This is a genomic window from Mesorhizobium sp. M5C.F.Ca.ET.164.01.1.1 (genome assembly GCF_004792125.1).
Taxonomy (GTDB): domain Bacteria; phylum Pseudomonadota; class Alphaproteobacteria; order Rhizobiales; family Rhizobiaceae; genus Mesorhizobium; species Mesorhizobium wenxiniae.
The window spans coordinates 12,012-124,640 of sequence record NZ_SRTG01000003.1; the positions used below are offsets into that span (position 1 = coordinate 12,012).

The 112,629-nt window shown below is 61.9% G+C and carries 117 protein-coding genes, 1 tRNA gene and 2 pseudogenes (1 of these 120 cut by a window edge); 95 read left to right on the forward strand and 25 right to left on the reverse strand.

The features are described from left to right. The 12 genes from tuf (EN807_RS20920) to rpoC form a co-directional block, all read left to right on the forward strand. Positions 1-1,176, forward strand: a 1,176-nt coding sequence (gene tuf / locus EN807_RS20920) for an elongation factor Tu (RefSeq protein WP_029352152.1), incomplete at its 5' end; no start/stop codon positions are given. A 265-nt stretch (positions 1,177-1,441) separates the two neighbouring features. Continuing rightward, entirely contained in the window at positions 1,442-3,109 is a 1,668-nt protein-coding gene (locus EN807_RS20925) for a hypothetical protein (protein WP_135936513.1), read from the forward strand. Positions 3,110-3,218: 109 nt separating this feature from the next. Then, positions 3,219-3,701, forward strand: a complete 483-nt coding sequence (locus tag EN807_RS20930) for a group II truncated hemoglobin (protein ID WP_127315887.1) — start codon at positions 3,219-3,221, stop codon at positions 3,699-3,701. Positions 3,702-3,832: 131 nt separating this feature from the next. Beyond that, a tRNA-Trp gene (locus tag EN807_RS20935) sits at positions 3,833-3,908 on the forward strand. Positions 3,909-4,278: 370 nt separating this feature from the next. After that, complete coding sequence (gene secE, locus EN807_RS20940; RefSeq protein WP_013531408.1) at positions 4,279-4,482, forward strand: preprotein translocase subunit SecE; 204 nt, start codon at positions 4,279-4,281, stop codon at positions 4,480-4,482. A 27-nt stretch (positions 4,483-4,509) separates the two neighbouring features. Further along, positions 4,510-5,037 (forward strand): transcription termination/antitermination protein NusG, encoded by a 528-nt coding sequence (gene nusG / locus EN807_RS20945; RefSeq protein WP_006333333.1) that lies wholly within the window; start codon positions 4,510-4,512, stop codon positions 5,035-5,037. Positions 5,038-5,208: 171 nt separating this feature from the next. Beyond that, positions 5,209-5,637, forward strand: a complete 429-nt coding sequence (gene rplK / locus EN807_RS20950; RefSeq protein WP_029352163.1) for a 50S ribosomal protein L11 — start codon at positions 5,209-5,211, stop codon at positions 5,635-5,637. A 4-nt stretch (positions 5,638-5,641) separates the two neighbouring features. Then, complete coding sequence (gene rplA / locus EN807_RS20955; protein ID WP_127315886.1) at positions 5,642-6,340, forward strand: 50S ribosomal protein L1; 699 nt, start codon at positions 5,642-5,644, stop codon at positions 6,338-6,340. A gap of 413 nt (positions 6,341-6,753) precedes the next feature. Continuing rightward, on the forward strand, positions 6,754-7,272 hold the full coding sequence (rplJ, locus tag EN807_RS20960) for a 50S ribosomal protein L10 (protein WP_065011395.1): 519 nt from the start codon (positions 6,754-6,756) through the stop codon (positions 7,270-7,272). Between the two features lie 54 nt (positions 7,273-7,326). After that, entirely contained in the window at positions 7,327-7,704 is a 378-nt protein-coding gene (gene rplL / locus EN807_RS20965; protein WP_023680442.1) for a 50S ribosomal protein L7/L12, read from the forward strand. Positions 7,705-7,958: 254 nt separating this feature from the next. Beyond that, positions 7,959-12,095 carry a DNA-directed RNA polymerase subunit beta gene (gene rpoB, locus EN807_RS20970; RefSeq protein ID WP_029352168.1) on the forward strand — a complete coding sequence of 1,379 codons (4,137 nt, stop codon included), beginning with the start codon at positions 7,959-7,961 and terminating at the stop codon, positions 12,093-12,095. 131 nt (positions 12,096-12,226) lie between these two features. Beyond that, on the forward strand, positions 12,227-16,423 hold the full coding sequence (rpoC, locus tag EN807_RS20975; protein WP_135936514.1) for a DNA-directed RNA polymerase subunit beta': 4,197 nt from the start codon (positions 12,227-12,229) through the stop codon (positions 16,421-16,423). A 378-nt stretch (positions 16,424-16,801) separates the two neighbouring features. Here the strand turns inward: rpoC and EN807_RS20985 are convergent, their stop codons facing one another. Continuing rightward, positions 16,802-17,737, reverse strand: coding sequence for a Gfo/Idh/MocA family oxidoreductase (locus tag EN807_RS20985; protein ID WP_135936515.1), 936 nt, complete (start codon positions 17,735-17,737; stop codon positions 16,802-16,804). Between the two features lie 177 nt (positions 17,738-17,914). Beyond that, positions 17,915-18,196, reverse strand: a complete 282-nt coding sequence (locus EN807_RS20990; RefSeq protein ID WP_127315883.1) for a transcriptional regulator — start codon at positions 18,194-18,196, stop codon at positions 17,915-17,917. Between the two features lie 463 nt (positions 18,197-18,659). Between EN807_RS20990 and rpsL the strand changes: the two genes are divergently transcribed. From rpsL to EN807_RS21195, 40 genes and pseudogenes are all read left to right on the forward strand, one after another. Further along, a complete protein-coding gene (rpsL, locus tag EN807_RS20995) occupies positions 18,660-19,031 on the forward strand; it encodes a 30S ribosomal protein S12 (protein WP_006333356.1) in 372 nt (123 codons plus the stop codon). A gap of 85 nt (positions 19,032-19,116) precedes the next feature. Continuing rightward, positions 19,117-19,587, forward strand: coding sequence for a 30S ribosomal protein S7 (gene rpsG, locus EN807_RS21000; RefSeq protein WP_008875664.1), 471 nt, complete (start codon positions 19,117-19,119; stop codon positions 19,585-19,587). A 30-nt stretch (positions 19,588-19,617) separates the two neighbouring features. Further along, complete coding sequence (gene fusA, locus EN807_RS21005; RefSeq protein WP_135936516.1) at positions 19,618-21,708, forward strand: elongation factor G; 2,091 nt, start codon at positions 19,618-19,620, stop codon at positions 21,706-21,708. A 66-nt stretch (positions 21,709-21,774) separates the two neighbouring features. Then, positions 21,775-22,950: an elongation factor Tu gene (tuf, locus tag EN807_RS21010; protein WP_135936517.1), complete on the forward strand. Its 1,176-nt coding sequence runs from the start codon at positions 21,775-21,777 to the stop codon at positions 22,948-22,950. A gap of 63 nt (positions 22,951-23,013) precedes the next feature. Then, complete coding sequence (gene rpsJ, locus EN807_RS21015) at positions 23,014-23,322, forward strand: 30S ribosomal protein S10 (protein WP_006205468.1); 309 nt, start codon at positions 23,014-23,016, stop codon at positions 23,320-23,322. A gap of 94 nt (positions 23,323-23,416) precedes the next feature. Then, positions 23,417-24,163 (forward strand): 50S ribosomal protein L3, encoded by a 747-nt coding sequence (gene rplC / locus EN807_RS21020; RefSeq protein ID WP_127315881.1) that lies wholly within the window; start codon positions 23,417-23,419, stop codon positions 24,161-24,163. Further along, on the forward strand, positions 24,163-24,783 hold the full coding sequence (gene rplD, locus EN807_RS21025; RefSeq protein ID WP_135936518.1) for a 50S ribosomal protein L4: 621 nt from the start codon (positions 24,163-24,165) through the stop codon (positions 24,781-24,783). Before rplC ends, rplD begins: the two co-directional genes overlap by 1 nt. Beyond that, complete coding sequence (locus EN807_RS21030; RefSeq protein WP_010909275.1) at positions 24,780-25,073, forward strand: 50S ribosomal protein L23; 294 nt, start codon at positions 24,780-24,782, stop codon at positions 25,071-25,073. Before rplD ends, EN807_RS21030 begins: the two co-directional genes overlap by 4 nt. Positions 25,074-25,096: 23 nt before the next feature. Next, a complete protein-coding gene (rplB, locus tag EN807_RS21035; RefSeq protein WP_135936519.1) occupies positions 25,097-25,930 on the forward strand; it encodes a 50S ribosomal protein L2 in 834 nt (277 codons plus the stop codon). Positions 25,931-25,946: 16 nt separating this feature from the next. Then, the gene (rpsS, locus tag EN807_RS21040) at positions 25,947-26,225 is read left to right on the forward strand and encodes a 30S ribosomal protein S19 (RefSeq protein WP_006205463.1); all 279 of its coding nucleotides are present in this window, start codon (positions 25,947-25,949) and stop codon (positions 26,223-26,225) included. Between the two features lie 2 nt (positions 26,226-26,227). Then, positions 26,228-26,617, forward strand: coding sequence for a 50S ribosomal protein L22 (gene rplV / locus EN807_RS21045; protein WP_006205462.1), 390 nt, complete (start codon positions 26,228-26,230; stop codon positions 26,615-26,617). Beyond that, on the forward strand, positions 26,617-27,342 hold the full coding sequence (gene rpsC, locus EN807_RS21050) for a 30S ribosomal protein S3 (RefSeq protein ID WP_029352216.1): 726 nt from the start codon (positions 26,617-26,619) through the stop codon (positions 27,340-27,342). Before rplV ends, rpsC begins: the two co-directional genes overlap by 1 nt. Before the next feature lie 27 nt (positions 27,343-27,369). Then, complete coding sequence (gene rplP / locus EN807_RS21055) at positions 27,370-27,783, forward strand: 50S ribosomal protein L16 (RefSeq protein ID WP_127315880.1); 414 nt, start codon at positions 27,370-27,372, stop codon at positions 27,781-27,783. Between the two features lie 13 nt (positions 27,784-27,796). Further along, a complete protein-coding gene (gene rpmC, locus EN807_RS21060; RefSeq protein ID WP_023799289.1) occupies positions 27,797-27,997 on the forward strand; it encodes a 50S ribosomal protein L29 in 201 nt (66 codons plus the stop codon). 11 nt (positions 27,998-28,008) lie between these two features. Continuing rightward, on the forward strand, positions 28,009-28,248 hold the full coding sequence (gene rpsQ, locus EN807_RS21065; protein WP_023799288.1) for a 30S ribosomal protein S17: 240 nt from the start codon (positions 28,009-28,011) through the stop codon (positions 28,246-28,248). Positions 28,249-28,330: 82 nt separating this feature from the next. Further along, positions 28,331-28,699, forward strand: coding sequence for a 50S ribosomal protein L14 (rplN, locus tag EN807_RS21070; protein ID WP_006205457.1), 369 nt, complete (start codon positions 28,331-28,333; stop codon positions 28,697-28,699). A gap of 12 nt (positions 28,700-28,711) precedes the next feature. Continuing rightward, positions 28,712-29,026, forward strand: coding sequence for a 50S ribosomal protein L24 (rplX, locus tag EN807_RS21075; RefSeq protein ID WP_013531428.1), 315 nt, complete (start codon positions 28,712-28,714; stop codon positions 29,024-29,026). After that, positions 29,019-29,597 (forward strand): 50S ribosomal protein L5, encoded by a 579-nt coding sequence (gene rplE / locus EN807_RS21080; protein ID WP_023799287.1) that lies wholly within the window; start codon positions 29,019-29,021, stop codon positions 29,595-29,597. Before rplX ends, rplE begins: the two co-directional genes overlap by 8 nt. Positions 29,598-29,624: 27 nt before the next feature. Further along, a complete protein-coding gene (rpsN, locus tag EN807_RS21085; RefSeq protein WP_029352223.1) occupies positions 29,625-29,930 on the forward strand; it encodes a 30S ribosomal protein S14 in 306 nt (101 codons plus the stop codon). Positions 29,931-29,942: 12 nt separating this feature from the next. Next, positions 29,943-30,341, forward strand: a complete 399-nt coding sequence (rpsH, locus tag EN807_RS21090) for a 30S ribosomal protein S8 (protein ID WP_006205453.1) — start codon at positions 29,943-29,945, stop codon at positions 30,339-30,341. 92 nt (positions 30,342-30,433) lie between these two features. After that, positions 30,434-30,967 (forward strand): 50S ribosomal protein L6, encoded by a 534-nt coding sequence (gene rplF / locus EN807_RS21095; protein ID WP_023799285.1) that lies wholly within the window; start codon positions 30,434-30,436, stop codon positions 30,965-30,967. An 85-nt stretch (positions 30,968-31,052) separates the two neighbouring features. Next, a complete protein-coding gene (rplR, locus tag EN807_RS21100; protein ID WP_135936520.1) occupies positions 31,053-31,412 on the forward strand; it encodes a 50S ribosomal protein L18 in 360 nt (119 codons plus the stop codon). Positions 31,413-31,567: 155 nt separating this feature from the next. Then, positions 31,568-32,131: a 30S ribosomal protein S5 gene (rpsE, locus tag EN807_RS21105; protein WP_006333394.1), complete on the forward strand. Its 564-nt coding sequence runs from the start codon at positions 31,568-31,570 to the stop codon at positions 32,129-32,131. A gap of 25 nt (positions 32,132-32,156) precedes the next feature. Continuing rightward, positions 32,157-32,354: a 50S ribosomal protein L30 gene (gene rpmD / locus EN807_RS21110; protein WP_006205449.1), complete on the forward strand. Its 198-nt coding sequence runs from the start codon at positions 32,157-32,159 to the stop codon at positions 32,352-32,354. A 22-nt stretch (positions 32,355-32,376) separates the two neighbouring features. Next, positions 32,377-32,850, forward strand: a complete 474-nt coding sequence (rplO, locus tag EN807_RS21115; protein WP_029352230.1) for a 50S ribosomal protein L15 — start codon at positions 32,377-32,379, stop codon at positions 32,848-32,850. Positions 32,851-33,041: 191 nt separating this feature from the next. Beyond that, the gene (secY, locus tag EN807_RS21120) at positions 33,042-34,382 is read left to right on the forward strand and encodes a preprotein translocase subunit SecY (protein ID WP_127315876.1); all 1,341 of its coding nucleotides are present in this window, start codon (positions 33,042-33,044) and stop codon (positions 34,380-34,382) included. Next, on the forward strand, positions 34,379-34,975 hold the full coding sequence (locus EN807_RS21125) for an adenylate kinase (RefSeq protein WP_135936521.1): 597 nt from the start codon (positions 34,379-34,381) through the stop codon (positions 34,973-34,975). The genes secY and EN807_RS21125 overlap by 4 nt, the downstream gene beginning before the upstream one ends. 191 nt (positions 34,976-35,166) lie before the next feature. Continuing rightward, positions 35,167-35,535, forward strand: coding sequence for a 30S ribosomal protein S13 (rpsM, locus tag EN807_RS21130; RefSeq protein WP_029352234.1), 369 nt, complete (start codon positions 35,167-35,169; stop codon positions 35,533-35,535). A 146-nt stretch (positions 35,536-35,681) separates the two neighbouring features. Continuing rightward, positions 35,682-36,071 carry a 30S ribosomal protein S11 gene (gene rpsK, locus EN807_RS21135; RefSeq protein WP_023799279.1) on the forward strand — a complete coding sequence of 130 codons (390 nt, stop codon included), beginning with the start codon at positions 35,682-35,684 and terminating at the stop codon, positions 36,069-36,071. A 101-nt stretch (positions 36,072-36,172) separates the two neighbouring features. Continuing rightward, positions 36,173-37,183 carry a DNA-directed RNA polymerase subunit alpha gene (locus EN807_RS21140; RefSeq protein ID WP_023799278.1) on the forward strand — a complete coding sequence of 337 codons (1,011 nt, stop codon included), beginning with the start codon at positions 36,173-36,175 and terminating at the stop codon, positions 37,181-37,183. 96 nt (positions 37,184-37,279) lie between these two features. Continuing rightward, the gene (rplQ, locus tag EN807_RS21145) at positions 37,280-37,711 is read left to right on the forward strand and encodes a 50S ribosomal protein L17 (RefSeq protein ID WP_023799277.1); all 432 of its coding nucleotides are present in this window, start codon (positions 37,280-37,282) and stop codon (positions 37,709-37,711) included. 192 nt (positions 37,712-37,903) lie between these two features. Further along, the gene (locus tag EN807_RS21150) at positions 37,904-39,391 is read left to right on the forward strand and encodes a DegQ family serine endoprotease (RefSeq protein WP_135936522.1); all 1,488 of its coding nucleotides are present in this window, start codon (positions 37,904-37,906) and stop codon (positions 39,389-39,391) included. Positions 39,392-39,442: 51 nt separating this feature from the next. Then, entirely contained in the window at positions 39,443-40,753 is a 1,311-nt protein-coding gene (locus EN807_RS21155) for a replication-associated recombination protein A (RefSeq protein ID WP_135936523.1), read from the forward strand. A gap of 79 nt (positions 40,754-40,832) precedes the next feature. Continuing rightward, complete coding sequence (gene crcB, locus EN807_RS21160; protein ID WP_135936524.1) at positions 40,833-41,222, forward strand: fluoride efflux transporter CrcB; 390 nt, start codon at positions 40,833-40,835, stop codon at positions 41,220-41,222. 125 nt (positions 41,223-41,347) lie between these two features. Continuing rightward, on the forward strand, positions 41,348-41,719 hold the full coding sequence (gene crcB / locus EN807_RS21165; protein ID WP_246684255.1) for a fluoride efflux transporter CrcB: 372 nt from the start codon (positions 41,348-41,350) through the stop codon (positions 41,717-41,719). Then, positions 41,716-42,054, forward strand: coding sequence for a DUF190 domain-containing protein (locus tag EN807_RS21170; protein WP_135936526.1), 339 nt, complete (start codon positions 41,716-41,718; stop codon positions 42,052-42,054). Before crcB (EN807_RS21165) ends, EN807_RS21170 begins: the two co-directional genes overlap by 4 nt. A gap of 62 nt (positions 42,055-42,116) precedes the next feature. Beyond that, positions 42,117-43,097 (forward strand): RluA family pseudouridine synthase, encoded by a 981-nt coding sequence (locus EN807_RS21175; RefSeq protein WP_135936527.1) that lies wholly within the window; start codon positions 42,117-42,119, stop codon positions 43,095-43,097. A 131-nt stretch (positions 43,098-43,228) separates the two neighbouring features. Then, positions 43,229-43,432, forward strand: a pseudogene (locus tag EN807_RS21180) (EamA family transporter); the annotation flags it as partial. Positions 43,433-43,443: 11 nt separating this feature from the next. Beyond that, positions 43,444-44,235 carry an ATP12 family chaperone protein gene (locus EN807_RS21185; protein WP_135936528.1) on the forward strand — a complete coding sequence of 264 codons (792 nt, stop codon included), beginning with the start codon at positions 43,444-43,446 and terminating at the stop codon, positions 44,233-44,235. Between the two features lie 285 nt (positions 44,236-44,520). Next, positions 44,521-46,410 carry an MFS transporter gene (locus tag EN807_RS21195; protein ID WP_135936530.1) on the forward strand — a complete coding sequence of 630 codons (1,890 nt, stop codon included), beginning with the start codon at positions 44,521-44,523 and terminating at the stop codon, positions 46,408-46,410. Positions 46,411-46,494: 84 nt separating this feature from the next. On the opposite strand, the gene EN807_RS21200 is transcribed toward EN807_RS21195, so the two are convergent. After that, positions 46,495-46,689 (reverse strand): DUF2735 domain-containing protein, encoded by a 195-nt coding sequence (locus EN807_RS21200; RefSeq protein ID WP_135936531.1) that lies wholly within the window; start codon positions 46,687-46,689, stop codon positions 46,495-46,497. 317 nt (positions 46,690-47,006) lie between these two features. Here EN807_RS21200 and EN807_RS21205 point away from each other — a divergent pair, with 317 nt between their 5' ends. After that, a complete protein-coding gene (locus tag EN807_RS21205; protein WP_135936532.1) occupies positions 47,007-48,047 on the forward strand; it encodes a glutamine synthetase beta-grasp domain-containing protein in 1,041 nt (346 codons plus the stop codon). Positions 48,048-48,215: 168 nt separating this feature from the next. Here the strand turns inward: EN807_RS21205 and glnA are convergent, their stop codons facing one another. Next, the gene (gene glnA, locus EN807_RS21210) at positions 48,216-49,625 is read right to left on the reverse strand and encodes a type I glutamate--ammonia ligase (protein WP_095494898.1); all 1,410 of its coding nucleotides are present in this window, start codon (positions 49,623-49,625) and stop codon (positions 48,216-48,218) included. Between the two features lie 54 nt (positions 49,626-49,679). After that, positions 49,680-50,018, reverse strand: coding sequence for a P-II family nitrogen regulator (locus tag EN807_RS21215; RefSeq protein WP_006205430.1), 339 nt, complete (start codon positions 50,016-50,018; stop codon positions 49,680-49,682). A 400-nt stretch (positions 50,019-50,418) separates the two neighbouring features. On the opposite strand from EN807_RS21215, the gene EN807_RS21220 reads away from it, so the two are divergent. Both EN807_RS21220 and EN807_RS21225 read left to right on the forward strand, forming a co-directional pair. Beyond that, complete coding sequence (locus EN807_RS21220) at positions 50,419-51,951, forward strand: NAD(P)H-hydrate dehydratase (RefSeq protein ID WP_135936533.1); 1,533 nt, start codon at positions 50,419-50,421, stop codon at positions 51,949-51,951. After that, positions 51,948-53,951: a hypothetical protein gene (locus EN807_RS21225; protein ID WP_135936534.1), complete on the forward strand. Its 2,004-nt coding sequence runs from the start codon at positions 51,948-51,950 to the stop codon at positions 53,949-53,951. The genes EN807_RS21220 and EN807_RS21225 overlap by 4 nt, the downstream gene beginning before the upstream one ends. On the opposite strand, the pseudogene EN807_RS21230 reads toward EN807_RS21225, so the two are convergent. Together EN807_RS21230 and EN807_RS21235 are read right to left on the reverse strand one after the other, a co-directional pair. Next, positions 53,854-54,624: pseudogene (locus EN807_RS21230) on the reverse strand (M48 family metalloprotease); the annotation flags it as partial. The gene EN807_RS21225 and the pseudogene EN807_RS21230 sit on opposite strands and share 98 nt — an antisense overlap. A 441-nt stretch (positions 54,625-55,065) precedes the next feature. Then, entirely contained in the window at positions 55,066-56,598 is a 1,533-nt protein-coding gene (locus EN807_RS21235; protein WP_135936536.1) for an acyl-CoA carboxylase subunit beta, read from the reverse strand. 391 nt (positions 56,599-56,989) lie between these two features. Here EN807_RS21235 and EN807_RS21240 point away from each other — a divergent pair, with 391 nt between their 5' ends. After that, the gene (locus EN807_RS21240; protein WP_135936537.1) at positions 56,990-58,402 is read left to right on the forward strand and encodes a DEAD/DEAH box helicase; all 1,413 of its coding nucleotides are present in this window, start codon (positions 56,990-56,992) and stop codon (positions 58,400-58,402) included. 100 nt (positions 58,403-58,502) lie between these two features. Here the strand turns inward: EN807_RS21240 and EN807_RS21245 are convergent, their stop codons facing one another. Continuing rightward, positions 58,503-59,477 (reverse strand): alpha/beta fold hydrolase, encoded by a 975-nt coding sequence (locus EN807_RS21245; RefSeq protein ID WP_135936538.1) that lies wholly within the window; start codon positions 59,475-59,477, stop codon positions 58,503-58,505. Between the two features lie 92 nt (positions 59,478-59,569). Continuing rightward, a complete protein-coding gene (locus tag EN807_RS21250) occupies positions 59,570-60,391 on the reverse strand; it encodes an SDR family oxidoreductase (RefSeq protein ID WP_135936539.1) in 822 nt (273 codons plus the stop codon). 225 nt (positions 60,392-60,616) lie between these two features. Between EN807_RS21250 and EN807_RS21255 the strand changes: the two genes are divergently transcribed. The 7 genes from EN807_RS21255 to EN807_RS21285 all read left to right on the forward strand — a co-directional run bounded on the left by EN807_RS21255 (position 60,617) and on the right by EN807_RS21285 (position 66,207). After that, positions 60,617-61,651 carry a cysteine synthase A gene (locus EN807_RS21255; RefSeq protein WP_135936540.1) on the forward strand — a complete coding sequence of 345 codons (1,035 nt, stop codon included), beginning with the start codon at positions 60,617-60,619 and terminating at the stop codon, positions 61,649-61,651. Beyond that, complete coding sequence (locus tag EN807_RS21260) at positions 61,651-62,394, forward strand: alanyl-tRNA editing protein (RefSeq protein ID WP_135936541.1); 744 nt, start codon at positions 61,651-61,653, stop codon at positions 62,392-62,394. Before EN807_RS21255 ends, EN807_RS21260 begins: the two co-directional genes overlap by 1 nt. Positions 62,395-62,429: 35 nt before the next feature. Continuing rightward, the gene (gene sseA / locus EN807_RS21265; RefSeq protein WP_135936542.1) at positions 62,430-63,287 is read left to right on the forward strand and encodes a 3-mercaptopyruvate sulfurtransferase; all 858 of its coding nucleotides are present in this window, start codon (positions 62,430-62,432) and stop codon (positions 63,285-63,287) included. Continuing rightward, the gene (locus EN807_RS21270; RefSeq protein WP_135936543.1) at positions 63,287-63,850 is read left to right on the forward strand and encodes a GNAT family N-acetyltransferase; all 564 of its coding nucleotides are present in this window, start codon (positions 63,287-63,289) and stop codon (positions 63,848-63,850) included. The genes sseA and EN807_RS21270 overlap by 1 nt, the downstream gene beginning before the upstream one ends. A 98-nt stretch (positions 63,851-63,948) precedes the next feature. Further along, the gene (locus EN807_RS21275) at positions 63,949-64,506 is read left to right on the forward strand and encodes an OmpA family protein (RefSeq protein WP_135936544.1); all 558 of its coding nucleotides are present in this window, start codon (positions 63,949-63,951) and stop codon (positions 64,504-64,506) included. 349 nt (positions 64,507-64,855) lie between these two features. After that, a complete protein-coding gene (gene dapB, locus EN807_RS21280) occupies positions 64,856-65,662 on the forward strand; it encodes a 4-hydroxy-tetrahydrodipicolinate reductase (RefSeq protein WP_135936545.1) in 807 nt (268 codons plus the stop codon). Between the two features lie 122 nt (positions 65,663-65,784). After that, entirely contained in the window at positions 65,785-66,207 is a 423-nt protein-coding gene (locus EN807_RS21285; protein ID WP_246684256.1) for a DUF1203 domain-containing protein, read from the forward strand. Between the two features lie 238 nt (positions 66,208-66,445). Here the strand turns inward: EN807_RS21285 and EN807_RS21290 are convergent, their stop codons facing one another. Further along, positions 66,446-67,744, reverse strand: a complete 1,299-nt coding sequence (locus tag EN807_RS21290; RefSeq protein ID WP_135936547.1) for an outer membrane beta-barrel protein — start codon at positions 67,742-67,744, stop codon at positions 66,446-66,448. 202 nt (positions 67,745-67,946) lie between these two features. Further along, complete coding sequence (gene ald, locus EN807_RS21295) at positions 67,947-69,062, reverse strand: alanine dehydrogenase (RefSeq protein WP_135936548.1); 1,116 nt, start codon at positions 69,060-69,062, stop codon at positions 67,947-67,949. 161 nt (positions 69,063-69,223) lie between these two features. Between ald and EN807_RS21300 the strand changes: the two genes are divergently transcribed. Continuing rightward, positions 69,224-69,697, forward strand: a complete 474-nt coding sequence (locus EN807_RS21300; RefSeq protein WP_135936549.1) for an Lrp/AsnC family transcriptional regulator — start codon at positions 69,224-69,226, stop codon at positions 69,695-69,697. Here the strand turns inward: EN807_RS21300 and EN807_RS21305 are convergent. Then, the gene (locus EN807_RS21305; protein ID WP_135936732.1) at positions 69,694-70,296 is read right to left on the reverse strand and encodes a 5-formyltetrahydrofolate cyclo-ligase; all 603 of its coding nucleotides are present in this window, start codon (positions 70,294-70,296) and stop codon (positions 69,694-69,696) included. The genes EN807_RS21300 and EN807_RS21305 overlap by 4 nt on opposite strands. A 246-nt stretch (positions 70,297-70,542) precedes the next feature. On the opposite strand from EN807_RS21305, the gene EN807_RS21310 reads away from it, so the two are divergent. The 3 genes from EN807_RS21310 to EN807_RS21315 all read left to right on the forward strand — a co-directional run bounded on the left by EN807_RS21310 (position 70,543) and on the right by EN807_RS21315 (position 72,649). Next, the gene (locus EN807_RS21310; protein ID WP_135936550.1) at positions 70,543-71,808 is read left to right on the forward strand and encodes an NAD(P)/FAD-dependent oxidoreductase; all 1,266 of its coding nucleotides are present in this window, start codon (positions 70,543-70,545) and stop codon (positions 71,806-71,808) included. A 309-nt stretch (positions 71,809-72,117) separates the two neighbouring features. Then, positions 72,118-72,252: a hypothetical protein gene (locus tag EN807_RS37460; RefSeq protein WP_277569091.1), complete on the forward strand. Its 135-nt coding sequence runs from the start codon at positions 72,118-72,120 to the stop codon at positions 72,250-72,252. 106 nt (positions 72,253-72,358) lie between these two features. Beyond that, a complete protein-coding gene (locus tag EN807_RS21315) occupies positions 72,359-72,649 on the forward strand; it encodes a Dabb family protein (RefSeq protein WP_135936551.1) in 291 nt (96 codons plus the stop codon). A gap of 28 nt (positions 72,650-72,677) precedes the next feature. Here EN807_RS21315 and EN807_RS37465 read toward each other — a convergent pair whose 3' ends face one another. Then, on the reverse strand, positions 72,678-72,803 hold the full coding sequence (locus tag EN807_RS37465; protein ID WP_281034054.1) for a hypothetical protein: 126 nt from the start codon (positions 72,801-72,803) through the stop codon (positions 72,678-72,680). Between the two features lie 200 nt (positions 72,804-73,003). Between EN807_RS37465 and EN807_RS21320 the strand changes: the two genes are divergently transcribed. The 15 genes from EN807_RS21320 (at position 73,004) to EN807_RS21390 (ending at position 86,117) form a co-directional block, all read left to right on the forward strand. Next, on the forward strand, positions 73,004-73,849 hold the full coding sequence (locus tag EN807_RS21320; RefSeq protein ID WP_246684258.1) for a VOC family protein: 846 nt from the start codon (positions 73,004-73,006) through the stop codon (positions 73,847-73,849). After that, entirely contained in the window at positions 73,846-74,676 is an 831-nt protein-coding gene (gene kdsA / locus EN807_RS21325) for a 3-deoxy-8-phosphooctulonate synthase (RefSeq protein ID WP_135936553.1), read from the forward strand. The genes EN807_RS21320 and kdsA overlap by 4 nt, the downstream gene beginning before the upstream one ends. 102 nt (positions 74,677-74,778) lie before the next feature. Next, positions 74,779-74,982: a dodecin family protein gene (locus EN807_RS21330; protein WP_029352316.1), complete on the forward strand. Its 204-nt coding sequence runs from the start codon at positions 74,779-74,781 to the stop codon at positions 74,980-74,982. Between the two features lie 86 nt (positions 74,983-75,068). Then, positions 75,069-75,434 carry a PRC-barrel domain-containing protein gene (locus tag EN807_RS21335; RefSeq protein ID WP_135936554.1) on the forward strand — a complete coding sequence of 122 codons (366 nt, stop codon included), beginning with the start codon at positions 75,069-75,071 and terminating at the stop codon, positions 75,432-75,434. Positions 75,435-75,838: 404 nt separating this feature from the next. Continuing rightward, entirely contained in the window at positions 75,839-77,113 is a 1,275-nt protein-coding gene (eno, locus tag EN807_RS21340; protein ID WP_135936555.1) for a phosphopyruvate hydratase, read from the forward strand. Positions 77,114-77,301: 188 nt separating this feature from the next. Further along, the gene (locus EN807_RS21345; protein ID WP_135936556.1) at positions 77,302-77,625 is read left to right on the forward strand and encodes a septum formation initiator family protein; all 324 of its coding nucleotides are present in this window, start codon (positions 77,302-77,304) and stop codon (positions 77,623-77,625) included. 171 nt (positions 77,626-77,796) lie between these two features. Further along, positions 77,797-78,837: a pyruvate dehydrogenase (acetyl-transferring) E1 component subunit alpha gene (gene pdhA, locus EN807_RS21350; RefSeq protein ID WP_135936557.1), complete on the forward strand. Its 1,041-nt coding sequence runs from the start codon at positions 77,797-77,799 to the stop codon at positions 78,835-78,837. A gap of 15 nt (positions 78,838-78,852) precedes the next feature. Next, a complete protein-coding gene (locus tag EN807_RS21355) occupies positions 78,853-80,241 on the forward strand; it encodes a pyruvate dehydrogenase complex E1 component subunit beta (protein WP_135936558.1) in 1,389 nt (462 codons plus the stop codon). Positions 80,242-80,245: 4 nt separating this feature from the next. Next, entirely contained in the window at positions 80,246-80,539 is a 294-nt protein-coding gene (locus EN807_RS21360) for a DUF5076 domain-containing protein (RefSeq protein ID WP_036262673.1), read from the forward strand. A 9-nt stretch (positions 80,540-80,548) separates the two neighbouring features. Continuing rightward, a complete protein-coding gene (locus EN807_RS21365; RefSeq protein WP_135936559.1) occupies positions 80,549-81,931 on the forward strand; it encodes a pyruvate dehydrogenase complex dihydrolipoamide acetyltransferase in 1,383 nt (460 codons plus the stop codon). A gap of 144 nt (positions 81,932-82,075) precedes the next feature. Further along, positions 82,076-82,714, forward strand: coding sequence for an SGNH/GDSL hydrolase family protein (locus EN807_RS21370; RefSeq protein ID WP_135936560.1), 639 nt, complete (start codon positions 82,076-82,078; stop codon positions 82,712-82,714). Positions 82,715-82,729: 15 nt separating this feature from the next. Further along, positions 82,730-84,193, forward strand: coding sequence for a dihydrolipoyl dehydrogenase (gene lpdA, locus EN807_RS21375; protein ID WP_135936561.1), 1,464 nt, complete (start codon positions 82,730-82,732; stop codon positions 84,191-84,193). A 96-nt stretch (positions 84,194-84,289) separates the two neighbouring features. After that, the gene (locus EN807_RS21380; protein ID WP_127316497.1) at positions 84,290-84,547 is read left to right on the forward strand and encodes a GlsB/YeaQ/YmgE family stress response membrane protein; all 258 of its coding nucleotides are present in this window, start codon (positions 84,290-84,292) and stop codon (positions 84,545-84,547) included. A 133-nt stretch (positions 84,548-84,680) separates the two neighbouring features. Next, positions 84,681-85,646: a lipoyl synthase gene (gene lipA / locus EN807_RS21385; protein ID WP_127316496.1), complete on the forward strand. Its 966-nt coding sequence runs from the start codon at positions 84,681-84,683 to the stop codon at positions 85,644-85,646. 12 nt (positions 85,647-85,658) lie between these two features. Next, complete coding sequence (locus EN807_RS21390) at positions 85,659-86,117, forward strand: type II toxin-antitoxin system RatA family toxin (protein ID WP_135936562.1); 459 nt, start codon at positions 85,659-85,661, stop codon at positions 86,115-86,117. On the opposite strand, the gene EN807_RS21395 is transcribed toward EN807_RS21390, so the two are convergent. Both EN807_RS21395 and EN807_RS21400 read right to left on the reverse strand, forming a co-directional pair. Continuing rightward, positions 86,093-86,602, reverse strand: a complete 510-nt coding sequence (locus EN807_RS21395) for a CinA family protein (protein WP_135936563.1) — start codon at positions 86,600-86,602, stop codon at positions 86,093-86,095. The genes EN807_RS21390 and EN807_RS21395 overlap by 25 nt on opposite strands. Then, positions 86,599-87,828, reverse strand: a complete 1,230-nt coding sequence (locus EN807_RS21400) for a bifunctional 2-C-methyl-D-erythritol 4-phosphate cytidylyltransferase/2-C-methyl-D-erythritol 2,4-cyclodiphosphate synthase (protein WP_135936564.1) — start codon at positions 87,826-87,828, stop codon at positions 86,599-86,601. The genes EN807_RS21395 and EN807_RS21400 overlap by 4 nt, the downstream gene beginning before the upstream one ends. Positions 87,829-88,065: 237 nt before the next feature. Here EN807_RS21400 and dusB point away from each other — a divergent pair, with 237 nt between their 5' ends. From dusB to hflX, 8 genes are all read left to right on the forward strand, one after another. Next, entirely contained in the window at positions 88,066-89,094 is a 1,029-nt protein-coding gene (gene dusB / locus EN807_RS21405; RefSeq protein WP_135936565.1) for a tRNA dihydrouridine synthase DusB, read from the forward strand. Further along, the gene (locus EN807_RS21410) at positions 89,091-90,233 is read left to right on the forward strand and encodes a nitrogen regulation protein NR(II) (RefSeq protein WP_127316491.1); all 1,143 of its coding nucleotides are present in this window, start codon (positions 89,091-89,093) and stop codon (positions 90,231-90,233) included. Before dusB ends, EN807_RS21410 begins: the two co-directional genes overlap by 4 nt. Continuing rightward, the gene (gene ntrC, locus EN807_RS21415; protein ID WP_135936566.1) at positions 90,230-91,690 is read left to right on the forward strand and encodes a nitrogen regulation protein NR(I); all 1,461 of its coding nucleotides are present in this window, start codon (positions 90,230-90,232) and stop codon (positions 91,688-91,690) included. The genes EN807_RS21410 and ntrC overlap by 4 nt, the downstream gene beginning before the upstream one ends. Before the next feature lie 115 nt (positions 91,691-91,805). After that, complete coding sequence (locus tag EN807_RS21420) at positions 91,806-94,091, forward strand: PAS domain-containing sensor histidine kinase (protein ID WP_189522529.1); 2,286 nt, start codon at positions 91,806-91,808, stop codon at positions 94,089-94,091. Beyond that, positions 94,081-95,442 carry a sigma-54 dependent transcriptional regulator gene (locus EN807_RS21425; protein WP_065008746.1) on the forward strand — a complete coding sequence of 454 codons (1,362 nt, stop codon included), beginning with the start codon at positions 94,081-94,083 and terminating at the stop codon, positions 95,440-95,442. The genes EN807_RS21420 and EN807_RS21425 overlap by 11 nt, the downstream gene beginning before the upstream one ends. 188 nt (positions 95,443-95,630) lie before the next feature. After that, positions 95,631-96,494 carry a D-amino-acid transaminase gene (locus tag EN807_RS21430; protein WP_065008747.1) on the forward strand — a complete coding sequence of 288 codons (864 nt, stop codon included), beginning with the start codon at positions 95,631-95,633 and terminating at the stop codon, positions 96,492-96,494. A 145-nt stretch (positions 96,495-96,639) separates the two neighbouring features. Further along, positions 96,640-96,885, forward strand: coding sequence for an RNA chaperone Hfq (gene hfq / locus EN807_RS21435; protein ID WP_006202172.1), 246 nt, complete (start codon positions 96,640-96,642; stop codon positions 96,883-96,885). Next, entirely contained in the window at positions 96,886-98,277 is a 1,392-nt protein-coding gene (hflX, locus tag EN807_RS21440; protein WP_135936567.1) for a GTPase HflX, read from the forward strand. A gap of 6 nt (positions 98,278-98,283) precedes the next feature. On the opposite strand, the gene mazG is transcribed toward hflX, so the two are convergent. The 3 genes from mazG to opgC all read right to left on the reverse strand — a co-directional run bounded on the left by mazG (position 98,284) and on the right by opgC (position 101,713). Then, on the reverse strand, positions 98,284-99,108 hold the full coding sequence (gene mazG, locus EN807_RS21445) for a nucleoside triphosphate pyrophosphohydrolase (RefSeq protein ID WP_135936568.1): 825 nt from the start codon (positions 99,106-99,108) through the stop codon (positions 98,284-98,286). Between the two features lie 86 nt (positions 99,109-99,194). Then, positions 99,195-100,379, reverse strand: a complete 1,185-nt coding sequence (locus EN807_RS21450) for an amino acid aminotransferase (RefSeq protein WP_135936569.1) — start codon at positions 100,377-100,379, stop codon at positions 99,195-99,197. 179 nt (positions 100,380-100,558) lie between these two features. Further along, the gene (opgC, locus tag EN807_RS21455) at positions 100,559-101,713 is read right to left on the reverse strand and encodes an OpgC domain-containing protein (RefSeq protein ID WP_135936570.1); all 1,155 of its coding nucleotides are present in this window, start codon (positions 101,711-101,713) and stop codon (positions 100,559-100,561) included. 322 nt (positions 101,714-102,035) lie between these two features. Between opgC and EN807_RS21460 the strand changes: the two genes are divergently transcribed. The 4 genes from EN807_RS21460 to EN807_RS21475 all read left to right on the forward strand — a co-directional run bounded on the left by EN807_RS21460 (position 102,036) and on the right by EN807_RS21475 (position 104,540). Then, on the forward strand, positions 102,036-102,584 hold the full coding sequence (locus EN807_RS21460; protein WP_135936571.1) for a sigma-70 family RNA polymerase sigma factor: 549 nt from the start codon (positions 102,036-102,038) through the stop codon (positions 102,582-102,584). Between the two features lie 8 nt (positions 102,585-102,592). After that, positions 102,593-103,366 carry an anti-sigma factor gene (locus tag EN807_RS21465; protein WP_135936734.1) on the forward strand — a complete coding sequence of 258 codons (774 nt, stop codon included), beginning with the start codon at positions 102,593-102,595 and terminating at the stop codon, positions 103,364-103,366. Between the two features lie 20 nt (positions 103,367-103,386). Next, positions 103,387-104,103 carry a Bax inhibitor-1/YccA family protein gene (locus EN807_RS21470; protein WP_135936572.1) on the forward strand — a complete coding sequence of 239 codons (717 nt, stop codon included), beginning with the start codon at positions 103,387-103,389 and terminating at the stop codon, positions 104,101-104,103. 125 nt (positions 104,104-104,228) lie between these two features. Next, the gene (locus EN807_RS21475; RefSeq protein WP_135936573.1) at positions 104,229-104,540 is read left to right on the forward strand and encodes a DUF2076 family protein; all 312 of its coding nucleotides are present in this window, start codon (positions 104,229-104,231) and stop codon (positions 104,538-104,540) included. A 138-nt stretch (positions 104,541-104,678) separates the two neighbouring features. On the opposite strand, the gene EN807_RS21480 is transcribed toward EN807_RS21475, so the two are convergent. Both EN807_RS21480 and EN807_RS21485 read right to left on the reverse strand, forming a co-directional pair. Continuing rightward, complete coding sequence (locus tag EN807_RS21480) at positions 104,679-105,590, reverse strand: agmatinase (protein ID WP_135936574.1); 912 nt, start codon at positions 105,588-105,590, stop codon at positions 104,679-104,681. Positions 105,591-106,290: 700 nt separating this feature from the next. Then, on the reverse strand, positions 106,291-107,238 hold the full coding sequence (locus EN807_RS21485; RefSeq protein ID WP_135936575.1) for a homocysteine S-methyltransferase family protein: 948 nt from the start codon (positions 107,236-107,238) through the stop codon (positions 106,291-106,293). A 243-nt stretch (positions 107,239-107,481) separates the two neighbouring features. Here EN807_RS21485 and EN807_RS21490 point away from each other — a divergent pair, with 243 nt between their 5' ends. Continuing rightward, positions 107,482-108,141, forward strand: coding sequence for a TetR/AcrR family transcriptional regulator (locus EN807_RS21490; RefSeq protein ID WP_135936576.1), 660 nt, complete (start codon positions 107,482-107,484; stop codon positions 108,139-108,141). Between the two features lie 17 nt (positions 108,142-108,158). On the opposite strand, the gene EN807_RS21495 is transcribed toward EN807_RS21490, so the two are convergent. From EN807_RS21495 to EN807_RS21515, 5 genes are all read right to left on the reverse strand, one after another. Continuing rightward, a complete protein-coding gene (locus tag EN807_RS21495; protein WP_135936577.1) occupies positions 108,159-108,629 on the reverse strand; it encodes a YbaK/EbsC family protein in 471 nt (156 codons plus the stop codon). 12 nt (positions 108,630-108,641) lie between these two features. Then, positions 108,642-109,463, reverse strand: a complete 822-nt coding sequence (locus tag EN807_RS21500; RefSeq protein ID WP_135936578.1) for an MBL fold metallo-hydrolase — start codon at positions 109,461-109,463, stop codon at positions 108,642-108,644. Between the two features lie 3 nt (positions 109,464-109,466). Further along, complete coding sequence (locus EN807_RS21505) at positions 109,467-110,261, reverse strand: TatD family hydrolase (protein WP_135936579.1); 795 nt, start codon at positions 110,259-110,261, stop codon at positions 109,467-109,469. Continuing rightward, on the reverse strand, positions 110,261-111,814 hold the full coding sequence (gene metG, locus EN807_RS21510) for a methionine--tRNA ligase (RefSeq protein ID WP_135936735.1): 1,554 nt from the start codon (positions 111,812-111,814) through the stop codon (positions 110,261-110,263). Before metG ends, EN807_RS21505 begins: the two co-directional genes overlap by 1 nt. A gap of 83 nt (positions 111,815-111,897) precedes the next feature. After that, positions 111,898-112,629: the 3' portion of a DNA polymerase III subunit delta' gene (locus EN807_RS21515; RefSeq protein ID WP_135936580.1), read on the reverse strand. 324 nt of this gene lie beyond the right edge of the window; only the last 732 of its 1,056 coding nucleotides appear in the window; its start codon lies off the right edge, out of view; the stop codon is at positions 111,898-111,900.

The following is a 112,629-nucleotide window of genomic DNA, read 5'->3' on the forward strand; positions in this document are numbered from 1 at the left end:
ATGGCAAAAGGTAAATTCGAGCGTACAAAGCCTCATGTGAACATCGGCACGATTGGCCATGTCGATCATGGCAAGACGTCGCTGACGGCGGCGATCACCAAGTATTTTGGCGAATACAAGCGCTACGACCAGATCGATGCGGCGCCCGAGGAGAAGGCGCGCGGCATCACCATCTCGACGGCGCATGTCGAATACGAGACGGCCAACCGCCACTACGCCCATGTCGACTGCCCCGGCCACGCCGACTATGTGAAGAACATGATCACCGGTGCCGCGCAGATGGACGGCGCGATCCTGGTTGTGTCGGCCGCCGACGGCCCGATGCCGCAGACCCGCGAGCACATCCTGCTGGCCCGTCAGGTCGGCGTGCCGTCGATCGTGGTGTTTTTGAACAAGGTCGACCAGGTCGACGACGCCGAGCTGCTCGAACTGGTCGAGCTCGAGGTGCGTGAGCTGCTGACCAAGAACGAGTTCCCCGGCGACGACATTCCGATCGTCAAGGGTTCGGCACTTGCCGCACTTGAAGACTCCGACAAGAAGATCGGCGAGGATTCGATCCGCGAATTGATGGCTGCGGTCGACGACTACATCCCGACGCCGGTTCGTCCGCTGGACAAGCCGTTCCTGATGCCGATCGAGGACGTGTTCTCGATCTCGGGCCGCGGCACGGTGGTGACCGGTCGCGTCGAGCGCGGCGTGGTCAAGGTCGGCGAGGAGCTGGAGATCATCGGCATCCGTCCGACCACCAAGACGACCTGCACCGGCGTCGAGATGTTCCGCAAGCTGCTCGACCAGGGCCAGGCCGGCGACAACATCGGCGCGCTCTTGCGCGGTGTCGACCGTGAAGGTGTCGAGCGCGGCCAGGTTCTGGCCAAGCCGGGCACGGTCAAGCCGCACAAGAAGTTCGTCGCCGAAGCCTACATCCTGACCAAGGACGAGGGCGGCCGTCACACGCCGTTCTTCACCAACTACCGTCCGCAGTTCTATTTCCGCACGACCGACGTGACCGGCATCGTGTCGCTGCCGGAAGGCACCGAGATGGTGATGCCGGGCGACAACATCACCGTCGATGTCGAGCTGATCGTGCCGATCGCCATGGAAGAGAAGCTGCGCTTCGCCATCCGTGAAGGCGGCCGCACCGTCGGTGCCGGCATCGTCGTCACCATCAAAGAGTAATCGACGCCGGCATTGCCGATCAGATCGATTGCGAAAGGGCAGTCCTCGGGCTGCCCTTTTTGCTTTTTTAGCACAGCCGAGTGCTTGCGGCGCCATCTCAAAACCCTGTTGCGAGCCGTCAAAGCTCAATCACAGCGCCGGGCGTTGTTCGTGCGCGCGAAGGACGCTGTAGCACGTTGATATTGCGCATGATCGCCAGCGAAAATCGGTTCCGTTTTTGGGGGTCGTGCGTTAGGATAGTTTTCATTGCGGGGGGCTTGCCCGAATGGTTCCATGGCGCCGTCTGAATGGCCAGACATGGTGGATGCTTGGGGTGATCTGCCTGGCGTCGTTCCTTGGCACGGAACACGCTGCCTTCGCGGCGAATACAAAAAAATCCGCGTCGGATCTTGGTCCGACGATGCGGTTTGTCGTCGTCCGCAGCAGCGCGCCTGGTTGCGAACCGACCTGCCCGGAATGGATATCGGCTGAAGGCTCGATAGAAGCCGGCACGCCGGCCCTGTTCAAACGCACGCTCAAGGTGCTCGGCGGCCGAAAACTGCCTGTTGTCGTGGATTCTCCCGGCGGCAATGTCGAAGCCGCGCTGGCGCTTGGCCGGCTGATCCGCAAGAACAAGCTCGATATTGCGGTCGGCAAAACCGGGTTCACCGGTTGCCAGCCCGACGCCAAGGCGTGCAAGGAAAAAGACGGCAAGCGCGCTCGCGATTTCGGCAATGCCTATGCCGACGGCGCGATTTGCAATTCCGCTTGTCCGCTGATGCTTGCCGGCGGCATCAGGCGCGTGGTCGGTCAATGGGCCCATCTCGGCGTCCATCAGATCACCACAACCTACATCCGGACGAAATTGCAGTACCGAACCACCTACCGCGTGGTGAGAGGCAAGAAGAAGATCGTCGACAAAAAGGTCATCAGTCGCAAGAACGCCGGCAGCTACAAGACCTATGAGATGAGCAAGGCGGTGGAGAAAAGGCTGGCGGCCTATCTCAGGGAAATGGGCGTCGGCCTTGGTGTGCTAGAAGCGATGAAGGAGACGCCGGCCAGCAGCATCCAGCAACTGGCCCCCTACGACATGCTGCAGGCGAAGCTCGTTACCAGCCTGGATGCCGTCGACCTGCTGACCGCGCCAACTCTATGCAAAACAGATCCGGTGGCTGCGAACTGCAGGGAAATACCGGCGCCGGCCGGCGACGTGGTGGCATACGCCAAGCCCGCTGCTGCCGCGTCGGCGGAACCCGAAACCGTGCGGCGGGCCGATGTTGGAGATATGCGCTTCGTTCTGGTTCGCGGCAGAAGTTTTCTCTGCGATCCCAACTGTCCCGAATGGATCTCGGCGGAAGGCACGATTAGCGCTCAAACGCCGGAACGGCTGCGCCAACTGCTGGACACGATCGGTGATCGGCGACTGCCCCTGGTGATCAACTCGCCCGGAGGTGACGTGCTCGGCGCTGTGGCTGCCGGAAGGCTGATCCGAGAACGCAAGCTCGACGTGGCGGTTGCACGGACGGACTTCATTGGATGCGAGCCGGACAAGGCGGATTGCACCGCCGAAGATGGCGTCTATGTCGGGCTCACGATCGATGCGAGCGGCGAGTGTGGCGCGGCCTGTCCGATCATGCTCGCCGGCGGTGTCAGACGCCTTGTCGGTCCTCGTGCGCAGTTGACCGTGCATTCGATGGGGTTGGAGCAGCGGGTCAAGACCTATCTCAAAGACATGGCGGTCGGACCCGGTCTGCTGGTGGCGATGCGGTCGGTGCCGGCCTCGCGCCACCGGCGGCTCGAACCCGACATGATGTTGAAAGTCGGGCTGACGACCGGGCTTGAATCGGCAGATGAATTTACCGGTCCGACGATATGCAAATCGGAGCCAATGCCGGAGAATTGCCGCATGGTCTCGACTTCCGAGGTTCAGGCCGACGCGCCCATGAAGTTGTAAGGCGCAGGCGCTGCAGCTGACCCAAACTGGCCATCGAGGCAGGTTGAGCAACGTGATAGTTCCGCTATCGTCCGCAACAATTGACAGTCCGGCCAGTCGAGGATCGAGAATGAGCCAGGATATCCCGACATTGTTCGAATGGGCCGGCGGCACCGACGCGTTGAATCGTCTGACGCAAACCTTCTATGACAAGGTGTTTCAGGACCCCGTCGTCGGTCCGGTGTTCAAGAACATGTCGCCCGATCATCCGACCCATGTCGCCGCTTTCATCGGCGAGGTGTTTGGCGGCCCGAAGACCTACAGCGCAGAGCATGGCGGCCACCGCGAGATGGTCATGCATCATCTCGGCAAGCATCTGAGCGAGGAACAGCGCCGCCGCTGGATCAACCTTCTCGTCGATGCCGCCGATGAAGTCGGGCTGCCGGACGATCCGGAATTTCGCTCGGCTTTCATGGCCTATGTCGAATGGGGGTCGCGGCTCGCGAAGATGAACTCCAACCTTGGCGAGACCTGCGATCCCGAGACCGAGCCGATGCCGGCCTGGGGCTGGGGCGTGCCCGGCGGACCGTACAAGCAGCCGTCGGGCGGATGATCCCGACTCGCCACGGAGATTTCCGACCTGATGCTGAAAGCAGGCAGGAATGGAACGATCAGATCAGACCGCTCTTTACAGCGCGCACGGAAGCTTTTAGGAAGCGCCTGCTGCGTCGACATGCGCACGATACGGGCATAGCTCAGTTGGTAGAGCGGCGGTCTCCAAAACCGCAGGTCGTAGGTTCGAGCCCTGCTGCCCGTGCCATTTTTCGAAATGGCCAATTCAGGAAATGTCTGAGCTTCCACGCATCGGCCTTTTGAAAATCGCGCGGCGGCTTGCCATATAGGCTGTCTTGAGGCATAAGAGCGCTATAGCCGGGACGGGACGACTGGATGGTTCCGATGCGGCGTTTGTCATAAAGCGGACACTTGCCACTTGCGTGGATCAAGAATCGGTTTTATGTAGACGAAACAGACACGCGACGCGTGGAGCTGGGAGCCCGGCTTTACGCGTCCGATTTGCATGGGCGAAATGATTGCGCTGATTCGGCGCGAACACAGGCTCAGGCGGCACATCCCGGCCAGCGGGATCATCCAGGAGATCCGGTCAACGGGTCTTGCAGACAGAGCGGCACATGGCTTCGAAAACCACAAATCCTTTCGTCTTTCTCCAGCAGGTTCGCGCGGAGACCGCCAAGGTGACTTGGCCGTCGCGTCGCGAAACGATGATCTCGACGGTGATGGTTCTGGCGTTTGCTGTGATCGCGATGATCTTTTTCTTTACTGCCGATCAGCTCATGGGCCTCGCGGTCGAGCAGATTCTGGGCATTGGGCGCTAAGTCCGGCGATTACGGAGAAGTCTTGAGATGACTGCGCGGTGGTACATCGTCCACGCCTATTCGAACTTTGAAAAAAAGGTCGCCGAGGACATCGAGAACAAGGCCAAGCAGAAAGGCCTGTCCGCTGACATCGAGCAGATCGTGGTGCCGACCGAGAAGGTCGTCGAGATACGCCGCGGCCGCAAGGTCGATGCCGAGCGCAAGTTCTTCCCCGGGTACGTGCTCCTGAAGGCCAACCTGACCGACGCGGTGTTCTCGCTCGTGAAGAACACGCCTAAGGTCACCGGCTTCCTGGGTGACTCAAAGCCGGTGCCGATCACCGAGGCCGAGGCGCAGCGCATCCTGAACCAGGTGCAGGAAGGCGTCGAGCGGCCAAAGCCGTCAGTCACTTTCGAAATCGGCGAGGCGATCCGCGTCTCGGACGGTCCGTTCGCGTCGTTCAACGGTTTCGTCCAGGAAGTGGACGAGGAGCGGGCGCGGCTCAAGGTGGAAGTTTCGATCTTCGGGCGGGCCGTGCCGGTCGATCTCGAATTCGGACAGGTCGAAAAGGGCTGATCCGAAATCCTCGTCGCCCATGGGCGGTGAGGGAGGCGGCGTGGAAATCGCGGCCAAAACGGGTGGGAGGCGAATGCGGCTTTAGCCGGCCGCAGGAAACCGCACCACCAGACTGCAACCGCCGGTGTTGCCCAGACAGTGGGGCCGGCATGAGATAAAGGCAGGAAAGAGATGGCTAAGAAAATTGCAGGCCAGCTCAAGCTCCAGGTTTCCGCGGGCTCGGCTACGCCGTCGCCCCCGATCGGACCGGCGCTTGGTCAGCGCGGCATCAACATCATGGAGTTCTGCAAGGCGTTCAACGCGCAGACCCAGGAAATGGAAAAGGGATCGCCGATTCCGGTCGTGATCACCTACTACCAGGACAAGTCGTTCACCTTCGTCATGAAGACGCCGCCGGTGAGCTACTTCCTGAAGAAGGCCGCGAACCTGAAGTCGGGCTCGAAGGAGCCGGGCAAGGTCAAGGCCGGCACGATTGGCCGCGACAAGGTGCGCGCCATCGCCGAGCAGAAGATGAAGGATCTGAACGCGACCGATATCGAGGGGGCCATGCGCATGGTCGAGGGCTCCGCCCGCTCGATGGGTCTGGAAGTGGTGGGCTGAGATCATGGCGAAGATTGCAAAGCGTGTATCGAAGACCCGTGAAGGCATCGATCCCAACAAGGCTTATGCCTTGGGTGAGGCGCTGAAGCTGCTCAAGGACCGGTCCTCGGTGAAGTTCGACGAGACCGTTGAAATCGCGATGAACCTGGGTGTCGACCCGCGCCATGCCGACCAGATGGTCCGTGGCGTGGTCAATCTGCCGAACGGCACCGGCCGTACCGTCCGCGTCGCCGTTTTCGCGCGTGGTGACAAGGCCGAGGAAGCCAAGGCGGCCGGCGCCGATGTTGTTGGCGCCGAGGATCTGGTCGACATCGTCCAGAAGGGCACGATCGACTTTGATCGCTGCATCGCCACGCCGGACATGATGCCGCTGGTCGGCCGTCTGGGCAAGGTGCTCGGCCCGCGCGGCATGATGCCGAACCCGAAGGTCGGTACCGTCACCACTGACGTTACCGCCGCCGTCAAGGCGTCGAAGGGCGGCGCGGTCGAGTTCCGCGTCGAGAAGGCCGGCATCGTTCATGGCGGCGTCGGCAAGATCTCGTTCGATGTCAAGGCGCTGGAAGAGAACGTCCGCGCCTTCGCCGACGCGGTGAACAGGGCGAAGCCGGCTGGCGCCAAGGGCAACTACGTCAAGAAGGTGTCGGTCACCTCGACGATGGGCCCGGGCCTCAAGCTCGACGTTTCGACGCTGGCGGCGTCCTGATACGAACCATTCGGATCGGCCGCTAAGGGCCGATCCGCAAACAGATTCCGGGCCTCCGATTTATCTTGGCGGCCCGGTACCGGAAGTCGGAAGGCTTCCGGACATCCTGTCCGAGATTGCGGGCGGCCCCAAGCCTTAATTCAAGGGGGGCCTTAATTCATGTGGGCCTGCATGAGACGGGTGAAGACCGGACAACGGAGCGACATGCTCCAATGAAAGGTTCGAACCGTGTTTGCCTTTTGTCTGCGCACCATTCGGCTTGCCGGCTGGTGTGGCGAAAGGGGGCAGGATCCTCGAGCGTCGTTCGGGAGATCCGTTACTGGATGGCCCGGCCGGCAAAAAGGCAACCCGACGCCTGTCCTCGTAATGGGAATGTTCCCGTTAACAGGATTGGGGTCAACTGGAGATAGGCAGTGGACAGAGCGGAAAAACGCGAACTCGTCACGGGCCTGAATGAAGCGTTTTCGGGCGCTGGTTCAGTCGTCGTGGCCCACTACGCCGGTATCACCGTCGCGCAAATGAACGACCTTCGGTCGAAAATGCGTGTCGCCGGTGGCACCGTCAAAGTCGCGAAGAACCGTCTCGCCAAAATCGCTCTTCAGGGCACGGACTCCGCATCGATCATCGACCTGTTCAAGGGACAGACGCTGATCGCCTATTCGGAGGATCCGATTGCGGCGCCGAAGGTCGCGTCCGATTTCGCCAAGGGAAATGACAAGCTCGTCATTCTCGGCGGCGCAATGGGCACCACCTCGCTCAACGCCGACGGTGTGAAGGCACTCGCCACACTTCCGTCGCTCGATGAGCTGCGCGGCAGGCTGGTTGGCATGATCGCCACGCCGGCCACCCGGATCGCCCAGATCGTCAATGCGCCTGCGGCTTCGGTTGCGCGCGTCATCGGCGCTTACGCCCGGAAGGACGAGGCGGCATGAGGCCGTTCCTCGCTATCACAAACACACGTTCGAACCTTATGAAGGAATATTGCAATGGCTGATCTGGCAAAGATCGTAGACGACCTTTCGAAGCTGACCGTCCTCGAGGCGGCCGAGCTGTCGAAGCTTCTGGAAGAAAAGTGGGGCGTTTCCGCTGCTGCTCCGGTGGCGGTTGCCGCCGCTGGCGGTGCCGCGGCGGCGGCTGCTCCGGTCGAGGAAAAGACGGAATTCGACGTCGTCCTCACCGAGGCGGGCGCTCAGAAGATCAACGTCATCAAGGAAGTTCGCGCCATCACCGGTCTTGGTCTCAAGGAAGCCAAGGACCTGGTCGAGGCGGCTCCGAAGCCGGTCAAGGAAGCCGTTTCCAAGGCCGACGCGGACAAGTTCAAGGCCCAGCTGGAAGCAGCCGGCGCCAAGGTCGAACTGAAGTAAGCGTTTGATATCGGCGGGCGGCTTCGCGCCGTCCGCCACTCCCTTGGCGCGAAGGGAGGCTGCGTAACGCGAAGAGTACGAAAACCTCTTTCCTGAGGGCCGTAAACCGGCCTTCAGGAAACGGGTTTTCTCCCGTTTTGGCCGGCCACCGACAGGGTGGCGGGTGAACAAATAAAAGGCCGCCGCCGAGGTGGCCGAGAATGCAAGGCGAGCCGCGGCGAGGCTCGCCCCGAGAATCGAGCTAAGGAGCGACGATGGCCCAGACACAAACTTTCAATGGCCGCAGACGCGTACGCAAATTCTTCGGAAAGATTCCGGAAGTTGCGGAGATGCCGAACCTGATCGAGGTTCAGAAGGCATCCTATGACCAGTTCCTGATGGTAGAGGAGCCCAAGGGCGGGCGTCCTGACGAGGGACTGCAGGCGGTTTTCAAATCGGTCTTCCCGATCTCCGACTTTTCCGGCTCCTCGATGCTGGAATTCGTGAAGTACGAGTTCGAAGCGCCGAAATTCGACGTTGACGAATGCCGTCAGCGCGACCTGACCTATGCCGCGCCACTCAAGGTGACGCTGCGCCTCATCGTGTTCGATATCGACGAGGATACCGGCGCCAAGTCCATCAAGGACATCAAGGAGCAGGACGTCTATATGGGCGACATGCCGCTCATGACCTTGAACGGTACCTTCATCGTCAACGGCACCGAGCGGGTCATCGTCTCGCAGATGCACCGTTCGCCGGGCGTCTTCTTCGACCATGACAAGGGCAAGTCGCACTCGTCGGGCAAGCTGCTGTTTGCGGCGCGCGTCATCCCCTATCGAGGCTCGTGGCTCGACATCGAGTTCGACTCGAAGGACGTCGTGCACGCCCGCATCGACCGCCGCCGGAAGATTCCGGTGTCGTCGCTGTTGATGGCCCTCGGCATGGACGGCGAGGAGATCCTGTCGACCTTCTACAACAAGATCACCTACAAGCGCGCCGGCGACCATTGGCGCATCCCGTTCAACGTCGAGCGTTTCCGCGGCCTCAAGGCCGTTGGCGACCTGGTCGATGCAGACACCAACGAGGTCGTCGTCGAGGCCGGCAAGAAGATCACTGCCCGCCAGGCCCGCCAGCTCGGCGAAAAGGGTCTCAAGGCGATCAAGGCGACGGACGAGGACCTGCTCGGCAACTACCTTGCCGAGGACATCGTCAACTACGCGACCGGCGAGATTTTCCTCGAAGCCGGCGACGAGATCGACGAAAAGACGCTGAAGGTGCTTCTCAGCGCCGGCGACGACGAGATCAAGGTTCTCGACATCGACCACGTCAATGTCGGCGCCTATATCCGCAACACGCTCAACGTCGACAAGAACGAGAGCCGCCAGGACGCGCTGTTCGACATCTACCGCGTCATGCGCCCCGGCGAGCCGCCGACGCTCGAAACCGCCGAAGCCATGTTCAACTCGCTGTTCTTCGACAGTGAGCGCTATGATCTGTCGGCCGTCGGCCGCGTCAAGATGAACATGCGCCTCGAGCTCAAGGCCGAGGACACCGTCCGCGTCCTGCGCAAGGACGACATCCTGGCCGTGGTCAAGACGCTGGTCGAACTGCGCGACGGCAAGGGCGAGATCGACGACATCGACAATCTCGGCAATCGCCGCGTGCGCTCGGTCGGCGAGCTGATGGAGAACCAGTACCGCGTCGGCCTGCTGCGCATGGAGCGCGCGATCAAGGAACGCATGTCCTCGATCGAGATCGACACGGTGATGCCGCAGGACCTGATCAACGCCAAGCCGGCGGCTGCCGCCGTGCGCGAGTTCTTCGGTTCCTCGCAGCTGTCGCAGTTCATGGACCAGACCAACCCGCTGTCGGAGATCACCCACAAGCGCCGTCTCTCGGCGCTTGGACCCGGTGGTCTGACCCGCGAGCGCGCCGGCTTCGAGGTGCGCGACGTGCACCCGACGCATTACGGCCGCATCTGCCCGATCGAGACGCCGGAAGGCCCGAATATCGGTCTGATCAACTCGCTGGCCACCTTCGCGCGCGTCAACAAGTACGGCTTCATCGAGAGCCCGTACCGCAAGATCGTCAACGGCAAGCTGACCAATGAGGTCGTTTATCTGTCGGCGATGGAAGAGGCCAAGCACCACGTCGCGCAGGCCAATGCCGAGCTCGACAAGAATGGTGGTTTCGTCGACGAATTCGTCATTTGCCGCAACGCCGGGGAAGTGATGATGGCGCCGCGCGAAAACGTCGATCTGATGGACGTGTCGCCGAAGCAGATGGTGTCGGTGGCCGCGGCCCTGATTCCGTTCCTCGAGAATGACGACGCCAACCGCGCTCTGATGGGCTCGAACATGCAGCGTCAGGCCGTGCCGCTGGTGCGCGCCGAAGCGCCGTTTGTCGGCACCGGCATGGAGCCGATCGTCGCCCGTGACTCGGGCGCCGCCATCGGCGCCCGCCGCGGCGGTATCGTCGACCAGGTGGACGCGACGCGTATCGTCATCCGCGCCACGGAAGATCTCGATCCCGGCAAGTCGGGCGTCGACATCTACCGGCTGATGAAGTTCCAGCGTTCGAACCAGAACACCTGCATCAACCAGCGTCCGCTGGTGCGCATGGGCGACCGGGTCAACAAGGGCGACATCATCGCCGACGGTCCGTCGACCGAACTCGGCGATCTGGCGCTCGGCCGCAACGTGCTGGTCGCGTTCATGCCGTGGAACGGCTACAACTACGAGGACTCGATCCTCTTGTCCGAGCGCATCGTCGCCGACGACGTCTTCACCTCGATCCACATCGAGGAGTTCGAGGTCATGGCGCGCGACACCAAGCTCGGGCCGGAGGAGATCACGCGCGACATTCCCAACGTGTCAGAAGAAGCGCTGAAGAACCTCGACGAGGCCGGCATCGTCTATATCGGTGCGGAAGTGCAGCCGGGCGACATCCTGGTCGGCAAGATCACACCGAAGGGCGAAAGCCCGATGACGCCGGAAGAAAAGCTTCTGCGCGCCATCTTTGGCGAAAAGGCATCGGACGTGCGTGACACCTCGATGCGCATGCCGCCCGGAACCTTCGGCACCGTCGTCGAAGTGCGCGTCTTCAATCGCCACGGTGTGGAGAAGGACGAGCGCGCCATGGCGATCGAGCGCGAGGAGATCGAACGCCTCGCCAAGGACCGCGACGACGAGCAGGCGATCCTCGACCGCAACGTCTATTCGCGCCTCTCTGACGTTCTCGTCGGCAAGGACGCGATTGCCGGGCCGAAGGGCTTCAAGAAGGGCTCGAAGCTGTCGAAGGACACGCTCGATGAGTATCCGCGTTCGCAGTGGTGGCAGTTTGCGGTGGAGAACGAAAAGCTCCAGAGCGAACTGGAAGCCCTGCGTGGCCAGTACGACGATTCCAAGAAGGCGCTCGAACAGCGCTTCATGGACAAGGTCGAGAAGGTCCAGCGCGGCGACGAGATGCCTCCCGGCGTCATGAAGATGGTCAAGGTCTTCGTGGCCGTGAAGCGCAAGATGCAGCCCGGCGACAAGATGGCCGGCCGGCACGGCAACAAGGGTGTCGTGTCGCGGATCGTTCCGGTCGAGGACATGCCGTTCCTCGAGGACGGCACGCATGCCGATATCGTGCTCAACCCGCTGGGTGTGCCGAGCCGCATGAATGTCGGCCAGATCCTGGAGACGCATCTGGGCTGGGCTTGCGCCGGAATGGGCAGGAAGATCGGCGAGCTGATCGACGCGTACAAGACAGGCGGCGACATCAAGCCGTTGCGCAAGACGCTCGAGAGCTTCATGCCGGCCAACGACCGCAACGAGCCGATCCGCGACTATGACGACGAGAGCGTCGTTCGCCTCAGCGAGCAGATGCGCCGCGGCGTCTCCATCGCGACACCGGTGTTCGACGGCGCGCACGAGGCCGACATCAACATCATGCTGGAGCAGGCGGGCCTGCACACCAGCGGTCAGTCGCAGCTCTATGACGGACGCACCGGCGAGCCGTTCGATCGCAAAGTGACGATGGGCTACATATATATGCTCAAGCTTCACCACCTTGTGGACGACAAGATCCACGCGCGTTCGATCGGGCCGTACTCGCTCGTTACCCAGCAGCCGCTGGGCGGCAAGGCGCAGTTCGGTGGCCAGCGCTTCGGCGAGATGGAGGTCTGGGCGCTCGAAGCGTACGGCGCCGCCTACACGCTGCAGGAGATGTTGACGGTGAAGTCGGACGACGTCGCCGGCCGCACCAAAGTCTACGAGGCGATCGTCAGAGGCGACGACACGTTCGAGGCCGGCATTCCCGAGAGCTTCAACGTTCTCGTCAAGGAAATGCGTTCTCTGGGCCTCAATGTCGAGCTGGAGAACACCAAGCTGGACGATAGCCCGGTTCGGCTGCCCGACGCGGCCGAGTGAGCAAGACGTCCGGTCGCGGCTCCCGCGACCGGACGCACCAAATTCTTCGGCCGGTGGCCGACCAAGTCGGCGGGCGTTTGGCCCGCGCTAGATGACAAGGGGTTTTCGAGGACCCCGAAAAGGAGAACGGCATGAACCAAGAGGTCATGAATCTCTTCAATCCCCAGGCGCCTGCGCAGGTGTTCGATTCCATCCGGATCTCGCTCGCCAGCCCTGAGAAGATTCTGTCCTGGTCGTTCGGCGAGATCAAGAAGCCGGAGACCATCAACTACCGCACCTTCAAGCCGGAGCGTGACGGCCTGTTCTGCGCGCGCATTTTCGGTCCGATCAAGGACTACGAGTGCCTGTGCGGGAAGTACAAGCGCATGAAGTACAAGGGCGTCATCTGCGAGAAGTGCGGCGTCGAAGTCACGCTGTCGCGCGTCCGCCGCGAGCGCATGGGCCATATCGAACTGGCCGCGCCCGTCGCCCATATCTGGTTCCTGAAGTCGCTGCCGTCGCGTATCGGCACGCTGCTCGACATGACGCTGAAGGACATCGAGCGCGTTCTCTACTTCGAGAACTACATCGTCACCGAGCCTGGCCTCACCGCGCTTAAGGAGCACCAGCTCCTCAGCGAGGAAGAGTACATGATGGCCGTCGACGAATATGGCGAAGATAGCTTCACCGCCATGATCGGCGCCGAGGCCATCCACGACCTTCTGGCCGGCATGGACCTGGAAAAGATCGCCGGCGACCTGCGTTCGGAGCTGGCTTCGACCACGTCCGAGCTCAAGCAGAAGAAGTATCTGAAGCGGCTCAAGGTCGTCGAGAACTTCATGGAGTCCGGCAACCGTCCGGAATGGATGATCATGAAGGTGGTTCCGGTGATCCCGCCGGACCTGCGCCCGCTGGTTCCGCTGGACGGCGGTCGCTTCGCCACGTCCGATCTCAACGATCTCTATCGCCGCGTCATCAACCGCAACAACCGCCTGAAGCGGTTGATCGAGCTGCGTGCGCCCGGCATCATCGTGCGCAATGAAAAGCGCATGCTGCAGGAAGCCGTCGACGCGCTGTTCGACAATGGCCGCCGCGGCCGCGTCATCACCGGCGCCAACAAGCGTCCGCTGAAGTCGCTGTCCGACATGCTCAAGGGCAAGCAGGGCCGGTTCCGCCAGAACCTGCTCGGCAAGCGCGTCGACTATTCCGGCCGCTCGGTCATCGTGACCGGCCCGGAGCTCAAGCTGCACCAGTGCGGCCTGCCGAAGAAGATGGCGCTCGAACTGTTCAAGCCCTTCATCTATGCCCGCCTCGACGCCAAGGGTTACTCCTCGACCGTCAAGCAGGCAAAGAAGCTGGTCGAGAAGGAGCGTCCGGAGGTCTGGGATATCCTCGACGAGGTCATCCGCGAGCATCCGGTGCTCTTGAACCGTGCGCCGACGCTGCACCGCCTCGGCATCCAGGCGTTCGAGCCGATCCTGATCGAAGGCAAGGCTATCCAGCTTCACCCGCTGGTCTGCACGGCTTTCAACGCCGACTTCGACGGCGACCAGATGGCGGTTCACGTGCCGCTGTCGCTGGAAGCGCAGCTCGAAGCCCGCGTGCTGATGATGTCGACCAACAACATCCTGCACCCGGCTTCCGGCGCGCCGATCATCGTGCCGTCGCAGGACATGGTTCTGGGTCTCTACTATCTCTCGATCGTCAACCAGAACGAGCCGGGCGAGGGCATGGTGTTTGCCGATATGGGCGAACTCCAGCACGCGCTCGAGACCAAGGCGGTGACGTTGCACTCCAAGATCAAGGGCCGCTTCCGCACGGTCGATGCAGACGGCAAGGTCGTGTCGAAGATTTACGACACCACGCCCGGCCGCATGATCATCGGCGAGCTTCTGCCGAAGAACGTCAACGTGCCGTACGAGACCGCCAACCAGGAGATGACCAAGAAGAACATCTCCAAGATGATCGACACCGTCTACCGCCATTGCGGTCAGAAGGAGACGGTCATTTTCTGCGACCGCATCATGGCCCTCGGCTTCAGCCACGCCTGCCGCGCCGGCATTTCGTTCGGCAAGGACGACATGCTGATCCCTGATGCCAAGATCAAGCTGGTCTCCGACACCGAGGCTTTGGCCAAGGAATACGAGCAGCAGTACAATGACGGCCTGATCACGCAGGGCGAGAAGTACAACAAGGTCGTCGACGCCTGGGCCAAGTGCTCGGAAAAGGTCGCCGACGAGATGATGGCCCGCATCAAGGCGGTCGAGTTCGAGGATAATGGCCGTCAGAAGCCGATGAACTCGATTTACATGATGTCGCACTCCGGTGCGCGCGGCTCGCCCACCCAGATGCGCCAGCTTGCCGGTATGCGCGGCCTGATGGCCAAGCCTAGCGGTGAAATCATCGAGACGCCGATCATCTCGAACTTCAAGGAAGGCCTGACCGTGCTCGAGTATTTCAACTCGACCCACGGCGCCCGTAAGGGTCTGGCCGACACCGCCTTGAAGACGGCGAACTCGGGTTACCTCACCCGTCGTCTGGTCGACGTGGCGCAGGACTGCATCGTCAACTCCGTCGACTGCGGCACCGATAAAGGCCTCACCATGCAGCCGATCGTCGATGCCGGCCAGGTCGTCGCTTCCGTCGGCCAGCGCGTTCTCGGCCGCACGGCGCTCGACGACATCACTCATCCGGTCACGGGTGAGGTTCTGGTCAAGGCCGGAACGCTGATGGACGAACGCGACGTCGAGCAGATCGAACAGGCCGGCGTCCAGTCGGTCCGCATCCGCTCGGCGCTTACCTGCGACGTCAGGGTCGGTGTATGCGCGGTCTGCTACGGACGCGACCTGGCCCGCGGCACCCCGGTCAACCAGGGCGAGGCTGTCGGCGTCATCGCGGCGCAGTCGATCGGCGAGCCGGGCACCCAGCTCACCATGCGTACCTTCCACATGGGCGGTACGGCGCAGGTGGTGGACAGTTCGTTCCTTGAAGCCTCGTATGAGGGCAAGGTCGAGATCCGCAACCGCAACGTGGTGCGCAACTCCGACGGCCAGCAGATGGTCATGGGCCGCAACATGGCGGTGCTGATCCTCGACGAGGCCGGCAAGGAGCGCGCCACGCACCGTGTCACCTATGGTTCGCGCATCTTCGTGGACGATGGCGACAAGGTGAAGCGCGGCCAGCGCATCGCCGAATGGGATCCCTATACCCGCCCGGTCCTCACCGAAATCGAGGGCAAGGTGGCGTTCGAGGATCTGGTCGATGGCATTTCCGTCCAGGAAACGGCCGACGAATCGACCGGCATCACCAAGCGCGAGGTCATCGACTGGCGTTCGACGCCACGCGGCAACGATCTCAAGCCGGCGATCGTCGTCCAGGACACCAAGGGCAAGGTCGGCAAACTGTCGAAGGGCGGTGACGCTCGCTTCCTGCTCTCGGTCGAGGCCATTCTTTCGGTCGAGCCGGGCGCACAGGTTCGCCCCGGCGACGTGCTGGCGCGTATCCCGATGGAAAGCGCCAAGACCAAGGACATCACCGGCGGTCTGCCGCGTGTTGCCGAACTGTTCGAGGCACGTCGTCCGAAGGATCACGCCATCATCGCCGAGATCGACGGCACGATCCGCTTCGGCCGCGACTACAAGAACAAGCGCCGCATTATCATCGAGCCGCATGACTCGACGCTTGAGCCGGTCGAATACCTGATCCCGAAGGGCAAGCCGTTCCATCTCCAGGACGGCGACGTCATCGAGAAGGGCGACTACATCCTCGACGGCAATCCGGCGCCGCACGACATCCTGGCGATCAAGGGCGTGGAGGCGCTTGCGTCCTACCTCGTCAATGAGATCCAGGAGGTCTACCGTCTGCAGGGCGTGTCGATCAACGACAAGCACATCGAGGTGATCGTTCGCCAGATGCTGCAGAAGGTCGAGATCACTGCGCAGGGCGACTCGACCTACATTCCGGGCGACCACGTCGACGTGATCGAGCTGGAAGAGGTCAACGAGCGCCTGGTCGAGGACGGCAAGAAGCCGGCCGAAGGCCAGCCGGTGCTCTTGGGCATCACCAAGGCCTCGCTGCAAACGCCGTCCTTCATCTCGGCCGCCTCCTTCCAGGAGACGACCAGGGTGCTGACCGAAGCGGCGGTTGCCGGGAAGACCGACATGCTGCAGGGGCTGAAGGAAAATGTCATCGTCGGCCGTCTGATCCCGGCCGGCACCGGCGGCACGATGAGCCAGATCCGGCGCATCGCCACCTCGCGCGACGAGCTGATCATCGACGAGCGCCGCAAGGCATCGGGCGTCGAGGTCGTCGATCCGATGCTGACCGACATGGCTTCCGCCGCGCAGTAAGCGCGGCGGTACAGATCTCAGGCAACAAAGCCGTCGGGGCAACTCGGCGGCTTTTTCTTTGCTGCTCAAAGTGAAGTTGCGATCTTACGTTGTGACGATAGAGTGGAGCCGGCACCAAATGGGTGCCGTATTTCGATCGCCCGGCACTGCCCCTCATCTGCCTGCCGGCATCTTCTCGCCGTATAGGGACGGGGAGAAGGGGCTGGCCGCAACCTTGGCCCCCTTCTTGCGGCGCTGGCGATTGGCGAAACCATCGATGACGGCGTCCTTCTCCCCGTCCCTAAAGGGGGAGAAGATGGCGGCAGCCAGATGAGGGGCGGCGCTTCGATTGCAGGTTACGAGAATCCGGGCGAAGGGTCGCTCATAACCCTGTAGGCCTCAGTCGAAAAACGCTTCCACCACATTGCGCTTGCCGAGCATGAAGGCGTCTGCGACGTGCTGTAGCGGGGCGAGGTCGACGTCGGACACGCCGGCGCGCACGATCTCGGCGAAGCGCTTGTAGAGCATCGGATACTCCGCTTCCGGTTCATCATGAACGACGCGGCCGTCGACCGCGAGTTTTGACCCGCCCCCCGAAAGCACCATCGCGCCCTTGTCCGTCTCGGCCAGGATATCCCAGCTTTGCGGGCCGGTCTGGCGCCAGTCGAGTTCCATCGTCACCGGCAAGCCGTTCGAGGTGCGGAAGGCGATGTGTGCCGCGATCGGGGCCGCGCGGTTTTCGGGAAAATCGAGAATTGCCGAGGTGATGAACATCGCCGGCAATATGTGGGTCGCAATCGACAGCGCGTTGATGCCGGGATCGAACACGCCGAAGCCGCCAGGAGCCCAGATCCAGTCCTGGTTCGGGTGCCATCGGCGCACGTCCTCCTTCCAGTTGATGGCTGCCGATCTGATAGTGGTCGAGCCGAGAAAATCGCGCGCAGCCTCGACTGCCGGGGCATAGCGCGAATGCCAGCTGGCGAACAGCGAGACGCCGTTCGCGACCGCTAGCGCCTTCAAATCCTCGACCTCGCTGACCGTGGCACCGGGCGGCTTTTCCAGGAAGACTTGCTTTTTCGCTTCGAGCGCTGTCCGTGCGGCGTCATAGCGGAACTGCGGCGGCATGCAGAGTGATACGGCCTCGAGCTCCGGCACCGCGTCGAGCATCGCCTCGATGGTTGGAAAATTCGGGATGCCGTCCACCTTGCCGTGCCGGCTGGCGGCGGCGGCGAGACGATAGGCCGGGTCCTTCGCCAAGGCCGGCAGATGCTGGTCGCGGACGATCTTTCCTACCCCGACGATGCCGAGCTTGATGGGGTCGCTATTCCTAGACATGGAGACTCCGCAGATTGGATGCGCTGGCTGTCAGCAGCGAATGGTTCTTAGCAGAGAACCGATGCCGGGCAAGCCTCGGGAGCTTGCCCGCCCGCCGAGATCGGCTTCGTTTCAGACAGACCCCGAATCAGATCGGCCCTGCTTCAGACTGGCCCTTGCTTCAGACTGGCCCTTGCTTCAGACCGGCACGTCGAAGGTGACGATCGACACTTCGCCTTCGAGCGCACCCTGATAGGCCGATAGGTGTGGCTCTTCGTCGGGCACGCCGTCCAGGTCGCCGATCTGGTCGAGCTCCGCCTCGGCATAACCTTCGGCCGCGAGCGATTCGAGCGCCCGGCGCACCGCCGAATCGTCGTCGGGCGCGACCAGCATGAGGTGGACGCCTTCCGGCTTGCCGCCCTTCCTTTTCCATGCTCGGCCGGTAATGATGGTGACCGGGCGCTCATCATTGTCGTTCACGGGCCGATTCCTCCGGGCGAGGGGATTTGCGCTGTTCATGCCGCCTTTTTCGCATGAAGCAGGGCTGCGCGACAGCCGAAAGCCGGTCACTTTCTTCCTTCCCGTTGCAAAATGGCGAAAGAAAATTACATGCGCTTTTCGCATGGCTGCCAAGCCTCGGTTTCAGCGTAATATTTGGCGCTCCGGGGTTGACGGGCAACAGGCTTGCGAGTAGAAGCCGGCCAGTCAGAACCGATGTGAGGCTCTCCCTTCCGAAGCGACACGCTTTGGAGTTTGCCTCAAACAGGGTTCGTTTTACGAGCGAAAAGACATTTCCGGCGTGCATGAAGCGGCTTCCGCTTCCTCTGCCATTTGTTCGGGCAAGACCGCGAGGCGCGGTTTGTGGCCCGAATTTGCGTATGGAAATGACGCTTTGAGCGGCCCTGACCGGGCGAGACACGGAATTGAGAGACAAGAGGGTTTAATGCCTACCGTCAACCAGCTGATCCGCAAGCCGCGCATTGCGCCGGTGAAGCGCAACAAGGTCCCGGCCATGCAGCAGAACCCGCAGAAGCGGGGCGTCTGCACGCGCGTCTACACAACGACGCCGAAGAAGCCGAACTCGGCGCTGCGCAAGGTGGCCAAGATTCGCCTGACCAATGGTTTTGAAGTGATCGGCTACATCCCCGGCGAAGGCCACAACCTTCAGGAACACTCGGTGGTGATGATCCGCGGCGGCCGCGTCAAGGATCTTCCGGGCGTCCGCTATCATATCATCCGCGGCGTGCTCGATACGCAGGGTGTGAAGAACCGCAAGCAGCGCCGTTCGAAATACGGCGCCAAGCGTCCGAAGTGACCGAAGCGTAGCCAAGGTCATCCCGGACGGCGCCAGGCGACGATCCGGGGTCCAGGCCACCACGCAGAATTGAGGCAGAGAAAAAATGTCCCGTCGTCACAGTGCAGAAAAGCGTGAGATCAATCCGGACCCGAAGTTCGGCGATCTGATCGTCACCAAGTTCATGAATGCCGTCATGTATGATGGCAAGAAGTCGGTTGCCGAGACCATCGTCTACGGCGCGCTCGACCAGGTCCAGTCCAAGACCAAGCAGGAGCCGGTCACCGTCTTCCATCAGGCGCTCGACAATGTCGCGCCGCATGTGGAAGTGCGTTCGCGCCGCGTCGGTGGCGCCACCTACCAGGTTCCGGTCGATGTGCGCCCCGAGCGCCGTCAGGCGCTGGCCATCCGCTGGCTGATCGCTGCTGCCCGCAACCGCAATGAGACCACGATGGTCGACCGCCTCTCCGGCGAGCTGATGGACGCGGCCAACAACCGCGGCACCGCCGTCAAGAAGCGTGAAGACACCCACAAGATGGCAGAAGCCAACCGCGCCTTCGCGCACTACCGCTGGTAAAGCGCGAACGAGACTGAAGAGGCACCTCCCATGGCCCGCGAATATAAAATCGAAGACTACCGCAATTTCGGTATCATGGCGCATATCGACGCCGGCAAGACGACGACCACCGAGCGCGTCCTCTACTACACGGGCAAGTCGCACAAGATCGGCGAAGTCCATGACGGCGCTGCCACCATGGACTGGATGGAGCAGGAGCAGGAACGCGGCATCACCATCACGTCCGCCGCGACCACGACCTTCTGGAAAGGTCGTGACGGCAAGATGCACCGTTTCAACATCATCGACACTCCCGGCCACGTCGACTTCACCATCGAAGTCGAGCGTTCGCTGCGCGTGCTCGACGGCGCCATTGCGCTGCTCGACGCCAATGCCGGTGTCGAGCCGCAGACGGAAACCGTCTGGCGCCAGGCCGACAAGTACCGCGTGCCGCGCATGATCTTCTGTAACAAAATGGACAAGATCGGCGCAGATTTTTATCGCTCGGTCGAAATGATCGGCTCGCGCCTCGGTGCGCAGGCCGTCGTCATGCAGCTGCCGATTGGCGCCGAGACCGAGTTCAAGGGCGTCGTCGATCTCGTCGAGATGAACGCGCTGGTCTGGCGCGACGAGACGCTGGGCGCCGCTTGGGACGTCGTCGAGATCCCGGATGACCTCAAGGCTCGTGCGGAAGAATATCGCGAGAAGATGATCGAGGCCGCCGTCGAAATGGACGAGACGGCGCTCGAGAATTACCTCGAAGGCAAGATGCCCAGCAATGACGAGATCCGCGCTCTGATCCGCAAGGGCACCATCGCGGTGAAGTTCTACCCGATGTTCTGCGGCTCGGCCTTCAAGAACAAGGGCGTGCAGCCGCTTCTCGACGCAGTCGTCGAATATCTGCCATCGCCGGCCGATGTGCCGGCTATCAAGGGTGTCGATGCAAAGACCGACGCCGAGATCGAGCGCCACGCCGACGACAGCGAGCCGCTGTCGATGCTCGCATTCAAGATCATGAACGACCCGTTCGTCGGCTCGCTCACCTTCGCCCGCATCTATTCGGGCAAGCTCACCAAGGGCATCTCGGTCGACAACACGGTGAAGGGCAAGAAGGAGCGCATCGGCCGCATGCTGCAGATGCATGCGAATTCGCGCGCTGACGTCGAAGAGGCTTTCGCCGGCGACATCGTCGCTTTGGCCGGCCTCAAGGACACGACGACTGGCGACACGCTCTGCGATCCGCTGCATCCGGTCATCCTCGAGCGCATGGAATTCCCCGATCCGGTCATCCAGATCGCGATTGAGCCGAAGACCAAGAACGACCAGGAAAAGATGGGCCTTGCGCTGCATCGCCTGGCCGCCGAGGATCCGTCCTTCCGCGTCAAGACCGACGAGGAAAGCGGTCAGACGATCATCTCTGGCATGGGCGAACTCCACCTCGACATCATCGTCGACCGCATGCGTCGCGAGTTCAAGGTCGAGGCCAATGTCGGTGCGCCGCAGGTGGCCTATCGCGAGACGATCACCCGCAGGCACGAGCAGGACTACACCCACAAGAAGCAGACCGGCGGCACCGGCCAGTTCGCCCGTGTCAAGATCCTGTTCGAACCAAATCCGGAAAGCAGCGAATTCGTGTTCGAATCCAAGATCGTCGGCGGCGCTGTGCCGAAGGAATACATCCCCGGCGTCGAAAAGGGCATCAACAGCGTCATGACCTCTGGCCCGTTCGCCGGCTTCCCGATGATCGGCGTCAAGGCGACGCTGATCGACGGCGCCTACCACGATGTCGACTCCTCGGTGCTCGCCTTCGAAATCGCCGGCCGTGCCTGCTTCCGTGAAGCGGCGCCCAAGCTTGGCGTGCAGTTGCTTGAGCCGATCATGAAGGTCGAAGTCGTGACGCCCGAAGATTACGTCGGCAGCGTCATCGGTGATCTGAACGGCCGTCGCGGTCAGATTCAAGGCCAGGAAGCGCGTGGCGTGGCGGTGGTTGTCAACGCAATGGTGCCGCTCGCCAACATGTTCAAATACGTCGACAATTTGCGCTCGATGAGCCAGGGCCGCGCGGCCTACACGATGCAGTTCGATCATTACGAGCCGGTGCCGACCGCGGTCGCTCAGGAAGTCCAGAAGAAATACGCGTAACCTGAAGGGGTTGCAGCGCTAACTTAATTCAAAGCCCGCACGGGCGAGCAGGAATGGAGACATCACATGGCAAAAGGTAAATTCGAGCGTACAAAGCCTCATGTGAACATCGGCACGATTGGCCATGTCGATCATGGCAAGACGTCGCTGACGGCGGCGATCACCAAGTATTTTGGCGAATACAAGCGCTACGACCAGATCGATGCGGCGCCCGAGGAGAAGGCACGCGGCATCACCATCTCGACGGCGCATGTCGAATACGAGACGGCCAACCGCCACTACGCCCATGTCGACTGCCCCGGCCACGCCGACTATGTGAAGAACATGATCACCGGTGCCGCGCAGATGGACGGCGCGATCCTGGTTGTGTCGGCCGCCGACGGCCCGATGCCGCAGACCCGCGAGCACATCCTGCTGGCCCGTCAGGTCGGCGTGCCGTCGATCGTGGTGTTTTTGAACAAGGTCGACCAGGTCGACGACGCCGAGCTGCTCGAGCTGGTTGAGCTCGAGGTGCGTGAGCTGCTGACCAAGAACGAGTTCCCCGGCGACGACATTCCGATCGTCAAGGGTTCGGCACTTGCCGCACTTGAAGACTCCGACAAGAAGATCGGCGAGGATTCGATCCGCGAATTGATGGCTGCGGTCGACGACTACATCCCGACGCCGGTTCGTCCGCTGGACAAGCCGTTCCTGATGCCGATCGAGGACGTGTTCTCGATCTCGGGCCGCGGCACAGTGGTGACCGGTCGCGTCGAGCGCGGCGTGGTCAAGGTCGGCGAGGAGCTTGAGATCATCGGCAGCCGTCCGACGACCAAGACGACCTGCACCGGCGTCGAGATGTTCCGCAAGCTGCTCGACCAGGGCCAGGCCGGCGACAACATCGGCGCGCTCTTGCGCGGTGTCGACCGCGAAGGTGTCGAGCGCGGCCAGGTTCTGGCCAAGCCGGGCACGGTCAAGCCGCACAAGAAGTTCGTCGCCGAAGCCTACATCCTGACCAAGGACGAGGGCGGCCGTCACACGCCGTTCTTCACCAACTACCGTCCGCAGTTCTATTTCCGCACGACCGACGTGACCGGCATCGTGTCGCTGCCGGAAGGCACCGAGATGGTGATGCCGGGCGACAACATCACCGTCGATGTCGAGCTGATCGTGCCGATCGCCATGGAAGAGAAGCTGCGCTTCGCCATCCGTGAAGGCGGCCGCACCGTCGGTGCCGGCATCGTCGTCACCATCAAAGAGTAATTTGGACTTAAACCGATCTGTCGCGGGCGCTGCCCGCGCCGCGCCAGAACAAGGAAGTGACGCATGAACGGACAGAATATCCGCATCCGCCTGAAGGCGTTTGATCACCGGGTGCTTGACGCCTCGACGCGGGAAATCGTGTCGACGGCCAAGCGCACCGGCGCCAACGTCCGCGGCCCCATTCCGCTGCCGACGCGGATCGAAAAGTTCACGGTCAACCGGTCGCCTCACGTCGACAAGAAGAGCCGCGAGCAGTTCGAGATGCGCACGCACAAGCGTCTGCTCGATATCGTCGATCCGACCCCGCAGACAGTCGACGCTTTGATGAAGCTCGATCTTGCCGCCGGTGTCGACGTCGAGATCAAGCTTTAAGAAATCAGAGGCGCGGGGCGACCCGGAACTCTGAAGGAACAAGAGGCGTGGAGGGGCGACAGCCCCGACAGGGAACTCTAAAGGAATTGAACCGATGCGTTCAGGTGTGATTGCAAAGAAGGTGGGAATGACCCGCATCTACAACGATGCCGGGGAACATGTTCCCGTCACTGTTCTCCAGATGGAGAACTGCCAGGTCGTGGCGCAGCGCACGCAGGAGAAGAACGGCTATACCGCCGTCCAGCTCGGCGTTGGCCTTGCCAAGGTGAAGAACACGTCGAAGGCGATGCGCGGCCATTTCGCGACTGCTTCCGTCGAGCCGAAGGCCAAGGTTGCCGAATTCCGTGTCTCCGCCGACAACATGATCGATGTCGGCGCCGAGATCACTGTCGATCATTTCGTCGCCGGCCAGAAGGTTGATGTGACGGGAACCACGATCGGCAAGGGTTTCCAGGGCGTTATCAAGCGGCACCACATGGGCGGCGGCCGCGCGAGCCACGGCAACTCGGTCTCGCACCGTACGCACGGCTCGACCGGCCAGCGCCAGGACCCGGGCAAGGTGTTCAAGGGCAAGCATATGGCCGGCCACATGGGCGACACCCGCGTCACCACGCAGAATGTCGAGGTCGTCTCGACCGACGCCGATCGCGGCCTGATCCTGATCCGCGGCGCGGTTCCCGGTTCGAAGGGCGCGTGGATCCTGGTCCGCGACGCGGCGAAGTTTGCGCTGCCGGCTAATGCGCCGAAGCCCGCCGCAATCCGCGCCATTGCAACCAGTGATGGCGCCAAGAACGATGCCCCGGCCACAGTAGATGCCCCGGCCACAGAGGGAGCGGAATAATGGACCTCAAGATCACAACGCTTGGCGGCAAGGACGCCGGCAAGGTGAAACTCTCCGAGGAGATTTTCGGACTTGATCCGCGCGAGGACATCCTGCAGCGCGTCGTGCGCTGGCAGCTTGCCAAGAAGCAGCAGGGCACGCACAAGACCAAGGGTCGCGCCGAGATCGCCCGCACCGGCGCCAAGATGTACAAGCAGAAGGGTACGGGCCGCGCCCGCCACCATTCGGCACGCGCTCCGCAGTTCCGCGGCGGCGGCAAGGCCCACGGCCCGGTCGTTCGCAGCCACGAGCACGACCTGCCGAAGAAGGTGCGCGCGCTGGGTCTCAAGCATGCTCTCTCGGCCAAGGCCAAGAGCGCGTCGCTCATCATCATCGACGAGTTGATGCTGACCGAGGCCAAGACCAAGGCGCTGATCGCGAATTTCGCGACGCTGGGCCTGTCCAATGCCCTGGTGATCGATGGCGCCGAGCTCGATAAGAACTTCAAGCTGGCGGCGACGAACATCCCGAACATCGACGTGCTGCCCATCCAGGGCATCAACGTCTACGACATTTTGCGCCGCGGCACGCTGGTCCTTTCGAAGGCCGCCGTCGAGGCTCTCGAGGAGCGCTTCAAATGACCGACCTTCGTCACTACGACGTGATCGTCTCGCCGGCGATCACCGAAAAGTCGACCATGGCTTCCGAGCAGAACCAGGTCGTCTTCAACGTCGCCAAGAAGGCGTCGAAGCCGGAAATCAAGGCTGCCGTCGAAGCGCTGTTCGGCGTCAAGGTGATGGCCGTGAACACGCTTGTCCGCAAGGGCAAGATCAAGCGCTTCCGCGGCACGATCGGCCGCCAGAGCGACGTCAAGAAGGCGATCGTGACGCTGGCCGACGGCCAGTCGATCGACGTCGCGACGGGTCTCTGAGCAAGACCGCGAGGACAACAAACATGGCACTGAAAAAATTCAACCCGATAACGCCGAGCACCCGCCAGCTGGTCATCGTCGATCGCTCGGGCCTCTACAAGGGCAAGCCCGTCAAGGGCTTGACAGAAGGCCTGACCAAGTCGGGCGGCCGTAACAATTACGGCCGCATCACGGCCCGCTTCATCGGCGGCGGTCACAAGCGTACGTACCGCATCATCGATTTCAAGCGCCGCAAGTTCGACATTGTCGGAACTGTCGAGCGTATCGAATACGATCCGAACCGCAGCGCCTTCATCGCGCTGATCAAGTATGACGATGGTGAGCTGTCCTACATCATCGCCCCGCAGCGCATTGCTGCCGGCGACAAGATCGTGGCCGGCGAAGCGGTCGACGTGAAGCCGGGCAATGCGATGCCACTGGCCTCGATGCCGGTCGGCACGATCGTCCACAACATCGAGCTGAAGCCGGGCAAGGGCGCCCAGGTTGCCCGTTCGGCTGGCGGTTATGCCCAGCTCGTCGGCCGTGACCAGGGCATGGCGATCCTGCGCCTGAACTCAGGCGAGCAGCGAGTCGTCCACGGCTCCTGCATGGCCACTGTCGGCGCCGTGTCCAACCCGGACCACGGCAACATCAATGACGGCAAGGCAGGCCGCACTGTGTGGCGGGGAAAACGTCCGCACAACCGCGGCGTGACGATGAACCCGGTCGACCATCCGCATGGCGGCGGCGAAGGCCGTACTTCCGGTGGCCGCCATCCGGTTTCGCCTTGGGGCAAGCCGACCAAGGGCAAGAAGACGCGGTCCAATAAGGCGACCGACAAGTTCATCCTGCGCTCGCGCCATCAGCGCAAGAGCTAAGAAGAGGTAACGCCAAGTGACTCGTTCGATTTGGAAAGGCCCCTTCATTGACGGCTACCTTCTCAAGAAGGTGGACAAGGTTCGTGAAGGTGGTCGCAATGAGGTGATCAAGATGTGGAGCCGTCGCTCCACCATCCTGCCGCAGTTCGTCGGCTTCACCTTCGGTGTCTACAACGGCCAGAAGCACGTTCCCGTTTCGGTGAACGAAGACATGGTCGGCCACAAGTTCGGTGAATTCGCTCCGACCCGGACCTATTACGGTCATGGCGCGGATAAGAAGGCGAAGAGGAAATAATCATGGGCAAGGCCAAAGCTCCGCGCAGGCTTGCTGATAACGAAGCGCGCGCCGTGTTGCGCACGATCCGTATCAGCCCGCAGAAGCTGAACCTGGTTGCCGCGTTGATCCGCGGCAAGAAGGTCGCGACAGCGCTTTCCGATCTCGAATTCTCGGCCAAGCGGATTTCCGGCACGGTCAAGAAGACGCTGGAATCGGCTATCGCCAACGCGGAAAACAACCACGACCTCGACGTCGATGCGCTGATCGTGGCGGAAGCCTATGTCGGCAAGTCGATCGTCATGAAGCGGTTCCATGCCCGTGGCCGTGGTCGCGCCAGCCGTATCGAGAAGCCGTTCTCGCACCTCACGATCGTCGTTCGTGAAGTCGAAGAAAAAGGGGAGGCCGCATAATGGGCCAGAAAATCAATCCGATCGGTCTGCGTCTCGGCATCAACCGTACCTGGGATTCGCGTTGGTTCGCCAACACCGGCGAGTACGGCCAGCTGCTGCATGAGGACATCAAGATCCGCAAGTATCTTGAGAAGGAACTCAAGCAGGCTGCGATTTCGAAGGTTGTGATCGAGCGTCCGCACAAGAAGTGCCGCGTCACCATCCATGCGGCGCGTCCGGGCCTGATCATCGGCAAGAAGGGCGCCGACATCGAGAAGCTTCGCAAGAAGCTGATGGAGATGACGAAGTCCGAGACGCATTTGAACATCGTCGAAGTGCGTAAGCCCGAGATCGACGCCACGCTGGTCGCCCAGTCAATCGCCCAGCAGCTCGAGCGCCGCATCGCGTTCCGCCGCGCCATGAAGCGCGCCGTGCAGTCGGCGATGCGCCTCGGTGCCGAAGGCATCCGCATCAACTGCGCCGGCCGTCTCGGCGGCGCCGAGATCGCGCGCATGGAATGGTACCGCGAAGGTCGCGTGCCGCTGCATACGCTGCGCGCCGACGTCGACTACGGCACGGCCGAAGCACACACCGCCTACGGCATCTGCGGCGTCAAGGTCTGGGTGTTCAAGGGCGAAATCCTCGAGCACGATCCGATGGCTTCGGAGCGCCGCGCCACCGAGGGCGATCATGCGCATGGCGGTGGTGGTGAGCGCGAACGCGGTCGCCGTCGCGAAAACGCCTGAGACAGTTGAGAATTTGGAGTTAGAACGATGCTGCAGCCAAAGCGCACAAAGTTCCGCAAGCAGTTCAAGGGCCGTATCCATGGTGCCGCCAAGGGTGGCACCAATCTGGATTTCGGTGGTTTCGGGCTGAAGGCGCTTGAGCCGAACCGCGTCACCGCGCGCGAGATCGAGGCGGCTCGCCGCGCGATCACCCGCGAGATGAAGCGCGCCGGCCGCGTCTGGATCCGTGTCTTCCCGGACGTGCCGGTGACGTCGAAGCCGACCGAAGTCCGCATGGGCAAGGGCAAGGGCGCGGTCGATTACTGGGCGGCGCGCGTCAAGCCCGGCCGCATCATGTTCGAGATCGACGGCGTCAATGAGGAAACCGCCCGTGAGGCGCTGCGTCTCGGCGCGGCCAAGCTCTCGGTCAGGACGCGCTTCGTACAGCGCATCGCAGAATAAGGACGGGCTGATCATGAAAGCCGAAGACATCCGGACCAAGACCCAGGACCAGCTGACCGACGAATTGGCCAGCCTGAAGAAGGAGCAGTTCAACCTGCGCTTCCAGAAGGCCACCGGCCAGCTCGAGAAGACCGCGCGCGTGAGGCAGGTCCGCAAGGACATTGCGCGTATCAAGACCATCGCTGCGGAAAAGTCCGCGGCTAAGAAGGCTTAAGGACGAAAACCATGCCAAAGCGCATTCTGCAGGGCACCGTCGTCAGCGACAAAAACGAGAAGACGGTTGTCGTCAAGGTCGAACGGCGCTTCACGCATCCCGTGATGAAGAAGACCGTGCGCATGACCAAGAAATACAAGGCGCACGACGAGAACAACGCCCACAAGGTTGGCGATCAGGTGTTCATCCAGGAATCGAAGCCGATTTCCAAGGACAAGCGCTGGACCGTCGTGTCTTCGGACCAGGCCTGATCAGGGCAAACGAAACGAATTTTGGACAGACCGGGGAAGGGTGAAGAACCCGTCCCGTTAGAAGAGAAGAAGGCGGCCAGTCATGATTCAGATGCAAACAAACCTCGACGTCGCGGATAATTCCGGCGCCCGTCGTGTCATGTGCATCAAGGTGCTGGGCGGCTCGAAGCGGAAATACGCTTCCGTGGGCGACATCATCGTGGTGTCGATCAAGGAAGCCATCCCGCGCGGCCGCGTCAAGAAGGGCGATGTGATGAAGGCGGTCGTGGTTCGCACGGCCAAGGACATCCGCCGCCCGGACGGCAGCGTGATCCGTTTCGACAAGAACGCGGCCGTTCTCGTCGACAACAAGAAAGAGCCGATCGGCACGCGTATCTTCGGACCGGTTCCGCGCGAACTCCGCGCCAAGAACCACATGAAGATCATCTCGCTCGCGCCTGAAGTGCTGTAAGGAGCCGGACCAATGCAGAAGATTAGAAAAGGCGACAAGGTCGTCGTGCTGGCCGGCAAGGACAAGGGCCGTTCGGGCGAAGTCCTCTCGGTGCAGCCGAAGGAAGACACCGCGCTGGTGCGCGGCGTCAACATGATCCGTCGTCACCAGAAGCAGTCCCAGTCCCAAGAGGGCGGGATCATCACCAAGGAAGCGCCGATCCAGCTGTCGAACATCGCGCTGGCCGACCCCAAGGATGGCAAGCCGACCCGTGTCGGTTTCATCTTCCAGAAGGACGGCAAGAAGGTGCGCGTCGCCAAGCGCTCGGGAGAAGTCATCAATGGCTAAGGCTCAAACCAAGCAGGCGACTGCCCAAAACACGCCGCGCCTCAAGCAGGTCTACAACGAGACCATTCGCAAGGCTCTGCAGGAGCAGTTCGGCTACGAAAACGAGATGCAGGTTCCGCGCATCGACAAGATCGTGCTGAACATGGGCGTCGGCGAAGCGACCGGCGATTCGAAGAAGCCTTCGATCGCGGCGGAAGATCTTGCGCTGATCGCCGGCCAGAAGGCCGTCGTCACCCATGCGCGCAACTCGATTGCCGGCTTCAAGGTCCGCGAAAAGATGCCGATCGGCGCCAAGGTCACGCTGCGCAAGGAACGCATGTATGAGTTCCTCGACCGTCTCGTGAACATCGCGCTGCCGCGCGTCCGCGACTTCCGCGGGCTCAATCCGAAGAGCTTCGATGGCCGTGGCAACTATGCCATGGGCATCAAGGAACACATCGTGTTCCCGGAGATCAATTACGACAAGGTTGATCAGATCTGGGGCATGGACGTCATCGTTTGTACGACTGCGAAGACGGACGACGAAGCCAGGGCATTGCTCAAGGCCTTCAACTTCCCCTTCCGCCAGTAACGGCAGCGAGAAAAGGAAAAATCTGAAATGGCAAAGACCAGCTCAGTCGAGAAGAACAACAGGCGCCGCAAGCTTGTGGACCAGTACGCTGCCAAGCGTAAGGCCCTCAAGGCGATCATCATGGATCAGTCCAAGCCGATGGAAGAGCGCTTCCGCGCCCAGCTGAAGCTTGCGGCACTGCCGCGCAACTCGGCCAAGATCCGCATCCGCAACCGCTGCGAAGTCACCGGCCGTCCGCGTGCCTACTATCGCAAGCTCAAAGTATCGCGCATCGCGCTTCGTGATCTCGGCAATAACGGCCAGATCCCGGGCCTGGTCAAGTCGAGCTGGTAAGGAGGACATAACATGTCATTGAGCGATCCTCTCGGCGATATGCTGACCCGCATCCGCAACGCCTATGGCCGCAAGAAGTCGAGCGTTTCGACGCCGGCCTCGCGCTTGCGTACCCGCGTCCTCGACGTGCTGAAGGCGGAAGGTTATATCCGCGACTACAGCCAGACCGACTTCGACAACGGCAAGTCCGAAATCGAGATCGAACTGAAGTATTTCGACGGTGCGCCGGTCGTGCGCGAAATCGCCCGCGTCTCCAAGCCGGGCCGTCGCGTTTACGTTTCGGCGAAGTCGATCCCGCACGTCGCCAACGGCCTCGGCATCGCCATCCTTTCGACACCGAAGGGCGTGATGGCCGACCACGAAGCGCGTGAACAGAATGTCGGCGGGGAAATCCTCTGCCAGATCTTCTGATCTGGAGCGCGATCCCGAACCGTGGAATCCGGTTTTCGGACACATGTTCGAAAACAGAGACCTGAAACAAGAGAAGTGACGAGGACAACAAAATGTCTCGTATTGGAAAAAAACCCGTTTCACTGCCGCAGGGCGTGACCGCGACCGTCGACGGCCAGACCGTCACGGCGAAGGGCCCCAAGGGGGAGCTGAAGTTCGTGGTGAACGACGAAGTGCTGGTCAAAATGGAAGGCAGCGAGATCGCTGTCCAGCCACGCGACCAGACCAAGACCGCCCGCTCCAAATGGGGCATGTCGCGCACGCAGATCGTCAACATCCTGCAGGGCGTCAAGGACGGTTTCGAAAAGAAGCTCGAGATCACCGGCGTCGGCTATCGCGCCGCCATGCAGGGCAAGAACCTGCAGCTGGCGCTAGGGTTCAGCCATGACGTCGTCTACGAAACGCCCCAGGACATCACGATCACCGTGCCGAAGCCGACGGAAATCACTGTGACCGGCATCGACAAGCAGAAGGTCGGTCAGGTTGCTGCCGAGATCCGCGAATATCGCGGTCCCGAGCCCTACAAGGGAAAGGGCGTTCGTTACGCTGGCGAGAAGATCGTCCGCAAGGAAGGCAAGAAGAAGTAATTTCAACGCCGCGGGGAGCGGTCGCGGGAGGCTAGTCCTACCGCACAGGGTTGCCCCCGTTTTTTGAAGGCAAGGAACTGATATCATGGGCTCGAAAGAATCCACACAACGCCGCGCTCAGCGCGTCCGCCGCCAGATCAAGAAGGTCGCGGGCGAGCGTCCGCGGCTGTCGGTACACCGCACGTCGAAGAACATCTACGTCCAGGTGATCGACGACGCCAAGGGCCACACCATCGCTGCCGCCTCGACGCTGGAGAAGGACCTCAAGGGTTCGCTCAAGACCGGTGCCGACACTGCCGCCGCAGTGGCAATCGGCAGGCTGATTGCCGAGCGCGCTTCGAAGGCCGGCGTCAAGGAAGTCGTCTTCGACCGCGGACCGTACATCTATCACGGCCGCGTCAAGGCGCTGGCCGAGGCCGCCCGTGAAGGCGGCTTGAGCTTCTAAAGCATGATCCCGAACCGGAGGTCAGCGCAGCAAAAAGTTGCAGACTTTTCGGATAAGATCATGCGAAGGAAAAAATGAGTTTCGCCCCCGGCAACCCACAGAGGTGCCGGATATCATCATCAACCGTGCTTCCGGAAAAAAACAAGGAACAGGATATGGCACAGGAACGTAGGGATGGCGGCCGCGGCCGTGATCGCGAAGAGCGCGACGACGGCATGGTGGACAAGCTCGTCCACATCAACCGCGTCGCCAAGGTCGTCAAGGGCGGCCGGCGCTTCGGTTTTGCAGCACTCGTCGTCGTCGGCGATCAGAAGGGCCGCGTCGGCTTCGGTCACGGCAAGGCGCGCGAAGTGCCTGAGGCGATCCGCAAGGCGACCGAATCGGCCAAGCGCGACATGATCTTCGTGCCGCTGCGTTCGGGCCGTACGCTGCACCACGACGTCGAGGGGCGCTGGGGTGCCGGTCGTGTTCTGCTGCGCGCTGCCAAGCAGGGTACCGGCATCATCGCCGGCGGCCCGATGCGCGCCGTCTTCGAGACGCTCGGCATGCATGACGTGGTCGCCAAGTCGATGGGTTCGTCGAACCCGTACAACATGGTTCGCGCCACCTTCGACGCGCTGAAGAGCCAGATGCATCCCAAGGATGTGGCTGCCGCGCGCGGCATCAAGTATTCGACCCTTCAGGCCCGCCGCGGCACCGCCGTTGCGGCCGAAGAATAGTCGACGCTGACCAGGGATTTTGACCATGGCCAAGAAAGCAACCAAGACCATCACCGTCGAGCAGATCGGTTCGCCGATTCGCCGGCCGAAGGAGCAGCGCGCGACGCTGGTCGGCCTCGGCCTCAACAAGATGCACAAGCAGCGCACGCTGGAGGACACCCCCTCCGTGCGTGGCATGATCGCTGCCGTCCAGCATCTCGTCCGCGTCGTGGACGAGGGCTGAACCAGAGCGCAGGAGAACTCAGATGAAACTCAACGATCTGCGTGACAAGGACGGCGCGACGCATTCCAAGAAGCGTCTCGGCCGCGGCATCGGTTCCGGTTCGGGCAAGACCGCCGGTCGCGGCGTCAAGGGTCAGAAGGCGCGCTCCGGCGTCGCCGTCAACGGCTTCGAGGGTGGCCAGATGCCGCTCTACCGGCGCCTGCCGAAGCGTGGCTTCAACAACATCTTCGCAAAGAGCTTTGCCGTCGTGTCGCTGGCCCGCATCCAGGCCGCGCTCGATGCCAAGAAGCTCGACGCCAAGACGACTGTGACGGCCGAAGCGCTGGTCGCTGCCGGGGTCATCCGCCGCGTCAAGGACGGCGTGCGCATCCTCTCGGACGGCGACATCAAGTCGAAGCTCGCCTTCGACGTGGCCGGGGCCTCCAAGGCTGCCATCGAGAAGATCGAAAAGGCAGGCGGTTCGGTTAAGTTGCCGGAAAAGGCAGCCGCCGAGTAACGGCGATTTGAAGCGCGATCGGCAAGAGTGGGACACGTTTCGCTTTCGATTGCGCTTTGATCCGATCAATATGGCGGCCGCGTCAACGCGGCCGCTTGCATGTTTGCAGTCCGGAGCTTATCTCGTGAGCTTCGGTGACACGCGCCGCCTGAGTTGCGGGCCATCGAGCGTGACCAAGCGGAGAATCAGGCATGGCTTCGGCTGCTGAACAACTAGCCTCGAATCTGAATTTCTCGGCCTTCGCCAAGGCGGAGGATCTGAAGAAGCGCATCTGGTTCACCATCGGCGCGCTGCTCGTCTACCGCCTCGGCACCTATATCCCGCTGCCCGGCATCAATCCCGACGCTTTCGCCCAGGCCTTCTCGTCGCAGAGCAAGGGCGTGCTTGGCATGTTCAACATGTTCGCCGGCGGGGCCGTCGAGCGCATGGCGATCTTTGCCCTCGGCATCATGCCCTATATCTCCGCTTCCATCATCATGCAGCTGATGACCTCCGTCATCCCGACTCTGGAGGCGTTGAAGAAGGAAGGCGAACAGGGCCGCAAGGTTATCAACCAGTATACCCGCTACGGCACCGTGCTGTTGGCCCTGGTCCAGGCTTACGGCATTGCGGTCGGACTGGAGGGCGGCAACGGCATCGTCAGCGACCCCGGCATGTTCTTCCGCATCTCGACCGTCATCACGCTGGTCGGCGGCACCATGTTCCTGATGTGGCTCGGCGAGCAGATCACCGCCCGCGGCATCGGCAACGGCATTTCGCTGATCATCTTTTCCGGTATCGTCGCCGGCCTGCCGCAAGCCATCTCCGGTACGCTGGAACTTGGCCGCACCGGCGCGCTGTCGACCGGCCTGATCCTGGCGATCATCGTTCTCGCCGTCGTCGTCATCGCGCTGATCGTGTTCTTCGAGCGCGCCCAGCGGCGCTTGCTGATCCAGTATCCGAAGCGCCAGGTCGGCAACCGCATGTTCCAGGGCGACACCTCGCACCTGCCGCTCAAGCTTAACACGGCTGGCGTCATTCCGCCGATCTTCGCCTCTTCGCTGCTGTTGCTGCCGGCGACGGTCGCCGGCTTCTCGCAGACGACCGACATGCCAGCCTGGGCCAGCACCGTCCTGGCGGCACTCGGCCATGGCCAGCCGCTCTACATGGCGTTCTATGCGGCGATGATCGTGTTTTTCGCCTTCTTCTATACGGCGATCGTCTTCAACCCGAAGGACACCGCCGACCAGCTCAAGAAGCATTCGGGTTTCATTCCGGGCTACCGTCCGGGCGAGCGCACCGCCGATTACATCGACTATGTTCTCACCCGCATCACCGTCGTCGGCGCCATTTATCTGGTGCTGGTGTGTCTGCTGCCCGAGTTCCTGATTTCAGCGACTGGCGTACCATTCTACCTCGGTGGCACATCGCTTCTGATCGTGGTCAGTGTAACGCTCGATACGGTGGCGCAGATTCAGGGCCACCTGATCGCGCACCAGTATGAGGGCCTGATCAAGAAGTCGAAGCTGCGCGGGGGGAAAAAGGCCAGATGAGGTTGATATTGCTTGGACCGCCAGGGGCGGGCAAGGGGACGCAAGCACAAAGACTGGTAGAAAAATACGGCATACCCCAACTCTCCACGGGCGATATGCTGCGCGCTGCTGTCCAAGCCGGCACCGAAGTCGGCAAGCGTGCCAAGGCGGTGATGGACGCTGGCGAACTGGTCTCCGACGCCATTGTCAACGCCATCGTGGCCGAGCGTATCGATCAGGCCGATTGCGCAAAGGGTTTCATCCTTGACGGATACCCGCGAACTTTGGTGCAAGCGGACGCGGTTGAATCGATGCTCTCGGATCGCGGCCTCACTCTCGACGCTGTCATCGAACTTGTCGTCGACGACAAGGCGCTGGTTGGTCGAATCGGCAAGCGAGTCGAAGAGGCTAAGGCCGCGGGTTTGCCTGTGCGCAAGGACGACAATCCGGCGGTGTTCGAAGAGCGCCTGAAGGAGTATTACAAGAAAACGTCGCCGCTGATCGGCTACTATTATGCCAAGGGCAAGCTCAGAGGTGTCGACGGCATGGCCGATATCGATTCGGTGACGCGACAGATCGAAGTGGTGCTCGCCGCTGCCGCAAAGGGAAAATAAACGATTACGCTTGACTGGAGCGGCTCGCTGGGGTATGGCGGCCCGTCTTCCTATCAGGCATGAGGCTTGCTTGCCCGCAAGGGCAAGGCAGCCGCTTTGAACTGGAAACTCCCGCATGGGCCGGCCTCCACCGGACGCGGGGCAACTTTGATAGCGCCGGCTTGCCCGGCCCACATGGAGAAGAGAAGAACATGGCTCGTATAGCCGGCGTCAACATTCCGACCAACAAGCGCGTTGTCATTGCGCTTCAGTACATTCACGGCATTGGCAAGAACTTCGCCCAGGAGATCGTCGACAAGGTCGGCATCCCGGCCGAGCGCCGCGTCAACCAGCTGACCGACGCGGAAGTGCTGCAGATCCGCGAGACGATCGACCGCGACTATCAGGTCGAGGGCGATCTGCGCCGCGAAGTGTCGATGAACATCAAGCGGCTCATGGACCTCGGCTGCTATCGCGGCCTGCGTCATCGCCGCTCGCTGCCGGTTCGCGGCCAGCGCACGCATACCAATGCGCGCACCCGCAAGGGCCCGGCCAAGTCGATCGCCGGCAAGAAGAAGTAATTTAGGGGAATAGGGGAGTAAGGGAGTAAGGCAGTAGGGAACAGCCGCGCGTTTCCCTACTGCCTTACTGCCTTATTCCCCTACTCCCTTACGAAGGTGGAGCCGCTGGCATTACGGCGGTGTAGAGATCAACTGAAAGGACCATCATGGCCAAGGAAGCCACACGTGTTCGCCGTCGCGAACGCAAGAATATTTCGTCGGGCGTTGCCCACGTCAACTCGACCTTCAACAACACGATGATCACCATCACCGACGCGCAGGGCAATTCGATTGCCTGGTCGTCGGCGGGAGCCCAGGGCTTCAAGGGGTCTCGCAAGTCGACCCCGTTCGCTGCCCAGATGGCTGCCGAGGACGTTGCCAAGAAGGCCCAGGAACACGGGATGCGCATGCTCGAGGTCGAGGTCTGTGGGCCCGGCTCCGGTCGTGAATCGGCGCTGCGCGCGCTGCAGGCAGCCGGCTTCACCATCACCTCGATCCGTGATGTGACGCCGATCCCGCACAATGGCTGCCGCCCGCGCAAGAAGCGCCGCGTCTAAGAATTACCGAACGCCGCGCGAACGCCCAGCAGCGTTCCTCCACGGCATTCCAGGTCGCCCGCCACGATTGGATGGTGGCGGGTCAACGGAAGGAAAGCATCATGATACAGAAAAATTGGCAGGAACTGATCAAGCCGAACAAGATCGAGTTTTCGTCGAAGAAGAAGACGCTGACCACGCTGGTCGCCGAGCCGCTCGAGCGCGGCTTTGGTCTCACCCTCGGCAATGCGCTACGTCGCGTGCTTCTGTCTTCGCTGCGTGGCGCGGCAGTAACTGCCGTGCAGATCGACGGCGTTCTGCATGAATTCTCGTCCATCGCCGGCGTGCGCGAGGACGTGACCGACATCGTCTTGAACATCAAGGAAATCGCCATCCGCATGGAAGGTGACGGCCCCAAGCGCATGGTCGTGCGCAAGCAGGGACCGGGCGCTGTTCTCGCCGGCGACATCCAGACGGTCGGCGACGTCGAGATCCTCAATCCCGACCACGTCATCTGTACGCTGGACGAGGGCGCTGAAATCCGCATGGAGTTCACCGTCGATACCGGCAAGGGCTACGTTCCGGCCGACCGTAATCGTGCTGAAGACGCGCCGATCGGTCTCATCCCGGTCGACAGCCTCTACTCGCCGGTCAAGAAGGTCTCCTACAAGGTCGAGAACACCCGTGAGGGCCAGGTTCTCGACTATGACAAGCTGACCATGACGATCGACACCGACGGTTCGATCTCCGGCGAGGACGCGGTGGCTTTCGCTGCCCGCATTCTGCAGGACCAGCTTGGCCTGTTCGTCAATTTCGACGAGCCGCAGAAGGAAGTCGCCGCCGAGCAGGTGACCGAGCTTGCCTTCAACCCGGCGCTGCTCAAGAAGGTCGACGAGCTCGAGCTTTCGGTGCGTTCGGCCAACTGCCTGAAGAACGACAACATCGTCTATATCGGCGACCTGATCCAGAAGACCGAAGCCGAAATGCTGCGCACGCCGAACTTCGGCCGCAAGTCGCTGAACGAGATCAAGGAAGTCCTGGCGGCGATGGGCCTGCACCTCGGCATGGAAGTGCCGGATTGGCCGCCGGAAAACATCGAAGACCTCGCCAAGCGTTACGAAGATCAATACTAAGCTTGATCCCGAAAAGTTGCAGACTTTTCGGATAAGATCATGCGGCTAACCAACAGAGGCTGTGGCCTCTTGAACCCGGAATGAAGGAGAAGAGCCATGCGCCACGGATTTAAAGGCCGCCGGTTCGCCCGCAGCATAAGCCATCGCAAGTCGATGTTTGCCAACCTCGCCGTATCGCTCATCGAGCATGAGCAAATCCTCACCACATTGCCGAAGGCGAAGGATCTGCGTCCGATCGTCGAAAAGCTGGTGACGCTCGGCAAGCGCGGCGATCTGCATGCCCGCCGTCAGGTGATTGCCCAGATCGGCAATGAAGGCGTCGTCAAGCGCCTGTTCGACACGATCGCGCCGCGCTACGCCACCCGCAATGGCGGCTATCTGCGCATCATGAAGGCGGGCTTCCGCCACGGTGACAATGCCGCCATGGCAGTCATCGAGTTCGTCGATCGCGACACCTCGGCCAAGGGCGCCGGCGACCGTGCTCGCATCGAGGCAGAAGGCACCGACGAGGAAGCCGCAGCCGCATAAGCTTCGGTTTGCGTAAAGAGTTCAAAGGGGCCTGCGGGCCCCTTTTTGTATTCCGGAATGCGGCAGGGAACATTTGCGACCATTTCTTGGCTCAGCTCAGACCTTACCGCTCAAAATAATTCGATTTCATTGCCTTAGCCTTTCATTTTGCACAATCGTCGGGACAATGGCGCCCGACCCGGAGGATTCGGAATGCGCGTAAAACGGCTGTCTCTTGTTCTACTCTGCGCCTTGATGGCGCTGGCAATCGTGCCGGCGGCCAAGCAGGCGCTGGCTCAGGACACCAAGGCCGATCCAGGTCTGTCCGATGTGCTGACGGACATGCTGCGCGGCGCCGAAGGCGAAAATGCCACCTCCGGTCCAGACAAGCGCGTGCCGTTCGGCCGCGAGGAGGTGCAACTGTCCTTCGCGCCACTGGTCAAGCAGACGGCACCGGCCGTGGTCAATGTCTATGCCTCGCAAACGGCCAAGTTGAGGTCGCCCTTCGACGGCGATCCGTTCTTTGAAGAGTTCTTCGGCCGTTCGCAGCCGCGTGCGCAGTCCTCGCTCGGCTCCGGCGTTCTGGTCGATCCGACAGGCATAGTGGTCACCAATTTCCACCTCATCAAAGACGCCGATCAGGTCAAGGTCGCCACCGCGGACGGGCGTGAGTTCGACAGCAAGGTGCTGCTCAAGGACGAGACGCTTGACCTTGCCGTGCTCAAGATCTCCGCCGACAAGCCATTTCCGGTGGTCGCCATCGGCGATTCCGACGCGCTCGAGGTTGGCGACCTGTTGTTGGCCATCGGCAACCCCTTCGGTGTCGGCCAGACCACCACCAGCGGCATCGTTTCGGCGCTTGCCCGCAGCCACATCGGCGTTTCCGATTCAAGTTTCTTCATCCAGACCGATGCCGCGATCAACCCCGGCAACTCCGGCGGTGCTCTGATCAACATGGGTGGCCAACTGGTCGGCATTAACACGGCGATCTACAGCCGCAGCGGCGGCTCGATCGGCATCGGCTTTGCTATTCCCTCCAACATGGTTCGCGCTTTTGCCGATGCAGCCAAGGCCGGACGCGACTTCTTCGAGCGGCCCTATATCGGCGCCGAATTCGAGCGCGTGACGCCGCAGATCGCCGAATCCCTCGGCATGGAGACCTCGACCGGCGCGCTGGTTTCGACCGTCGAAGAAGCAGGGCCGGCGGCCACGGCGGGGCTCAAGCCCGGCGACGTCGTGCTGTCGCTCAACGGCACGCCGGTCGAGAGTATCGAGGCGCTGGATTACCGGATGGCGACGCTGTCGATCGGCACCAATGCCAGCTTCGGCGTCCTCAGCAAAGGCCAGCAAGCGACGATGGAGATTGCGCTGGAGCGCGCGCCGGAAGGTGCAAAACTCGCGGAAGTGACACTGCGCGGTCGCAGCCCGTTTTCCGGCGCCAAGGTTGCGGAACTGTCGCCTCGGCTCGCGCAAAGGCTCGGCATGCGCACGGATGTCAAGGGTGTTACCGTGGTCAACATCAATCGCGGTTCGCCCGCAGCCGGTTTCGGCTTCCAGCCGGGCGACATCGTTCGCGAGGTCAATGGCTTGACCATCGATACCGCCGCGACCCTGGAACAGGCAGCCATGCAAGAGACGCGCTGGTGGCGCTTTACCGTCGAGCGCGGCGGGCAGATACTGCGCCAGGTGTTGCGTTACTGAGCCCGAGCCTCGATCCTTCGGACGAGATCGCGCTCCAACGAAAAGAAGTGCATGGCCGACCTGTTCAGTGTCGATGAACCGGAAAATGCGCCGCCCGGCAGGCCGCTGGCCGACCGACTGCGCCCGAAGAACCTCGGCGAGGTCGTTGGCCAGGAGCATCTGACCGGGCCTGACGGCTCACTGACGCGGCTGATTGGCTCCGGCTCGCTCGGCTCGATGATCTTCTGGGGGCCGCCGGGGACGGGCAAGACCACGGTCGCGCGGCTGCTTGCCGGCGAAACCAGCCTTGCCTTCCAACAGATATCGGCGGTGTTTTCCGGTGTCGCCGACCTGAAGAAAGTATTCGAGGCGGCAAAGCTGCGCCGCACCAACGGCCGTCAGACGCTGCTCTTCGTCGACGAGATTCATCGCTTCAATCGGGCCCAGCAGGACAGTTTTCTGCCTGTGATGGAAGACGGCACAGTCGTGCTGGTTGGCGCCACCACCGAGAATCCTTCCTTCGAGCTGAACGCGGCGCTTCTATCCCGCGCGCGCGTGCTGGTCTTCCATTCGCTCGGCGAGGACAGCATGGCAAAACTGCTGGTGCGTGCCGAGGAGACCGAGGGCAGGGCGCTGCCGCTCGACGACGAGGCGAGGGCGATGCTCATCCGCATGAGCGATGGCGATGGCCGCGCGGCGCTGACACTGGCCGAAGAGGTCTGGCGCGCCGCGAAGTCAGGCGAGGTGTTCGGCGCCGAGGGCCTGCAGCGCATCGTCCAGCGCCGCGCGCCGATCTACGATAAGGGCCAGGACGGCCACTACAATCTGATATCGGCGCTGCATAAATCGGTGCGCGGCTCCGACCCGGACGCCGCCCTCTATTATCTCGCCCGCATGTTCGACGCCGGCGAGGATCCGCTCTATCTCGGCCGCCGGCTGGTGCGCATGGCGATGGAGGATATCGGACTGGCAGACCCGCAGGCGCTGGTCATCGCCAATGCCGCCAAGGATGCCTACGACTACCTGGGCTCGCCAGAGGGCGAGCTCGCCTTCGCCGAGGCCACCGTCTATCTCGCCAGCGCGCCCAAATCCAACGCCGTCTACACCGCCTTCAAGGCCGCCACTCAGGCGGCGAAGGAGTTCGGCTCGCTGCTGCCGCCCAAACACATCCTCAACGCGCCGACCAAGCTGATGAAAGAAGAAGATTACGGCGCCGACTACCGTTACGACCACGACGAGCCTGACGCTTTTTCCGGACAGGATTATTTTCCGGAAAAGATGGGCCGCCGCACATTCTATGATCCGCCGGAGCGCGGTTTCGAGCGTGATATCAGGAAACGGCTCGACTATTGGGCGAAGCTGCGGGGCGAGCGGCAAAAGTAGGCTCGCGCGGCCCTGCGGTCTCTTGAGACCAAGAAGGCCGGAGGTGCCTGACACCGTAGCTTGACCGGCAAGAGGGAGCATGATGTATCATCTGTTGCTTGTCTGTCTTGGCGGCGCGATCGGCGCAATGGCCCGCTTCTTCCTGTCCGGCTTCGTCGCCCGCCGGGTCGGCGAGACCTTTCCCTGGGGCACAATGGTCGTCAACGTTTCGGGGGCATTTGGGATCGGTGTCGTTGCGCATGCGGTGGCGCGCGACAGCATGCCCGCCATCTGGGCCTTTGCCGCAACCGGCGGCCTCGGCTGCTACACCACGGTTTCCTCCTTTAGCCTGCAGACGCTGGCACTGGCTCGTGAGGGCGAATGGCTGCGCGCCGGTGGCAATGTGCTGCTTTCGGTCTTTCTGAGCCTCGGTGGTGTGACGCTGGGCTTTGCCGCAGGAAGTCTGCTGATTGGCAGTGGGGCGCCATGAGCAGCCCGCGGAAGCTCCGCTCCGGCGGGACGGACACCGCCGCAGCAGAGCATGCGGCGCGCCTTATTAGCTGGCGCAAAACGAACGAAGCGGTTCGGATCTATGCGACCGTGGCCGCAGGCAGCATGATTGGCGGCGTGCTGCGGGCGCTTGCCTCGCTGACGAGCACTGCCCTGTGGGGCAATGGATTCCCATTCGGCACGCTCCTCGTGAATATTGTCGGCTCATTCCTCATCGGCTTCTACGCGACATTGACGGCGCCGGATGGCCGCGTCTTCGCCAGCCCGTTGCAGCGCCAGTTCTTCATGACCGGCTTCTGCGGTGGCCTGACAACCTTCTCCGCCTTCAGCCTTGAAACGCTCACCCTCGCGCAAAGCGGGAAGCTTATGGCTGCTGCGCTCAATATCGCGATCTCCGTGGTAACGTGGCTTGCCGCCGTCTGGCTTGGCCACATCGTTGCAGTGCGCCTCAACCGGCTGAGAGGATCCAGGCAATGAAGATACCAAGACAGGCGCAGTTGCTGCGCATATTCATCGGCGAGAACGACAGGGCAGACGGCCGTCCGCTGTATGAGGCGATTGTGCTGAAGGCCCGCGAAATGCAGATTGCCGGCGCTACCGTCCTGCGCGGGGCGATGGGGTTCGGCCATTCCAGTCGGCTTCACACCACGAAGATCCTCCGTCTGTCGGAGGATCTGCCCCTTGTGATCGAGATCGTCGATGACGAGGAAAAGATAGCCGCTTTCCTGCCCGTCCTTGAACCAATCATGACAAGTGGTTTGATCACACTGGAGAAAGTTCAGGTTCTGCAATATGGAACCGATAACGAATGATCGAGTGAGGTTGCGGGTGCCGGTGAATGCCGTTGCATGCCCCCGAAACGGCGATTGGAATTATGGCAGGCGTTGAACAGATCACGGTGGAGGCCGGCGAGGCGGGTATGCGGCTCGACCGCTGGTTCAAGACCCATTTTCCGGGGCTTGGCTTCGGCCATCTGCAAAAACTGCTGCGTTCCGGCCAGATCCGTGTCGACGGTGGCAGGGTGAAGGCTGATACCCGCGTCGAGCCGGGCCAGATGGTCCGCATCCCGCCGCTCGAAGTGGACAAGAAGGGCGAGAGCCCGCTCACCGGTCACTCGATCCGCAACCAGGGCGACGCCGACGTTCTGGCCAAGATGCTGATCCATGAAGATCCGAAAGCCTTCGTCTTCAACAAGCCTGCAGGCCTTGCCGTTCAGGGTGGCTCGGGTGTCACCCGCAATGTCGACGACATGCTGGAAGCCTGGCGCAACCAGAAAGGCGAGAAACCGCGTCTGGTGCACCGGCTCGACCGCGACACGTCAGGCGTGCTGGTCGTCGCCCGCACCAGGCTCGCCGCCATGAAGCTTGCCGAGGCGTTCCGGGCGCGTGAGACCAAGAAGACCTATTGGGCGCTGGTCAAGGGCGTGCCGCCGAAGCGCGAGGACAAGATCTCGACCTGGCTGATCAAGGAGCCGACGCCCGACGGCGACCGCGTGCGCGTCGCCAAGCATGGCGAAAAGGGCGCCGACCACGCGGTGTCCTATTACCGGATCGTTGAGCAGGCAGCGCAGACCCTGTCCTGGCTGGAGATGGAACCCTATACCGGCCGTACCCACCAGCTTCGCGTCCATGCCGCTCACATCGGCTGCCCGATCATCGGTGATCCCAAATATTTCGAGGCCGACACCAATTGGGATTTCCCCGGCGGCATGCAGAACCGCTTGCATCTGCACGCGCGCCGCATCGTCATCCCGCATCCCGACAAGGGTCTTATCGACGTCACCGCACCGATGCCGCCGCATATGCGCCAGAGCTGGAACCTGCTCGGCTTCGACGACGCCAGCGCCGAGGACTAGGTCCAGTGGGTATCGCTACCGATACACTCGACCGCCGCGACAGGGTCGACATAGCGGCCGCCGCCATCATGCTCGGACTGACGTTTTCCTGGGGGCTGAACTACGTCGCCGCCAAGATCTCCTATGCCGGCTATGTGCTCTGGTTCTGGCTGCTGCGGCGCTATCCGGCATCGGGCCTGTCGAGCTTCACCTTCCTGTCGCCGGTGTTCGGCGTGATGTGCGGCGCCATCTTCTTGAACGAGCCGCTGACCATTCGTATTTTCCTGGCACTCGGCCTCATCGCAGCCGGTCTGATCATTGTGAATCGGCCGGCCCGAAAACAGATCCCCGGATGAAAGGCTCCGGCATGCGCGATATTCTCAACGACCTCGAAGCGGGAAAGCAGCTCTCCGATCCGGATCCGGTACGCCGTGCCCAGATCCAGATGAAGACGCACCTGCCGAAACGCTTCTACAAAGCCGTCTCGGTCGCACCGGCCGAAAATGGTTTTGCCGTTCATCTCGATGGCAAGCCGGTTCGCACGCCGGGCAAAGCGCCGCTGGTGCTGCCGACCGAAAAAGCCGCCGCTCTGGTCGCTGACGAGTTCGCCGCGCAGGGTGAAACCATCGACCCCGTGGCAATGCCGGTCATGCGTCTGGTCAATACAGCCATCGACGGCGTCGCCAGCGACCCGCAGGCGGTACTGGAGGACGTCCTGCGCTTCGCCTCGTCCGATCTGCTCTGCTATCGCGCCGAGACCCCGCAAGGGCTGGTCGACCGTCAGAACGAACATTGGGATCCTATCATCGACTGGGCGCGGAGCGCGCTTGGCGCCCGCTTTCACCTCGCCGAAGGGGTGATCCATGTCGAGCAGCCGCGCGAGAGCATTGCGTTGCTCGGCGTTCATCTTGCCCAGCGTGCCGACCCGCTACGGCTGGTGGCCATCCACGTCATGACGTCGCTGACGGGATCGGCGCTGCTGGCGCTGGCCGTCGAGTTCGGCGAGATCGACGGCGACGCCGCATGGACTGCCGGCCATGTCGACGAGGACTGGCAGGCCGAGCACTGGGGACATGACGCGGAGGCTGTCGCCCGCCGTGCCCACCGCAAACGCGATTTCATGGCGGCGGTCGGTCTTCTCGAGGCGCTCAAGGGCTGACCGCAATCGCCGCCCTCATTCGTTTCGCGTAGCACATTGGAGCGACGTGCGTTCCAGTTGGACGTGCGAAGTACGCTCTAAAACTTTGAATCTATGCATCGTGCTTTCCGTAGATCGATTCCGATCTTCGGGCCGATGCATTGGACCAAAGTCATAATCCCAAAGGCGGGCTGCCTCTGGGCGGCGCTTTCTGTCATTTCTCGCGGCGATTGTTGCCCGAGTTCGTGTCTAGGCACGACACCGCGCAGCATCAAGCACAGCGAGATGTCACGGGAGGACGAATTCATGGTAATGGCAGCGACCGCCGGCAGAGCAAGCCGCGGCATGACGCGGGAAGAGAAGAAAGTCATCTTCGCTTCCTCACTCGGCACCGTTTTCGAATGGTATGATTTTTATCTCTACGGCACCTTGGCGGCCTCGATCGGCGCTGCGTTCTTCACTCAGTATCCTGAAACAACGCGCAACATCTTCACGCTGCTGGCTTTCGCCGCAGGCTTCCTCGTGCGCCCGTTCGGTGCGCTGGTATTCGGCCGCATCGGCGATCTCGTCGGCCGCAAATACACTTTTCTCGTCACCATCCTGATCATGGGTCTGTCGACCTTCCTGGTCGGCATACTTCCTGGCGCGGCCAGTTGGGGCATCGCGGCGCCGATCATCCTGGTTGCGCTGCGCATGCTGCAGGGACTGGCGCTCGGTGGCGAGTATGGCGGTGCCGCGACCTACGTCGCCGAGCACGCGCCCGACGATCGTCGTGGCTTCTACACGTCATGGATCCAGACGACGGCCACGCTCGGCCTGTTCCTGTCGCTGATCGTCATCCTGACCGTGCAGAATTCGCTGAGCAAGGAAGACTTCGCGGACTGGGGCTGGCGCATTCCGTTCCTGGTCTCAGCGATCCTGCTGGGCATTTCGGTCTGGATTCGCCTGTCGCTTGCCGAATCGCCGACATTCCAGCGGATGAAGGACGAAGGTAAGGGCTCCAAGGCGCCACTGACGGAAGCGTTCGGCCAATGGAAAAATGCCAAGATCGCCATTCTGGCGCTTCTCGGCCTCACCGCCGGCCAGGCCGTGGTCTGGTACAACGGCCAATTCTATGCGCTGTTCTTCCTGCAGAACGTGCTCAAGGTTGACGGCCAGTCGGTCAACATCATGATCGCTATCGCGCTGGCGCTCGGCACGATATTCTTCGTCGTGTTCGGCTGGCTCTCCGACAAGATTGGCCGCAAGCCGATCATCATGACGGGCCTGGCGCTGGCGATCGTCACGACCTTCCCGCTGTTCAAGGCGCTGACCTGGGCAGCCAACCCGGCGCTCGCCACCGCGCAGCAAAACACCCGTGCCACGATTACCGCTGCGCCTGGCGACTGCAAGTTCCAGTTCAATCCGACCGGAACACGCAAGCCTCTCACGTCGTGTGACATCGCGACGGATTTCCTTGCCAAGAGCTCCGTCCCCTATGACATTGTCACGACAGCGGCAGCGGGGACCGCGGCCAGTGTCAAGATCGGCACCGAAACGGTGACGTCCTATGACGCCGTGGCGGCCGCAGACAAGGCAACTTCAAGCGACGCCGCGTTCAAGAAGGCAATCAACATTGCGTTGCAGGACGGCGGCTATCCGCTGAAGCGTGCTGCGGCCAAGGTCGCCGACCAGAAGCTTGACGCGTTTGTCGCGGCCAATCCGGAACTGAAGCTCGACGCTGCCGCAATCCGCGCCGGCGACAAGACGACGGTTGCGGCCGACCAGGCGATCAAGGACAAGCTGCTGACGGCCGATGAGGCCGCGGCGGGAGCGCCCGAGATCACCGTCTACAACATCCCCGAAGCAGGCGCCTTTGCCATGTTTGCCGACCCTGAACAGGTCAGCTGGGCAAAGGTCATCGGCATCCTGTTCGTCCTGGTCCTTTACGTGACCATGGTCTACGGACCGATCGCGGCGATCCTGGTAGAAATGTTCCCGACCCGCATCCGCTATACCGGCATGTCGTTGCCCTATCACATCGGCAATGGCTGGTTCGGCGGCCTGCTGCCGGCGACGGTGTTCGCGCTCAGCGCCTACAGCGGCGATATCTATTACGGCCTCTGGTATCCGGTGGTGATCGCGGCGATGTCGCTGGTCATCGGCACGATCTTCGTCAGGGATACGCTGGGAACGGACTTGCACGCCAAGACCTGATCCTCGCCTGACAGCAAAATGAAAAGCCCGGCGCGAGCGATCGCGCCGGGCTTTTCAATTCGTCAAAGCGATGCGGAGGAAAGGTTAGCTGTTCCGGTCCTGTTTTTCTTCCTCGATGGCCGCGTCGTGGTACCAGCCGCTTCCGAAATCCGTACGGTTGCGCAATGAAGCAAGTTCTGCCGCGAACTTAGCCTTTCCGCTTAAATTTGAGGCAGAAGCGCGCGCTGCCGCCGGGAACATCAGGATTTTGGCCGACTGACGGGTAGGAGTGATTTCCATTGTCGGTCTCCCTTCTAGTGCAGAGCCTTGCCGATTCAATCTTTCCCAAAGATAGGTTCTGCAATCCAGTTAGGCAATATGATTATAAAAAGATCAGTATCTGCCTGTTATTTATGCAGAACATGCTTGTGATTGATCCGGACGCACTGCGATTACGCGGCAGCGGATTTGTCGGCATGCGGCGTCAGTTTTGTCGCATCCTTCGCCGGCGAGAATGGCACACGAATTGCTTTTTAATAGTCCGGCAGGTCGGCTGCAGGGTGGCTGGCATGCCGGCGCCGTCCAAGGTTCGGTGATCAAAGCAACGAGAGGCTAGAATGACGAAATACAAGCTCGAGTACATTTGGCTCGATGGATACACCCCGGTTCCCAACCTTCGTGGAAAGACGCAGATCAAGGAATATGCCGAATTCCCGACGCTCGACCAGCTTCCGCTGTGGGGCTTCGACGGTTCCTCGACCATGCAGGCCGAAGGCCACTCGTCCGACTGCGTGCTGAAGCCGGTCGCCATCTACCCCGATCCCGCGCGCAGCAATGGCGTGCTCGTCATGTGCGAAGTCATGATGCCGGACGGCGTGACGCCGCATGCATCCAACAAGCGCGCCACCATCCTTGACGACGAGGGCGCCTGGTTCGGCTTCGAGCAGGAGTATTTCTTCTACAAGGACGGCCGCCCGCTCGGCTTCCCCGAGAGCGGCTACCCCGCGCCGCAAGGCCCGTACTACACCGGCGTCGGCTACAGCAACGTCGGCAGCGTCGCCAGGCAGATCGTCGAGGAGCATCTCGACCTCTGCCTTGCCGCCGGCATCAACCATGAAGGCATCAACGCCGAGGTGGCCAAGGGCCAGTGGGAATTCCAGATCTTTGGCAAGGGCTCCAAGAAGGCCGCCGACCAGATGTGGATGGCCCGCTACCTGATGCAGCGCCTCACCGAGAAATACGGCATCGATATCGAATACCACTGCAAGCCGCTCGGCGACACCGACTGGAACGGTTCCGGCATGCACGCCAACTTCTCGACCGCTTACATGCGCGATGTCGGCGGCAAGGACTATTTCGAGGCGCTGATGGCCGCCTTCGACAAGAACCTGATGGATCACATCGCCGTCTACGGCCCGGACAACGACAAGCGTCTGACCGGCAAGCATGAGACCGCGCCATGGAACAGGTTCAGCTATGGCATCGCCGACCGCGGCGCCTCGATCCGAGTGCCGCATTCCTTCATCAACAATGGCTATAAGGGTTACCTCGAGGATCGCCGCCCGAACTCGCAAGGCGACCCCTACCAGATCGCCTCGCAGATCCTGAAAACGATCGCGTCCGTCCCGGCCAGCGCAGAGGTTTCGGCTGCCGCTTGAGCATGCAGTCACGGCGTGGACTTCGTGTCTGCGCCGTGTCTCGCTCTCGTCGCGTCGGCGTTTTGCCAAGGGCGACTACACCAACTGCTCGATTTGTATTCTCCATCCCAAACAAAAAACCCCGCCGGATCGCTCCGGCGGGGTTTTGTTGTCCTTTAGCCGATCCGCTCAGACCGAATAATACATGTCGTATTCGACCGGATGCGGGGTCATCTCGAAGCGCATCACTTCGGCCATCTTGAGCTCGATGTAGCTGTCGATCTGGTCGTCGTCGAACACGCCGCCGGCCTTCAGGAAGCCGCGGTCCTTGTCGAGGCTCTGCAGCGCCTCGCGCAGCGAGCCGCAGACGGTCGGGATCTTCTTCAGTTCCTTCGGCGGCAGGTCGTAGAGATCCTTGTCCATCGGCTGGCCGGGATGGATCTTGTTCTTGATGCCGTCCAGGCCGGCCATCAGCATGGCGGCAAAGGCGAGGTAGGGGTTCGCGCCCGGATCGGGGAAGCGGACCTCGACGCGCTTGGCCTTCGGCGACGAGCCGAATGGAATGCGGCAGGAGGCAGAGCGGTTGCGCGCCGAATAGGCGAGCAGCACCGGCGCTTCATAGCCCGGCACCAGGCGCTTGTAGGAATTGGTCAGCGGGTTGGTGAAGGCGTTGATCGCCTTGGCGTGCTTGATGATGCCGCCGATGTAAAACAGGCAGCTCTCCGAGAGGCCGGCATATTCGTTGCCGGCGAAGGTCGGCTTGCCCTCCTTCCAGATCGACTGGTGGACGTGCATGCCCGAGCCGTTGTCGCCGAAGACCGGCTTGGGCATGAAGGTGGCCGTCTTGCCGTAGGCGTTAGCGACCTGGTGCACGACATACTTGTAGATCAGCATCTTGTCGGCGTTGCGGACCAGGGTGTCGAACTTGATGCCGAGTTCGTGCTGGGCAGCGGCCACTTCGTGGTGATGCTTTTCGACGCGCACGCCCATTTCGGCGAGCACCGTCAGCATCTCCGAGCGCATGTCCTGCGCCGAGTCGATCGGCGGCACCGGGAAATAGCCGCCCTTGATGCGCGGACGGTGACCGAGATTGCCGGTCTCGTAGTCGGTGTCGTCGTTGGACGGCAATTCGGTGGAGTCGAGCTTGAAGCCGGTGTTGTACGGGTCGGCCTTGTACTTGACGTCGTCGAACACGAAGAACTCGGCTTCCGGGCCAACGAAGATCTGATCGCCGATGCCTTCCGCCTTCATATAGGCTTCGGCCTTCTTGGCGGTGCCGCGCGGGTCGCGGTTGTAGGATTCTCCGGAGATCGGATCGAGGATGTCGCACAGGATGACCATGGTCGACTGTGCGAAGAACGGGTCCATATGCACCGTCTCGGTATCGGGCATCAGCACCATGTCGGACTCGTTGATCGCCTTCCAGCCGGCGATGGAGGATCCATCGAACATGACGCCGTCGGCAAACATGTCTTCCTCGACCTCAACGACATCCATCGTCACGTGCTGCAGCTTGCCCTTCGGATCTGTGAAGCGCAGGTCAACGAATTTCACGTCGTTGTCCTTGATCTGCTTCATGATGTCTTTGGCTGTCGTCATGTCATGTTTCCCTATGTGATGACCTTTCGAGGAGATGATCTGAAATCAGAAACCTCAGACCGCGTCCATCCCTGTTTCGCCGGTGCGGATGCGCACGACTTCCTCGATGTTGGAGACGAAGATCTTGCCGTCGCCGATACGGCCGGTCTGGGCCGCCTTGCGAATGGCTTCGATCGCGCCTTCGACCGCGTCGTCGCCGAGCACGACCTCGATTTTCACCTTGGGCAGAAAATCCACGACATATTCAGCGCCGCGATAGAGTTCGGTATGGCCCTTCTGGCGGCCAAAACCCTTGGCCTCCGTAACGGTGATGCCTTGCAGCCCGGCCTCCTGAAGCGCTTCCTTCACTTCGTCTAGTTTGAACGGCTTGATGATCGCTTCGATCTTTTTCATGTAAAAAGTGGCCTCCACTGCCAAAAAAACGGGTTGTGAGCCCCGCTTGCGCCTCCTTCAAGCACGAACTGTGCCAATTTGAGGGGATTCGAAGCGGTATCACGCGATTTCGATGCCATGCCGCGTTGGGGGATAAATTCGCGTCATTCGCCGTGTTGGATGCGTCATGGATACTGGGAACCTACACATTGTCGGCGCTTCCGTCCGCACAATAATTGGGCAGACAGAGCATTTCGCGAGCATTTGTGCTTCGAAGAAGCCATTGTCCCCCAAACGATGTGCTTATAGATCGTGCCATCTCATCACCGTTTGCTTCGAACCGAAAACTGGACAATGTTTGACCACAGGGATCGGGGTTTGACCACAGGGGTCGGGCTTGAGCCAATGCGGATCGGCATCCATGAACAATGAAATTTTGTCTCCGGCCGAAATGGCTGAGGCCGACTGGTTGACGATTTCCGCCGGACCACTCAACGGCATTGGCCTGATGCGCAATGCAGGTGCCGCGGTCGCTGCGGTAGTGCTCGCCCGTTTTCCGGCTGCCAGACGCGTACACGTACTGTGCGGGCCCGGCAACAATGGCGGCGACGGATATGTCGTCGCCCGCATTCTTCAGGACAGCGCCGTCGACGTCTTGATATGGGCATCCGGCTTCCCCAAAACCGGCAGCGACGCGGCGCTCGCCGCTTCGGAATGCCCGGTCAGGCCTCGGCCGCTGTCGGAATTTGCCGCCGAGGCAGGAGCGATCCTGGTCGACGCGCTCTATGGGGCAGGGCTGTCCAAGCCGCTGTCCGGCGATGCCGCCAAGGCAGTCGAGGTCGCGACAGAGCTGAACCTGCCTGTCGTTGCGGTCGATCTGCCCTCAGGTGTATCAGGCGAGAGCGGCCAGGTTCTCGGCCGAGCATTCCACGCCCGGATCACGGTGACGTTTGCGCGAAAAAAGCCCGGCCATCTGCTGTTGCCTGGGCGCGAGATGTGCGGCGAGTTGGTGCTTGCCGATATCGGCATCGGCGGCGGGATCGTTGCGCAGCTTGAACCGCGAACCTTCGAGAACACCCCGCCGCTTTGGCTACAAAGTTTCCCGGTTCCAGCCGTCGATGCGCATAAATACAGGCGCGGCCATGTCGGCGTCTTCTCCGGCGGGCCGTCCGCGACGGGTGCCGCGCGGCTGTCGGCGCTTGCCTCGGCCAGAAGCGGGGCAGGGGCGGTGACGGTGCTGTCGCCGGCGAACGCGCTGCAGGCGAATGCCGCGCATCTGACCTCGATCATGCTGCGCAGGGCCGACAGCATCGCGGACGTACAGGAATTCATCGGCGACCGCCGGCCGTCGGCTTTCGTCCTCGGACCCGGATTCGGCGTCGGCGAAAAAACACGGGATTTTGCCGTTGGCGTGCTGGCCACCGGGCAGCGGCAAGACGGCAGGGTCGACGGGCTGGTGCTCGATGCCGATGGCATCACCTCGTTTCGCGAGACCCCGAAAGTTCTGTTCGAAGCCGCCCGTCGTCTGAACACGCCAGCGCTGGTGCTGACGCCGCATGAGGGCGAATTCGCCAGACTGTTTCCGGACATCGCCGGAGACAGGGACCTGTCCAAGCTGGCCAAGGCGCGCTCTGCGGCCGAGCGCGCCGGCGCAATCGTCGTCTACAAAGGCGCGGACACGGTGATCGCGGCGCCCGATGGCAGAGCGGCGATCAACTGCAATGGCGCGCCATGGCTGGCCACCGCCGGTTCGGGCGACGTGCTGTCGGGGGTCATTGCCGGTTTCCTGGCGCAAGGCATGCCGGCTTTCGAAGCCGCCTGCGCGGCGGTCTGGATTCATGCCGAGGCCGGCAGCCGTTTCGGACCAGGGCTGATCGCCGAGGATTTGCCGCTGGCGCTGGTGCCGGTGCTGCGCGAGCTTGCCGAATGTCGCAACGAGGTGACTGCTCGATGAGCCGCGGGTTCGCCCTGCTTGCCGCAATCTTCGTCGCTGTTTTCATGGCGCACACCGCGCGTGCCGAAGGTCCCGTGACCATTGTCGACGATCCGGCCGTGCTCGCCGCCCTCGATGCCAAAGGTTTTGATTTCGCCAGCATTTTCGGTGTCGATGGCAAGGGCGACCTGAAGACGCTCTATGACAAGGCGCCGGCCTATCACCGGATCGTCGAGACGGTTGCAACCGATGTCGCCGCGCTGCGGGCCGAGATGAAGGCTGGCGGGCGGCCGCTCTACGAAGTCACCGACGGCAATGTCGGCCGCATCATAGACATGCGCTGGCTGAAGACGGACGCCGCGCGCTTCCGGCTGGTCGGCGTCGTCAACAGGCTCGATCGGCGCGATTTCGCCGAGGCGCGCGGCGAAGGGCGCTGCGGCGAGGTGCGTTTCATCTATCGCCTTGCCTACAGCTTCAAGAAAAACGGCAAGGTTCTGGCCTCGCGCCTGCCGTTCAACTTCAATGCCATCTACAGCGCCGCGCCGGATGCCGATGGCGGCTGCGTCGGCGTTGCCGGGCGCTGGACGCCGCAACTCGACGAGTCCGTCGATACCGGCTGGCTCATCGGCGGGCCGCTGGAGAAGGCCGGGCTGAGCTTTGAGCAGCTCGAACTCAACGCCCAGGTGGTGCGCTTTCCCTCCGGCCAGGAGACCGAATTCGGCGGGCAGGCTGCCTACCTCATGCGCATTTTCGGCATCGATGGAGAGGCGGTCAGCGAAAAGCCGCTGGAAAATACGCCCGACGCCGCGCGGCTTGCCGAAGACGCCGCGCTGAAAGCAAAACTCGCCGACTATATCAGCGCCAATGCAGCCGCGGTGGACCTCGGTGTCTATAAGATCCCGCATGAATTCCTGGCGAAGAAAGTCATCTCGTGGTCGACTTTCGGCAGCGCAAGGCAGGCCAATCACCCGTTCACGCCGCTGTTCCAGCCCGCGGATTTTTCTGGGCTCGACTATTCCGCGCTGAAGCTGGTGCGCACGCCGGAAGCGCTGGTCGAGCGGCTCGACAATGGCGCCTGCCAGGGTTGCCATCAGGCGGGTTCGACCGCCGGTTTCCATTTCATCGGCCGCGACGACAAGACGACCTCGCCGCTGAATCGCATCGAGGTCGGCATCTCGCCGCATCTTCATGCCGAGATACCGCGGCGCGAGGCCTGGCTGCGTGCGACCGCCGACGGCAAGGAGCCGAACCGCTTCCGCCCGCTGTCCTTCGCGCCGCCGGCCGTGTGGAAGGACGCTGGCGAGGTCGACTATGCGCCGGCCGAAATGGCGATGCCGTGCCTAATGGCGGAGGATCAGGTCCGCTTCGGCACGATCTGGCAATGCGGCGGCGGCACCGTCTGCACGCCGCTGGCGACTGCGTCGGGCGTGCGGACGAAGCTGGCGCAATGCCTGCTGCCCAAAGACAGCGAAAAGATGTTCTCCGGCCATCCATGCCTGACCGGCTCGATCACCAGCAACCCGGCGCAGCCTTTCAATGATCGCTACAGAATAGCAGGCCAGTTCGCAGCCTTCGCGACCGACATTTCGCGCACCGCCTACACCTGCCGGCCACCGAAGATCGGCGTGCCGGCCGGCATTGCCTATCGCGGCTGCGACGACAAGGATCGTGCTTTTGCCGGCTTCAAGCCGGGCAAGCCGATGCCGAACGAGATCTGCGGGCTGGTTGGCGGCAAAAAATTCGACATTTGCGTGGCGACCAACAATTTCGACCAGTGCCTAGGCGGCGCGGTCAACCGCGGCAACCGGCCGGCCTGCTCGGCCGAGCATTTCTGCCGCGAGGATTATATGTGCCAGTCGCTGCCGCCCGATACGCCTGGTATCGGCAGGGTGAAAGGTATTGGCTTCTGCTCGCCGACCTATTTCATTTTCCAGATGCGCATCGACAACCATGCGACACCCTGGGCGGGCGCTGTCCGCGCCACCATGGGGGCGGGGTTTGGCGCGGCGGAAGCGGAGTGACCGGTACCTCCTCGCAACAATCCAGAGGGATCGCCCAACGATCGAGATAATCGGCGATTTTCGTTGTCCATTCACTATCGAAATGGCGAACCCGCTCTGCGATCATTTCATTGCTCAGCAGGCTCGACAGGGCAGGAACCAAAACCGGCTCTATCGTTGGAACGGAGCTATATCCAAGCGCAGTCAGACGTTCCGACCATGGCGGGTGGTCCGCCTTCTCGTCATCGGCAGCGGCCCAGGCCTTCAGTGCATACTCTTGCAGAATGCTCGTGCTCGACAAGTCGCTGCACACCGCCAGAACTCTATCAAGCGGCGGGCGAGGCGGCGCCATCGCGCCAAGCAACTCACGCTTGAGCGGATTGTAAACCCGGTCGTCGAAGAATTTGTCGGCGGCGGCGATCAGGAGCAGGGCGCGCGCTGCTTCATACGAATCGCCTGACATTGCCGCATGACGATCGGCGTCGATTTCCGCTCGGCGCGATAGCCGTATTCCTTCGCGTTTCAGAGAATACGACAGCGGAGCCATTATCCAGTAAAACAGGCTGCCGGAAACCGTCTTTCCGGGAGGAGCATATTCGAAGATCAAATCGAAGCTTTTGTCGAGCTCGGCGAGATTGAGGCCGCCGTTTGTATCCCTGTTTCTCAGATGAGCGTGTTCGTGAGCAAGGATTGCCGAAAATGCCTTTTTCGTCGGTCACGGCCAGCAACGGGATACCGACGGTCAAGATCACTCGACGGCCGAGCAGACCCAGAAACGGGCGCTCTTCCCCTATGCTGGCATTCAGGTCACTGCTTAGCACAATCGTCGTGTGGCTGGCGCGATGTTTGCCGGCAACGCTTTCCGACACTGCCCACAATTTTGGGGCCGATTCCCGAGTAATCCCTTCCACCCTGCTAGGCCGAAAACCGGCAAACAATGCTCCAAATAACAGAACGAAAGCCAGCATTGCAGCCGGTACGGCAACAGCACCGCCCGCGATAACCGCGAGCGGATGCCGGTCAAGGAGCAGCAGCCAGAGGAGCACCGGGCAGAAAAGCGGCAGAACGAAAAGCAGGACGGCAAACCTGCCGAAGTGCTCTCCCGTGTAAAGGACCAGGCGCGACATCAGCGATGTCACAGCGGGATGTTGTCGTGCTTCTTCCAGGGATTCTGCATATCCTTGTTGCGCAGCATCCTGAGCGCTCGCGCAATGCGGCGACGGGTCGAATGCGGCATGATCACCTCGTCGACATAGCCGCGCTCGGCGGCGACGAAGGGCGACAGGAAGCGATCCTCGTAAGCTTTTGTATGTGCGGCGATTTGCTCCGCATCGCCGATGTCCTTGCGATAGATGATCTCGACCGCGCCCCTGGCACCCATCACCGCGATCTGGGCCGTCGGCCAGGCATAGTTCATGTCGCCGCGCAGATGCTTTGACGCCATCACGTCATAAGCGCCGCCATAGGCCTTTCGGGTGATGACGGTGATCTTCGGGACGGTCGCTTCGGCATAGGCGAACAAAAGCTTGGCGCCGTGCTTGATCAGCCCGCCATATTCCTGCGCGGTGCCGGGCAGAAAGCCTGGAACGTCGACGAAGGTGACGATCGGAATCGAGAAACAGTCGCAGAAGCGCACGAACCGCGCCGCTTTGCGGCTGGCGTCGGAATCGAGCACGCCGGCCAGCACCATCGGCTGGTTGGCGACGAAGCCCACCGTGCGGCCTTCGACGCGCCCGAAGCCGGTGACGATGTTTTTCGCAAAACTCTGCTGGATCTCGAAGAAATCACCCTCGTCGGCAACTTTAAGGATCAACTCCTTGATGTCGTAGGGTTTGTTGGCGTTGTCGGGGATCAGCCGGTCGAGCGACAGATCGTGATCGGTGACCGACTGGTAGCATTCGATCTCGGGGATATCCGCCGTATTGGAGGCAGGCAGCAGATCGACCAGCCGGCGCATCTGCAGCAACGCCTCGACGTCATTGTCGTAGGCGCCATCGGCGATCGAGGACTTGGTCGTGTGGACGAAGGCGCCCCCGAGGCTCTCGGCAGTCACCGTTTCGTTGGTCACCGTCTTCACCACGTCCGGCCCGGTGACGAACATATAGGAGGTGTCGCGCACCATGAAGATGAAGTCGGTCATCGCCGGCGAATAGACGTCGCCGCCGGCGCAAGGGCCCATGATCAGTGAAATCTGCGGGATAACGCCGGAGGCCAGCACATTGCGCTGGAATATCTCGGCATAACCGCCAAGTGCTGCCACGCCTTCCTGGATGCGGGCCCCGCCGGCGTCGTAGAGGCCGATAATCGGTGCGCGGTTGCGCAGCGCCATCTCCTGCACCTTGACCACCTTTTCGGCGTGGGCCTCGGACAGCGAGCCGCCGAACACGGTAAAGTCCTTGGCGAAGACATAGACCGGGCGGCCATTGACGGTGCCCCAGCCGGTGACGACGCCGTCGCCGGCGATTTTGCTCTTCTCCATGCCGAAATCGGTCGAGCGGTGCTCGACATACATGTCGAACTCCTCGAACGAGCCCTCGTCGAGAAAGACGTCGATGCGTTCGCGCGCGGTGAGCTTGCCCTTCTTGTGCTGAGCGTCGATGCGGGCCTGGCCGCCGCCCATGCGCGCCATGTCGCGGCGGCGCTCGAGTTCCTTCAGCACGTCCTTCATCGGTCGATCCTCAAAAACGGAAAGCTGAATTGTGGTAATCACGGCGGCAGGGGAGCGCAAGCGCCGCTTCGCCATGGCTTTCGCTGCGCTGCAACATAACGCCCCTTGCATTTCGCGGCGAACTGGGCCATATGCGGCGACATAGGCGCTTGGGCCGGGAGTATCCGGCCTTCTCGACGAATGAGACTGGTTGCGTCTGTTTTCCCTCTTTCCCGTTGATCGGCAAGGTGGCGAAAAAGCCCCGTGGCATGATGCCTGCGGGCACGACAGCGCAGCCGAGTGGACCTTTACGTCCGCCCGCCTTGTCGTTTCATATCAATTTTCTCGACGGCAGGTTGCGCCCAGCCGCCATCGATGTTTGCGGCTACAGGCCGCGTGAAAGAAGACTATTTTGACCAACGAAAACACCTTAGCCGGTAACACCACCTCGACCGGTAACACTGCGGAACTCACCGGTTTCGCAGCCCTTGGAATTACTGGCGCTCTGCTCAAGGCGACTCATGCCGCCGGCTTTACCGAGCCGAAGCCGATCCAGATGCAGGCGATCCCGCCGCAGATGGAAGGCCGCGACATTTTTGGCATCGCCCAGACCGGCTCCGGCAAGACCGCTGCCTTCGCGTTGCCGATCCTCTCCAAGATCATCGCGCTTGGTACCAAGCGCCGGCCGAAGACGACGCGTGCGCTCATTCTGGCGCCGACGCGCGAGCTCGCCGTGCAGATCGAGGACACCATCAAGATCCTCGCCAGGGGCGCGCATGTCTCGACCGCTCTGGTGCTTGGCGGCGTTTCGCGCTTCAGCCAGGTGAAGAAGGTTGCTCCCGGCGTCGACATCCTGATCGCCACGCCCGGCCGGCTGACCGACTTGGTGCGCGAGGGTGACCTCGTGCTTGCCGACACCAAATGGCTGGTGCTCGACGAAGGCGATCGCATGCTCGACATGGGCTTCATCAACGACGTCAAGCGCATCGCCAAGGCGACCGCGCCCGACCGCCAGACGGTGCTGTTCTCGGCCACCATGCCCAATGAAATCGCCGAACTGGCGAAGGGCCTGCTGAAGAACCCGATCCGCGTCGAAGTCGCGCCGCAAAGCACCGCGGCGGCGGAGATCGTGCAGGGCGTCGTCTTTGCCCGCACCAAGCAGAAGCGCCAGGTGCTGTCCAACATGCTCGCCGACGAGGCGATGAAGTCCGTGATCATTTTTTCGCGCACCAAGCATGGCGCCGACAGGGTGACCAAGGACCTCGAGCGCGACGGCTTCAAGGCCGCCGTCATCCACGGCAACAAGTCGCAGAACGCCCGCCAGAAGGCGCTCAACGATTTCCGCGAGGGTTCGGTGCGCATTCTTGTGGCCACCGACATCGCGGCGCGCGGCATCGACGTGCCCGGCATCAGCCATGTCGTGAATTTCGACCTGCCGGATGAAGCCGAAAGCTACGTCCACCGCATTGGCCGCACCGGCCGTAACGGCATGGACGGCATCGCCATCACGCTTTGCGACCCGTCCGAGAACAGCAAGCTGCGCCAGGTCGAGCGGATCATCCGCACCAAGCTGCCGATCGTTGCCGACCATCTCGGCAGCCCCGATCCGCAGCGCAATCCCGCCGAAAAGAACGAGCGCAGCTTCGAGCCGGCCAACGACCGCAATGGTCGTCGCGACGGCAGGCGGCCAGGCGGCCAGAACAATGGCAAGAAGCGCTTCGGCGAGGCCTTCGCCGGCGAGCGTAAGCCGGAAGGCGCCAAGCCGTTCAAGGGCAACAACAAGCGTCGTTTCGGCGGCAAGCGGCCAGCAGCGCGGGCTGCGTAATCAGATAGCGCATCCAGCCGAGCCTGTTGGGCTCGGCTCGGCTGCTCACAATTGTAAAGGCGATCGGAGCGATGCTTCGGTCGCCTTTTTCGCCTGAGATCTACTTCACCACCGCCTGTACCCACACGACAATGCGCTGCGCGAGGAAAGCTGTGGTTGCTGGCGACAGCGCGTCACCGGCAATGACGTGGTTGTCCCGATCACCGGTATCGTCGACTGGCACCAGTTCGTGCGCGGCGCCCCAGCGCCCGGCGATTTCGCGCGTGCGGTCGGACCGCACGATCCTGTCCGAATCCGAAAAGATGAAGAGGGCAGGGATGGTCGCCTTCTCCACCAGCGCGCCATAAGCAAGCTCGGTCAGCGCCACCATCGGCAGGGTCGCCGCGATCGGATAACGGTGGGTCCAGAATTTCTCGTGCAGCGCATTGCGTGGCACGAAGCTGCGCTCCTTGCCGGCGACCAGCTCGGCGATCTCTCGGCCCCACGGCATGGTCAGGAGTTCGGCGCCGGAAGCCTTGACGCCGAAATTCGGCGAGATGAACACTACTGCCGCCATCCCCTCCGATGCGTCCGGCTGCGTCGCAGCCCAGGCTGCCAGCGAGCCGCCGGTCGAGGTAGCGATGACGATCACCTTGTCACCGATCGCCCGGCCGATGGCGAGCGCTTCCTCGTAGTCGTTGATCCAGGCGTTGACGCTGCCTTCGGCCATGGCGGCACCGCCCTGTCCGTGGCCGGTGAGGCGGGTGTAGTAAAGGTTCGCGTCGAGTTGGTCGGCCACCTCGTCCGGCAGCGGACGAACCTCGCCCTTCGACGCCGAAAAGCCGTGGATATAGACGATCGACAGCGGCGTCCTGGCATGAACCATCGGATCGGCCCAGATGATTTCCTTTTCCAGCCCGTCGTAGATGCCCGATACGGCAGCCTCCTTGCGTACCAGATAGGCTTGCGGGTCATCGCCGATCACGGAAGGATCGAAGCGGATCGTGGTGTCGGCTTGGACGCGCGGGCCAAGCACGAAGGCAAGAAAAAGAATGACGGCGAGACCCAATACCGCAAGCACGATTCGTCGCCCCATCGCAGACTCCACGCAACAATTTTCAACCTATGGCCGCGATGGCAAACAGGCAACGACGTCCCGCCCGCGGGACCGGCAACTTGATGGCCGGTCTATTCGCTCGGCGGCTTGCGGTCGAAATTCAGCGCACGCGCCTTCCAGCGGGTCGCGGTGCTGACGACCCATCGGCAGAACGGTCTCGGCAGGATTCTGAGCAGCTTCAGACCCCAGCTCAAGCGGCGCGGGAAGGTGACTTCGAAGCCGCCGGACTTGATGCCGCGCGCCATGCGGCGCGAGGCGCGATTGACGGGCATCAACCCGGGCATCGGCAGCAAATTCTTCTCAGTCAGCGGGGTGTCGACGAAGCCCGGATTTATCACCTGGATGCGGACGTTCATCTTGTCGAAATCGTATTTCAGCGACTCTGCGAGGATATTGACCGCCGCCTTGGTGCCGCCATAGGCGGCGGTGGTCGGCCAGCCGAAATAAGCGGTGACCGAACCGACTAGGACGATATGGCCGCGGGCGCGGACGCGCATGCGTTCGATGACCGGCACCAGGCCGTTGATGATGCCGAAATAATTGACATCGAAAGACTGGCGAAATCCACGGACGGTGAGGTCTTCGCCAGCGGTGGCAATATAGCTCCCGGCATTGAAGACGGCCAAGACGATCGGGCCAAGATCCTTCTCGATCGCTGCGACCGTCTTTGCCATGCGTCTCTCATCGGTGACGTCGCAAGGATAGGCCGTGACATGGCCCGGCATCTGCGCCGTCTCGACAACAAGCGTGTCGATCGGATCCTCGTCGAGCGCCGTCACCGCGACGGCATAGCCTTGCGCCGCAAGGTCCTTGGCCAGTGAACGGCCGATGCCGCTGCTGCCGCCCGTTATCCAGGCGACGCCGTGCTTCGGGTTGGCCCGATAGAGTGTCATGTCATGCCCTGCTATGCCCTGCGACTTTTTCTTAGCCTGTGCTCTAGCGGTGAAGAAATCGGATGAAAAGAGCGCTTTTCAATGGGGAGCTTCAATGAATGGCGGAACGCAAGGTCTATTTTAGGACATTGCAGCCCAGAAATGCCGCTGGACCAGGCAAATTCTTGCCTTGAAACCGAAGCTTCGGGTTTCTAGGGTTCCGCCGCAAGCATAAAGGAATCTCCAATGCCCCGTTCTGTGATCGAAGCGATCGGCAATACGCCTCTGATCCGCCTCAACAAAGCCTCGGAAGAAACCGGCTGCGAGATCCTGGGCAAGGCCGAATTCATGAATCCGGGCCAGTCGGTCAAGGACCGTGCCGCGCTGTTCATCATCCGCGATGCCGAGCAGCGCGGGCTCTTGAGGCCGGGTGGGGTCATCGTCGAGGGGACAGCCGGCAATACCGGCATCGGATTGACGCTGGTTGCCAAGGCGCTTGGCTACCGCACCGTGATCGTCATCCCCGAGACGCAAAGCCAGGAGAAGAAGGACACGATCAAATTGCTCGGGGCCGAGCTGATCGAGGTGCCTGCCGTTCCCTACAAGAACCCCAACAATTATGTGAAACTGTCGGGCCGTCTAGCCGAGCAGATGGCCCGGTCCGAGCCGAACGGCGCGATCTGGGCCAATCAGTTTGACAACGTCGCAAACCGTGACGGCCATACCCGCACCACAGCGGAAGAAATCTGGGCCCAGACCGGCGGCAAGGTCGACGGTTTCGTCTCGGCGGTCGGCTCCGGCGGAACACTGGCCGGCATCGCCTTCGGGCTTAAGTCCAAGAGCAAGGACGTCAAGATCGCGCTCGCCGATCCGCTGGGTGCGGCGCTCTATAGTTTCTACACCAGCGGAGAGCTGAAATCCGAAGGCAGCTCGATCACCGAAGGCATCGGGCAGGGGCGGGTCACCGCCAATCTGGAAGGGTTCATGCCGGATTTCTCCTTCCAGATTCCGGACGAGGATGCACTGCCGATCGTCTTCGACCTTATCCAGGAGGAGGGTCTGTGCGTCGGCGGCTCGACCGGCATCAACATTGCCGGCGCGATCCGGTTGGCGCGTGAGATGGGCCCCGGCCACACCATCGTGACCGTGCTTTGCGACTACGGCACGCGGTATCAGTCGAAATTGTTCAACCCTGAATTCCTGCGCCAAAAGAAGCTGCCGGTACCGGGCTGGATGGAACAGCGGAGCACAATTTCGGTGCCGTTCGAAAAGGTTGCGTGATGGCTTACAGGACGGAAGCGCTGTTTCGCGACGACGCCTATCTCAGGACGGCCGATGCCACGATTGTCGCCGTCAACGATCGTGGCGGCATCATTCTGGACCGGACGATCTTCTATGCCACGTCGGGCGGGCAGCCGGGCGACACTGGCACCCTCGAACGCGCCGATGGCAGCCTGACCCCTGTTGCCGCCACCATCACCGGTGAGACCAAGGACGAGATCATTCATGTGGCGTTGCCTGAGCAGGCGGTGCTCGAGGTCGGCGAACCGATAAAGCTCGCCGTCGATTGGGAGAGGCGGCATCTGCTGATGCGCATGCACACAGCCTGCCATTTGCTGACCGTCGTCTGCCCGTTCCCGATCACCGGCGCCTCGGTTTCCGAGGACGACAGCCGTGTCGACTTCGACATCCCGGATGCCGGCTTCACCAGGGAAGACGTGACGGCCAGGTTGATGGAACTGGTGCGGGCCGACCACCCGGTCTTTGTCAGGCTGATCACCGACGAGGAACTGGCGGCCAATCCGGCGCTGGTGAAATCCAAAAATGTTCGGCCACCCGTCGGCACGGGCAAGATCCGACTGGTCTGCATTGGCGAGAACGCCTCGATCGACAGCCAGCCTTGCGGCGGCACCCATGTGAAGAGCACTGGAGAAGTCGGCGAGATCCATATCGGCAAGATCGAGAAGAAGGGTCGCGAGAACCGACGCTTCCGAATACGCTTTGGACCGATGCCACCGGCCTGATAAACAGATTGTCAAAGGCGGGCAGGAGAAGAAGAATGGCCGAAGACAGCCCTTTCACCGTCGATGCGGACTGGTTGCAGAAGCGCCTCGGCGAGCCTGGCCTGACCATCGTCGACGCGTCCTGGTATCTGCCGGCGCAGAAGCGCGACGCGCGCGCCGAATATGACGCAGCGCACATTCCAGGCGCCCGTTTCCTGGATCAGGATGCGATCTCGGATCCCGATTCCCCACTGCCGCACACGCTGCCGTCGCCGCAGCATTTCGCCCAATATGTCGGCGCCATGGGCATTTCGGCCGATGACACCATCGTGGTCTATGACGGTCCGGGCTTCTTCTCGGCGCCGCGCGCCTGGTGGATGTTCCGTGTCATGGGGGTGTTCCAGGTCTACGTGTTGGACGGCGGCTTCGACCGCTGGAAAGCGGCTGGACGGCCGGTGACGGCGGAGCCGACGAAGATCGCGCCTTGCGTGTTTCATGCCGACTTCGATGCCGCCCGCGTTGCCAGCCTGGCCGATATGCGCCGGATCGTCGAGACCGGGAAAAGCCAGATCGCCGACGCGCGCTCGCCTGGCCGGTTTGCCGGTACCGAGCCGGAGCCTCGCGCCGGCGTCCGCTCAGGCCATATGCCCGGCGCGCACAACGTGCCGTTCTCGGCGCTTGCCGAGAACGGCGAGCTGCTGTCGGAAGACCGATTGCGCAAGGTGATCGAGGACGCCGGTATCGACCTGTCGAAGCCGGTTGTCACCACTTGCGGCTCAGGCATCACTGCGGCGGCGATCACGCTGGCGCTCGAGACGCTTGGCCATACCGACAACAGGCTCTACGACGGTTCATGGACGGAATGGGGTGGGCTTGGCGATACGCCCGTCGTGACGGGCAAGGATCGACAGTGATGGAAAACGGAGCGCTTGAAGACATCGAGGTCACGGTGACGTTTCTCGAAATGCATGCGCCGCCGGCCTACTCGCCGCCGGTGCCGTACAACCGCCAGATCGCATTGCTGAAGACCAAGGACATTCCGCTGCATTTCTACCGCTACCTGATGGATCGGGTAGGCCGCAAATGGCACTGGGTCAACGTGCTGAGGCTGAGCGACGAGGAGCTTTCTGCAGGCATCCATCGCGAGGACCGCGACATCAGGGTGCTGTATCTCGATGGGTCGCCGGCCGGTTTCTTTGACCTAAAGCCGCATCTGCCGGAAGAAGTGGAACTTGCCTATTTCGGCATGATGGAGCACGCGACCGGCCAAGGCATCGGCCGCTGGTTCCTGGGTGCGGCGATCGCCGCCGCCTGGTCGCACGGTCCAAGGCGGGTGACAGTGCAGACCTGCACGCTCGACCATCCGGCGGCATTGCCGCTCTACCAGAAGCTCGGCTTTGCACCGGTCGCGCAAAAGAAGGAGATCGTGCATCCAATGACCTTCGCCGAGCGTGCGGCCAGTGTCATGCGGCCATGATTTTCTCCGCAAACTGAACCTATTGTTCATCAATGCTTCAGCTTGTCTTCGCCATCTTGCCGGCACCATCAATGCGGCCGAGCCGAAGGAGAAAAGACATGCTGACTCGACGCACATTTGCCGCCGCGCTGGTTGCGGCCCTCGCCATGCCGACCCTTGCCGCCGCTCAGGCAACCACGCCTTCGGCGGCGACGATCGAGCGTCAGCTCGAGGCTGCGCCCCGCGTTAAGCTGCGCCCGAACCAGCGCGTCACCATCCGGGAATTCAAGAGGCGGCCGGACCTGCGGCGCATGGCCCGTTCGATCGATATCCAGTCGATCAATTTCGCCTTTGGCTCGGCGGCCATCTCCGAATCGCAATATGGCAAGATCGAAAACATCGCCGATGCGCTTCAGCGCATCCTGCGGCGCGACCCCGGCGCCCGCGTGCTGATCGAAGGCCATACCGACGCGGTTGGCTCCTTCCAATCGAACCAGATCCTGTCCGAACAGCGCGCCGCCTCGCTCAGGCGCACCTTGGTGCGCGAATTCGGCGTGCCGGGCTATACGCTGGAAACCGTCGGCTACGGCGAGGAATTCCTGCTCGTGCAGACGCAGAACGAGAATTGGCGCAATCGCCGGGTGACGCTCCGCCGCTTCGACGACTTCATCCGCTGAGCCTGTCCGAAATCCGCATTGGCGGCCATCTGTAGGCGTCTTCTGCGCTTCCGGTGCTCACGGACCTGAATGTCCGCGCCGCTCCGGTTCTCGAAGACACCATCATCTGACTCGCCACTGCGATCTTCGAAACAGGCTCAGTCCCCGCGGTCTGGATCAACACCCGGAAAAGAGCCTGGCTTGAATGAGCCGCGCTCTTTACATATCGCTGTCGGTCAAAGCCTACCGCATCGGCCCGAAAATCGGGATCGATTTTCGGAAAGCACGATGCGTAGATTCAAATGTTGGAGCGTCCTTTGCGCGTCCAAAACGGACGCGTGGCGCTCCAATGGTGATGGAGGACCAAACGATGACGGTACGGGTGGTGATGGCTGGTGCGACCGGCTGGGTCGGCAAGGCGCTGGTGCCGGCAATCGGGGCGCAAGGCGACATGGCACTGGCCGGGGCTGTGTCACGCAGCGGTGCGGGGCAGGATTCCGGCCTCCTGATTGGGATGCCTGCCAACGGCATCACCGTTTCCGCCTCTTTGGCCGAGGCGCTGGAGGTGCCGTCGGACGTGCTGGTCGACTACACCAAGCCGCATGTGGTGAAAGACCATGCGCTGCTGGCCATAGAAAAAGGGCGGCACGTTGTGATAGGCACGTCGGGGCTGGGTGCGACCGATTTCGGCGAGATCGACGCTGCAGCGCGCGCCAATCGTGTCGGCGTCATTGCAGCCGGCAATTTTTCAATCACCGCCACGCTGTTGAAGCGGTTTGCCCTGATGGCGGCGAAATACGTGCCGGATGTCGAGGTGATCGACTATGCGAGCGCCAAGAAACCCGACGCGCCGTCCGGCACCGCGCGCGAGCTTGCCGAAGCGCTGGCCGATGTCCGCAAGGCTTCGACCGCGCGGCCGGTCTCGGAGGTCTCGGGTGTGCCGGGAACCCGCGGTGCGGCGGTCGGTACGGGCGAGGGGGTGCAGGTGCATGCGCTCCGCCTGCCTTCTTACATCCTGTCCTGTGAGGCGCTATTCGGCCTGCCCGACGAGCGGCTGACGATTCGTCATGATGCCGGCTCGTCCGCTGCTCCTTACGTGGCCGGCACGCTGCTCGCTATCAGGCGGGTACCGGAGATCACAGGGCTGGTGCGCGGCCTCGATGCCTTGATGGACTGATCCAAATTGGCAGGAATCGGGTGGGAGACGCTGGCGCAGCGGCGTAATTTCGGTCGACGACACCGGAGATTTCGCGATGACCATCCAGTTCAAAAGGCTTGCCCACGGAAGATGTCAGAGCCTTGCAGCGCGGCGCGCCGGACGCATATGGCCTGATACCAGAGCGGAAAATATCCGACGGTGACGGCGTGCCCTGCCGCCACTGCCTGAAGAACGTGGTCGCTGGAGAAGCCTATCTCGTCCTGGCTTACCGGCCATTCCCGAAATTGCAGCCCTACGCCGAGACCGGGCCGATCTTTCTGCATGCCGAAGAATGCGAGCGCGCTGCCAAAGCCGAGGCGCTTCCAGAAATGCTCGAAAGCGCCGACTACATCGTGCGCGGCTACGGCAGGGACGACCGCATCGTCTATGGCAGCGGCGGCGTCATTCCGACGGGCGCCATCGCGGCGCGGGCCGAAATCTTGTTCGAACGCGACGAGATCGCCTATGTGCATGTCCGCTCGGCGCGCAACAATTGCTACCAGTGCCGTATCGAGCGCGCGTGACGATTCGGGCGGTATTCATCCATCGCAGCTGTCGTACGCCTGTCGCATTGTCGCGTTACGGAATGATTGTCGATCGATTTGCCGACCGCGGATGAACCGGCGGGAAGTCTCGATATCAGAGGAAGCGGGGCTTTGGCTCCGCTTTTTTGTTGCCCGCGCTGTCCGCCCCGCATTTCTTCCGCCCAAAGAAAAAGCCCGCCGGAATGACCGGCGGGCTTTGACTGTTGTCTGGACGGTTCTAGTTGAACTTGTACTTCGCACCGATGCGGACGGTATGGAACGAAGGCGTGGAGGTGAGAGTATCGTCCGGCAGCCCAAGATCCGACGAAAAATCCTTCTCGGAGAACTGCGAATAGCGGTACTCGAGGCCGACGGTCACGTTGCTGGACATAGCCGTTTCCAGACCACCACCCACCGAGAAGCCGCTGGAGTCCCAATCGAGGATATCGCCGATGGGTGAAGACGCGTTCAGATCGAAGTGCTGCCAGCTGTAACCACCGAGCACGTAGGCGAGGGTTGATTCGTTGACTTTCATACCGACACGGGCAAGTACATCGAAACCGTAATCAGTATCCAGATTGATCGATCCGCCCGGAACTTCCAACTCCGAAGTCATGCCGGAGTAGCGGGCATCCACCATGACGCCTGCGACCCAGCTGCCGAAATCATGGTCGTAGCCGACGTTCAATTCGCCGAACACGCCTTCGCCACCGATCCCGTTGAACTCGAGGTCGCCAGCCGGCGGAACGTCGATCTGATGCACCGACGCGCCCGCACCAGCGGCGCCGCCGACGTAGAAGCCGGTCCAATTATAGGCAGGAGCCTCAAAAGAGGCGACGCCTCCATTCTGGGCGCCAAAGCGATAGTTGGCAGCAACCTGGAACGTATGCCGCGACGTATCCGTGTCGAGGACGCCGTCCGGTATACCGAACTCGGAAAGAATGTTTTCAGTACCGAAGCGGGTATAGCGATATTCTGACTTGATGGTCCAGTTACTGTTGATGGCCGTTTCAACGCCAGCTCCGACGAAGTAGCCGCTCTGGTCCCAATCGAAATCAAAACCAGCGTTCGTGTCGAATTTGTATTTTTGCCAGGAATAGCCGCCGAGCACATAGCCCAAAGTGTTTGGCGTGAAGAGGTAACCAAGCCGCAAACCAGCGTCGAAACCGTAGGTCTCGCGGACCGAAGCATCGAAACCAGCAACATCGAGCGTGGTTTCAATGTTGCCGGCATGGGCATCCAGAAGTCCGCCGATCAGGAAGCGCGGCGACACCATATAGTCGTACCCAACGGTCAGTTCACCGTATACGCCTTCACCACCAATGCCGTTGAACGAGAAGCCAGGAAGCAGATCGCTGCTGAGCTCGTGGACATTGGCGCCGGCGCCAACGCCAAAGCCGACATAGATGCCACTCCAGTTGAAGGCCGACGTCTCGACGACCGGCACAACCGCGTCGGCGGCATGAGCAACCGATCCGAGCGCCAGGACGGAAACTGCGCCAAGAAGAAGAGATTTTGCTATTCGTTTGCTGGTCATTGCCCCTACCTTTTTGAATGAACCCACCACCCGTCTAGCACCTGCCCAGGCTGGCGGCTGTAACAAAAAAGCCACAGGAAAGACACATTGCAAGCAAGGCGGGCAAAGCCGGTCAGCTAATCGCAAACCGTGAAATTTGCTCGTGGAAAAAGAGCCGCCGAGGGCGTCGGCGGCTCGGTCGGCAGAGGATTGAGCGGCGGGTTCAGGCTGCGAGAACGGCCTTCGGCTCGACCAACTCATAGCCGAGTGCTTCGGCCACCGCGCGGTTGGTGATCTTGCCCTTGTGGACATTCAGGCCGTTGCGCAAATGATGATCGTCGATCAGCGCATTCAGGCCCTTGTCGGCGAGCTGCAGGCCGTAATGCAGCGTTGCGTTATTGAGCGCGTGGGCCGAAGTGACCGGCACTGCACCCGGCATATTGGCGACGCAATAGTGAATGACGCCGTCGACCTCATAGGTCGGCACGGCATGAGTTGTGGCGTGCGAAGTCTCGAAGCATCCGCCCTGGTCGATGGCGACGTCGACCAGCACCGAACCATTCTTCATGCCCGACAGCATCTCGCGGGAAACGAGCTTCGGCGCGGCGGCACCTGGAATCAGCACGGCGCCGACGACGATGTCGGCCGAAAAACATTCCTCTTCCAGCGCCTCGACAGTCGAGTAGCGGGTGTGGACGCGGCCGGCGAAGATGTCGTCGAGCTGGCGCAGGCGCGGGATCGAGCGGTCGATGATGGTGACGTCGGCGCCGAGGCCGACCGCCATCCGGGCGGCATGCAGACCGACGACGCCGCCGCCGAGCACAGTGACCTTGCCGGGCAGCACGCCGGGCACGCCGCCGAGCAGCACGCCGCGACCGCCATTGGCCTTCTGCAGCGCGGTGGCGCCGGCCTGGATCGACAGGCGGCCGGCGACTTCCGACATCGGCGCCAGCAGCGGCAGGCCGCCGCGGTCGTCGGTGACGGTCTCGTAGGCGATGGCCGTCACGCCCGAGGCCAGCAGGCCCTTGGTCTGCTCCGGATCCGGCGCGAGATGGAGATAGGTGTAGAGGATCTGGCCGTCACGGAGCTGAACCCATTCGTCGGGTTGCGGCTCCTTGACCTTGACGATCATGTCGGACTTGGCAAACACGTCGGCGGCCGTCTTGGCGATGGTGGCGCCAGCTGCGCGATAGGCGTTGTCGTCGGCGCCGATGCCGGCGCCGGCGCCGGTCTCGACCAGCACTTCGTGGCCATGCGCGACATATTCGCGGACCGAGCCCGGCGTCAGGCCGACGCGGTATTCGTGGTTCTTGATTTCCCGGGGGCAGCCGACGCGCATCTTTTTTCTCCTCCTGATCCGGCCCTTTTGAGGCACGATCCCTGTTTAGAGATAGTGAACCACGAATCGTCCCGTAAGTGTTTGCGAATGCGCTTGCGCAGAAGGGCACGGCTCGATAATCGTTGCGCAAAATAGCTGGATTGTCGCAGGAATCCCGAACAATGCCGCTCGACAGGATCGATATCGCCATTCTCGAAACGTTGCAGAAGGATGGACGGACGCCCAACGCGGCGCTTGCCGAGAAAGTCGGCCTGTCGCAGTCGGCCTGCTCGCGGCGGCTGGACAATCTGGAGAAATCCGGAACCATCCGCGGCTATCACGCCCGGCTTTCCAATGCCGCTCTTGGCCACCAGATGACGGCGATCGTGCATATATCGCTGTCGGGGCAATTCGAGAAGACGCTGTCGGATTTCGAGGCGGCGATAAAGCGCTGCCCGAATGTCCTGTCCTGCCACCTGATGTCGGGCGAATACGATTATATCCTGCGCATCGCGGCAAAGGACCTCGTCGACTATGAGCGCATCCATAAGGAATGGCTGTCGGCGATGCCGCATGTGACGAAGATCAATTCATCCTTCGCCTTGCGCGAGATCGTCGACCGGACGGCGGTGGGGATGAAGCCGGAACTGGCCTAGGCCTTGAATGCCTCCGTCACCACCCGGTCCATCGGGATGTCATGCGGCTGCGGGTAGATGGTGGCGATGCGCTGCAGTTCGTAGCCGATACCGATGACCAGCGGCTTGAACGGCATTGCCGCCAGCGTGCGGTCGAAGAAGCCACCGCCATAGCCCAGCCGGTACTGTCCCGGATCGATGCCGACGATCGGCGAAATGACGATGTCGGGCAGCACCGGGTCGCCTTCAGCAGGGATCGGGATGTTCCAGACGCCCTTCTCCAGCCGGTCGCCCGCTACGTAAGCGCGAAAGACAAGCGGCTGGCCTTTCTCGACGACAACAGGCAGTGCGGTACGGCCGCCGCGCTCATTGACGGAAGCCATCCATGGGCGCAGATCCGGCTCGCCGCGGAACGGCCAATAGAGGCTGACCATGCGGCCGGCGATGTCGCCGATCAACGCGTCGAGGCTTTCGCCGATGCGCTGCGACATTGCCGTCCGCGCGTCAGCCGAGACAGCGAGGCGCGCCGCAATCAGCCGCTCGCGCTCGGCCTTGCGCCATCGTTTCACGTCGGTCCAATCGGATAGAGGCGTCCGGAATTCCGGGTCGAGCTCATGCATGAAGCAAGGCGGCGAGGAATATTGACCCGGACCGTCGTCATGATCGCTATTCAAGTTCCACTCCTGTCATCAGTTTCAAGGAAATTATACTCGGCGGCAGGACAGGGCATGTACATTCGCGACATCTTAGGGCGGGCAGTCAGCAAGTCGGATGTTGTTGCGGTGCACAAAAGTATCTACATCAGCCTTGGCGAAATTGCTCTCCAGCCCGCTCTCCCGGCTACCTGCTCTCCCGGAGTGAACGAGATGAACGAATCCAGCCATCATGTCGTCGTCGTCGGGGCGGGTTTTGGGGGGCTCGAATTCACACGCGCGCTTGACGGTGCGCCGGTGCGCATCACCATGATAGACAGGCGCAACCATCATCTCTTCCAGCCGCTGCTCTACCAGGTGGCGACCACGGCGCTGGCGACCTCGGAAGTCGCCTGGCCAATCCGCCATCTCCTGCGCAAGCGCAAGGACGTGACGACGCTGCTCGCAACCGTCACCGGCGTCGACCGCATCGGCAAACGCGTGCTGTTCGATGATGGCGGCGCGGTCGCCTACGACACGCTGCTGCTGGCCACCGGCGCCCGCCACGCCTATTTAGGCCATGACGAATGGGAGCCTTTCGCACCGGGGCTGAAGACGTTGGAGGACGCCACCACCATTCGGCGGCGCATTCTGCTCGCCTTCGAGCAGGCTGAGCGGGAGACCGATCCTGCCAAGCGCCAAGCGCTGCTGACGCTGGCAATTGTTGGTGGCGGACCGACCGGCGTGGAACTGGCCGGCACCATTGTTGAACTGGCGCACGACATGCTGCGCGGCGAGTTCCGCAACTTCGATACGCGGCAGACGCGCGTGGTGCTGATTGAGGCCGGTGACCGCATCCTTCCCAATTTCGCGCCGGAACTCTCCGACTATGCCAGCAAGGCGCTCGAGCGGCTCGGGGTGATGGTCGAACTCGGTCGGCCCGTTACACGCTGCGACGCCGAGGGTGTCGTCTTCGGCGACACGCAGCTGCCGGCCAGGACTATCCTGTGGGCAGCAGGCGTTGCGGCTTCGCCGGCCGCCGAATGGCTGGGAGCCGCAGCGGACCGCGCGGGCAGGGTGCTGGTCGAACCCGACCTGACCGTGCCGGGCAGCCCGGAGATTTTTGTCGTCGGTGACGCTGCACACGTCCTGCGTCCAGATGGCCGCATGGTGCCCGGCGTAGCACCCGCCGCCAAGCAGCAGGGCCGGCATGTCGCCGCGACGATCAAGGCCCGGCTGGCCGGCGACGCAACCCCGCGCCCTTTTCGCTACAAGCATGACGGCGATCTAGCGACGATCGGCAAGCGCGCTGCCGCGATCGATTTCGGCTGGATCAAGCTCACCGGCCGGCTGGCCTGGTGGCTGTGGGGCCTCGCGCACATCTATTTCCTGATCGGCTTCCGTAACCGGCTTGCGGTTTCGCTGAGCTGGCTATGGATTTACCTGACAGGTCAGCGCAGCGCGCGGCTGATCACCCAAGGCGATGACGACAGGAACTGACGTCTCCGCCCGCGCACATTCATCCGCACGTCATCTCTTTCTGATGGACTCGCCTTGCTTCGAGCAGGACTTGGCACGCGGTTGAAGGCTGGCACGTCGTTGAAGCCTGTTATGTCGTCGAACAGGAGAAAACATTGAGCCCTGTAAACCACCTGGCGGACATCGATGTAGCCAATCTTTCATGCCATCAAAGGGAACTTCAAGAGCCAAGGCAAGCGAACACGGATCAATGGATAGATTTTGGGGGAGGGCGCTGCTCAACGCCGAAATCACTATGGTTGCAGCCACCCAGATGCAGTAGTTTCACGCATGCGTTATGTCATCGTCATCTGCGCCGTCACGTTCTTCCTGATCTGGGACGGACTCTACAATCAGGGCCGGTATCTCGACACCACGGTCGGGGAGATAACGCGCATCGTGCGCTACATCACCAGTATGGTGTAGGTTTCTTTCCCCCGCCCAACGCGCTGTCGCCGCGACATCGTTGCCGGTTGACGCGAGCGTTTTGCCCACACAAAACACGCTTGCACATCGATCGAGGAGGCTGGGGTTGATCCGGCATATCGTTTTCTTCAGCGCGCGGCACAAAGAGGATGTCGAGGCCGTACGTACGGGCTTGCTGGCCCTGGGCAACATCCCCCATTCCCGCCGTTTCGAGGTGACGCTCAACACCAAGGTTGACCCGCTTTCGGACGAGATCGACGTGGTCGTTTATGCCGAGTTCGAGGATGATGCCGCTCTCGCCGCCTACAAGGCGCATCCGCTCTATGCCGAGACGACCAGCCAGGTCAAACCGCTGCGCGAATTGCGATATTCGGCGGATGTTGTGGCTGCAACCTGAAGAGAAATTGACCGAAGCAGGAGCAACATTACTCTGTCTGAGCGGCGGTCGGTTCGGTCGGATCGGCGCCCGGCCGCTTTGGCGCGTCCCAGACCAGCATGGCGAGAACAGCCATCGCGACGACCGCTGCCGTTATGAAGAGGATCTTTCTCATCTGGGGGACGTAGGTTGGTTTCCGGCAGCGGCAAGTATTCCGGAGGCTCGCATAATGCGGCCACGATAGGCCGCCCGGCTCTTTGCGGCGTCAGGTGAAGCTCTTGAACCAAATTCCGGAATGATGCACACCGCGCCGGCATGACCGAGACGATGACAGCAGGCCCTTGTCCGCTAGGCCCTTATCCGCTTGACCATCTTATGCTGCCGACCGCGAGCCTCGACGTGGCGCGGGCGCGGCTGGTTTCGCTTGGCTTTGTCGTGGCGCCGACCGGTATCCATCCTTTCGGGACAGAAAACTGCTGCGTCTTCCTTGAGGACGGCACCTATCTCGAGCCGCTAGCGGTGGGCAGCGGGCAAGCGGTGGCGAAAGCGATCGCGGACGGCAACGTCTTCGTCGCGCGCGATCGTGCCTATCGCGACAGGTGCGGCAGTGAGGGATTTTCCGCCCTTGTCTTGGGCACCGAAAATGCGGATGCCGATCACGCGCGCTACATCGAAGCCGGCCTGTCTGCCGGAGACATGCTGGACTTTTCGCGCGCCTTCACCGACGCGGCGGGAAGGCGCGACACGGCATCGTTCAAACTGGCCTTCGCCTCCGGCACCGGGGCGACGGACGCATTCCTGTTCGCCTGTGAGCGGATCAATGCGCCGAAAGTAGACCGCACCGCGTTGCAGATCCACCCTAATGGCGCAACCGGCATCATCGAAGTTGTGGCGGTCAGCAACGAGCCATCCAAACAGCACCGAATGATTTCGATCGCGACGCGCAGTCCGGCGACCGGACAGGGGAGCAGCACTGCGTTTGGCCTGCCGAACGCAACCTTGACCTTGCTTGACCCTGTCGCTTTCGAGACGCGCTTCGGCATACCTGCCGGCGCGCCATCGGAACTCCGCTTTGCGGGGATCGTCTTTTCAGTTCTCGCAGGCACGGTCGCCAAGCTGCTTGCAGCCAGTACCGTCGAACACGACATACGCGGCAATGATATTGTCGTGCGGCCGGCATCCGGGCAGGGTGCGACCTTCATTTTCCGGGAGATAGCATGAGCAAGCCCAATTCGTCCGTAACCGTCGGCAATGTCGTCTTCGGCAACACCGCGCCGCTGTCGCTGATTGCCGGCCCGTGCCAGCTTGAGTCACGCCAGCACGCCTTCGACATGGCTGGCGCGCTGAAGGAACTGACTGAGAAGCTGGGGCTGGGCCTCGTCTACAAGACCAGTTACGATAAGGCCAACCGCACCTCGCTTGGCGGCACGCGCGGCGCCGGCCTCGATGCGGCGCTGCCCGTCTTCGACGATTTGCGCAAGGCGTTTTCGCTGCCGATCCTGACCGATATCCACACCGAGGAACAGTGCGCGCTCGTGGCGCCGCATGTCGATATCCTGCAGATCCCGGCTTTCCTCAGCCGCCAGACCGATCTGCTGATCGCGGCGGCAAGAACCGGCAAGGTCGTCAACGTGAAGAAGGGCCAGTTCCTCGCACCGTGGGACATGAAGAACGTTGTCGCCAAGATCACCGGTTCCGGAAACGCCGACGTGCTGGTCACCGAGCGCGGCGTGTCTTTCGGCTACAACACGCTGGTGTCCGATATGCGCGCCCTGCCGATCATGGCCGAGATCGGCGCGCCGGTGATTTTCGACGCCACCCATTCGGTGCAGCAGCCGGGCGGGCAGGGCGGCTCCTCGGGTGGCGATCGGCGCTTCGTCGAGACGCTGGCGCGCGCTGCGGTTGCGGTCGGTGTCGCCGGCGTCTTCATCGAGACGCATCAGGATCCCGACAACGCCCCCTCAGATGGTCCCAACATGGTGCCGCTGAAGGACCTTCGGGCGCTGCTTGAAAGGCTGATGGCATTCGATCGCGTCGCCAAGGGCTGAGCAAGTTTAGGGCTCCGGCCCTAAGTCCCGACCCCCTAAACTTGTAGTCAACAGGTGCCGGTTGTACGCTGCCCAGGCACCGAGTGCCTGGAGGAGGAAGCCATGTCCGTCGCCCGCGTCACCGAAATCACATCATCGTCGAACAAGAGCTTTCAGGACGCCATCGAAGTGGGGATTGCGCGCGCCGCAAAGACCCTAAAGAACGTCGAAGGCGCCTGGATCCAGGACCAGAAGGTCGTCGTCGAGGACGGAAAGATCTCCGCCTACCGCGTCAACATGAAGGTCACCTTCATCCTCGCTGAGTGATCGATCGATTAGCGTCGAAAAGTCTGGAACCTTCATCCGCGCCCCTCATTGTCAGGCATAGCGTCAACGACAACGAGGAGTACACAATGACAACCCAGACAGGACACACTGAAGCCATCGCTGCCTCGCGGGTCATCGGCACATCCGTCTACAACACGGAAGGCACGCACATCGGCGACATCGAGGATGTCATGCTCGACAAGTTGTCGAATGGAATCATGTTTGCCGTGATCGGCTTTGGCGGCTTTCTCGGCATCGGCGAGAAGTACCACGCCATTCCGTGGGCGAGCCTCGACTATGACGAGGACAAGGGCGGCTACGTCGTGCCGTTCACGAAGGAGCAACTGAAGGCTGCTCCCTCCTATTCGATCAACGAATTGACGGGCGCCGACGGCGAGGCCGCGCGTGATGCTTCATACAGTTACTACAAGGTCGAGCCTTATTGGCATTGACTTTGCTCTGCCAGAATCAAAAAGGCCCCCGGCACTGAAACCGGGGGCCTTTTTGCGGATATCTACTCCGCCGCAAGGGTCGACAACTCTACCGCGCCCTGTTGAGGCTGCTGAGTGTCACACGACGTCAAAAACGCCGCCGCGATCAGGAACAAACTCACAATACCGCTCAACTGAGACATGGCGAAACTCCTCCTGTTTCGCCCCGCGCAGCGTGAGCATAAACCAGAAAGCCGCATGCCGCCAAGACTTATGAGTGACATGACTTATGATGACAGCAATTAGTGCTTCGTGAATCGATGTGGCGGAGGTGGCGGCAATATTTGCGGACGCCCCGATTGCGTTTTGCAGCACTTTGGCTAAGACGTGCCCGACGCTTCGTCAGATCAATCGGGGACATCGCAATGACTGCCATCATCGACATTGTCGGGCGTGAAATCCTGGACAGCCGCGGAAACCCGACCGTTGAGGTCGACGTCGTCCTCGAAGACGGCTCGATGGGTCGCGCTGCGGTGCCCTCTGGCGCCTCGACGGGCGCGCATGAGGCGGTCGAACTGCGCGACGGCGGCGCCCGCTACCTCGGCAAGGGGGTCCTGCGGGCGGTAGAGGCCGTCAATGGCGAGCTGTTCGAGGCGATCGGCGGTATGGAAGCCGAGAACCAGATCCACATCGACCAGACCATGATCGAACTCGACGGCACGCCCAACAAGAGCCGGCTCGGCGCCAACGCTATCCTCGGCGTCTCGCTGGCTGTGGCCAAGGCTGCGGCGGAAGCGGCTGGCCTGCCGCTCTACCGCTATGTCGGCGGCACCAAGGCGCACGTGCTTCCGGTGCCGATGATGAACATCATCAACGGTGGCGCCCATGCCGACAACCCGATCGATTTCCAGGAATTCATGATCCTGCCGATCGGTGCGCCGACACTGAGTGACGGCGTGCGCTGGGGCTCGGAAATCTTCCATACGTTGAGGAAGAAGCTGAAGGACGCCGGCCACAACACCAATGTAGGTGACGAGGGCGGCTTCGCTCCTAACTTGAAAAGCGCGCCCGCCGCGCTCGATTTCATCATGGAATCGATCGAGAAGGCTGGCTTCAAGCCGGGCGAAGAGGTTGCGCTGGGCCTCGATTGCGCCGCGACCGAATTCTTCAAGGACGGCAACTACGTCTACGAAGGCGAGAAGAAGACCCGCGATCCGAAGACCCAGGCCAAATATCTGGCCAAGCTTGCGGCGGATTATCCGATCATCACGATCGAGGATGGGCTGGGCGAGGACGACTGGGACGGCTGGAAAACGCTGACCGACCTCATCGGCAAGAAGACCCAGCTGGTCGGCGACGATCTGTTCGTCACCAATACGGCGCGGCTGCGCGACGGCATCCGCATGGGCGTCGCCAATTCTATCCTGGTCAAGGTCAACCAGATCGGCTCATTGACCGAAACGCTCGACGCCGTCGAGACCGCGCACAAGGCCGGCTACACCGCGGTCATGTCGCACCGCTCGGGCGAAACCGAGGATTCGACCATCGCCGATCTCGCCGTCGCCACCAATTGCGGGCAGATCAAGACAGGGTCATTGTCGCGCTCGGATCGAATGGCCAAGTACAACCAGCTCATCCGCATTGAGGAAGAGCTCGGCAAGCAGGCGCTCTACGCCGGCAAGTCGATCGTGAAAGGCTGAGCCCACAGAAAATATCCGGAATGAAAAGGGCGGGGGCATTCCTCGCCCTTTTTGTTTCAACACTCCCAAATCCGGTCATCCGTAACCGTCCATTAAGCACAATCGGGCGAGAAAGGGCGAGGTCGCAGAGTGTTAGAGCGTCCTTTGCGCGTCCAAGCCGACGCGCGGCGCTCTAAGGGATTTGGATCATGTGGACACGTCAGCACAAGCAGAGAAATACCGGTCGGCTGATCATTCCCTCGCTCTGCGTGGCGTTCCTGGCCTATTTCGGCTTCCACGCCTATCACGGCGAATTCGGCATCTATTCCAAGTATCGGTTGCAAGCCGAAGCCGTCGATCTGCAAAGCAAGCTCGATGCCATCAAGGCGCGCCGGATCGACCTGCAGCGACGCGTTCAGCTGATGCACCAGGGTACGCTGGAGAAGGATATGCTCGACGAGCAGGCGCGCAAGGCGCTCAATATGTCCCATGCCGACGAAATCACCATCATGTTACCGGCTACGGCAAGATAACCAAATTCAAGTTAATCGCCGATATTTTCAATGATTTTAACCGCTTAGATGCATGTCAGCCATGCATTTTTCAGCATGGCGAAACGCTTTCTCGCGTGTTAGCCTTCCTAAATCGGTGGGGAGAACTAATCTCCCTCAGTGTCCGCAAGAGACGCCAACAGGGAGTGATGCATGGCCACCGCCGCCAGAAAAGCGCCTGCCAAATCCAGATCCGACGGCAAATCGGCGGGGCTTTCAGCCCCCAAACCTGTCGACTTCACCAAGGACGAGGAGCTTGACGCCTACCGGCGCATGCTGCTTATCCGCCGCTTCGAGGAAAAGGCCGGCCAGCTCTACGGCATGGGCTTCATCGGCGGCTTCTGCCATCTCTATATCGGCCAGGAAGCAGTTGTCACCGGCATGAAGATGGCGCTGATCGACGGCGACCAGATGATCACCGCCTACCGCGACCATGGTCACATGCTGGCGATGGAACTGTCGCCGCGCGGCGTCATGGCCGAATTGACCGGGCGCCGCGGCGGCTTGTCCAGGGGCAAGGGCGGCTCCATGCACATGTTCTCCAAGGAGAAGCATTTTTACGGCGGCCACGGCATTGTAGGCGCGCAGGTTTCGCTCGGCACCGGCCTCGCCTTCGCCAATCGCTATCGCGGCAACAACAACGTGACCCTGACCTATTTCGGCGACGGCGCCGCCAATCAGGGCCAGGTCTATGAGAGCTTCAACATGGCCTCGCTGTGGAAGCTGCCGGTGATCTACATCATCGAGAACAACCGCTATGCCATGGGCACTTCGGTATCGCGTTCGTCGGCCGAGACGGATTTTTCGCACCGGGGCGCCTCCTTCAAGATCCCCGGTATCCAGGTCGATGGCATGGACGTCCGTGCAGTCAAGGCAGCCGGCGATCTCGCAACCGAATGGTGCCGTGACGGCAAGGGGCCACTGATCCTCGAAATGCAGACCTACCGCTACCGCGGCCACTCGATGTCCGATCCGGCAAAATATCGCTCCAAGGAAGAAGTGCAGAAGATGCGCTCCGAGCGTGACCCGATCGAGCAGGTCAAGGCGCGCCTGCTCGACAAGAAGTGGGCCGACGAGGACGAGCTCAAGACCATCGACAAGGAGGTTCGCGACATTGTCGCCGACGCCGCCGAATTTGCCCAGAACGACGCAGAGCCGGATCCGTCCGAGCTCTGGACCGACATCGTATTGTAACGAGAGGGCAAGGACATGCCGATCGAAATTCTCATGCCCGCTCTCTCGCCGACCATGGAAGAGGGCAATGTTTCCAAATGGTTGAAGAAAGAGGGCGATAAGGTTGTCGCTGGTGATGTCATCGCCGAGATCGAAACCGATAAGGCCACGATGGAAGTCGAGGCCGTCGACGAAGGCACTCTAGCCAAGATCGTGGTTCCTGCCGGCACCGCAGGTGTCAAGGTCAACACGCTGATCGCCGTGCTCGCCGTTGATGGTGAAGACATCGACATGGCAGGCGAAGGCATCGGCGAGGAACCTGCCAAGGCTGAAACAGCAGCGCCAGCGCCTGCTGCGGCCAAAAGCGACGGCGCAGCACCTGTCGCCGCGGCGCCGAGAACCGAAATCGCCGCCGATCCCGACATCCCGGCCAGCACGGAAATGGTCTCGACCACCGTGCGCGAAGCGCTGCGTGACGCGATGGCCGAGGAAATGCGCCGTGACGACGACGTCTTCGTGATGGGCGAGGAGGTCGCCGAGTACCAGGGCGCCTACAAGATCACGCAAGGGCTGCTGCAGGAATTCGGGGCGCGGCGCGTCGTCGATACGCCCATCACCGAACACGGTTTTGCCGGCGTCGGCGTTGGCGCGGCGATGGCCGGCCTGAGACCGATCGTCGAGTTCATGACCTTCAACTTCGCCATGCAGGCGATCGACCAGATCATCAACTCCGCCGCCAAGACGCTCTATATGTCCGGCGGCCAGATGGGCGCGCCCATCGTGTTTCGCGGGCCGAACGGCGCGGCCGCCCGTGTCGCCGCCCAGCATTCGCAGTGCTATGCCGCCTGGTACAGCCACATTCCCGGCCTGAAAGTGGTGATGCCCTACACCGCCGCCGACGCCAAGGGGTTGCTGAAGGCCGCGATCCGCGACGCGAACCCGGTCATCTTCCTCGAGAACGAGATCCTTTACGGCCAGTCCTTCGACGTGCCGAAGATGGACGATTTCGTGCTGCCGATCGGCAAGGCGCGCATCCACAAGTCAGGCAAGGATGTCACCATCGTCTCTTTCGGCATCGGCATGACCTACACGGTGAAGGCCGAGGCCGAATTGCGCGGCATGGGCATCGATGCCGAGGTCATCGACCTCAGGACCATCCGCCCTCTCGATTTCGACACCATTATCGCCTCGGTCAAGAAGACCAATCGGCTGGTCGTGGTCGAGGAAGGATTTCCGCAGAGCTCGGTCGGCGATCACATCGCCAACCAGGTGTCGCAGCGCGCCTTCGATTTCCTCGACGCGCCGGTCATCACCATTGCCGGCAAGGACGTGCCGATGCCCTACGCGGCAAACCTCGAAAAGCTGGCATTGCCCAATGTCGCGGAAGTCATCGAGGCGGTGAAAGCCGTGACGTACCGGGGTTAACGAGATGTCGCGCGAACTAGAAGTTCCCGCGGTGGTCGTCGAGAATAGCGAATTCGATGAAATACTCCGCGTCTGGATTGGCTCGGACGCGGTCGTCACGATGCAAGACCTCTTTGGACCAAACGCTCACAACTGGGGCATGGTGCTCGCTGATGTCGGCATGCACATAGCCAGGATGAGACTGGAACAAGATGGCATCCCTGAAATCGAGACGCTTCAGGCATTGGAAGAAGGCTATCGAGGCAGAATGTCGGAGCAGTTCAATATCCAGCACCGTTCGCTAACCGGGCGGAACTGAGGAGGAAAAATGCCGATCAACATCACCATGCCGGCCCTGTCGCCCACGATGGAAGAAGGCAATCTTGCCAAGTGGCTGGTCAAGGAGGGCGACAAGGTTTCGCCGGGCGATGTGATCGCCGAGATCGAGACCGACAAGGCGACGATGGAAGTCGAAGCCGTCGATGAGGGCACGGTGGCCAAGCTGGTGGTTCCGGCCGGCACCGAAGGCGTCAAGGTCAATGCGCTGATCGCCGTGCTCGCCGCCGAAGGCGAGGATGCGGCGGCTGCCGCCAAAAGCGGTGACGGCGCTGCCGCTCCGGCAAAAGCCGAGGCACCAAAAACAGAAGCCCCCAAAACTGAAGCACCAAAGGCGGAAACCCCAAAGCCGGAAGCACCGAAACCTGCGGCCGCACCAGCGCCCCAGGCGGCTCCGATTGCCAACGGTTATGCAAGCGGCGAACGTGTCTTCGCCTCGCCGCTTGCCCGTCGCATCGCCCGGGAAGCCGGTGTCGATGTCTCCGCGGTGACCGGCTCCGGCCCGCATGGCCGCGTGGTCAAGGCCGATGTCGATGCAGCGATTTCCGGTGGCGGCGCCAAGGCGGCACCGGCTGCGAAAGCGGCACCTGGCGGCGCTCCGGCATCTGCAGCGGCAGCCAAGCCAATGTCGGACGACCAGGTGCTGAAACTGTTTGCCGAAGGCTCCTACGAGCTTGTCCCGCACGACAACATGCGCAAGACCATTGCGCGCCGGCTGGTCGAGGCCACCACCACCATTCCGCATTTCTACCTGACGCTCGACTGCGAGCTCGACGCGCTTCTCGCCCTGCGCACGCAGATCAATGCGGCCGCCCCGATGAAGAAGACCGACAAGGGGGAGGCGCCGGCCTATAAGCTGTCGGTCAACGACATGGTCATCAAAGCGATGGCAATGGCGCTGATGGCGGTGCCGGATGCCAACGCGTCATGGACCGAGAGCGCCATGGTCAAGCACAAGCATGCTGATGTCGGTGTCGCCGTGTCGATCCCCGGCGGGCTGATCACGCCGATCATCCGGCGCGCCGATGAAAAGACGCTGTCGGTCATCTCCAACGAGATGAAGGATCTCGCTAGCCGTGCCCGCAGCCGCAAGCTGAAACCGGAGGAATACCAGGGCGGCACCACGGCGGTGTCCAATCTCGGCATGTTCGGCATCAAGGACTTTGCCGCCGTCATCAACCCGCCGCATGCGACGATCCTGGCGGTCGGCGCCGGCGAGGAGCGCGCGGTAGTCAAGAACGGCGAGATCAAGATCGCGGCAATCATGTCGGTGACGCTGTCGACCGATCACCGCGCCGTCGACGGCGCGCTCGGCGCCGAACTGCTCGTCGCCTTCAAGCGCATGATCGAAAACCCGATGGGCATGCTGGTCTAGAAAGGAAGAAGGCGGTGCGGAAATTCTTCACCAGCCTTTTTGCCTTCAGCCCTTCCGGCGTCGCAACGATCGTGTGCAATGGCTGTTGGTGCGCTGGCGGGTGAGGCGCGCGCGGGCAGATTTCAGCAGGAGGGGGGCAAACGCATGAAAACAGTCCTTTGCTACGGCGACTCGCTGACCTGGGGCTATGATGCGGCAAGTCTGGATCGCCACCCGCTCAAGGACCGCTGGCCGAGTGTGCTGCAGGCGACGTTGGGAGGCGATATCCAGGTCATCGCCGAAGGCTTGAACGGCCGCACAACGGCTTTCGACGACCATCTGGCCGGCGCCGACCGTAACGGCGCCAGAGTGCTGCCGACGGTGCTGATGACACATGCGCCGCTCGACCTGATCGTCATCATGCTCGGCTCCAACGACATGAAGCCGTGGATCCACGGCAATCCGGTCGCTGCCAAACAGGGCATCCAGCGCCTGATCGAGATCGTGCGTGGGCACGACTACCCGTTTGATTGGCCGGCGCCGCACATTCTGATAGTTGCGCCGCCCGCGGTCAGCCGTACGGAAAACGCCGAATTCAAGGAAATGTTCGCCGGCGGCGATGAAGCGTCGAAGCGGTTGGCGCCGCAATATTCCGCCCTTGCCGACGAGGCCGGCTGCGGCTTTTTCGATGCCGGCTCGGTGGCCGAGACCACGCCGCTCGACGGCGTCCATCTTGACGCGGAGAACACGCGGAAAATCGGGCAGGCACTGGCGCCAATCGTGCGCGTCATGCTGGAATTGTGAATCAGGAGAAAATCCGTGGCTGAGAACTACGACGTCATCATCATTGGCTCCGGCCCCGGCGGCTACGTCACGGCGGTGCGTTCCGCCCAACTCGGCTTCAAGACGGCGATCGTCGAGCGTGAGCATCTCGGCGGCATCTGCCTCAACTGGGGCTGCATCCCGACCAAGGCGCTGCTGCGTTCGGCCGAGATCATGCACTATTCCGATCATCTGAAGGACTACGGCTTGACGATCGACGGCAAGGTGAGCGTCGATACCGCTGCCGTGGTCGACCGCTCGCGAAAGGTCTCGCTGCGGCTCAACGGCGGCGTCGCCTTCCTGATGAAGAAGAACAAGGTCGACGTCATCTGGGGCGAAGCCAAGCTCTCCAAGGCGGCTTCCGGCGATAAACCGGGCGAGATCGTCGTGTCGAAATCGTCGAAGAAGCCGATGGAGCCGCAGCCGCCGGCGCCCAAGGGCGTCAAGGGTGAAGGCACTTATACCGCCAAGCACATCATCCTGGCGACCGGCGCCAGGCCGCGGGCGCTGCCAGGCATCGAGTCCGACGGCAAGCTGATCTGGACCTATTTCGAAGCGATGGTGCCGAAGGAAATGCCTAAATCGCTGCTGGTGATGGGTTCGGGCGCAATCGGCATCGAATTCGCCTCATTCTACCGCACCATGGGCGCGGAGGTGACGGTGGTCGAGTTGTTGCCGGCGGTAATGCCGGTCGAGGACGCCGAGGTCTCGAAATTCGCGCAAAAGCAGTTCGAGAAGCAAGGCATGAAGATCATCCTCGAGGCCAAGGTCACCAAGGTCGAGAAGGGTGCGAACTCGGTCACCGCGCATGTCGAGATGAAGGATGGCAAGGTTGAGAAGATCACCGCCGACCGGATGATCTCGGCCGTCGGCGTGCAGGGCAACATCGAGAATCTCGGCCTCGAAGCGCTCGGCGTGAAGACCGAACGCGGCTGCGTCGTCGTCGACGGCTACGGCAACACCAATGTGCCCGGAATCTATGCCATCGGCGACGTTGCCGGCCCTCCTATGCTCGCCCACAAGGCCGAACATGAAGGCGTGGTGTGCGTGGAGAAGATCGCCAATTTCCCCGGCGTGCATGCCACTGACAAGCTGAAGATTCCGGGCTGCACCTATTGCAACCCGCAGGTTGCCTCCGTCGGGTTGACCGAAGCGAAGGCGAAGGCCGAGGGCAAGGACATCCGCGTCGGCCGCTTTCAGTTCGCCGCCAACGGCAAAGCCATCGCGCTCGGCGAAGACCAGGGTTTCGTCAAGACCATCTTCGACAAGAAGACCGGGCAGTTGCTCGGCGCGCATATGGTCGGCGCCGAAGTGACCGAACTGATCCAGGGCTTTGTCGTGGCGATGAACCTGGAGACCACCGAGGAAGAACTGATGCACACGATCTTCCCGCATCCGACGCTGTCGGAGATGATGAAGGAAAGCGTCCTCGACGCCTATGGCCGCGCGCTGAACGCGTGATAAATTGACCGCGTGAGACTCGACACGTGAAAGCCAAGGAACTCAACGGCAAGGTAATTCGTTTCCGGATGCATTCATCACACAAGGAGAGGGCATATGGACGTGAATGGCGTGGGCTGGATCGCAGCCATCATCATCGGCGGTTTGGCAGGGTGGCTTGCCGAGATGTTCATGAAAAGCAACATGGGCATCTTGATGAATATCGTTCTTGGCATCGTCGGCGCGATCGTGCTGAATGCCATCCTGCAGGCGCTCAACATCGGCGCCTTCGGCGCCGGCTGGATCGCCTATCTGATCACGGGTTTCATTGGCGCCTGCCTGCTGATCTGGGTAGGGCGCATGGTACGCCGTTAGCTGCTGAACTCTTGCCATGCGAAAACGGCTGTGGCGTCATGCGCCGCCGCGGCCTTTTTCTTTGCAGCGAAAAGTCCTAGATGACTTGTGAAAGCGAACGCCGGAAGGCGATCGCGAATGAACTGGATTTCTAATGGTCACCGTCCTCGACACGATCGCCAATGCGCCGCGCCTGCGGCATCCTGAAAAGGCGCACAAACCTGACCAGGATGTGCTGCGCAAGCCCGACTGGATCCGCGTCAAGGCGCCGGTGTCGAAAGGCTATGCCGAGACGCGCGAAATCGTGAAATCGCACAGACTGGTGACGGTCTGCGAAGAGGCCGGTTGCCCTAATATCGGTGAGTGCTGGGAGAAGAAGCACGCCACCTTCATGATCATGGGTGAGATCTGCACGCGCGCCTGTGCCTTCTGCAACGTCGCCACCGGCATTCCGACCGCGCTTGATCCCGATGAACCGGCGCGCATCGCTCACGCCGTCAAGCAAATGGGTCTGAGCCATGTCGTCATCACCTCAGTCGACCGCGACGATCTCGCCGATGGCGGAGCTCAGCACTTTGCCGGGGTCATCCGCGCCATCAGGGCTGCAACGCCTTCGACGACGATCGAAATCCTGACGCCCGACTTCCTGCGCAAGGAAGGCGCGCTGGAGATCGTCGTGGCGGCGAAGCCGGACGTGTTCAACCACAATCTGGAGACCGTACCGTCGAACTATCTGACGGTCCGGCCCGGCGCCCGCTATTTTCATTCGATCAGGCTCCTGCAGCGGGTCAAGGAACTCGACCCGTCGATCTTCACCAAATCCGGCATCATGGTTGGCCTCGGCGAGGAGCGGAACGAGATACTGCAGTTGATGGATGATCTGCGTTCGGCCAATGTCGACTTCATGACCATCGGCCAGTATCTGCAGCCGTCGAAGAAACACCACCCTGTGATCCGTTTCGTCACGCCGGAGGAATTCAAGTCCTTCGAGACGATCGGCAAGACCAAGGGCTTCCTGCTGGTGGCATCGAGCCCGCTGACGCGTTCGTCGCATCACGCCGGCGACGATTTCGCCAAGCTGCGCGCGGCACGGGAAGCGTTTCTCAGGAAGTCAGCCTAACACACTGGTTTCATGCCACAATTCGAAGCCCATCGCCGCGTTGCGCATACGCCGGAACAGATGTTCGCTCTGGTCGCCGATGTCGAATCCTATCCGCAATTCCTGCCGCTTTGCGAGGCACTTACGGTTCGCTCGCGCAAGGAACGCGACGGACGCACCCTGCTCATCGCCGACATGAGCATTGGCTACAAGGCGATCCGCGAGACTTTCACGACCCAGGTGCTGCTAAAACCTGGCGAGAAAGCCATCGACGTCAAATACATCGACGGTCCGTTCAAATATTTGAGCAATGCCTGGCGTTTCGAGCCGGCCGATGGCGGTTGCAACGTATGCTTCTTCATCGACTACGAATTCAAGAGCCGTATTCTGGGTGCGGTGATGGGAGCGATGTTCGATCGCGCCTTCCGCATGTTCTCCGAAGCGTTCGAGAAGCGCGCCGACGTCATCTATGGCGCAACGCCGGCAGCCTGATCCGCAGCGAGTGCGCGCAAGCCCAGTTCAAGCGCATGCCTGACCGTCTCCCGGCGGATGAAATTGCGGCCTTTGTCGGCGAACAACTGACATTCGCTGACGACCGGCCGGCCAGTCAGGGCGATACCGAACCAGACCAGGCCGACGGGCTTTTCCGCCGAGCCGCCGCCCGGACCGGCAACGCCGGTAACGGCAAGGGTGAGTCCGGCGCGCGAATGGGCCAACGCGCCGGCCGCCATCTCGACTGCGGTTTCCCGCGAGACCGCGCCGTGCGTCTCAAGCGTGGCGGCGGAAACGCCGAGCATCTCAGTCTTGGCCTCGTTGGAATAGGTGATGAAACCCCGGTCGACCACCGTGGAAGAGCCGGCGATGTCGGTAAGGGCGGCGATGATCATGCCGCCTGTGCAGCTTTCGGCCGTCGCCAGCATGATGCCACGCTGTCGGCAGGCCTGAAGCAGGGCAACTGCGAGATCGCTGCTGCTCATTCGGGGACATCCCCCGGAAATACGACGCTGGCGGTGGCGATAGCCGCTATGCCTTCCTCGCGTCCGACAAAGCCGAGCTTTTCGTTGGTTGTCGCCTTGATAGAGATACGGTCTCGGGAAATTGCCAGCATTTCCGAAAGGATTTCGGTCATTGCTTCGCGATGTGGGCCGACCCGGGGCGCCTCGCAGATCAGCGTGATGTCGGCATTGGCGATGCGCCCGCCGCGCGCACGCACCAGTCTTGCCGCATGTTCGACGAAGATCCGCGAGGCCACGCCTTTCCACTGCGGATCCGACGGCGGGAAATGCGTGCCGATGTCGCCGGCGCCACAGGTGGCGAGCAGCGCGTCGGTCAAGGCGTGCAGGCCGACATCGGCGTCCGAATGGCCGGCCAGTTTCTTGTCGTGCGGGATGGAGACGCCGCACAGGGTCACATGATCGCCGGGCTCGAACGCGTGGACGTCATAGCCATTGCCGGTGCGGATATCCGGAAAACGCAGCCGCTCGCCGGAAAGCCGCTGATCCGCCATCGAAATATCCCTTGCCCAGGTGAGCTTGACATTGTCCGGCGAGCCCAGAACGATTTTCACCGGAATATGCGCCCATTCGGCAATCGCGGCATCGTCGGTGAAGTCCGCCTTGCCCAAGTGATGGGCCTTTTCGTGGGCGGCCAGGATCGGCCAGAACGGGAAGCCTTGCGGCGTCTGGGCGGCATGAAGCCCGTTCCTGGAAACCGTCTCCCCGATCATGCCGGCGGCCGACTCACGTTTTAGCGTGTCGGCGACGGGTAAGGCAGGCAACGCTCCCTGGCGCTCGCCGATAGCGGCGATCGTACGGTCTATCAATTCGGCATCGACGAACGGGCGAACGGCATCATGGACCAGAACCTGGCTCGGTGCATGGCCTCTCAGCGCAAGCAGCCCGAGCCGGACGGAGTCCTGCCTGGACGCGCCACCGGTCACCGTGATGACCCGATCGGCGTTGGCTCCGGCGGCGCTGCGAAAAAGCGCACTGTCGTCGGCGTGGATGGCGACGACGACAGGACCGATTCTCGGATGCGCCAAAAACATATCCAATGTGCGCGCGATGACGGCACGGCCACCGATCCTCTGGTATTGCTTCGGGCCGTCGGTCTGACCGGCGCGCGCACCGCGGCCGGCGGCGACGATAACCACGGCAACCCTAGAGTCCGTAGCCAAAGCTCGCATTTCGCTTGCATCTGTCATGCCGAGACGCTTAGCGCATGATCCCGAAAAGTGGAATCGCTTTTCGGAAGAGATCATGCGCAGATGCAAAGTGCCAAAGCGTCCTTTCCTAAAGACGTACGCCGCCGAGGGCGCGGGTATGGGCCCCAGGCCAGCATTTTTCCCAAATGCGCCTTAATGTGACGTCATTGCGCGTTGCACATTGCTGCCATTCTGGCTAGAGAATGTGCAGCAACTAAAGATGCTTGGTTTTTGTGCATGTATGACCTCACCAAATTGGCTTCGCCGCTGGACGTGGGTAGGGTGAGAATCCGCAATCGCGCTTTTCTCGCGCCCATGTCGGGCATAACCGATGAGCCGTTCCGGCAGCGTGCCTATGCGCATGGCGCCGGATTGGTCGTGTCGGAGATGGTGGCGAGCGGCGAGCTTGCCAGGGGCAGGGCCGGTTGCGGCCTTCGCATCCGCCATTCCGGGCTGCCTGTGCACATGGTCCAGCTTGCCGGCCATGAGGCGGCGCATATGGCCGAGGGCGCTCGAATCGCCGCGGGCGAGGGCGCCGACATCGTCGACATCAACATGGGCTGCCCGGCCAAGAAGGTGACGGGCGGCTATGCCGGTTCGGCGCTGATGCGCGATCTCGATCACGCTTTGTCGTTGATTGAGGCGGTGGTCGGCGCCGTCGAGGTGCCAGTCACGGTCAAAATGCGGCTCGGCTGGGACGAAAGCGCGCTCAACGCGCCGCTGCTGGCGCGCCGCGCCGAGCAGGCGGGCGTCCAGATGGTGACGGTGCATGGCCGCACGCGCTGCCAATTCTACCAGGGCAAGGCCGACTGGCGCGCCATCGCACGCGTAAAGCAGGCTGTATCGATACCAGTCGTTGCCAATGGCGATGTCGGATCGCCGGCGGAGGCAGCAATGATCCTCGACCAGTCGGGCGCCGACGCGGTGATGATCGGCCGCGCGCATTATGGCGCGCCCTGGACGGCAGGCAGCATCGCGGCAGCCGCGGCAAAAGATGCGGCGCCCGGCGTGCCCGAAAGTCCGCAAGCGCTGGCCGACTACATCGTTGCCCACTACGAGGACATGCTAACGCTCTACGGCATCGAAAGCGGCGTGCGCCAGGCGCGCAAGCATCTTGGCTGGTATCTCGACCGCCACGCTGTTGGCATCGTTGATGAGCAGCGAAAGGCCATCCTCACCTCCTTCGAGCCTGTCCGCATCGTAGCCGCGTTGCGCGAGGTGTTTTCACGCGCTGCCGAGGCGATGAACCTGCGGAGCGCAGCATGAACGCCACGCTTACACAGAGCATGGATATGGCGGACGCCGCTCACATTGTGCTCAACACCATCCGCCGCCCGGTGATCATGGTCGATGCGGAAGGGTTCATCACCTTCGCCAATGCCGATGCCGAGGATTTCTTCCGCTCGAGCGCGACCATGCTCGCCCGCAATACTCTCCCCAAGCTCATTCCCTTCGGCAGTCCGCTGCTGACGCTTGTCGACCAGGTGCGCGAGCGCCGGGCACCCGTCAACGAATACCGGGTCGACGTATCGTCGCCGCGCCTCGGCATCGAGAAGGTCGTCGATCTCTATGTCGCGCCGGTGTCGGAATTCCCGGGCGCCGTCGTGGTGATGTTCCAGGAGCGATCGATGGCCGACAAGATCGACCGGCAGATGACGCACCGCGGTGCGGCACGCTCGGTAACCGGCCTTGCCGCGATGCTTGCCCACGAGATCAAGAACCCGCTATCCGGCATCCGGGGTGCTGCCCAGCTGCTCGAACTGTCGGCTTCCGACGAGGATCGCGCGCTGACCCGGCTGATCACCGACGAGACCGACCGCATCGTCTCGCTGGTCGATCGCATGGAGGTGTTTTCCGACGAGCGGCCCATCGATCGCTATCCGGTCAACATCCATGTCGTGCTCGACCATGTGAAGGCGATTGCCAAGAACGGTTTTGCCAAGCGGATCAAGATATTGGAGGATTATGATCCATCATTGCCTCCGGTTTTCGCCAACCGCGACCAACTCATCCAGGTGTTCCTCAACCTGGTCAAGAATGCGGCCGAGGCCATTGGCGGCGATCCGCAAGGCGAGATCACTCTGTCGACCGCATTCCGGCCGGGCATCCGTGTTTCCGTTCCGGGAACGCAGGGCCGCGTGTCGCTGCCGCTGGAATTCTGCGTGCGCGACAACGGTTCTGGCGTTTCCGAAGATATCCTGCCGATCCTGTTCGATCCCTTCATCACCACCAAGCCGAACGGGTCGGGGCTTGGTCTGGCGCTGGTCGCGAAAATCGTCGGCGAGCATGGCGGCATCATCGAATGCGATTCGACGCCGCGCGCAACCACCTTCCGCATCCTGATGCCAGCCTGGAAAGAAACGCCGTTCGGCACAGACGATGATGGCGAAGGAGACCGCAAATGACGGTTCGCGGCAATATTCTCGTCGCCGACGACGATGCGGCGATCCGCACGGTCCTCAATCAGGCGCTTTCGCGCGTCGGCCACGAGGTGCGCGTGACGTCCAACGCCTCGACGCTATGGCGCTGGGTGGCGGCCGGCGAGGGCGATCTCGTCATCACCGACGTTGTCATGCCGGACGAGAACGCTTTCGACATGCTGCCGCGCATCAAGAAGGCGCGACCGGAACTGCCCGTCATAGTCATGAGTGCCCAGAACACGTTCATGACCGCGATTCGTGCCTCCGAAACCGGCGCCTACGAATATCTGCCGAAACCGTTCGACCTGACCGAGCTTCTCAGCATCGTCAACCGGGCGCTTTCCGAGCCCCGACGGCCGAAGATCGATGCGCGGGCAGACGAGCCGCCGGAAACGATGCCGCTGGTCGGCCGCTCGGCCGCCATGCAGGATATCTACCGCATGCTGGCGCGTATGATGCAGACCGACCTGACGGTGATGATTTCAGGTGAATCGGGCACCGGCAAGGAACTGGTGGCGCGCGCGCTGCACGAATACGGCCGCCGCCGCGGCGGCCCCTTCGTCGCGATCAACATGGCGGCGATCCCGCGCGACCTGATCGAATCGGAACTGTTCGGGCACGAGAAAGGCGCCTTCACCGGTGCGCAGAACCGCTCCACCGGCCGTTTCGAGCAGGCCGAAGGCGGCACGCTCTTCCTCGATGAGATCGGCGACATGCCGATGGAAGCGCAGACGCGCCTGCTGCGTGTCCTGCAGCAGGGCGAGTACACCACTGTCGGCGGCCGTACGCCGATCAAAACCGACGTCCGCATCGTCGCCGCCACCAACAAGGATCTGCGCACGCTGATCAATCAGGGGCTTTTCCGCGAGGATCTGTTCTATCGCCTGAATGTCGTGCCGCTAAGGCTGCCGGCGCTGCGCGAGCGGTCTGAGGACGTTCCAGATCTCGTCCGGCACTTCTTCAAGCTCGGCGCCAGCGAAGGCCTGCAGACCAAGCGCATTTCCACCGGCGGCATCGAGCTGATGAAGCGCTATCCGTGGCCAGGCAACGTGCGCGAGCTCGAAAATCTTGTCCGCAGGCTTGCCGCACTCTATTCGCAGGATGAGATTTCCGCCGAAATCATCGAGGCGGAACTGAAGACCGGCGAGAGGCCGGTCGTTCCCGCTGGCGGCAACCTCATTCCCGACGATCTCTCCATCGGCCAGGCGGTGGAACATTTCCTGCAGCGCTATTTTGCTTCGTTCGCCGGCGAGTTGCCGCCCGCCGGCCTCTATCAGCGCATTCTCTCCGAGGTCGAATATCCGCTGGTGCTGGCCTCGATGACGGCAACCCGCGGCAACCAGATCAAGGCTGCGGAACTCCTGGGGCTCAACCGCAACACGCTACGCAAGAAAATTCGCGAACTCGGCGTCAACGTCTACAAATCGACCAGGCCGGCATAGCGAAGCCTTTTCCGGGGATCGATCGCCGAAACATTTCCGTCCAGGTCACACTTGTTGCATAATCGCCACAATGCGTTGCATACATCCGACGCAATCACTGGCTCTAGACGGCGACATGGCTCCACAGGCACAGACACCGAGCGAAGCGCTTTTCAGCGAACCTGGCACACGGGACGGGCGCCGGCTGCTTGCGCTGCCCGGCGTGGTGGCAATTGCCGGTGCGCTGGTTACGGCGGCGATCTCCTTCGCCATCCTCGTCGGCGCCACGCCGATCACGCCGGACGAGAGGACCACGCTGGCGCTTATCGCCCTCAATGCGGCGTTCATCCTGTTTCTGATCGCGCTGGTCGGCCGCGAAGTGCATCGTATCGTGATGGCGCGCCGGCGCGGCAAGGCGGCGTCGCGGCTGCATGTACGGATCGTGGCGATGTTCGCGCTGGTCGCCGCGATTCCCGCCATCATGGTGGCCATTATCGCCTCGATCACACTCGATATCGGTCTTGATCGCTGGTTCGAGATCCGCACCAAGACGATCGTCAATTCGTCGCTGTCGATCGCCGATGCCTATGTGCAGGAGAACGCGCGCAATCTCCAGGGAACGACCCTGTCGATGGCTTACGATCTCGACGCCTCCCGTGCGCTCTATGGCCTCGATCGAACCGGCTTCCTCGATCTCATGAACAAGGAAGCCGTCGGACGCTCGCTGGCCCATGCCGCACTGGTCAGGCCCGACGGTTCGTTCGTCATGAGCGCCAAGACCGACGCCGATTTTGCCATGCCGGAGCCGCCGGAAGGCGCCATGAGCAGTGCCGCCGACGGCAGGCCGGTGCTGATCGAGCCGAAGACGCGCAACATCATGGGCGCAATCGTCAAACTGCGCGAGATCGAAGGGCTCTATCTCTACACCATCCGGCTCGTCGATCCCGAGGTGATCAAGGCCCGGCAGATTGTCAGATCCAACACCGACGAATATCGCGGTCTGGAAGACAATCGCCGCACTTCGCAGGTGGCGTTCGCACTTCCCTACCTGTCGCTGACGCTGATCATCATTCTGTCCGCCATCTGGACCGGAATCGCCGTGGCAGACCGCCTGGTGCGGCCGATCCGCCAGCTCATCGGCGCGGCCGACGAGGTCGCGACCGGCAATCTCGACGTTGCCGTGCCGGTTCGGCCCTCCGACGGCGACGTCGCCTCGCTCGGCGACACCTTCAACAAGATGCTGCTGGAACTGAAATCGCAGCGTAACGAGATACTGTCCGCCAAGGATTTGATCGACGAGCGGCGGCGTTTTTCGGAAGCCGTGCTTGCCGGTGTCACCGCCGGCGTCATCGGCGTCGATCCATATGGCATCGTCGCCATCGTCAACCGGTCGGCTGAAACGATGCTGGCCATATCCGCTACCGCCGCACTCGGGCAAAACCTCTCCGCCGTGCTGCCGCATGTCGGCCGCGTCTTCGAGATCGGCCGCAAGTCGGGCAAGCCTGTCCACCGCGAGCAGGTGACCTTCTATCGCGCCGGTACGGAGCGGACCTTCAACGTGCAGATCACGGTCGAGGCCGGCGACGACGGTTCGGAGGAGAAGTCCTATGTCGTAACGGTCGATGACATCACCGATCTGGTCCAGGCGCAGCGTTCCTCGGCCTGGGCGGATGTGGCACGGCGCATCGCCCACGAGATCAAGAACCCGCTGACACCGATCCAGCTTTCCGCCGAGCGCATCAAGCGCCGCTACGGCAAGGTCATCACCGAAGACCGCGAGGTTTTCGATCAGTGCACCGATACGATCATCAGGCAAGTAGAGGACATCGGCCGGATGGTCGACGAGTTCTCCGCTTTCGCACGCATGCCCAAGCCCGAGATGAAGGCCCTCGATTTGCGCGAATCGTTGCGCGAAGCCTCGTTCCTCGTCGAAGTGAGCCGATCCGATATCACCTTCGAGCGCGTGTTCGGCAACGAACCGCTCAAAGGCACTTTCGACAGCCGCCTGATGGCGCAGGCTTTTGGCAATGTTATCAAGAACGCGGCCGAGGCGATTGACGGACTTGATCAAAAGGACCGCTCGCACGGCATAATCCGGATTCAAGCCGGGCGCCAGAATGGCGCGATTCGCATCGATGTCATCGACAACGGCAAGGGCTTGCCGCGCGAGAATCGCCAGCGATTGCTCGAGCCTTACATGACGACACGCGAGAAAGGCACGGGGCTCGGCCTCGCTATCGTCAAGAAGATAGTGGAGGACCATGGCGGCCGGCTCGAACTGCATGACGCGCCGGCGGATTTCCACGACGGGCGAGGCGCGATGATCAGCATCATTCTGCCGCTCGTCGCCACCGTGCCGTCGCGCGGCGAAGGCAAGACGGAAAACGAAAGAGAAACTGAAAAGGTCGGTAATGGCGTCTGACATTCTCATCGTCGATGACGAGGAAGACATCCGTGAACTTGTCGCCGGTATCCTAAGCGACGAAGGTCACGAAACCCGCACGGCATTCGATGCCGACAGCGCCCTGGCCGCGGTAGCCGACCGGGCGCCGAGGCTGATTTTCCTTGATATCTGGCTGCAAGGCTCACGTCTGGACGGACTGGCGTTGCTGGACGAGATCAAGACGATGCATCCGAGCTTGCCTGTGGTGATGATCTCGGGCCACGGCAACATCGAGACGGCGGTCTCGGCCATCCGCCGCGGCGCCTATGACTTTATCGAGAAACCGTTCAAGGCCGACAGGCTGATTCTCATCGCCGAACGTGCGATTGAAACCTCGAAACTCAGACGCGAGGTTTCTGATCTCAAGCTGCGCAGCGGCGAGACCTTCGACCTGATCGGCATGTCGTCGGCGATGAGCCAGTTGCGCCAGACCATCGAGCGCGTTGCACCGACCAACAGCCGCGTCATGATCATCGGCCCGTCCGGGTCGGGCAAGGAACTCGCGGCTCGCGCCATCCACACGCTGTCGGCGCGCAAGAGCGCACCATTTGTCACGCTGAGCGCTGCCAACATCACGCCCGAACGCATGGAGGTCGAGCTGTTCGGTACCGAATCCAACGGTGTCGAACGCAAGGTCGGCGCGCTTGAGGAAGCCCATCGCGGCATTCTCTACATCGACGAAGTGGCCGACATGCCGCGCGAAACGCAAAACAAGATTCTGCGCGTGCTGGTCGAACAGCAGTTCGAGCGGGTAGGAGGCACCAAACGGGTCAAGGTCGATGTCCGAATCATTTCGTCGACCTCGCAGAACCTGGAGGCGATGATCGCCGACGGTCGTTTCCGGGAGGATCTCTATCACCGTCTGGCGGTGGTTCCGGTCATGGTGCCGGGATTGGCCGAGCGGCGGGAGGACATCCCCTATCTTGTCGACAATTTCATGAAGCAGATCGCCCGCCAGGCCGGCATCCGGCCGCGGCGCATCGGCGACGACGCGCTGGCGGTGCTGCAGGCGCACAACTGGCCAGGCAACGTCCGCCAGTTGCGCAACAACGTCGAGCGACTGATGATCCTGGCGCGCGGCGACGATATCGATGCACCGATCACCGCCGATCTTTTGCCTGCCGAGATCGGCGATGTCATGCCGCGCACGCCCAACCAATCCGATCAGCACATCATGGCGCTGCCGTTGCGTGAAGCGCGCGAACAATTCGAGAAGGACTATCTGATCGCCCAGATCAATCGTTTTGGCGGCAACATCTCGAAAACGGCCGAGTTCATCGGCATGGAACGCTCGGCGCTTCACCGCAAGCTGAAGTCGCTGGGCGTCTGATAGCCAATCCATCATGGCCTACGCAATTATCGGTTACGGCGCCGGCGGAATCGCATAAGAAAGCGCTGCAGCGCCGCGGGTCTTTTGGGACACTCAAAGGACGCTGTAGCATTTTGATTTTTGCGCATGACCCCGAAAATCGATTGCGATTTTCGGGGTCATGCGCTGACTTCTCCAGGGGTGCCCTCATGCCGCGCATTGCCTATGTGAACGGGCGCTATGTCGCTCACGCCGACGCCTTCGTGCATGTCGAGGACCGTGGTTATCAGTTCGCCGATGGCGTCTACGAGGTCTGCGAGGTAGCGCGCGGCTTCATCGTTGATATGCCTCGCCATCTAGGACGGCTAAACCGCTCGCTGACCGAATTGTCGATCGACTGGCCGGTCACGCGGGGCGTGTTGCCGATTATTATGCGTGAGGTGGTTCGCCGCAACCATGTCACCGATGGCCTGGTCTATCTTCAGGTGACGCGTGGCGTCGCCAGCCGTGACTTTATTTTCCCGGCGGCGGGCACGAAGCCGTCGCTGGTGGTGACCGCCAGGAAAGCCGACCCCGCTGCTGCTGCGAAGAGAGCCGAAAGCGGAATCAAGGTTATCACCGTGCCGGAGAATCGTTGGGATCGGGTCGATATCAAGTCGGTCGGCCTGCTGCCAAATGTGCTCGCCAAGCAGAAGGCCAAGGAAGCCGGCGCCCAGGAAGCCTGGTTCGTCGATGCCGACGGCACCGTCAAGGAAGGTGGATCGTCGAACGCCTGGATCATCACCAGGGATGGTGTGCTGGTGACGCGTCCGGCCGAGCACGGCATCCTGCGCGGCATCACCCGCACCACGCTGTTCGAAGTGGCCGCCAAGCTCGGCCTGAAGATCGAGGAGCGCGGCTTTTCGGTCGCCGAGGCCAAGGCTGCGCGCGAGGTTTTCATCAGCTCCGCGACCACCATCGCCATGCCGATCGTGGCGATCGACGGCGCTCCCGTCGCCAATGGCCATCCGGGCTCGATAACACTTTCCTTGCGGCAAGCCTTTTTTGACGTTGCGGAAAAAAGTCCAGCCTGATAACCGCACAGGTGGAATGAACAACAATATATCTCGTTCTGCTTGTCGTTATTGACGGCAAGGTGGTGTTTGCGCGCTTGACACGTGCCGGGTAATTTGGCGCATTGAGGTGCAAACCGAAGGGGATCGGCGAAAGACAAGAACAATGGCGGAACGATCGCAAAATCTTCAGGACCTGTTCCTGAATTCAGTTCGCAAAAGCAAAAACCCACTCACCATCTTTCTCATCAACGGCGTGAAGCTGACCGGTGTGGTCACTTCGTTCGACAATTTCTGTGTTCTGCTGCGTCGAGACGGCCATTCCCAGCTCGTCTACAAGCACGCCATTTCCACGATCATGCCGAGCCAGCCGGTTCAGATGTTCGATGGCGAGGAAAGCCAGGGCGCCTGATTGGCACGTAAGAAAGACGCGGACCGCAGCGTTCGCGAAAAACCAGCATATCAGCCGGGGACGGAAGCCGAAGGCCCGACCCGGGCCGTGGTCATCGTGCCGGTGCTTACCCGCCAGCCGCGCGGCGACGAAGACACCAATCGTCCGCGCCTGATGCGTTCCGCCGAGGCCCGCCACGACGAAGCGGTTGGTCTTGCCCAGGCCATTGACCTCGACCCGATCCATACCGCGGTGGTGACCGTCAATGATCCGCGGCCCGCAACCTTGCTCGGCAGCGGCAAGGTCGCGGACTTCGCCGAGATCGTCAAGGAGGGCCGTGCCGAACTGGTTATTGTCGACCATCCGCTGACGCCGGTGCAGCAACGCAATCTGGAAAAAGAATTGAACGCCAAGGTGCTAGATCGCACCGGGCTGATCCTGGAGATTTTCGGCGAGCGCGCGCGCACCAAGGAAGGTACGCTGCAGGTCGATCTTGCGCACCTCAACTATCAGAAGGGCCGGCTCGTGCGAAGCTGGACCCACCTCGAGCGCCAGCGCGGCGGCGCCGGTTTCCTTGGCGGTCCTGGCGAAACGCAGATCGAGTCGGACCGCCGTGTCCTGCAGGACAAGATCAACAAGCTGAAGCACGAGCTGGAAACAGTGCGGCGCACCCGTGACCTGCACCGCGCCAAGCGCAAGAAGGTGCCGTTCCCTGTTGTGGCGATCGTCGGCTATACCAACGCCGGCAAGTCGACGCTGTTCAACAGGCTGACCGGAGCAGGGGTGCTGGCCGAGGACATGCTGTTTGCCACGCTCGACCCGACACTGCGTCGGGTGCGACTGCCGCACGGCACGCCGGTCATCCTTTCGGACACCGTCGGTTTCATTTCGGACCTGCCGACGCATCTGATCGCGGCCTTCCGGGCAACGCTGGAAGAGGTGGTCGAGGCCGATCTCGTCATCCATCTGCGCGATATTTCGGACCCCGACACGGCCGCCCAGGCCGAGGATGTCGAGCGCATCCTCGCCGATCTCGGCGTCGATGCCGACGACAGCAAGCGCGTCATCGAAGTGTGGAACAAGATCGACCGGCTCGATGAAGGCAACCGGGCGCGATTGCTCGCCGACGGCATCGACGGCAACAAGGCGCCGCCGATTGCCATATCGGCCGCCACCGGCGAGGGCATCGATGTGCTGAAGGCGAAAATCGAGACAAGAGTTTCAGGCGAACTGGAAACGCTGACCGTCACGCTCAAGCCTGACCAGCTTGGGTTCGTCGACTGGCTCTACCGCAATGGCGACGTCGTCTCGCGCACCGACAATGAAGATGGCGGTATAACCGTGTCGCTCAAAGCGACGCGAAGCGCACACGAAGAGATAGAAGCCAGATTGCATCGTAAGAACAACCGATAATTTCTGTTACTTCGCGCTTTTGGCTTGCTGCCAAAGCGCCTCCATCTCGTCGAGCGTCGCCCTTTCCAGCGTGTTTCCGGACGCTTCCAGCGCTTGCTCGACATAGCGGAACCGCGACCGGAATTTCTCGTTGGTGCCGCTGAGCGCCGCTTCGGAATCAACCTTGAGATGACGCCCGAGATTGACGACGGCAAACAGCATGTCGCCGAACTCGTCCTTGATCGAAGCTGTATCGCCCTTGGCAAGGGCCTGGCGCAACTCGCCGATCTCTTCCTCGATCTTGTCGAGGATCGGCGTGGCCTCGCTCCAGTCGAAGCCGACGCGGGCCGCTTTTTCCTGCAGCTTGAGCGCCCGGGTCAAAGCGGGCAGGGCGACCGGTACGCTGTCCAGAAAACCGTTGCCATGATCCTCAGGATCGTGCCCGCGGGCGAGGCGGGCGTTTCGCTTTTCCGCTTTTTCCTCGGTCTTGATCTTCTCCCACATGCCCTTGGCCATGCCGGCGCTGCGCGCCTTCTCGTCGCCGAAGACATGCGGATGGCGGCGGATCATTTTTGTGGTAATGGCCTGGACCACGTCGCCAAAGGCGAATTCACCGGCCTCCTCGGCCATCTGCGCATGGTAGACGACCTGCAGCAGGAGGTCGCCGAGCTCGTCGCGCAGATCGTCCAGGTCGCCGCGCGCGATCGCATCCGCCACCTCGTAGGCTTCCTCGATCGTGTAGGGCGCGATCGTCGAGAAATCCTGCTCGACATCCCACGGGCAGCCGGTTTCCGGCGCGCGCAGCGCCGCCATAATCTCGATCAGCCGGGAAATGTCTTTCGAAGGTTTCATCTGTCGACGCTATCGTGCAGCGATCACTCAGCCAATGCTGTCACCCGGCAAGGGCGCATTGTCCACAGTTGCCAGCGACGGTCGGCTCAATCGAGCACTGAGACGATCGCCTTGGCGAGCGCGTCCATGCCGTCCTCCGGCAGGCCGGCGACGTTGATGCGGCTGTCGCCGACCATATAGACACCGTGCTCGGCACGCAGCCGCTCGACCTGGGCTTCGGACAGGCCAAGCCGGGAAAACATGCCGCGATGGCTGGCGACGAAATCGAAGCGATCGGAATTGGACTGCCGCCGCAGCGCTTCGGCGAACTGCACCCGAAGCCGCAGCATGCGCAGGCGCATCTCCTCTAGCTCCGCTTCCCAGTCGGCGCGCAGTGCGGCGTCTTCAAGCACCATGCGCACCGCGGCCGCGCCGTGGTCCGGCGGCATCGAGTACATAGCGCGCGCCGCCGACAGCATCTGGCTCATTGCGACATCCGCCTGCGCGCTGTCTTTAGCCAGGATCATGGCCGCGCCGACACGGTCACGATACACGGCGAAATTCTTGGAGCAGCTCGAGGCAACCACCATTTCCGGAACTTTTTCAGCCAGCAGGCGCAAGCCGGTGGCGTCCGCGTCCAGGCCCTCGCCAAAGCCCTGATAGGCAATGTCGACAAAAGGCAGCAGGCCGCGCTCGATGACCAGGTCGGCTATTTCGGCCCACTGCGCGGTGTCCAGATTGGCGCCTGTCGGGTTGTGGCAGCAACCATGCAGCAGCACCACGTCGCCGCTCTTGGCAGTCGCCAGTGCGCTCATCATGTCCGCGAAGCGAACAGCACCTGATGCAGCGTCGAAGTAGGGATATTCGCGTATCTGCAAGCCGGCGGCGCGCATCACCGGCATGTGGTTCGGCCATGTCGGGTCCGACAGCCAGATCGTCGCGTCGGATCGCGTCCTCTTGAGCAGTTCGGCCACCAGCCGCAGCGCGCCGGAGCCGCCGGGTGCCTGCGCCGCGCGGATGCGCGAAAACTCGGCCGCAGGGCCAAAGACCAGCCCCGCCATCGCTGTGTTGAAGCCGGTATCGCCGGCAAGGCCGAGATAGGTTTTGGTATCCTGGCTCTGCAGCAACCGTTTTTCGGCTTCGCGCACGGCGCGCATCACCGGCGTCTTGCCATCGCGATCCTTGTAGACGCCGACGCCGAGGTCGACCTTGCCGGGGCGGGGATCGGCGCGATAGAGGCCGATCAAGGCAAGGATCTTGTCGGCTGGGGCAGGCTGGAGGTCTTCGAACATCGGCGCGGTTCCGTTGGCGGCGGAGTGATACGCAAATCGGCTGTGCTGCGCCAGCGGTTTCATTTGCACTGGGCTGAAAACCGCCAAACCAGGAGACAGGACGCAGAAATCCATAGCATGCCTCGAGGAAAGGCTCGCACGCGACGAAAGCCTTGACGGCACGGCTCGTCTACGCAGTTCTATGACACCAGCTTGAGGGCAGCAGACGGCAAGGCGGCGACAGGTTGCTGCTTCTTGCCGCCCCAACCGATCCGCGGCAGCCATTCGAGGTAATAGGCGAAGCCGAACTGCAGCGCGATGCCTGTCGAGATCAGGATCGCGTCGTAGAGGAGCCCGCCCGGGCTGACGACCTTCATGACCTGCGCGATCATGGCGAGGATCGTTCCGGCGATGAAGACCGGCAGCGAATGCTTGCCGAGAACCGCGAACGGGTGTCCGGGCCCGGTCTTCGCCAGATTGGAAAGCGCCGGGATCGCCACGATCAGATAGGCGATCGCCAGAATGTGCATGAGCCGCGACAGCGACAGGAATGTCTTGTCGAAGCCGGTCAGCACGGTAGGCAGGCCGGAGGCCGTCTCAATGCCCCACAGCGGCAGCCGCACCCAAATCAGCGCGCCGACCAGATACCCGACGGCCGCGCTCGCCATCATCCAGTTGAAGCGGATTTCGCCACCGCGCTTGACATGCAGCATGCCCGCGATCCCGATAACGAACAGAAACTGCCAGGAGAGCGGGTTCAGGAACCATAAGCCGTCGCCGGGATAATTCGAAGGCGCGATCTGGAAAATGCCGACGATGAGCCAGAGGAGAGCGGACGCAGCAAGCATCAGCCGCAGGCTGAACGTGCCGATCCACAGGAAAAGCGGCATCATCAGAAGTACGACGGCATACATAGAAAGAATGTTGTTGTAGCCGATCTGATGCCCGAGCGCGGCGATGCCGAGCAGCGCTTCCGGCGTGTCCTCGATGATCATTTGGATGTTGATCAGCTTCAAAAGATCGGGCCGCGAGAAATGCAATGCAGCCGCCGAGAAGATCGCCAGCGTCGCGACAGTGGTCATGACGTGGGTGACATAGAGGACACCGGCACGCCGCCAGGCTTTCAGGATGATGAGCAACCGGTTCCCCGGCTGAAACTTCAGACCGTAGGCGAGCCCAACGGCAATCCCTGAAACCAGCACGAAGGCTTCGGCCGAATCGGAAAAGCCGAAATTCTTGTGCGTGAAATACTCGAAGATCGTCCCCGGCACATGGTTGATGAAGATCGTCAGTAGCGCTAGCGCGCGGAAGACATCGATGCGGGTATCCCGCTGGGTTGGCACATTGTTTGTCATGTCGGATCGATAATTCGTTGAACGAAGCGGGCCCAAAGGGCTGTCGGCGAAGCGAAGTTTCGGCGGTGAATGTTTCCTGCCTATAACTCGCAAGTGCCCCGAAAAAGATGACACCTTCGCGATTTTCCGCGTCACAAATTAATTCAGGTATAAACATCGAAATCCCCGGTGGCGCTAAAACCGCGCGGCGAATTGTGGCGGCTAAGGGGAGGGCTGCTCGTTCGCGGACAAAGAAGCCGTACGCGCGATGCTTGCATTGTACCGTTGATGCCAGACCTTTCCGGATCGCAAAAAACTCAAAGAGCGGGATTAAAAACCTGCCATGCTCCGTAAACAGGACATGAGAGGGTCGATGCCACGCTTCGATATCATAGGACAGCTTGGTTCCCTGCGGCGCTACGCGCGTTCGCTGACGCGCGACAGCGCGGAAGCAGAGGATCTGGTGCATGACGCGCTGGTGCGTGCCTATGAGCGGCGCGGCACCTTCCGCTCCGGCGGAAACCTGCGCGCATGGCTGCTGTCGATCGTTCACAATGCTTTCATTGACGGTTTGCGGTCCCGCAAGTCTGAAGCGGTGCGCGTCGAGCAGACCGGATATCTTGTCGACGCCAGCCTGCAGGCTCCCCAGGAGCATTCCGTCCGCTTGGCGCAGGTGCGCGAAGCTTTTTTCAAATTACCGGATGAGCAGCGTTCGGCGCTGCATCTCGTCGCCATCGAGGGACTTACCTACAGCCAGGCGGCAGAGGCCAGCGGCGTACCGCTGGGAACGCTGATGTCGCGCATCGGCAGGGCGCGCGCGGCGCTCCGCGAGATGGAGGACAAATTGCCGGCACATGCGAAAAACCACCTCAAGATCGTGGGAGGCCCGTGATGTCTGTGATGAGCGAACTGTGCGACCCGGTGACCGATGCCGACCTCGACGCCTATGTCGACGACCAGCTGGACGTTGCCCGCCGCATCGAGGTCGAGGCGTTTCTTTCCGCCCGTCCGGAGGCGGCCGCTCGCGTGATGTCCGACCTCAGGACGCGCGACGAACTGCGGGTGGCGCTTGCCGGATCCAAGGGCATGGCGCGGCCGGCAACGGCCGACGCAGCACGGCGGCTGGAGCGGGGACTGGCCCGGGGTCGCGCCTTACGCACGTTGCAGCGGGCTGCGGCGGTCGCAGTCTTGGTGGCCGCGGGCTGGTTGGCGAACGGGATCGTCGGGCCGATATCGGTGACGAAAGTCGTCGCCTCGATCCAGCCGCCTGTCTATCTGGAGGAGGCGATCCGGGCACACAGGACGACGATCATGCGCGAGGCCATGTCATCCCAGCCCGAAGCGCCGGATTACGATGCGGACGAAATCCGCGCCGCCACGGCGATCGTCATGCCGTCGCTGCCGAAGGACTGGAAAGTCCGTGACGTGCAGATCTATCCATCGCAGTTCGGCCCGAGCGTCGAGATGGCTGTCGAAACAAGGGACCTGGGACTGGTCTCGCTGTTCGCGATCAGGCCCGGAATGTTCGACGTGGTCCAGCCGACCGTCGCTCCCTCGGGCGAAATTTCCTCGGCCTATTTCCAGATCGGCGAAGTTGCTTACGCAGTCGTCGCCCGACGCGGTGTCCGCGATCTCGATCGCACCGCAGAGACGCTCGCCAACACGCTTTACTGACCCTCACAAGGAGAACCTGCATGAACACCCCCAATCTAGGATACCGCACCGGCGTCGGAGTCCAAACCGGCGCCGTCTATGACGAAGGCCTGCGCCAGCACATGCTGCGCGTCTACAACTACATGGGAGTTGGCCTCGTCGTTACCGGCGTAATCGCCTTCGTGGTGGCTTCCACGCCAGCCCTCTACGTGCCGATCTTTTCCAGCCCGTTGAAGTGGGTGGTGATGCTGGCACCGCTCGCCTTCGTGCTGCTGTTCTCGTTCCGGATACAGACGATGTCCGCGGCCGGCGCTCAGGCGATGTTCTGGGCATTCTGTGCGGTCATGGGCCTGTCGCTGGCGTCCGTGTTCCTGGTGTTCACCGGGACCAGCATCGCGCGCACCTTCTTCATCGCCGCCACCATGTTCGGCGCGACCAGCCTTTACGGCTACACGACCAAACGCGACCTGACCCAGTTCTCGTCCTTCCTGATCATGGGCCTGATCGGGGTGGTGATTGCCAGCATCGTCAATATCTTCCTCGGCTCGACCGCACTTCAGTTCGCCATCTCGGTGATCGGCATCGCCGTCTTCATCGGTCTCACCGCCTGGGATACCCAGACGATCAAGGAGCAGTTTGCGGAAAACTTCGGTGCGGAATCGCAGCAGAAGCTCGCCGTCTTCGGTGCATTCTCACTCTATCTGAACTTCATCAACATCTTCCAGCTGCTGCTGAACTTCACTGGCGAGCGCGAATAGGCCCGTCAAATCAACTGCATGTCGCGGCAGCGGTTTTGGAGCCGCGACATGCATAAAACAGGGACTTAGAGCGTCGCGAGAATCTCTTGGACGCGGGGCGCGCCTGGACAACCGGAGTTGCTTCCATGGACAGGAACGACCAGCAGGCGATCGGGAATCTTTTCGAGAAACTTGCGAACGTCGAGCGACAGACGCCGGAGCCGCTTTCGGGCAATGATCGGCAGAGGGCAGGCGGCGGGTTCCTCGCAGGAGCCGCGCAGACTGCGATGGGCGTGGCTGGCGGTGTGCTTCTAGGCAACGCCATCACAGGCATGTTTGGCGGAAGCGAAGCGCAGGCAACCGAGCCGGCGGCGTCACAGCCAGACGAAGCCGCTGCCGACCCGGCAGGCGACGCCGGCTCCGATGGCGGCGGCGACTTTGGCGATATTGAATTTTGACACGAATGGAAAGCGCGGAGGGCGGTCTGATCAGGAAATCGGCCTTCGCGGGCAAGGGACAGTCACATCCCCTGCAACCAGATCGCATCAGACGATGACGCCTTCCTGTCACTGACCGGATCGCCCGAGTAGCCGGGTTCAAACTTGCCGGACGATGGTGCCGATCACATTGACGAGAAGGCGCGCGGCGGTCAGGGCCGACAGGCCGTCAATGTCGGCCGGAGGATAGAGCTCAACAAGGTCGAATCCTGCGATCCTGGCCCGCTTGCCGAGGCCGGCGATCAGATCGATCACCTGCGTGTAGGTGAGGCCGCCGGGCGTACGCGCCGCCACGCCCGGCATGATGCCGGGATCGAGGCCGTCGCAGTCGAGGGTGACCACGATCCGCGCTCCTTCCGGAACATGCCGGAGAGCAGCGTCGACGCCCTCGGCGTGAACTTCGCGGGCGGTTACGAAGCGGCTGCCATAGTGCCGCGCCGCTTCGATTTCGCTAAGGCGTGCGCTGCCGACGCCACGGATGCCGACCTGCACGATGCCGGCGACATGCGGCATCTCGCTCGCCCGGCGCATCGGGTTCGAATAGCCGTAGCGCTCGCCATGCAACTCGTCGCGCCAGTCGATATGGGCGTCGATCTGCAGGATCCAGATCGGCCCGTGATCCGCAAAGCCGGCGAGGAAGGGAATGGGCACGGAATCGTCGCCACCGAGCAGGATCGGTACGGCCGGCAATGCCAGGATCTCGCGCGTCTTCGCCTCGATTCGGGCCCGGTTGCCGGCATTGTCATGCATGGTGGTCGGGATGTCGCCGGCGTCGATGCAGCAGACCGGCTTGCCGTCGAATAGCGGGCCGCCGAGATCGAAATCCCAGTGCTCGACGAGCTCGGCATCGCCTTGGCTCGCAGCGCGGATGGCTTGGGCGGCCAGGGCATAGCCGCTGCTGTCCTTGCCCGGATAGGTGCTGCCGCGACCGGCTCCGAAGATCACTGCACGAGGCATCCGGCCATCGGCGAGGCGATCGGAAAAGCCGAGAAAGGGAGGCGAGGCGGTCATTTTTGATGGCCTGGATGATGGTTTAGCTGAAATTTCGGTGTTGAGGGCGCGCAGGATGGGATCGTTTGCAGTAGGGGCGAAATCCTATGCTAAGCCGTAAGCTGATTCAGTGTGGGCAGTGTGCTTCGGCGCCGCTTACGGCGGGAAGTGATACTTGTCCGAACCGTTTTCATGGATGTCTTGGAGCAACGTAACCGTAGCGCCGACGGGATAGAGGGGAAGGGTTGGCCCGGGAATCAAAATCGTCCGAGAGCCGTTCAATTGAACGAAATATCGTGCGCCACCTTCACCCGAAACGACAGAGATTACGGTTCCCGAAACTTCTGTTGTCCGGACAATTGCGCTTGAATTGCGCCCCATCCAAAAGGCGAGGGAGAAGGCGCAGGCAACGGCCAGGACGCCAAGAATGGCTCTGCTCAGCAAGCTCATTTGAATCCCGCCGGATCGATCCTAACATTGACATAGGTGATGCTCTGATTCATTCCGCCACCATGTGCGACATCATCACTCCGCAGCGGCTAACTTTGCAAGTGTGTCAGCTCCAGGACACGCGCGGCCATACCATGGCTCAGTCGCATAAGATAGATTATGGAACTGAGATGCGGTTTTGATTGCGTGCTTTCGGCCCAACCGCAATTCCTTGTTCCCTGAGCGGAACTGCGGTTGGTAGCGCTGCGTCTCCCGGGACGCACACAGGTTCCTATGCCGCTTGCGGCACGCAGGCCTCGCAGATCGCCGCGATGTGCCGGTGGTCGGTGCCGCAGCAGCCACCCAGGATTCGCATCGTCGGAAACGAAGCTGTCAGCCTGCTGTAGCGCCGCCCGAGATCGTCCGGATCGCCCGGGTCGAGCGTTTCCGATTCGTCCAGTTCGGCATGGCTTTTGGCCGAAGCATTCGCCTTCGCTCCATAGACGCGATCGAGCCAGCGCTCGCCCTTTTTCAGCGCCTGCATGAAATGCGTCGGATGGGCGCAGTTGATCATATAGTAGGCCGGCGCACCATCCGTCGCGTCGTCGACTCTGTCGATCGCCTCGCCGAGCGCCATGCCGGTCACCAGCTTCCCGTCCGTCTCCACGGTGAACGAGATCATGCAGGGCATGGCATGCACTTTGGCCGCCCGCGCCACGCCGATTGCCTCTTTGAAATTGGTGAGCGTGTAGGCCGACACCATATCGGCTTCGGTCCGCGCGAAACTCTCAATTTGCATCGCGTGATAGGCTTCCGCCTCGTTGGCATCCATCTTGCCGGCTTTGTAGCCGTCGCCGCGCGGTCCGATCGCGCCGCTGATGACGCAGGGCGTTTCGGCGGTCTCGAACTCGTTGCGCAGGTCGAGAAGAAGCTCGATCGAGGCCTCGTTGACGGCGCGTAGCGCTTCCGGCCCGTAGCCGAGCAAGGTTCCCCAATCGGGGTTGGCTCGCCACGTCGGCGTGTCGAGGATGAAGCCGGTCCCACTTCTGCGCGCAATGGTCAGATAACGGACGTAATACTCCTTGAGCTTCTGCCGGCCTTCAGGCGTTGCCATCAGCGTGAAGGAAGCAAAGTGCGGAAGGTCGAGGCCCTCGTGAAAGATGAGAGTCGTTTCCATGCCGCCATCGCTTAGGAATGTTCTGTTGGCGAGTTGCGGCAGATTCTGGCGGTACTTGGCCATGTGTGTCTCCAGTGGTAAGATAACACCGTGCCGCCCTCGTGGCGGCCGCTTCGGAATAGCCAAGTTTTAGCAGCACGTGCCGCCGGTGCGGTAGAAGGTTTGTGGTCCGGTACTCCACCGTAGCGGAAACCGCAGCAATTACAGACGAATAGCTGCGCTGGGCCGGTCGTATTGCTATCGGTGCCGATGTTGGCGGGTGTGAAAACCATACCGCCGGTACAGTAAATTTGAGGGCATTCGGTCATGCGCAAGGGTGCGGTAACGCGCGAACGTATTCTGGAGATCGCCGAGGCCTCGGTGCTCACCAAGGGGTTCGGCGCGACTTCTATCGAGGAGGTGATCGCCGGAGCCGGCATCACCAAGAGCGGCTTCTTCTATCATTTCAAAGACAAGAACGAACTCGCCCGCGCCTTGATGCTGCGCTACGTCGAGGAGAATGACCGCATCTTCGATGATGTGTTTCACCGCGGCCGGCAATTGTCCGATGATCCGTTGCAGTCGTTCCTGATCACGCTCAAGCTGCTTGCCGAGCTGATGGGCGACCTGCCGAACGGCCACCCCGGCTGCCTGATCGCGACGTTCACCTATCAGGAGCGCCTCTTCGACCGCAACGTTCGCGACATCGCCGCCGACGCCGTACGTTCCTGGAACGGGCGGTTTCGCGATGCGCTGAACGAGATCGCGACCGTTTATCCTCCCCGCAAAGGCATGGATCTCGACGACGTGGCCATCATGTTCTCCTGTGTGATCGATGGCGGCATCATCATGTCGCGGGGGCTCGGCGATCCCCGTGTCCTCGGACGCCAGATCCTCGCCTTCCGAAGCGTCGTAAAGATGCTGTTCGCGCCGGCTGCGCCCGACATCATGCTGCCACCCGCCCCCACCGCCATCGCCGCCGAATAGGGCCCGGCAAGTTCGATTCAGGCTGCGAGCGTCGCTACGACAGCCTGCGCTGCCCTAACCATTGCGTGTGGCTCGGCGGCGAACACCGCGTCGTGCGCGCCGGCCGCTGCCCATACGCGGTCGAAACCGAGCAGCGTTTTGTCGGCGAACGCCGGAATCGCGATCAGATGGCCGATCGGCGCTACGCCGCCGATGGCAAAGCCGGTCTCGTCGCGGATCTGCCGCGGATCGGCGCGCTCCAGCGGCTCGCCGGTCAGTGCGGAAGCCTTGGCTAGATCCAGCTGATTGGAGCCGGAAACCAGGAAGAGAAAGAGCTTTCCGCTAGCTTGTCCTTGGAAAACCATCGATTTGACGATCTGTGCAACGGTGCAGCCGCATTGCGCGGCGGCTTCCTCGGCGGTGCGTGTCGAGGCGCCCATGCGTCTGATTTCGATGTCGAGGCCGGCATCGGCTGCTGCTTTGGTCACACGATCGATGCTGCCAGCCATGAGAAACCGAACCTATCGTGCTGATTCAAAATTGATTTCGATCATCATACCATCATAGGCTGGCTCGACGTTGGCCGGCGTCTCCGCCATCACCGTGGCGTAGTCGAGCGGCACATGCATATGCGTCAGCACGGCCTTTTTCGGCGCAAGTTTTTCGATCCAGTCGAGTGCTTGGCCGAGCGAAAGATGGCTCGGATGCGTCCTGTATTGCAGCGCGTCGATGACCAGCATGTCCAGACCGCGCAGACGTTCGGCCGTGGCGTCGGGGAAATCGCTGATATCGGGGCAATAGGCGAGCCCGCCGATACGAAAACCAAGCGATATGATGTCGCCATGGATTTGCGGTAGCGGCTCGAGGGTGAGGGCACCCCCCTCGCCTTCGATCACCACCGGCCTGGCGTGGTCGATGATATGCGGCTCGACGATGGGCGGGTAGGAACTGCCTAGCGGTGTTTCGAAACAATAGCCGAACGCTTCCCGTAACCGCAGCATGGTGGGCTCGTCGGCGTGAATATCGATCAGATGACGCTGCTCGAGCACGAAGCCGCGCAAATCGTCGATGCCGTGGATATGGTCGGCATGCGGATGCGTATAGACGACTGCATCGATGTGCCTGACCGCTGCCAGCAGCATCTGCTCGCGGAAATCCGGCCCGGTGTCGATGACGACGGTGGTCTTGTCGCCGTTTGCCGCGATCCGCTCGACGAGCACTGCGGTGCGCATGCGCCGGTTCCGCGGATTGGCTGGGTCGCAATTGCCCCAATCGCCGGTGATGCGCGGCGTGCCCGGCGATGAGCCGCAGCCGAGAATGGTGAGGCGCAGCCGGTCGCTCATGCGTCAGGTGCTCAGCGCGCTTGGGCGCGGCATCTTCCTGAACAGCCGGAAGAAATTGTCCGTGGTAATGGCAGCGATCTCGGCCTCGCTGACGCCGATCGTTTCGGCCAGCACCTTGGCTGTATGCGCGACATAGGCAGGCTCGTTGCGCTTGCCGCGAAACGGTATCGGCGCGAGGTATGGCGCGTCGGTTTCGACCAGCAGGCGGTCACGTGGCACATCGGCGGCGATGGCGCGCAGCTCGGCCGAATTCTTGAAGGTCAGGATGCCGGAAAAGGAAACATAGCCGCCGAGCGCCACGCCGACTTCGGCCAGCCTGCGCCCGGAAGAAAAACAGTGCAGGATGAAGGGGAAGGCGCCCTTCCCTGTTTCATCCTCGAGGACATCAGCCATGTCGCTGTCGGCGTCGCGCGAATGGATGACCAGAGGCAGGCCCGTTCGACGCGCGGCGGCAATATGGGTGCGAAAACCCTGCGCCTGCGCATCGCGCGGCGCATGTTCGTAGAAGTAATCGAGCCCGGCCTCGCCGATCGCCACCACTTTGCGATGAGCAGATAGCCGGACAAGCTCCTCGACAGCCACGTCCAGCTCTTCAGCGGCGTTGTGCGGGTGGGTGCCGACAGAGCAATAGACTTCGTCGAAAGAGTCAGCAATCTCAAGTAGTTGTTGGAACCGCTTAACACGCGTCGAGATCGTCACCATGCGGCCGATTCCAGCGGCTAAGGCGCGGGCGACAATGGCCGCCCGCTCCTCTGCGAAATCCGGAAAGTCGAGATGGCAGTGACTGTCGACCAACATCAGACGCTTGGATCCGTCTGCTCGACATAGCGTGGAAACACCGGTTCCGGCGCTGGCAGAGCCGTGCCTGAAACCAGCGCGTGCCCTTCGGCGACATGCACGAAGTCGCGGCTGTCCGCCGGCACCGCCAGCAGGTCAAGCAGCTTCGCCGCCGACGTCGGGACGACGGGTTGGCAAAGGATCGCGACACGCCGGATCACCTCGGCCGTCGTCCACAGCACCGTTTCCATGCGCGCCGGATCGGTCTTCTTCAGTGCCCACGGCTCCTGCCCCGCGAAATAGCGGTTGGCTTCGGCCACCACGCCAAAGATCGCCGCCAGCGCCAGATGAATGCCCTGCTCGGCCATCGTCTTGCGTGCTGTGACAAGGGCCGCACTTGCCTGATCGAGGATCGCCTTATCGGCACCGTCCAGTTCACCGCGCATGGGCACCACGCCGCCGCAGTTCTTGGCGATCATCGACAGCGAGCGCTGCGCCAGATTGCCGAGATCGTTGGCGAGGTCGGCATTGGTGCGGTTGACGATCGCCTCGTGGCTATAGCTGCCGTCCTGGCCGAACGGCACTTCGCGCATGAAGAAATAGCGCACTTGATCGAGGCCGTAATGCTCGATCATCGCGAACGGATCGACGACATTGCCGACCGACTTCGACATTTTCTCGCCGCGGTTGAACAGAAAGCCATGCGCAAACACGCGCTTCGGCAGGTCGATCCCTGCCGACAGCAGGAAGGCCGGCCAGTAGACGGCGTGGAAGCGCACGATGTCCTTGCCGATGACGTGGAGGTTTGCCGGCCAGAAGGACCATCTGTCATTTGCCGTATCCGGATAACCGGCGGCGGTGATGTAGTTGGTCAGCGCGTCGACCCAGACATACATCACATGCTTGTCGTCGCCCGGCACCGGCACGCCCCATTTGAAAGTGGTGCGCGAGATCGACAGATCCTTCAGCCCGGATTTGACGAAGCTGATGATTTCGTTGCGCCGCTCCGCCGGTCCGACAAATTCGGGACTGTTCTCGTAGAGCGCGAGCAACCTGTCCTGATAGGCGGAAAGGCGGAAGAAATAGCTCTCTTCCTCGGTCCATTCGACGGGCGAGCCGAGCGGTTCGCGACGTATGCCGTCGTCGCCCACCTTGGTTTCGGCTTCGTCGAAATAGGCCTCCTGTCGCACCGAATACCAGCCGCTATAGCGGTCGAGGTAAATGTCGCCGTTTTCCGCCATGCGCGTCCAGATCGCCTGGCAGGCCTTGTAGTGGCGCTCCTCGGTGGTGCGAATGAAAACGTCGTTCGAACAGCCGGTCGCTTCGAGCATCGAGCGGAAGATCGCCGAATTGCGATCGGCAAGCGCCTTCGGCGTCAGGCCTTCGGCGTCCGCCGTCTGCTGCATCTTCAAGCCGTGCTCGTCGGTCCCCGAGACGAAGAAGACGTCCTTGCCGTCGAGCCGCTGGAAGCGGGCAAGCGTGTCGCTGGCGATGACATTGTAGGCATGACCGATATGCGGCTTGCCGTTCGGATAAAAAATCGGCGTCGTGAGGTAGTATTTGTCGCGTGCCATGGATGAGCCGTCATGAATGTCTGAATGAAAGATGCCGGTGAGATATCGCATCGAAACGGCGATTGCCATCCCGATGGGCCGTGTCACATTCGCATTGCAGAATTCAGGCGGTCGATCATGTTCAAGGCATGCTGCTTCTTGTCGAGATTGTAAGTGTCGGTTTCAGATATAGCGTTCAAAGCCTCGTGCCAAGTATCCGACAGCGTTTTGGCCCGCGCCAGATCGCCCGCCAGCGCGGCCTGGCTTGCCCCCGTCGAGAGCAGGTCGAGCGCACGGCGATTGAAGATATCGAACTGGATCGCCTGGTCGCGCCCGGCGACCGCCTCGGCGAGGCGATAGGCGCCGGCAACATCGCTCTTTCTTGCTGTCGCCAGGGCGTCGAGCGTCTCGGCGATCTCCAGCCCGCCATACTGCGTCAATAGAATTGCGGTGCGCGCGCTGCCCCCTGCCCGCTTGGCCAGTGCCGCGCGCGACGCGGGATCGTCCGGTGGCGGTGGTTCGACGCTCTCCAGAACCGTCATCAGGCTCTCGGCATCGAGCGGCGTCAGCCGCACCATCTGGCAGCGCGAGCGGATCGTCGGCAGCAGGCTGCCTGGCGCATGGACGATGAGGATGAACAATGTTCGTGCCGGTGGTTCTTCAAGATTCTTCAACAAAGCGTTGGCCGCATTGGTATTCATGTCGTCGGCCGGATCGACGATCACCACCCGGTAGCTGCCGTCATGCGAGGTCAGCGACAGGAATCGGCTGACCTTGCGGATCTCATCGACGGTGACGACCGTCTTGAAGCTCTTCGTCTTGTCATTCGGCGGGCG

Bases quoted from the DNA above. Each gene is read 5' to 3' on its own strand.
- EN807_RS21250 (WP_135936539.1), bottom strand. From the start codon at position 60,391: ATGACACTCTATCGGGCCAACCCGAAGCACGGCGTCGCCTGGATAACG.
- rplN (WP_006205457.1), top strand. From the start codon at position 28,331: ATGATTCAGATGCAAACAAACCTCGACGTCGCGGATAATTCCGGCGCC.
- EN807_RS21425 (WP_065008746.1), top strand. From the start codon at position 94,081: ATGGCGTCTGACATTCTCATCGTCGATGACGAGGAAGACATCCGTGAA.
- opgC (WP_135936570.1), bottom strand. From the start codon at position 101,713: ATGACAAACAATGTGCCAACCCAGCGGGATACCCGCATCGATGTCTTC.
- EN807_RS21290 (WP_135936547.1), bottom strand. From the start codon at position 67,744: ATGACCAGCAAACGAATAGCAAAATCTCTTCTTCTTGGCGCAGTTTCC.
- rplF (WP_023799285.1), top strand. From the start codon at position 30,434: ATGTCTCGTATTGGAAAAAAACCCGTTTCACTGCCGCAGGGCGTGACC.
- nusG (WP_006333333.1), top strand. From the start codon at position 4,510: ATGACTGCGCGGTGGTACATCGTCCACGCCTATTCGAACTTTGAAAAA.
- EN807_RS21175 (WP_135936527.1), top strand. From the start codon at position 42,117: ATGGCAGGCGTTGAACAGATCACGGTGGAGGCCGGCGAGGCGGGTATG.
- EN807_RS21355 (WP_135936558.1), top strand. From the start codon at position 78,853: ATGCCGATCGAAATTCTCATGCCCGCTCTCTCGCCGACCATGGAAGAG.
- EN807_RS21450 (WP_135936569.1), bottom strand. From the start codon at position 100,379: ATGTTCGAAGACCTCCAGCCTGCCCCAGCCGACAAGATCCTTGCCTTG.
- rplX (WP_013531428.1), top strand. From the start codon at position 28,712: ATGCAGAAGATTAGAAAAGGCGACAAGGTCGTCGTGCTGGCCGGCAAG.
- rpsL (WP_006333356.1), top strand. From the start codon at position 18,660: ATGCCTACCGTCAACCAGCTGATCCGCAAGCCGCGCATTGCGCCGGTG.
- rplR (WP_135936520.1), top strand. From the start codon at position 31,053: ATGGGCTCGAAAGAATCCACACAACGCCGCGCTCAGCGCGTCCGCCGC.
- EN807_RS21330 (WP_029352316.1), top strand. From the start codon at position 74,779: ATGTCCGTCGCCCGCGTCACCGAAATCACATCATCGTCGAACAAGAGC.
- rpsJ (WP_006205468.1), top strand. From the start codon at position 23,014: ATGAACGGACAGAATATCCGCATCCGCCTGAAGGCGTTTGATCACCGG.
- EN807_RS20930 (WP_127315887.1), top strand. From the start codon at position 3,219: ATGAGCCAGGATATCCCGACATTGTTCGAATGGGCCGGCGGCACCGAC.
- EN807_RS20985 (WP_135936515.1), bottom strand. From the start codon at position 17,737: ATGTCTAGGAATAGCGACCCCATCAAGCTCGGCATCGTCGGGGTAGGA.
- eno (WP_135936555.1), top strand. From the start codon at position 75,839: ATGACTGCCATCATCGACATTGTCGGGCGTGAAATCCTGGACAGCCGC.
- EN807_RS21185 (WP_135936528.1), top strand. From the start codon at position 43,444: ATGCGCGATATTCTCAACGACCTCGAAGCGGGAAAGCAGCTCTCCGAT.
- EN807_RS21305 (WP_135936732.1), bottom strand. From the start codon at position 70,296: ATGCATGAGCTCGACCCGGAATTCCGGACGCCTCTATCCGATTGGACC.
- mazG (WP_135936568.1), bottom strand. From the start codon at position 99,108: ATGAAACCTTCGAAAGACATTTCCCGGCTGATCGAGATTATGGCGGCG.
- lipA (WP_127316496.1), top strand. From the start codon at position 84,681: ATGGTCACCGTCCTCGACACGATCGCCAATGCGCCGCGCCTGCGGCAT.
- rplB (WP_135936519.1), top strand. From the start codon at position 25,097: ATGGCACTGAAAAAATTCAACCCGATAACGCCGAGCACCCGCCAGCTG.
- EN807_RS21220 (WP_135936533.1), top strand. From the start codon at position 50,419: ATGAACAATGAAATTTTGTCTCCGGCCGAAATGGCTGAGGCCGACTGG.
- EN807_RS21380 (WP_127316497.1), top strand. From the start codon at position 84,290: ATGGACGTGAATGGCGTGGGCTGGATCGCAGCCATCATCATCGGCGGT.
- rpsM (WP_029352234.1), top strand. From the start codon at position 35,167: ATGGCTCGTATAGCCGGCGTCAACATTCCGACCAACAAGCGCGTTGTC.
- rplP (WP_127315880.1), top strand. From the start codon at position 27,370: ATGCTGCAGCCAAAGCGCACAAAGTTCCGCAAGCAGTTCAAGGGCCGT.
- EN807_RS21300 (WP_135936549.1), top strand. From the start codon at position 69,224: ATGCCGCTCGACAGGATCGATATCGCCATTCTCGAAACGTTGCAGAAG.
- rplA (WP_127315886.1), top strand. From the start codon at position 5,642: ATGGCGAAGATTGCAAAGCGTGTATCGAAGACCCGTGAAGGCATCGAT.
- EN807_RS21235 (WP_135936536.1), bottom strand. From the start codon at position 56,598: ATGAAGGACGTGCTGAAGGAACTCGAGCGCCGCCGCGACATGGCGCGC.
- kdsA (WP_135936553.1), top strand. From the start codon at position 73,846: ATGAGCAAGCCCAATTCGTCCGTAACCGTCGGCAATGTCGTCTTCGGC.
- EN807_RS21480 (WP_135936574.1), bottom strand. From the start codon at position 105,590: ATGACCGCCTCGCCTCCCTTTCTCGGCTTTTCCGATCGCCTCGCCGAT.
- EN807_RS21205 (WP_135936532.1), top strand. From the start codon at position 47,007: ATGACGAAATACAAGCTCGAGTACATTTGGCTCGATGGATACACCCCG.
- rpsC (WP_029352216.1), top strand. From the start codon at position 26,617: ATGGGCCAGAAAATCAATCCGATCGGTCTGCGTCTCGGCATCAACCGT.
- EN807_RS37460 (WP_277569091.1), top strand. From the start codon at position 72,118: ATGCGTTATGTCATCGTCATCTGCGCCGTCACGTTCTTCCTGATCTGG.
- EN807_RS21125 (WP_135936521.1), top strand. From the start codon at position 34,379: ATGAGGTTGATATTGCTTGGACCGCCAGGGGCGGGCAAGGGGACGCAA.
- rplQ (WP_023799277.1), top strand. From the start codon at position 37,280: ATGCGCCACGGATTTAAAGGCCGCCGGTTCGCCCGCAGCATAAGCCAT.
- EN807_RS21320 (WP_246684258.1), top strand. From the start codon at position 73,004: ATGCTGCCGACCGCGAGCCTCGACGTGGCGCGGGCGCGGCTGGTTTCG.
- EN807_RS21275 (WP_135936544.1), top strand. From the start codon at position 63,949: ATGCTGACTCGACGCACATTTGCCGCCGCGCTGGTTGCGGCCCTCGCC.
- EN807_RS21465 (WP_135936734.1), top strand. From the start codon at position 102,593: ATGAGCGAACTGTGCGACCCGGTGACCGATGCCGACCTCGACGCCTAT.
- EN807_RS21270 (WP_135936543.1), top strand. From the start codon at position 63,287: ATGGAAAACGGAGCGCTTGAAGACATCGAGGTCACGGTGACGTTTCTC.
- ntrC (WP_135936566.1), top strand. From the start codon at position 90,230: ATGACGGTTCGCGGCAATATTCTCGTCGCCGACGACGATGCGGCGATC.
- EN807_RS21200 (WP_135936531.1), bottom strand. From the start codon at position 46,689: ATGGAAATCACTCCTACCCGTCAGTCGGCCAAAATCCTGATGTTCCCG.
- EN807_RS21215 (WP_006205430.1), bottom strand. From the start codon at position 50,018: ATGAAAAAGATCGAAGCGATCATCAAGCCGTTCAAACTAGACGAAGTG.
- rpsK (WP_023799279.1), top strand. From the start codon at position 35,682: ATGGCCAAGGAAGCCACACGTGTTCGCCGTCGCGAACGCAAGAATATT.
- rplO (WP_029352230.1), top strand. From the start codon at position 32,377: ATGAAACTCAACGATCTGCGTGACAAGGACGGCGCGACGCATTCCAAG.
- EN807_RS21485 (WP_135936575.1), bottom strand. From the start codon at position 107,238: ATGGCCAAGTACCGCCAGAATCTGCCGCAACTCGCCAACAGAACATTC.
- EN807_RS21460 (WP_135936571.1), top strand. From the start codon at position 102,036: ATGCTCCGTAAACAGGACATGAGAGGGTCGATGCCACGCTTCGATATC.
- crcB (WP_246684255.1), top strand. From the start codon at position 41,348: ATGATTGGCGGCGTGCTGCGGGCGCTTGCCTCGCTGACGAGCACTGCC.
- rpmD (WP_006205449.1), top strand. From the start codon at position 32,157: ATGGCCAAGAAAGCAACCAAGACCATCACCGTCGAGCAGATCGGTTCG.
- EN807_RS21400 (WP_135936564.1), bottom strand. From the start codon at position 87,828: ATGACAGATGCAAGCGAAATGCGAGCTTTGGCTACGGACTCTAGGGTT.
- rpsH (WP_006205453.1), top strand. From the start codon at position 29,943: ATGTCATTGAGCGATCCTCTCGGCGATATGCTGACCCGCATCCGCAAC.
- EN807_RS21505 (WP_135936579.1), bottom strand. From the start codon at position 110,261: ATGTTGGTCGACAGTCACTGCCATCTCGACTTTCCGGATTTCGCAGAG.
- rplL (WP_023680442.1), top strand. From the start codon at position 7,327: ATGGCTGATCTGGCAAAGATCGTAGACGACCTTTCGAAGCTGACCGTC.
- EN807_RS37465 (WP_281034054.1), bottom strand. From the start codon at position 72,803: ATGAGAAAGATCCTCTTCATAACGGCAGCGGTCGTCGCGATGGCTGTT.
- EN807_RS21495 (WP_135936577.1), bottom strand. From the start codon at position 108,629: ATGGCTGGCAGCATCGATCGTGTGACCAAAGCAGCAGCCGATGCCGGC.
- EN807_RS21500 (WP_135936578.1), bottom strand. From the start codon at position 109,463: ATGAGCGACCGGCTGCGCCTCACCATTCTCGGCTGCGGCTCATCGCCG.
- rpsG (WP_008875664.1), top strand. From the start codon at position 19,117: ATGTCCCGTCGTCACAGTGCAGAAAAGCGTGAGATCAATCCGGACCCG.
- dusB (WP_135936565.1), top strand. From the start codon at position 88,066: ATGTATGACCTCACCAAATTGGCTTCGCCGCTGGACGTGGGTAGGGTG.
- rpoC (WP_135936514.1), top strand. From the start codon at position 12,227: ATGAACCAAGAGGTCATGAATCTCTTCAATCCCCAGGCGCCTGCGCAG.
- EN807_RS21155 (WP_135936523.1), top strand. From the start codon at position 39,443: ATGGCCGACCTGTTCAGTGTCGATGAACCGGAAAATGCGCCGCCCGGC.
- EN807_RS21470 (WP_135936572.1), top strand. From the start codon at position 103,387: ATGAACACCCCCAATCTAGGATACCGCACCGGCGTCGGAGTCCAAACC.
- rplK (WP_029352163.1), top strand. From the start codon at position 5,209: ATGGCTAAGAAAATTGCAGGCCAGCTCAAGCTCCAGGTTTCCGCGGGC.
- tuf (WP_135936517.1), top strand. From the start codon at position 21,775: ATGGCAAAAGGTAAATTCGAGCGTACAAAGCCTCATGTGAACATCGGC.
- EN807_RS21225 (WP_135936534.1), top strand. From the start codon at position 51,948: ATGAGCCGCGGGTTCGCCCTGCTTGCCGCAATCTTCGTCGCTGTTTTC.
- rpsE (WP_006333394.1), top strand. From the start codon at position 31,568: ATGGCACAGGAACGTAGGGATGGCGGCCGCGGCCGTGATCGCGAAGAG.
- EN807_RS21395 (WP_135936563.1), bottom strand. From the start codon at position 86,602: ATGAGCAGCAGCGATCTCGCAGTTGCCCTGCTTCAGGCCTGCCGACAG.
- EN807_RS21310 (WP_135936550.1), top strand. From the start codon at position 70,543: ATGAACGAATCCAGCCATCATGTCGTCGTCGTCGGGGCGGGTTTTGGG.
- rplV (WP_006205462.1), top strand. From the start codon at position 26,228: ATGGGCAAGGCCAAAGCTCCGCGCAGGCTTGCTGATAACGAAGCGCGC.
- EN807_RS21335 (WP_135936554.1), top strand. From the start codon at position 75,069: ATGACAACCCAGACAGGACACACTGAAGCCATCGCTGCCTCGCGGGTC.
- ald (WP_135936548.1), bottom strand. From the start codon at position 69,062: ATGCGCGTCGGCTGCCCCCGGGAAATCAAGAACCACGAATACCGCGTC.
- EN807_RS21360 (WP_036262673.1), top strand. From the start codon at position 80,246: ATGTCGCGCGAACTAGAAGTTCCCGCGGTGGTCGTCGAGAATAGCGAA.
- fusA (WP_135936516.1), top strand. From the start codon at position 19,618: ATGGCCCGCGAATATAAAATCGAAGACTACCGCAATTTCGGTATCATG.
- EN807_RS21475 (WP_135936573.1), top strand. From the start codon at position 104,229: ATGGACAGGAACGACCAGCAGGCGATCGGGAATCTTTTCGAGAAACTT.
- EN807_RS21370 (WP_135936560.1), top strand. From the start codon at position 82,076: ATGAAAACAGTCCTTTGCTACGGCGACTCGCTGACCTGGGGCTATGAT.
- secY (WP_127315876.1), top strand. From the start codon at position 33,042: ATGGCTTCGGCTGCTGAACAACTAGCCTCGAATCTGAATTTCTCGGCC.
- sseA (WP_135936542.1), top strand. From the start codon at position 62,430: ATGGCCGAAGACAGCCCTTTCACCGTCGATGCGGACTGGTTGCAGAAG.
- EN807_RS21140 (WP_023799278.1), top strand. From the start codon at position 36,173: ATGATACAGAAAAATTGGCAGGAACTGATCAAGCCGAACAAGATCGAG.
- EN807_RS21420 (WP_189522529.1), top strand. From the start codon at position 91,806: ATGGCTCCACAGGCACAGACACCGAGCGAAGCGCTTTTCAGCGAACCT.
- crcB (WP_135936524.1), top strand. From the start codon at position 40,833: ATGATGTATCATCTGTTGCTTGTCTGTCTTGGCGGCGCGATCGGCGCA.
- glnA (WP_095494898.1), bottom strand. From the start codon at position 49,625: ATGACGACAGCCAAAGACATCATGAAGCAGATCAAGGACAACGACGTG.
- EN807_RS21030 (WP_010909275.1), top strand. From the start codon at position 24,780: ATGACCGACCTTCGTCACTACGACGTGATCGTCTCGCCGGCGATCACC.
- EN807_RS21430 (WP_065008747.1), top strand. From the start codon at position 95,631: ATGCCGCGCATTGCCTATGTGAACGGGCGCTATGTCGCTCACGCCGAC.
- EN807_RS21260 (WP_135936541.1), top strand. From the start codon at position 61,651: ATGGCTTACAGGACGGAAGCGCTGTTTCGCGACGACGCCTATCTCAGG.
- EN807_RS21195 (WP_135936530.1), top strand. From the start codon at position 44,521: ATGGTAATGGCAGCGACCGCCGGCAGAGCAAGCCGCGGCATGACGCGG.
- EN807_RS21345 (WP_135936556.1), top strand. From the start codon at position 77,302: ATGTGGACACGTCAGCACAAGCAGAGAAATACCGGTCGGCTGATCATT.
- pdhA (WP_135936557.1), top strand. From the start codon at position 77,797: ATGGCCACCGCCGCCAGAAAAGCGCCTGCCAAATCCAGATCCGACGGC.
- EN807_RS21365 (WP_135936559.1), top strand. From the start codon at position 80,549: ATGCCGATCAACATCACCATGCCGGCCCTGTCGCCCACGATGGAAGAA.
- rpmC (WP_023799289.1), top strand. From the start codon at position 27,797: ATGAAAGCCGAAGACATCCGGACCAAGACCCAGGACCAGCTGACCGAC.
- dapB (WP_135936545.1), top strand. From the start codon at position 64,856: ATGACGGTACGGGTGGTGATGGCTGGTGCGACCGGCTGGGTCGGCAAG.
- EN807_RS21390 (WP_135936562.1), top strand. From the start codon at position 85,659: ATGCCACAATTCGAAGCCCATCGCCGCGTTGCGCATACGCCGGAACAG.
- EN807_RS21245 (WP_135936538.1), bottom strand. From the start codon at position 59,477: ATGGGGCGACGAATCGTGCTTGCGGTATTGGGTCTCGCCGTCATTCTT.
- secE (WP_013531408.1), top strand. From the start codon at position 4,279: ATGGCTTCGAAAACCACAAATCCTTTCGTCTTTCTCCAGCAGGTTCGC.
- EN807_RS21255 (WP_135936540.1), top strand. From the start codon at position 60,617: ATGCCCCGTTCTGTGATCGAAGCGATCGGCAATACGCCTCTGATCCGC.
- EN807_RS20925 (WP_135936513.1), top strand. From the start codon at position 1,442: ATGGTTCCATGGCGCCGTCTGAATGGCCAGACATGGTGGATGCTTGGG.
- EN807_RS21410 (WP_127316491.1), top strand. From the start codon at position 89,091: ATGAACGCCACGCTTACACAGAGCATGGATATGGCGGACGCCGCTCAC.
- hfq (WP_006202172.1), top strand. From the start codon at position 96,640: ATGGCGGAACGATCGCAAAATCTTCAGGACCTGTTCCTGAATTCAGTT.
- EN807_RS21170 (WP_135936526.1), top strand. From the start codon at position 41,716: ATGAAGATACCAAGACAGGCGCAGTTGCTGCGCATATTCATCGGCGAG.
- rplD (WP_135936518.1), top strand. From the start codon at position 24,163: ATGGACCTCAAGATCACAACGCTTGGCGGCAAGGACGCCGGCAAGGTG.
- rplE (WP_023799287.1), top strand. From the start codon at position 29,019: ATGGCTAAGGCTCAAACCAAGCAGGCGACTGCCCAAAACACGCCGCGC.
- rpsN (WP_029352223.1), top strand. From the start codon at position 29,625: ATGGCAAAGACCAGCTCAGTCGAGAAGAACAACAGGCGCCGCAAGCTT.
- metG (WP_135936735.1), bottom strand. From the start codon at position 111,814: ATGGCACGCGACAAATACTACCTCACGACGCCGATTTTTTATCCGAAC.
- rpoB (WP_029352168.1), top strand. From the start codon at position 7,959: ATGGCCCAGACACAAACTTTCAATGGCCGCAGACGCGTACGCAAATTC.
- rplC (WP_127315881.1), top strand. From the start codon at position 23,417: ATGCGTTCAGGTGTGATTGCAAAGAAGGTGGGAATGACCCGCATCTAC.
- rpsQ (WP_023799288.1), top strand. From the start codon at position 28,009: ATGCCAAAGCGCATTCTGCAGGGCACCGTCGTCAGCGACAAAAACGAG.
- EN807_RS21490 (WP_135936576.1), top strand. From the start codon at position 107,482: ATGCGCAAGGGTGCGGTAACGCGCGAACGTATTCTGGAGATCGCCGAG.
- EN807_RS21150 (WP_135936522.1), top strand. From the start codon at position 37,904: ATGCGCGTAAAACGGCTGTCTCTTGTTCTACTCTGCGCCTTGATGGCG.